The sequence below is a fragment of the Flavobacterium anhuiense genome (assembly GCF_050990855.1).
GTDB classification, from domain to species: Bacteria; Bacteroidota; Bacteroidia; order Flavobacteriales; family Flavobacteriaceae; genus Flavobacterium; species Flavobacterium anhuiense_C.
In genome coordinates, this window is sequence record NZ_CP158861.1 from 713,187 (window position 1) to 828,529 (window position 115,343).

General features: G+C 34.4%; 95 protein-coding genes (2 of these 95 cut by a window edge). 44 read left to right on the forward strand and 51 right to left on the reverse strand.

Annotation, left to right across the window (positions count from 1 at the left end; all coding sequences use genetic code 11):
- From ABTV69_RS03405 to ABTV69_RS03415, 3 genes are all read right to left on the reverse strand, one after another.
- A protein-coding gene (locus ABTV69_RS03405; protein WP_433834261.1) for a UvrD-helicase domain-containing protein crosses the window boundary here: on the reverse strand, window positions 1-1,261 show its 5' portion. It extends 1,898 nt beyond the left edge of the window; the window shows 1,261 of its 3,159 coding nt (coding positions 1-1,261); the start codon lies at window positions 1,259-1,261; its stop codon lies off the left edge, out of view.
- Between the two features lie 83 nt (window positions 1,262-1,344).
- Complete coding sequence (locus ABTV69_RS03410) at window positions 1,345-1,941, reverse strand: lipoprotein signal peptidase (RefSeq protein ID WP_433834263.1); 597 nt, start codon at window positions 1,939-1,941, stop codon at window positions 1,345-1,347.
- A 119-nt stretch (window positions 1,942-2,060) separates the two neighbouring features.
- Entirely contained in the window at window positions 2,061-2,276 is a 216-nt protein-coding gene (locus ABTV69_RS03415) for a hypothetical protein (protein ID WP_433834265.1), read from the reverse strand.
- Between the two features lie 181 nt (window positions 2,277-2,457).
- Between ABTV69_RS03415 and ABTV69_RS03420 the strand changes: the two genes are divergently transcribed.
- A complete protein-coding gene (locus tag ABTV69_RS03420) occupies window positions 2,458-2,814 on the forward strand; it encodes a roadblock/LC7 domain-containing protein (RefSeq protein WP_433834267.1) in 357 nt (118 codons plus the stop codon).
- A gap of 36 nt (window positions 2,815-2,850) precedes the next feature.
- Complete coding sequence (locus tag ABTV69_RS03425) at window positions 2,851-3,231, forward strand: hypothetical protein (RefSeq protein ID WP_111425195.1); 381 nt, start codon at window positions 2,851-2,853, stop codon at window positions 3,229-3,231.
- Window positions 3,232-3,485: 254 nt separating this feature from the next.
- Here ABTV69_RS03425 and ABTV69_RS03430 read toward each other — a convergent pair whose 3' ends face one another.
- The 5 genes from ABTV69_RS03430 to gdhA form a co-directional block, all read right to left on the reverse strand.
- Window positions 3,486-3,866 (reverse strand): TraR/DksA family transcriptional regulator, encoded by a 381-nt coding sequence (locus tag ABTV69_RS03430; protein WP_008465297.1) that lies wholly within the window; start codon window positions 3,864-3,866, stop codon window positions 3,486-3,488.
- 6 nt (window positions 3,867-3,872) lie between these two features.
- Window positions 3,873-7,274, reverse strand: a complete 3,402-nt coding sequence (gene ileS / locus ABTV69_RS03435) for an isoleucine--tRNA ligase (protein ID WP_433834269.1) — start codon at window positions 7,272-7,274, stop codon at window positions 3,873-3,875.
- A 130-nt stretch (window positions 7,275-7,404) separates the two neighbouring features.
- Window positions 7,405-8,118 carry a DNA repair protein RecO gene (gene recO, locus ABTV69_RS03440; RefSeq protein WP_433834271.1) on the reverse strand — a complete coding sequence of 238 codons (714 nt, stop codon included), beginning with the start codon at window positions 8,116-8,118 and terminating at the stop codon, window positions 7,405-7,407.
- Window positions 8,119-8,218: 100 nt separating this feature from the next.
- A complete protein-coding gene (locus ABTV69_RS03445) occupies window positions 8,219-10,501 on the reverse strand; it encodes a T9SS type A sorting domain-containing protein (protein WP_433836667.1) in 2,283 nt (760 codons plus the stop codon).
- A gap of 124 nt (window positions 10,502-10,625) precedes the next feature.
- Window positions 10,626-11,969 (reverse strand): NADP-specific glutamate dehydrogenase, encoded by a 1,344-nt coding sequence (gene gdhA / locus ABTV69_RS03450; protein WP_433834273.1) that lies wholly within the window; start codon window positions 11,967-11,969, stop codon window positions 10,626-10,628.
- 325 nt (window positions 11,970-12,294) lie between these two features.
- Here gdhA and ABTV69_RS03455 point away from each other — a divergent pair, with 325 nt between their 5' ends.
- The gene (locus tag ABTV69_RS03455) at window positions 12,295-13,086 is read left to right on the forward strand and encodes a THC0290_0291 family protein (RefSeq protein WP_433834275.1); all 792 of its coding nucleotides are present in this window, start codon (window positions 12,295-12,297) and stop codon (window positions 13,084-13,086) included.
- An 85-nt stretch (window positions 13,087-13,171) separates the two neighbouring features.
- Here ABTV69_RS03455 and ABTV69_RS03460 read toward each other — a convergent pair whose 3' ends face one another.
- Window positions 13,172-14,314 (reverse strand): cystathionine gamma-synthase, encoded by a 1,143-nt coding sequence (locus tag ABTV69_RS03460; RefSeq protein WP_433834277.1) that lies wholly within the window; start codon window positions 14,312-14,314, stop codon window positions 13,172-13,174.
- 104 nt (window positions 14,315-14,418) lie between these two features.
- Here ABTV69_RS03460 and ABTV69_RS03465 point away from each other — a divergent pair, with 104 nt between their 5' ends.
- Window positions 14,419-15,162 carry a PdaC/SigV domain-containing protein gene (locus tag ABTV69_RS03465; RefSeq protein WP_433834279.1) on the forward strand — a complete coding sequence of 248 codons (744 nt, stop codon included), beginning with the start codon at window positions 14,419-14,421 and terminating at the stop codon, window positions 15,160-15,162.
- 342 nt (window positions 15,163-15,504) lie between these two features.
- Here ABTV69_RS03465 and ABTV69_RS03470 read toward each other — a convergent pair whose 3' ends face one another.
- The 3 genes from ABTV69_RS03470 to ABTV69_RS03480 form a co-directional block, all read right to left on the reverse strand.
- Window positions 15,505-16,650: an ATP-binding protein gene (locus ABTV69_RS03470; RefSeq protein WP_433834281.1), complete on the reverse strand. Its 1,146-nt coding sequence runs from the start codon at window positions 16,648-16,650 to the stop codon at window positions 15,505-15,507.
- A 105-nt stretch (window positions 16,651-16,755) separates the two neighbouring features.
- Window positions 16,756-17,511, reverse strand: a complete 756-nt coding sequence (locus ABTV69_RS03475; RefSeq protein ID WP_433834283.1) for an SDR family NAD(P)-dependent oxidoreductase — start codon at window positions 17,509-17,511, stop codon at window positions 16,756-16,758.
- A 188-nt stretch (window positions 17,512-17,699) separates the two neighbouring features.
- A complete protein-coding gene (locus ABTV69_RS03480; RefSeq protein ID WP_433834285.1) occupies window positions 17,700-18,575 on the reverse strand; it encodes an aldo/keto reductase in 876 nt (291 codons plus the stop codon).
- A 212-nt stretch (window positions 18,576-18,787) separates the two neighbouring features.
- Here ABTV69_RS03480 and ABTV69_RS03485 point away from each other — a divergent pair, with 212 nt between their 5' ends.
- From ABTV69_RS03485 to ABTV69_RS03520, 8 genes are all read left to right on the forward strand, one after another.
- The gene (locus ABTV69_RS03485) at window positions 18,788-19,792 is read left to right on the forward strand and encodes an AAA family ATPase (RefSeq protein ID WP_091494435.1); all 1,005 of its coding nucleotides are present in this window, start codon (window positions 18,788-18,790) and stop codon (window positions 19,790-19,792) included.
- Window positions 19,793-19,872: 80 nt separating this feature from the next.
- Window positions 19,873-20,736: a DUF58 domain-containing protein gene (locus ABTV69_RS03490; protein WP_433834287.1), complete on the forward strand. Its 864-nt coding sequence runs from the start codon at window positions 19,873-19,875 to the stop codon at window positions 20,734-20,736.
- A 116-nt stretch (window positions 20,737-20,852) separates the two neighbouring features.
- Window positions 20,853-22,490: a hypothetical protein gene (locus tag ABTV69_RS03495; protein WP_433834289.1), complete on the forward strand. Its 1,638-nt coding sequence runs from the start codon at window positions 20,853-20,855 to the stop codon at window positions 22,488-22,490.
- A complete protein-coding gene (locus ABTV69_RS03500) occupies window positions 22,490-23,491 on the forward strand; it encodes a vWA domain-containing protein (protein ID WP_433834291.1) in 1,002 nt (333 codons plus the stop codon). The genes ABTV69_RS03495 and ABTV69_RS03500 overlap by 1 nt, the downstream gene beginning before the upstream one ends.
- A 156-nt stretch (window positions 23,492-23,647) precedes the next feature.
- Window positions 23,648-24,682 carry a vWA domain-containing protein gene (locus ABTV69_RS03505; protein ID WP_433834293.1) on the forward strand — a complete coding sequence of 345 codons (1,035 nt, stop codon included), beginning with the start codon at window positions 23,648-23,650 and terminating at the stop codon, window positions 24,680-24,682.
- A gap of 39 nt (window positions 24,683-24,721) precedes the next feature.
- Entirely contained in the window at window positions 24,722-25,486 is a 765-nt protein-coding gene (locus ABTV69_RS03510; protein ID WP_433834295.1) for a tetratricopeptide repeat protein, read from the forward strand.
- A gap of 108 nt (window positions 25,487-25,594) precedes the next feature.
- Window positions 25,595-27,343, forward strand: coding sequence for a BatD family protein (locus ABTV69_RS03515; protein ID WP_433834297.1), 1,749 nt, complete (start codon window positions 25,595-25,597; stop codon window positions 27,341-27,343).
- Between the two features lie 102 nt (window positions 27,344-27,445).
- Window positions 27,446-28,192, forward strand: a complete 747-nt coding sequence (locus tag ABTV69_RS03520) for a tetratricopeptide repeat protein (RefSeq protein ID WP_433834299.1) — start codon at window positions 27,446-27,448, stop codon at window positions 28,190-28,192.
- 82 nt (window positions 28,193-28,274) lie between these two features.
- On the opposite strand, the gene ABTV69_RS03525 is transcribed toward ABTV69_RS03520, so the two are convergent.
- The 3 genes from ABTV69_RS03525 to ABTV69_RS03535 all read right to left on the reverse strand — a co-directional run bounded on the left by ABTV69_RS03525 (window position 28,275) and on the right by ABTV69_RS03535 (window position 31,789).
- A complete protein-coding gene (locus tag ABTV69_RS03525; RefSeq protein ID WP_433834301.1) occupies window positions 28,275-29,822 on the reverse strand; it encodes a vWA domain-containing protein in 1,548 nt (515 codons plus the stop codon).
- Between the two features lie 430 nt (window positions 29,823-30,252).
- On the reverse strand, window positions 30,253-30,825 hold the full coding sequence (locus ABTV69_RS03530; RefSeq protein WP_433834302.1) for a 5-formyltetrahydrofolate cyclo-ligase: 573 nt from the start codon (window positions 30,823-30,825) through the stop codon (window positions 30,253-30,255).
- Window positions 30,812-31,789, reverse strand: a complete 978-nt coding sequence (locus ABTV69_RS03535; protein WP_433834303.1) for a succinylglutamate desuccinylase/aspartoacylase family protein — start codon at window positions 31,787-31,789, stop codon at window positions 30,812-30,814. The genes ABTV69_RS03530 and ABTV69_RS03535 overlap by 14 nt, the downstream gene beginning before the upstream one ends.
- Window positions 31,790-31,924: 135 nt before the next feature.
- Here ABTV69_RS03535 and uvrC point away from each other — a divergent pair, with 135 nt between their 5' ends.
- The 15 genes from uvrC to ABTV69_RS03610 all read left to right on the forward strand — a co-directional run bounded on the left by uvrC (window position 31,925) and on the right by ABTV69_RS03610 (window position 50,053).
- Window positions 31,925-33,718: an excinuclease ABC subunit UvrC gene (gene uvrC / locus ABTV69_RS03540; protein WP_433834304.1), complete on the forward strand. Its 1,794-nt coding sequence runs from the start codon at window positions 31,925-31,927 to the stop codon at window positions 33,716-33,718.
- 7 nt (window positions 33,719-33,725) lie between these two features.
- Window positions 33,726-35,996 carry a patatin-like phospholipase family protein gene (locus tag ABTV69_RS03545; protein ID WP_433834305.1) on the forward strand — a complete coding sequence of 757 codons (2,271 nt, stop codon included), beginning with the start codon at window positions 33,726-33,728 and terminating at the stop codon, window positions 35,994-35,996.
- 318 nt (window positions 35,997-36,314) lie between these two features.
- Entirely contained in the window at window positions 36,315-37,472 is a 1,158-nt protein-coding gene (locus tag ABTV69_RS03550; RefSeq protein ID WP_433834306.1) for a homogentisate 1,2-dioxygenase, read from the forward strand.
- Between the two features lie 140 nt (window positions 37,473-37,612).
- Window positions 37,613-37,981: a four helix bundle protein gene (locus ABTV69_RS03555; RefSeq protein ID WP_433834307.1), complete on the forward strand. Its 369-nt coding sequence runs from the start codon at window positions 37,613-37,615 to the stop codon at window positions 37,979-37,981.
- A gap of 86 nt (window positions 37,982-38,067) precedes the next feature.
- The gene (gene hppD, locus ABTV69_RS03560) at window positions 38,068-39,228 is read left to right on the forward strand and encodes a 4-hydroxyphenylpyruvate dioxygenase (RefSeq protein WP_433834308.1); all 1,161 of its coding nucleotides are present in this window, start codon (window positions 38,068-38,070) and stop codon (window positions 39,226-39,228) included.
- A 297-nt stretch (window positions 39,229-39,525) separates the two neighbouring features.
- Window positions 39,526-40,296: a DUF3108 domain-containing protein gene (locus tag ABTV69_RS03565; RefSeq protein ID WP_433834309.1), complete on the forward strand. Its 771-nt coding sequence runs from the start codon at window positions 39,526-39,528 to the stop codon at window positions 40,294-40,296.
- The gene (locus ABTV69_RS03570; protein WP_433834310.1) at window positions 40,296-41,237 is read left to right on the forward strand and encodes a tryptophan 2,3-dioxygenase family protein; all 942 of its coding nucleotides are present in this window, start codon (window positions 40,296-40,298) and stop codon (window positions 41,235-41,237) included. Before ABTV69_RS03565 ends, ABTV69_RS03570 begins: the two co-directional genes overlap by 1 nt.
- A gap of 25 nt (window positions 41,238-41,262) precedes the next feature.
- Window positions 41,263-42,483: a peptidoglycan DD-metalloendopeptidase family protein gene (locus ABTV69_RS03575; protein ID WP_433834311.1), complete on the forward strand. Its 1,221-nt coding sequence runs from the start codon at window positions 41,263-41,265 to the stop codon at window positions 42,481-42,483.
- Between the two features lie 50 nt (window positions 42,484-42,533).
- Window positions 42,534-43,142, forward strand: a complete 609-nt coding sequence (locus ABTV69_RS03580) for a hypothetical protein (protein WP_433834312.1) — start codon at window positions 42,534-42,536, stop codon at window positions 43,140-43,142.
- Window positions 43,143-43,151: 9 nt separating this feature from the next.
- Entirely contained in the window at window positions 43,152-43,778 is a 627-nt protein-coding gene (locus ABTV69_RS03585) for a hypothetical protein (RefSeq protein ID WP_433834313.1), read from the forward strand.
- 5 nt (window positions 43,779-43,783) lie between these two features.
- On the forward strand, window positions 43,784-44,125 hold the full coding sequence (locus ABTV69_RS03590; RefSeq protein WP_433834314.1) for a hypothetical protein: 342 nt from the start codon (window positions 43,784-43,786) through the stop codon (window positions 44,123-44,125).
- A gap of 103 nt (window positions 44,126-44,228) precedes the next feature.
- On the forward strand, window positions 44,229-45,872 hold the full coding sequence (pgi, locus tag ABTV69_RS03595) for a glucose-6-phosphate isomerase (protein WP_433834315.1): 1,644 nt from the start codon (window positions 44,229-44,231) through the stop codon (window positions 45,870-45,872).
- Window positions 45,873-46,193: 321 nt separating this feature from the next.
- Window positions 46,194-48,944: a TonB-dependent receptor gene (locus ABTV69_RS03600; protein ID WP_433834316.1), complete on the forward strand. Its 2,751-nt coding sequence runs from the start codon at window positions 46,194-46,196 to the stop codon at window positions 48,942-48,944.
- A 106-nt stretch (window positions 48,945-49,050) separates the two neighbouring features.
- Window positions 49,051-49,473 (forward strand): hypothetical protein, encoded by a 423-nt coding sequence (locus ABTV69_RS03605; RefSeq protein ID WP_433834317.1) that lies wholly within the window; start codon window positions 49,051-49,053, stop codon window positions 49,471-49,473.
- 91 nt (window positions 49,474-49,564) lie between these two features.
- A complete protein-coding gene (locus ABTV69_RS03610) occupies window positions 49,565-50,053 on the forward strand; it encodes a septal ring lytic transglycosylase RlpA family protein (RefSeq protein ID WP_433834318.1) in 489 nt (162 codons plus the stop codon).
- 60 nt (window positions 50,054-50,113) lie between these two features.
- Here ABTV69_RS03610 and ABTV69_RS03615 read toward each other — a convergent pair whose 3' ends face one another.
- On the reverse strand, window positions 50,114-50,569 hold the full coding sequence (locus ABTV69_RS03615) for a DinB family protein (RefSeq protein ID WP_433834319.1): 456 nt from the start codon (window positions 50,567-50,569) through the stop codon (window positions 50,114-50,116).
- Between the two features lie 79 nt (window positions 50,570-50,648).
- On the opposite strand from ABTV69_RS03615, the gene ABTV69_RS03620 reads away from it, so the two are divergent.
- The 5 genes from ABTV69_RS03620 (at window position 50,649) to ABTV69_RS03640 (ending at window position 53,583) form a co-directional block, all read left to right on the forward strand.
- Window positions 50,649-50,996, forward strand: coding sequence for an arsenate reductase family protein (locus ABTV69_RS03620; protein WP_433834320.1), 348 nt, complete (start codon window positions 50,649-50,651; stop codon window positions 50,994-50,996).
- A 95-nt stretch (window positions 50,997-51,091) separates the two neighbouring features.
- Window positions 51,092-51,952: a YicC/YloC family endoribonuclease gene (locus ABTV69_RS03625; protein ID WP_433834321.1), complete on the forward strand. Its 861-nt coding sequence runs from the start codon at window positions 51,092-51,094 to the stop codon at window positions 51,950-51,952.
- 94 nt (window positions 51,953-52,046) lie between these two features.
- Window positions 52,047-52,619 (forward strand): guanylate kinase, encoded by a 573-nt coding sequence (gene gmk, locus ABTV69_RS03630; protein ID WP_433834322.1) that lies wholly within the window; start codon window positions 52,047-52,049, stop codon window positions 52,617-52,619.
- 110 nt (window positions 52,620-52,729) lie between these two features.
- Window positions 52,730-53,311, forward strand: a complete 582-nt coding sequence (nadD, locus tag ABTV69_RS03635; RefSeq protein ID WP_433834323.1) for a nicotinate (nicotinamide) nucleotide adenylyltransferase — start codon at window positions 52,730-52,732, stop codon at window positions 53,309-53,311.
- 80 nt (window positions 53,312-53,391) lie between these two features.
- Window positions 53,392-53,583, forward strand: coding sequence for a hypothetical protein (locus ABTV69_RS03640; RefSeq protein WP_433834324.1), 192 nt, complete (start codon window positions 53,392-53,394; stop codon window positions 53,581-53,583).
- 53 nt (window positions 53,584-53,636) lie between these two features.
- On the opposite strand, the gene ABTV69_RS03645 is transcribed toward ABTV69_RS03640, so the two are convergent.
- From ABTV69_RS03645 to ABTV69_RS03685, 9 genes are all read right to left on the reverse strand, one after another.
- A complete protein-coding gene (locus tag ABTV69_RS03645) occupies window positions 53,637-55,106 on the reverse strand; it encodes a nicotinate phosphoribosyltransferase (protein WP_433834325.1) in 1,470 nt (489 codons plus the stop codon).
- 30 nt (window positions 55,107-55,136) lie between these two features.
- Entirely contained in the window at window positions 55,137-55,685 is a 549-nt protein-coding gene (locus ABTV69_RS03650) for an RNA 2'-phosphotransferase (RefSeq protein ID WP_433834326.1), read from the reverse strand.
- A gap of 84 nt (window positions 55,686-55,769) precedes the next feature.
- On the reverse strand, window positions 55,770-56,276 hold the full coding sequence (locus ABTV69_RS03655) for an O-acetyl-ADP-ribose deacetylase (RefSeq protein WP_433834327.1): 507 nt from the start codon (window positions 56,274-56,276) through the stop codon (window positions 55,770-55,772).
- Window positions 56,277-56,281: 5 nt separating this feature from the next.
- The gene (locus ABTV69_RS03660; protein ID WP_433834328.1) at window positions 56,282-56,809 is read right to left on the reverse strand and encodes an NADAR family protein; all 528 of its coding nucleotides are present in this window, start codon (window positions 56,807-56,809) and stop codon (window positions 56,282-56,284) included.
- A 148-nt stretch (window positions 56,810-56,957) separates the two neighbouring features.
- On the reverse strand, window positions 56,958-57,791 hold the full coding sequence (gene prs / locus ABTV69_RS03665; RefSeq protein ID WP_433834329.1) for a ribose-phosphate diphosphokinase: 834 nt from the start codon (window positions 57,789-57,791) through the stop codon (window positions 56,958-56,960).
- 74 nt (window positions 57,792-57,865) lie between these two features.
- Window positions 57,866-58,558: an NUDIX hydrolase gene (locus tag ABTV69_RS03670; RefSeq protein ID WP_433834330.1), complete on the reverse strand. Its 693-nt coding sequence runs from the start codon at window positions 58,556-58,558 to the stop codon at window positions 57,866-57,868.
- 104 nt (window positions 58,559-58,662) lie between these two features.
- Window positions 58,663-59,019, reverse strand: coding sequence for a PKD domain-containing protein (locus ABTV69_RS03675; RefSeq protein ID WP_433834331.1), 357 nt, complete (start codon window positions 59,017-59,019; stop codon window positions 58,663-58,665).
- Window positions 59,020-59,171: 152 nt separating this feature from the next.
- Complete coding sequence (locus ABTV69_RS03680; RefSeq protein WP_433834332.1) at window positions 59,172-59,528, reverse strand: PKD domain-containing protein; 357 nt, start codon at window positions 59,526-59,528, stop codon at window positions 59,172-59,174.
- Between the two features lie 114 nt (window positions 59,529-59,642).
- Window positions 59,643-60,548, reverse strand: coding sequence for a LysR family transcriptional regulator (locus tag ABTV69_RS03685; RefSeq protein WP_433834333.1), 906 nt, complete (start codon window positions 60,546-60,548; stop codon window positions 59,643-59,645).
- An 86-nt stretch (window positions 60,549-60,634) separates the two neighbouring features.
- On the opposite strand from ABTV69_RS03685, the gene ABTV69_RS03690 reads away from it, so the two are divergent.
- The 3 genes from ABTV69_RS03690 (at window position 60,635) to ABTV69_RS03700 (ending at window position 64,088) form a co-directional block, all read left to right on the forward strand.
- The gene (locus tag ABTV69_RS03690; protein ID WP_433834334.1) at window positions 60,635-61,396 is read left to right on the forward strand and encodes a type 1 glutamine amidotransferase domain-containing protein; all 762 of its coding nucleotides are present in this window, start codon (window positions 60,635-60,637) and stop codon (window positions 61,394-61,396) included.
- A 183-nt stretch (window positions 61,397-61,579) separates the two neighbouring features.
- Complete coding sequence (locus tag ABTV69_RS03695) at window positions 61,580-62,737, forward strand: iron-containing alcohol dehydrogenase (RefSeq protein WP_433834335.1); 1,158 nt, start codon at window positions 61,580-61,582, stop codon at window positions 62,735-62,737.
- 355 nt (window positions 62,738-63,092) lie between these two features.
- Window positions 63,093-64,088: an NAD(P)H-dependent glycerol-3-phosphate dehydrogenase gene (locus tag ABTV69_RS03700; RefSeq protein WP_111287351.1), complete on the forward strand. Its 996-nt coding sequence runs from the start codon at window positions 63,093-63,095 to the stop codon at window positions 64,086-64,088.
- Between the two features lie 280 nt (window positions 64,089-64,368).
- On the opposite strand, the gene ABTV69_RS03705 is transcribed toward ABTV69_RS03700, so the two are convergent.
- The 4 genes from ABTV69_RS03705 to ABTV69_RS03720 all read right to left on the reverse strand — a co-directional run bounded on the left by ABTV69_RS03705 (window position 64,369) and on the right by ABTV69_RS03720 (window position 67,002).
- On the reverse strand, window positions 64,369-64,776 hold the full coding sequence (locus tag ABTV69_RS03705) for a hypothetical protein (RefSeq protein WP_008465394.1): 408 nt from the start codon (window positions 64,774-64,776) through the stop codon (window positions 64,369-64,371).
- Between the two features lie 90 nt (window positions 64,777-64,866).
- Window positions 64,867-65,886, reverse strand: a complete 1,020-nt coding sequence (locus tag ABTV69_RS03710; protein WP_198855280.1) for a phenylalanine--tRNA ligase subunit alpha — start codon at window positions 65,884-65,886, stop codon at window positions 64,867-64,869.
- A gap of 156 nt (window positions 65,887-66,042) precedes the next feature.
- Complete coding sequence (locus ABTV69_RS03715) at window positions 66,043-66,426, reverse strand: hypothetical protein (RefSeq protein ID WP_433834336.1); 384 nt, start codon at window positions 66,424-66,426, stop codon at window positions 66,043-66,045.
- Between the two features lie 219 nt (window positions 66,427-66,645).
- Window positions 66,646-67,002, reverse strand: a complete 357-nt coding sequence (locus ABTV69_RS03720) for a hypothetical protein (RefSeq protein ID WP_144216869.1) — start codon at window positions 67,000-67,002, stop codon at window positions 66,646-66,648.
- Between the two features lie 243 nt (window positions 67,003-67,245).
- Here ABTV69_RS03720 and ABTV69_RS03725 point away from each other — a divergent pair, with 243 nt between their 5' ends.
- On the forward strand, window positions 67,246-67,791 hold the full coding sequence (locus ABTV69_RS03725) for a CvpA family protein (RefSeq protein WP_433834337.1): 546 nt from the start codon (window positions 67,246-67,248) through the stop codon (window positions 67,789-67,791).
- A 696-nt stretch (window positions 67,792-68,487) separates the two neighbouring features.
- Here ABTV69_RS03725 and ABTV69_RS03730 read toward each other — a convergent pair.
- From ABTV69_RS03730 to ABTV69_RS03780, 11 genes are all read right to left on the reverse strand, one after another.
- Window positions 68,488-70,896: a glycoside hydrolase family 95 protein gene (locus ABTV69_RS03730; RefSeq protein ID WP_433834338.1), complete on the reverse strand. Its 2,409-nt coding sequence runs from the start codon at window positions 70,894-70,896 to the stop codon at window positions 68,488-68,490.
- 208 nt (window positions 70,897-71,104) lie between these two features.
- On the reverse strand, window positions 71,105-73,051 hold the full coding sequence (locus ABTV69_RS03735) for a sialate O-acetylesterase (RefSeq protein WP_433834339.1): 1,947 nt from the start codon (window positions 73,049-73,051) through the stop codon (window positions 71,105-71,107).
- A 113-nt stretch (window positions 73,052-73,164) separates the two neighbouring features.
- A complete protein-coding gene (locus ABTV69_RS03740; RefSeq protein ID WP_433834340.1) occupies window positions 73,165-74,667 on the reverse strand; it encodes a cellulase family glycosylhydrolase in 1,503 nt (500 codons plus the stop codon).
- Window positions 74,668-74,762: 95 nt separating this feature from the next.
- Window positions 74,763-77,000 (reverse strand): glycoside hydrolase family 3 C-terminal domain-containing protein, encoded by a 2,238-nt coding sequence (locus ABTV69_RS03745; protein ID WP_433834341.1) that lies wholly within the window; start codon window positions 76,998-77,000, stop codon window positions 74,763-74,765.
- A 99-nt stretch (window positions 77,001-77,099) separates the two neighbouring features.
- Window positions 77,100-78,665, reverse strand: a complete 1,566-nt coding sequence (locus ABTV69_RS03750) for a GH39 family glycosyl hydrolase (RefSeq protein ID WP_433834342.1) — start codon at window positions 78,663-78,665, stop codon at window positions 77,100-77,102.
- Between the two features lie 287 nt (window positions 78,666-78,952).
- The gene (locus tag ABTV69_RS03755) at window positions 78,953-80,959 is read right to left on the reverse strand and encodes a glycoside hydrolase family 97 protein (protein WP_433834343.1); all 2,007 of its coding nucleotides are present in this window, start codon (window positions 80,957-80,959) and stop codon (window positions 78,953-78,955) included.
- 332 nt (window positions 80,960-81,291) lie between these two features.
- Window positions 81,292-83,691, reverse strand: a complete 2,400-nt coding sequence (locus tag ABTV69_RS03760) for an alpha-xylosidase (protein WP_433834344.1) — start codon at window positions 83,689-83,691, stop codon at window positions 81,292-81,294.
- 222 nt (window positions 83,692-83,913) lie between these two features.
- Entirely contained in the window at window positions 83,914-86,400 is a 2,487-nt protein-coding gene (locus tag ABTV69_RS03765; protein WP_433834345.1) for a glycoside hydrolase family 2 TIM barrel-domain containing protein, read from the reverse strand.
- A gap of 140 nt (window positions 86,401-86,540) precedes the next feature.
- Window positions 86,541-87,410, reverse strand: coding sequence for a hypothetical protein (locus ABTV69_RS03770; protein WP_433834346.1), 870 nt, complete (start codon window positions 87,408-87,410; stop codon window positions 86,541-86,543).
- A 17-nt stretch (window positions 87,411-87,427) separates the two neighbouring features.
- Window positions 87,428-89,008, reverse strand: a complete 1,581-nt coding sequence (locus ABTV69_RS03775) for a RagB/SusD family nutrient uptake outer membrane protein (protein ID WP_433834347.1) — start codon at window positions 89,006-89,008, stop codon at window positions 87,428-87,430.
- A gap of 12 nt (window positions 89,009-89,020) precedes the next feature.
- A complete protein-coding gene (locus ABTV69_RS03780) occupies window positions 89,021-92,110 on the reverse strand; it encodes a SusC/RagA family TonB-linked outer membrane protein (RefSeq protein WP_433834348.1) in 3,090 nt (1,029 codons plus the stop codon).
- A gap of 612 nt (window positions 92,111-92,722) precedes the next feature.
- On the opposite strand from ABTV69_RS03780, the gene ABTV69_RS03785 reads away from it, so the two are divergent.
- From ABTV69_RS03785 to ABTV69_RS03805, 5 genes are all read left to right on the forward strand, one after another.
- Window positions 92,723-93,439: an NUDIX hydrolase gene (locus tag ABTV69_RS03785; RefSeq protein WP_433834349.1), complete on the forward strand. Its 717-nt coding sequence runs from the start codon at window positions 92,723-92,725 to the stop codon at window positions 93,437-93,439.
- Window positions 93,440-93,474: 35 nt separating this feature from the next.
- Entirely contained in the window at window positions 93,475-94,176 is a 702-nt protein-coding gene (locus ABTV69_RS03790; RefSeq protein WP_433834350.1) for an NUDIX hydrolase, read from the forward strand.
- Between the two features lie 162 nt (window positions 94,177-94,338).
- Window positions 94,339-96,135 (forward strand): translation elongation factor 4, encoded by a 1,797-nt coding sequence (gene lepA, locus ABTV69_RS03795; RefSeq protein ID WP_343538121.1) that lies wholly within the window; start codon window positions 94,339-94,341, stop codon window positions 96,133-96,135.
- A 236-nt stretch (window positions 96,136-96,371) separates the two neighbouring features.
- The gene (locus ABTV69_RS03800; protein ID WP_433834351.1) at window positions 96,372-99,851 is read left to right on the forward strand and encodes a fibronectin type III domain-containing protein; all 3,480 of its coding nucleotides are present in this window, start codon (window positions 96,372-96,374) and stop codon (window positions 99,849-99,851) included.
- A gap of 195 nt (window positions 99,852-100,046) precedes the next feature.
- Window positions 100,047-100,664, forward strand: a complete 618-nt coding sequence (locus ABTV69_RS03805; protein ID WP_433834352.1) for an outer membrane beta-barrel protein — start codon at window positions 100,047-100,049, stop codon at window positions 100,662-100,664.
- 58 nt (window positions 100,665-100,722) lie between these two features.
- Here ABTV69_RS03805 and ABTV69_RS03810 read toward each other — a convergent pair whose 3' ends face one another.
- The 3 genes from ABTV69_RS03810 to ABTV69_RS03820 are packed head-to-tail and all read right to left on the reverse strand — an operon-like array spanning window position 100,723 to window position 103,051.
- Window positions 100,723-100,920, reverse strand: coding sequence for a hypothetical protein (locus tag ABTV69_RS03810; protein ID WP_433834353.1), 198 nt, complete (start codon window positions 100,918-100,920; stop codon window positions 100,723-100,725).
- A gap of 6 nt (window positions 100,921-100,926) precedes the next feature.
- Window positions 100,927-102,318: a radical SAM protein gene (locus ABTV69_RS03815; RefSeq protein ID WP_433834354.1), complete on the reverse strand. Its 1,392-nt coding sequence runs from the start codon at window positions 102,316-102,318 to the stop codon at window positions 100,927-100,929.
- Complete coding sequence (locus ABTV69_RS03820; RefSeq protein WP_433834355.1) at window positions 102,308-103,051, reverse strand: prolipoprotein diacylglyceryl transferase; 744 nt, start codon at window positions 103,049-103,051, stop codon at window positions 102,308-102,310. The genes ABTV69_RS03815 and ABTV69_RS03820 overlap by 11 nt, the downstream gene beginning before the upstream one ends.
- Window positions 103,052-103,152: 101 nt before the next feature.
- Between ABTV69_RS03820 and ABTV69_RS03825 the strand changes: the two genes are divergently transcribed.
- A complete protein-coding gene (locus tag ABTV69_RS03825) occupies window positions 103,153-104,112 on the forward strand; it encodes a helix-turn-helix transcriptional regulator (RefSeq protein WP_433834356.1) in 960 nt (319 codons plus the stop codon).
- A 45-nt stretch (window positions 104,113-104,157) separates the two neighbouring features.
- On the opposite strand, the gene ABTV69_RS03830 is transcribed toward ABTV69_RS03825, so the two are convergent.
- Both ABTV69_RS03830 and ABTV69_RS03835 read right to left on the reverse strand, forming a co-directional pair.
- On the reverse strand, window positions 104,158-104,658 hold the full coding sequence (locus ABTV69_RS03830) for a DinB family protein (RefSeq protein ID WP_433834357.1): 501 nt from the start codon (window positions 104,656-104,658) through the stop codon (window positions 104,158-104,160).
- 42 nt (window positions 104,659-104,700) lie between these two features.
- Window positions 104,701-105,183 (reverse strand): DinB family protein, encoded by a 483-nt coding sequence (locus tag ABTV69_RS03835; protein WP_433834358.1) that lies wholly within the window; start codon window positions 105,181-105,183, stop codon window positions 104,701-104,703.
- Between the two features lie 413 nt (window positions 105,184-105,596).
- Here ABTV69_RS03835 and thiL point away from each other — a divergent pair, with 413 nt between their 5' ends.
- Complete coding sequence (thiL, locus tag ABTV69_RS03840) at window positions 105,597-106,643, forward strand: thiamine-phosphate kinase (protein ID WP_433834359.1); 1,047 nt, start codon at window positions 105,597-105,599, stop codon at window positions 106,641-106,643.
- A gap of 135 nt (window positions 106,644-106,778) precedes the next feature.
- On the opposite strand, the gene ABTV69_RS03845 is transcribed toward thiL, so the two are convergent.
- The 5 genes from ABTV69_RS03845 to ABTV69_RS03865 form a co-directional block, all read right to left on the reverse strand.
- A complete protein-coding gene (locus ABTV69_RS03845; protein WP_433834360.1) occupies window positions 106,779-107,477 on the reverse strand; it encodes a response regulator in 699 nt (232 codons plus the stop codon).
- Window positions 107,467-109,527: a sensor histidine kinase gene (locus ABTV69_RS03850; protein WP_433834361.1), complete on the reverse strand. Its 2,061-nt coding sequence runs from the start codon at window positions 109,525-109,527 to the stop codon at window positions 107,467-107,469. Before ABTV69_RS03850 ends, ABTV69_RS03845 begins: the two co-directional genes overlap by 11 nt.
- Before the next feature lie 91 nt (window positions 109,528-109,618).
- Window positions 109,619-109,870, reverse strand: coding sequence for a hypothetical protein (locus tag ABTV69_RS03855; protein WP_433834362.1), 252 nt, complete (start codon window positions 109,868-109,870; stop codon window positions 109,619-109,621).
- A 191-nt stretch (window positions 109,871-110,061) separates the two neighbouring features.
- Window positions 110,062-110,880 carry a LytR/AlgR family response regulator transcription factor gene (locus ABTV69_RS03860; RefSeq protein WP_433834363.1) on the reverse strand — a complete coding sequence of 273 codons (819 nt, stop codon included), beginning with the start codon at window positions 110,878-110,880 and terminating at the stop codon, window positions 110,062-110,064.
- 278 nt (window positions 110,881-111,158) lie between these two features.
- Window positions 111,159-112,700 (reverse strand): glycine--tRNA ligase, encoded by a 1,542-nt coding sequence (locus tag ABTV69_RS03865; protein ID WP_308067987.1) that lies wholly within the window; start codon window positions 112,698-112,700, stop codon window positions 111,159-111,161.
- A 98-nt stretch (window positions 112,701-112,798) separates the two neighbouring features.
- Here ABTV69_RS03865 and ABTV69_RS03870 point away from each other — a divergent pair, with 98 nt between their 5' ends.
- Entirely contained in the window at window positions 112,799-113,479 is a 681-nt protein-coding gene (locus tag ABTV69_RS03870) for a ComF family protein (protein WP_433834364.1), read from the forward strand.
- Between the two features lie 19 nt (window positions 113,480-113,498).
- On the opposite strand, the gene ABTV69_RS03875 is transcribed toward ABTV69_RS03870, so the two are convergent.
- Window positions 113,499-115,343, reverse strand: partial view of a reprolysin-like metallopeptidase gene (locus tag ABTV69_RS03875; protein ID WP_433834365.1) — the 3' portion only. It continues 828 nt past the right edge of the window; the window shows 1,845 of its 2,673 coding nt (coding positions 829-2,673); the start codon falls outside the window, past its right edge; the stop codon is at window positions 113,499-113,501.

A 115,343-nucleotide genomic window follows, 5' to 3' on the forward strand; every position in this document is an offset into this window, starting at 1 on the left:
CAACAATCATCAAAGTTCCTTTATTTCCAAAATCATCTAAACCAGAAAGAGAATTATCAATAAGCGGAATCAAATTTTGCCACTGCATTTCTGACGTATCTTGAAATTCGTCAATAAAAAAATTACGATAACGCTCACCCAAACGTTCATAGATAAAAGGCGCGGGTTGATTCTGAATTTCGCGATGAATAATCGCATTAAACTCCGAAATCGATAAGACATTTTGTTCAGACTGAATTTTAGCAAGTTCATTACTTACCGTATTCAGTAAAGAAAGTGGCGTTATATTTTTTAAAAAGGCTTTATAAAAATCTCTTTTTTCGAAATTTTGATAAACCTCTTTTAATATTTGAAGTAGTTCTGGAATACTATTTTCAATTAACACTCGGTCTTTTGCCGTTTTGTTAATCGCAATATCATCAAACTCGTGAAAAGTTTTATTTTTTGGATTGAATTTTCCGCTTCGAATACTTTCTAAATGATTTGGAAAAGTTCCTCTCGAAAATGATTTTGGGTCAATTCCGTTTTTATCAATCAATTCGATCGCCTTCGTTGCAAGACCTTCATTTATATCTTCCAGTTCTTTGCAAAGCGCTTGCATTTTCTTTTTAATCTCAACAAACTCACCGATTGTTTTGTCTTGAAAATGCAGAATTTCATTTCGATTATTCTCATTCAAAACTAATCTTCCCGTATCGAGAATTTCGCGCGAAACATCCCAACTTTTGTCATCATCAGTTTTTTCCATTGTAAAATCGATGAGTAGTTTTGTCAATGTCTCGTCTTCTCCAGCTTGAGCAATAATAGCATCAACAGCTTCGACCAATAAATTTTCGGTATCTAGAGTAACCTCAAAAGTCATCGGGAGATTCAAATCGTGTGCAAAAGCACGAATAACTTTATGAGTAAATTTATCAATGGTAGAAATATCAAAAGCCGCATAATTATGAATTAAGTGCTTAATAATTTGCTGTGATTTGGCTTTAATCTTAATAATAGAAAGTCCAGTATCGCGAGACAAATCTTCCATCAAATCAGCTGCTTTTGGAGACGGATCGTCTTTTGCAAATTCAGAGAGACTTCCAACAATACGGCTTTTCATTTCATGAACCGCTTTGTTAGTAAAAGTAATCGCTAAGATATTTCGGTATGCATCGTTTTTTGGAGAAGAAAGAATAATTTTTAAATATTCTTTTACCAAAGTATACGTCTTTCCTGATCCGGCAGAAGCATCATAAATAGAAAAAGACGGACTTTGCATGTTTTGATTTTTTATATCGTAAAAATAGCACTTCTAGCGCACTATTAATTAAAAAATCAAATAAAATTGAGAAATTGATAAAATTAGTGTTTTGGAAAAGCTCTTTTATTGAAAACCAAAAGTATACCAACACCAGTAGAAATTGCCACATCGGCAACATTAAAAATAGCATTAAAGAAAGCAAAGTGTTTCCCGCCAAATATAGGCAGCCAAGTTGGAAGATTTCCTTCCCAAATAGGAAAATAGAACATATCTACAACCAAACCGTGAAACCAAGTTCCGTATGGAGCGGGCGAGAAAATAGTAGCTAAATTATGTGTGCTGTCATCAAATATAACTCCGTAGAAAACAGAATCGATAATATTTCCTGCTGCTCCCGCGAAGATCAATGCGATCGCTGCAATTAAATAATTTGAATGACGTTTTTTTACTGAATCAGAAAGCCACCAGCCAATCCCAACAACAGCAAAAATTCTAAATACTGTCAAAATTAGTTTTCCGTATTCCCCAGGTATTTTTGTACCCCAAGCCATTCCTTCATTTTCTATAAAATGAATTCTAAACCAGTCTGCAATTACAACTTCTTCGCCTAAAACGAAATTTGTTTTGACATAAATTTTAGAAAGCTGATCAACAATTAAAACTAGGAATATAAGGAAATACGCTTTTCGTAATGACATTTTATGATTTTTTGATGGGCAAAAATAACAATTTAATCAAAAAAAACGCTCCTAAAGGAGCGTTAATTCTTTTCTAATAAACTAAACATGTTTATCTGCTAATCTAAACCTAGTAAAGTTTACTTTTTTACCGCGGCTTTGGCTGGTGTCTTTGGACTGTCAGAGAAAAATTCTGAAATCGACTTGAAGATTCCTTTGCTTTCTTTTCCGGCCGCCAATTTCTTAGCCTCACCTTTTTTTACATCAGCTTTAAACTTAACGCGTAGTTTTTCAAATTCTTTCATTCTGCGCTCTACATCAGAGTTTACTTCTTTGAATTTCAATACTTTAGACATAATGTAAGTTTTAAGTAGTAAATAATTTAAATTATTACTGATTTGGTACTACAATGATACATAATTTAATTTATATTTGTTAACAAAAATTAACACTTGTTTAGCATAAACGGTAATTAATTTGAAAACCAAATACTAAAACAAAAGGAATTTAAGATTCCTCCCAAAATCCTACAAAATCATGAATGAAATCACAACTACTCTTAACGACTTTCTTGTCAGCACCAAATCTACTGCAGCTTTAATATTAAACGAAAAAGGCAAACTCATTACCTCGCTAAATCTTGACTACGGAGACAGTATTGCCGCAATGAGTGCAGCTATTTTATCTATGAGCGAAAAATTCTTAATTGATTTAGAAAAAGGCTCTTTAAAACAATTATATTTAAAAAGCGCTGAAGGCGTAATCGTTGGAAATAAGATAAGCGGTTCTAATTTTATTGTCGCTTTTTCTAAAGAAGGAAGCAATTTAGCTTTATTGATGCGCTCTACCGAAGAAGTTTCTGCTGAATTAAGCAAAAATTCTCTATTAAAATAACATAAAAATTCTATTAACAATAACCCAAATGAACTTATGAGTAATGATTTTTTAAACGTGTTTTTAAATGAAATGAAAACAAACGTGAACGGCTTTATCGCTGTAGCAGTAACCGAAATTGAATCTGGTTTAAGTTTTGGAAATTTAACTATTGACCCTAGTTTTGATCCAGAACTTGCCGCAGCTTATAACCTAGAAGTTGTAAAAGCTAAATTAAGCGCTGTAAAGGCATTAAATTTAAACCAGGACATCGAAGATATTTTGATTACACTTTCTAATCAAATCCATATTATCGACATTTCTCCAAACAAAAAATTCATGATTTACTTAGCTGCTGACGCTTCAAAAGCTAATTTAGGTATGACAAGAGCTATTTTAAGAAAACATAAAGCTGACGTTGAAAAAAATCTAGCGTAAGTTTTTGAATTCTATTTTATTACAAACCGTCTTTTAAAGACGGTTTTTTTTATCTTACAACATTCAAAAAACAAAACAGACCACCTTAAATCGTTCTTACAAAAATCACCTCGTTTTAGTTAAATTTATTTTGATTAAATATAAATAATTTCTTTCAAAGCGCGCTTTAGCTAACAAATTCGCTGACTCTTAAACATTAAACAAAAAAAGCGCCCTTTAAAGGAGCGCTTTTCTCTTACGTATTTCTACGCAATTTATCTTTGCAAGTTTTTAGCTTCGATACTCATTGTAGCATGAGGAACGATTTTAAGCCTTTCTTTGCTAATTAATTTACCTGTTACTTTACAGATACCGTAGGTTTTGTTTTCTACGCGGAATAAAGCATTTTTTAAGTCACGAATGAATTTCTCTTGTCTGATAGCCAACTGTGAGTTCGCCTCTTTTGACATGGTCTCACTTCCTTCTTCAAAAGCTTTGAAAGTTGGAGAAGTATCGTCAGTACCGTTATTCAAATCGTTCATATAGGCACTTTTGATCAAATCAAGATCTTCTTGTGCTTTTTTAATTTTTGCTTGGATTATTTCTTTGAACTCTGCTAAATCTGCGTCTGAGTATCTAATAATTTCATCTATCATTTTCTACTATTTTGAAATTAATATAATGGTTCTAATGTCATCAAACTCAATTTCTGTGCCGTTTTCTAAAGCGTCAACAAAAACCAGTTCGTCTGTTAATGTTTCAGACTTAATATAGTCTTCATTTTTTGAAACTGCATCTTCTAAAATACCATCTCGTTTTATTTGAACTTTAATCTTATCCGTAACCTCAAATCCTGAATCTTTACGGATGTTTTGTATTCTATTAACTAATTCTCTAGCGATACCTTCATTTTTTAATTCTTCGGTAAGAGTAATATCAAGCGCAACTGTTATTCCGTTTGAATTAGCAACCAACCATCCTTCGATATCTTGTGATGTAATTTCCACATCTTCTAATGATAAAGTTACACTATTTCCTGCAATAACAATATCTAGCGTTCCTTGCTTGTCCAGTTGGTTGATCTGATCTGCAGAAAAACCTTGTATCTCCTTAGAAATCAATCCCATATCCTTTCCAAAGCGCGGTCCAAGAGCCTTAAAATTAGGCTTAATTTGTTTTACCAAAATACCCGAAGCATCGTCTAAAAGTTCGATTTCTTTAACATTTACCTCGGCTTTTACAAGGTCAGAAATAGCTTCGATTTCAGCACGCTGATTCTCGTCAAGTACCGGAATCATTACCTTTTGCAGAGGTTGACGCACTTTTATCATCTCTTTTTTACGTAGCGATAAAACTAAAGAAGAGATTGTTTGCGCCTTCTGCATTTTGCTTTCCAACGTTTTATTAACAAAGTTTTCGACAAATTTTGGGAATTCTGCCAAGTGAACACTAGCAAAATCCTCGGTTCCCGTAGAAGTTGTTAAATCGCGATACAATTTATCCATAAAAAATGGAGCTACTGGAGCACTCAATTTACTGATTGTAAGCAAACAAGTATAAAGCGTTTGGTAAGCTGCAATTTTATCTTTTGCATATTCCCCTTTCCAGAAACGGCGACGGCATAAACGAACATACCAGTTACTTAAATTCTCCTGAACGAAGTCAGAAATCGCTCTTGTTGCTTTTGTAGGCTCGTAATCTTCGTAGCATTCGTCAACAAATTTGATTAACGAATGTAATTCAGAAATAATCCACTGATCGATTTCAGGTCTTTCGTTTAAAGGAATTTCAGCTTCTTCGTATTTAAATCCGTCGATGTTAGCATATAACGAGAAGAATGAATAGGTATTGTAAAGTGTTCCAAAGAATTTACGTTTAACCTCAGCAATTCCTTCAAGGTCAAACTTCAAGTTATCCCACGGATTTGCATTCATAATCATATACCAGCGTGTAGCATCAGGGCCGTTTTCTGCAATGGTTTTAAATGGGTCTATCGTATTTCCTTTACTCTTAGACATTTTAATTCCATTTTTATCCAAAACAAGACCGTTTGAAACTACGTTTTTGTATGCGATTTTATCAAAAACCAAAGTTCCGATTGCATGCAAAGTATAGAACCATCCACGAGTCTGGTCTACTCCTTCTGCAATGAAATTTGCTGGAAAATCTTTGTTGTCATCAATTTTTTCTTTGTTTTCAAATGGATAGTGCCATTGTGCATAAGGCATTGCTCCAGAATCAAACCAAACGTCGATTAGATCACTTTCGCGCTTCATTGGTTTCCCAGAAGCCGAAACTAAAGTAAGTCCATCAACTACATTTTTGTGTAAATCGATTAAATCGTAATTGTCCTCAGACATGTTTCCGATTTCAAATCCTTTAAACGGATTTTCTTTTTGAAAACCTGCTTCGATCGATTTTTCGATTGCATTGTACAATTCTTCAACAGAACCGATAATAACTTCTTCAGTTTTATCTTCTGTTCTCCAAATTGGCAACGGAATTCCCCAATATCTAGAACGAGATAAGTTCCAATCGTTGGCATTTTTAAGCCAATTTCCAAAACGTCCTTCACCAGTAGATTTAGGTTTCCAATTGATAGTTTCGTTCAGGTCGAACATTCTATCTTTTACATCGGTTACTTTGATGAACCATGAATCTAGAGGATAGTATAATAACGGCTCGTCTGTTCTCCAGCTGTGTGGATAACTGTGCACGTATTTTTCAACTTTAAAAGCTTTGTTTTCTTCTTTTAAACGAATAGCGATTTCAACATCTACAGATTTCTCTGGAGCTTGTCCCGCATCGTAGTATTCATTTTTAACATATTTACCAGCCAAATCACCCAAATGAGAAGTGAATTTTCCTTGTAAATCTACTAATGGAACTGGAGTTCCGTTTTCGTCTAAAACCAACATTGGCGGCACTTCTGGTTTTGCTTCTTTTGCTACTTTAGCATCATCTGCACCAAAAGTCGGAGCTGTATGCACAATTCCTGTTCCGTCTTCAGTGGTAACGAAATCGCCAGAGATTACTCTAAATGCATTTTCAGCATTTTCATAAGGCAATACATAAGGCAATAATTGTTCGTAACGAATTTCTACTAAATCTGCTCCTTTTGCTTCAGTTAGGATTTTGTATGGAAGTTTTTTGTCACCGTTTTTCACATTGTCAAAATCAGCGTCATCTTCACTTAAGAAAAATCCTTTTCCGAATTGTTTTCCAACTAAGTTTTTAGCCAAAACAACATTGATTGGCTCAAAAGTATATTGATTAAAAGTTTTAACTAAAACATAATCGATTTTTGGACCAACTGTCAAAGCGGTGTTTGACGGAAGAGTCCAAGGAGTTGTCGTCCAAGCTAAAATATGGATATCTCCAAAACCTTGTAAGAATGAAGGCAAAGTTTCTGGAAGCGTTTTAAACTGCGCTACAATTGTAGTATCCGTAACATCACGATACGCTCCTGGTTGGTTTACCTCGTGAGAAGATAATCCTGTTCCAGCTTTTGGAGAATACGGCTGAATTGTATACCCTTTGTACAACAAACCTTTATCGTAGATTTGTTTCAAAAGCCACCAAACAGACTCCATATATTTTGGTTTATAAGTCACATACGGATCTTCCATATCAACCCAATATCCCATTTTTTCAGTCAAATCATTCCATACGTCGGTATAACGCATAACGGTTTTTTTACACGCTTCGTTATATTCTTCGATAGAAATTGTTTTACCAATATCTTCTTTTGTAATTCCTAATTCTTTTTCGGTACCCAATTCAACAGGCAAACCGTGAGTATCCCATCCAGCTTTTCTTTTTACTTGAAAACCTTTTTGAGTTTTATATCTGCAAAAAATATCTTTAATCGCACGTGCCATTACGTGGTGAATTCCAGGCAATCCGTTTGCTGAAGGCGGACCTTCAAAAAATACGAAAGGTTCAGCACCTTCGCGAGTTGTAACACTCTTTTCAAATATATTTTCTTTCTTCCAAAAATCAAGAACTTCAGACGCTACAGTTGGTAAGTCAAGTCCTTTGTATTCAGTAAATTTTGTACTCATTTTATCCTTTTCTTAAACGAGGTGCGAAAGTAAGGAATTTTGAGGGAATTAGAGAAAAGTTGAGAGAAAAAAGAGCGATTTCGGGAAATTTTGAGTAGATTCCGCAATAAATATTGTGCTTTTGATCGATTTAAGAGAAAACTTCTTTTAAAATCTCCAAAGATTTAGGCTTTTTGAATCCTTCCAGATGAAGACTATAATAATCAATTATTATTTTCAGAAGAATTTGTCTTTCTACAACATGAAAGACTTTTTGATTGTTATCGAATTTTAATTCCAGTAACTTTTTAAACAAATTGGTTTCATGTTCCGAAAGCACACTTGCTCCTTGAAAAAGTGTAAAAACGCCTTCATTCATTTCAAAAAAAGGCAAATCGATTTCAGAAATATCAGGATAAAAGCCGAGATATTTTGTAATTTCTAAAAGTAAAATTAGATGAAAATTAGAAATTTCATCATGATGATCCAGCCAGGTTAACGCAGTTTCTAAAAACAGAAAAAGCTGTTCGTTTTTTTCTTCTTCTTGAATGGAATAATGAAGCATTTCGGAAAGAAACATTACCATTGTACTTTTCACAATATCAGTATGAATAGTCTGAAACGGAACGGCGGTTTTTATTTCTTTAAAATTTTCTAGAGTTCCTTTATTCTTATGAACAGCTTCAATTTCTAAAATCGAAAAAGGTTGAAAATAAGCAATTTTCTGGCTTGCCTTTCGACTCGAAAAAGCATCACGCACAAAATACGATTTCAGTCCGCTTGAGAGTGTAAAGCATTTTACGATCAAGCTTTTTTCCTGAAATTTTAAAGACGAGATTACTATGGCTTTGGTTTTGACTTGCAAGGCAGTTTGTTGTTTTTTGTTTGTTTCGCCCGTTCAGCTAACGCCTCGGGTCAAGTTTTAAGTTTTAAGTTTCAAGTTTTCAAACTGAACACTAAATTACTTATCGAATAATCATCACTTTCTTAACCTTAGTTTCTCCGCCATCTTCAGCAGAGATAAAAACCATGTAAACGCCAGACGCTACTTTATATTTACCAAAAGCAGTTGTATCCCATTCGATTGTTCCTCCTGAAGATGTTATTTCGTAAACCAAATTACCTTCGATATCAGTAATTTTAACATTCGCTTTATCGATCAATCCCGCCACTTTTACTGTTCCGTTGTAATTTGGGCGAACTGGATTTGGATAAACGTACACATTACTTAAATCATCGTTGGCTTCTGTTGCTATTCCGCCAAATGACACCAATCCTTTACTGGTTGCTATAAAAACTTCACCGGTTTTCGCATTTATCTTAATGTCATTTATATAATTACTCGGCAATGGCGAATTGTTTATCGTAAAATGATATTTTGTTTCCTGACCGTTTGGAGAAACCATAAATATCCCAGAATCTGCTGTTCCAATCCATTTATTGTTTGCGCCGTCAACGGCTATTGAAGTAATAAATTGTTCGTAAAGTAATTCCTGAGCCAAATCGTCTTCGCTTATAATAATTGGATTCGCTTTCAACTGACTTTCTGATTGAAAACTTGAAACATTAGACAAAACTCTCAATCCTTTTGTGGTTCCGATCCAAAGCTGATTTTTTGCATCCAAAGCTATCGTTCTCACATCGGCAATCGGCAGATTACCAGCATCGGTTCCAAAAGTCATTTTTTTAAAAGTATTAGTCGTTTCATTAAACCCGACAACTCCACTACTATATGTTCCAATCCACTTTACATCATTTCGGTCAATCGCAATACTCGAATAGTTTTCTTCTTCTGCATCATCTAGAATCGAAGTCATTGCATAACTTCCCCATTGTCCATTTGTTTTTAAAACTTTCAATCCATTTTTGATTCGGCTATTGGTCACCCAAAGATTACCGGATTTATCAAAAGCTGTTGCATTAATTCTGACATCTATATAATTTGGTCCCTCTGTTGTAATGGATTCCAAACCACTGTTTTTCTCATTATACAAAAGAGTAGGAATATCGTTTTGAATTTTTACCAATCCCGAAAAGAAAGAACTGGCATAAACCTGTTTTTCATTATTTGGATTTATAGTAATTCTAGTTATTGATTTAGCATCGTAAACATCCGAATAAGCAACATTAAGCCATCCCGAAGTATTAAATCGGCTAACGCCGTAGCTATCCAAAGGATACGGATTGTACGAAATATCATAATCGCCATACACTGCCCATAAATTGTTTGCACTCGCATCAATAGAAAAAATATTGTTTCGAACGGGACCGCTAGGCGTACTGTTTTCGAAAGCAGTGACATTATTCAAAGCAGAAACAAACAAACCTTTTTCTTTTGTACCAATGAAAATTTGATTTCCAACTGCGCTTGCACAGCTAAAAGTCAAAGTATTATCTAAAACTTGAGTATTTACAACTTGTCGATTCAACACCATTTGATTATTGTACACGTAAACCGTATTGGCAGTTGTAACAAATAGAACGTGATTTTTCGCCCTTGTGTCGACAGCCACTTGCGGCAATTGCGAAAAACCAACAAATGTATTTGAATTAAATCTATGGATATATCCAGAATTGTTTACTGCAATAAGTTCGGCATCAAGAGCCTCAACACTTGACCAGTCCCCTCCGTTTACCACCGACCACTGACTGTAATCAATAAGATTGGTATTTGTACTATCTGCTTTTCTAATACCGCTAGAAGTTGCCGCAAAAATAAATCCATTAAACATTGTGGTTTGCTTTACGCTAATTTCAGCTCCATTGTCACCAATAAAATAGGTATCGCCAAATTGAGAGGTTTTAAGATTAAATTGAACAATTCCAAAATCACAAGAAACATAAATCAATCCATTATTTTCCATAAAATGATTGATCTTTTTAGTATTTGCCGGCAATTGTTTATTGATAATATCTACCACTTTTAGAATACTCCCATCCCCTTCATTGATCACGATCATCAGGCCGTTTTCGTAACCTATTATTGTCTTTTTAAATGTTTCACTGTAGTAGACAGCTGAAATAGTCTGTCCCGAAAGTCCGTCCACGGTAGTCGTCGACTTGAGTACGTTTGTTGTTGTGTTTCTGGAAAACAATGCATTTTCTGAAGCCGCAATTACACTTGTAGCCGATTCTGAAATGTCTTTTATTTCGTTAAATGAAAAATATCCCTGCCAAGACAATTTACCCTGCGCCTCGCAAAACTGAATGAGCAATAAAAACAAACCGCAGAAAAATACTTTTTTCATCATATAATGTATTCGAATAGACAAATATACTACAAACGGGATTTTATTTAAATTTTAGCTAAAATAAAATACCCTCGGCATCTTTATGAAGACAACGAGGGTACCACTTATTATTGAGTAAATCTTAAACTACACCTTGCGCAAGCATGGCATCGGCAACTTTTACAAATCCTGCAATGTTAGCTCCTTTTACATAGTTAACATATCCGTCTTCTTCTGCACCGTATTTTTTACATTGGTTATGAATTCCGATCATGATTTCTTTCAATCTCAAATCCACCTCTTCACTAGTCCAATTTAAACGAATAGAGTTCTGCGTCATTTCTAATCCAGAAGCTGCAACCCCACCAGCATTAGCTGCTTTTCCTGGCGCAAATAATACTTTGTTGTCTAAGAAAAGTTTAATAGCATCTAAAGTAGAAGGCATATTTGCTGCTTCCGTTACACATAAAACACCATTATCAATTAATTTCTTAGCATCTTCTCCGTTTAATTCGTTTTGAGTAGCACATGGAATTGCGATATCTACTTTTACTTCCCAAGGGCTTTTACCTTTATGGAAAACTGCATTCGGATATTTCTCCAAATATCTTTCAGCTCTATTATCACCAGTAGCTCTCATTTCAAGCATATGGTCAATTTTTTCTCCAGAAATACCTTCTTCATCATAAATATATCCATCAGGACCAGAAATAGTAACCACTTTTCCTCCTAATTCATTTACTTTTAAAGCTACTCCCCAAGCCACGTTTCCGAATCCAGAAATAGCAACTCTTTTCCCTTTAATTTCATGACCGATTGTACGAAGCATTTGGTCTGTAAAGTAAACTACTCCATATCCTGTAGCCTCAGGTCTGATTAATGAACCACCATAAGCCAAACCTTTTCCAGTCAAAACTCCTGTGAATTCATTTCTAATTCTTTTGTATTGTCCGAATAAGTAGCCAATTTCTCTAGCTCCAACGCCAATATCTCCAGCAGGAACATCAAGATCTGGACCGATATGACGACACAATTCTGTCATAAAAGATTGGCAGAATCGCATAATTTCACCATCAGATTTTCCTTCTGGATCAAAATCAGAACCTCCTTTTCCACCTCCCATAGGCAGTGTTGTCAAACTATTCTTGAATACTTGTTCGAAAGCAAGAAACTTCAAAACAGATAGGTTAACAGAATGATGGAATCTAATTCCTCCTTTATAAGGTCCAATTGCAGAGTTCATTTGAATTCTGAAACCTCTATTTACGATGATTTCTCCTTTATCATCTACCCACGGAACTCTAAAGATTATAGAACGCTCTGGCTCCGCAATTCTTAAAAGCAGGTTCTTTCCGTCGTATTTTTTACGCTCTGCGATAAATGGGATAACTGTTTCTGCAAATTCTCTAACAGCTTGAAGAAATTCTGGCTCGTTTGGATTTTTTGACTCAATTAGAGCCATAAATTCATTTATTTTTTGTTCCATCTTTGAAATAAATTTTCAGATAAATTAGGTTTAATTTTTACTCTTAAATAATTAAGAAATTATGTTCAAGAAAACGTTTTCGTTTTAACTGACAAAGATATAGCAAATAATGATTCGATGTTATATTTTTCACTTTTTTAAAGCGATTTGTGTTTTTTTCAAACATTCCAAAAAAAGACATTTTACATGTAGGTGTTTACATATAAATCACTCTTTAAAAGTTAGTAAATTAAGTATTTTGCTAGTTATTTTTCAATACAACGATTTAATATTTTGAATCGATTATGTTTTTTATATATTTGCCGAGATTTGTAAGCCCCAGAAAATGTCTAAACCCCTATTTATCACATTATTTGCCATCTTAGGTATATCAGCTGGTGTATCAGCGCAAGGACTAGCTCAAGAGATCGGAATTTATGCCGGACCAGTTACTTTACAGTCTGATTTTGGCGAAAGACACAACGTCGACACCAATGTGGGAAATACCGGTTTTGGAATCGGAATTATGCATTTTTTAAACTTTTCAGCCAACAACAATAGAGAAAGTTATTTTACAGAACATTTTAAAATACGAACTGACCTATCCTATAGTAAAACCACGCTAAAACATTTTGGAGAATGGGTTGAAAGAAAACCTGATGGAGTCTTTGCACAGCAATTAAAAAACATGCATGCAAGTTCGAGCATTTTAGGCCTGGGAGCTCAAGTAGAATTTTCTCCTTTTATGAAAATTCACGACTTCGAAAATTCAATTGGTAGCCTTAGTCCGTACGGAAGTTTAGGTTTTCAAGTAAGCTATTATTCTGCAAAAATTGGATCTCATTTAGGCGATATTACATTGCCAAATGTTACTCCAGGAAAATACTTAACGCCATCTGATGGACGTCCTCACGGATTCTCTACAGAAACTGGTGTCGTTTTATCTGCAACAGCTGCTGTCGGAGTGCATTACAAACTAACAGAAATGAGCGATTTGATGTTTGAAACTCGTTTCTCAATGTACAATTCAGATTGGATTGACGGACTCAACCCTAATAAAGATATTTACAAAGAAAATAAATCTAACGATTGGCAAGTTTGGTTTAACTTTGGATACATCTATTACTTAGAATTCTAAATCTAGAAAACTACAATATAAAAAATCCCAAATTCCAAGATGATTAAAATTGGAATTTGGGATTTTTTTTATGGAATTTCTTCTGTTAAGAAAGTGCTTGCTCTAAATCTGCAATTAAATCTTCTGCATCTTCGATACCAACACTTAATCGAACCAAATCATCAGTAATACCAACTTCAGCTCTTTTATCTGCAGGAATAGAAGCGTGCGTCATTAAAGCAGGATGATTGGCCAATGATTCTACTCCGCCTAATGATTCTGCTAAAGTAAATACTTTTAGTTTTTCTAAAAACGCAATAGAATCTTCTTTCTTTCCAGATTTAAAATCGAAAGAAACCATTCCTCCAAAAGCTTTCATTTGTTTTTTAGCAATTTCGTGAAACGGATGATTTTTTAAGCCTGGATAATAAACCGTTTTAATTTTAGGATGGTTACTTAAGTAGTCAACTACTTTTTCTCCATTCTCACAATGTCTTTGAACTCGTAATGCCAAAGTTTTGATTCCTCTTAAAACCAAGAAACTGTCCATCGGTCCAAGCGTTGCTCCGGTTGCAAATTGCTGAAAATGCAATTGCTCGCCAAGCGCTGCGTCTTTTACAATTAAGGCACCCGCAATAACATCTGAGTGTCCCCCTAAATATTTTGTAGCCGAGTGCATGACAATATCAGCTCCTAAATCTAAAGGTTTTTGCAAATAAGGCGTTGCAAAAGTATTATCAACAGCAAGAAGGATTTTTTTCTCTTGAGTAATTTTTGCTATTTCTTGAATATCCGCCAATTTCATCAACGGATTTGTTGGTGTTTCTACCCAGATAAGTTTTGTTTTTTCGTTGATTAAACTTTTCAGTTTTTCGATATTTGTCATATCAACAAAATGAAACTTAATACCCGAATCTTTATAAACACGAGAAAACATTCTGTATGTTCCGCCATACAAATCATCCATTGCAATGATTTCGTCTCCAGCTTTAAAGGATCTTAAAACACAATCTGTAGCTGCAAGACCAGACGAAAATGCCAATCCGCGAGTTCCATTTTCAATACTTGCCAGCGCATCTTCCAAAGCCGTACGCGTTGGGTTTGAAGCCCTGCTATATTCGTAATCTGCCAAAGGTTTCCCTGGACTTGTTTGCACAAATGTTGAAGTCTGGTACACTGGCGGCATAACAGCTCCTGTACTTGGATCATGATGCTGTCCTCCGTGAATAACTTTTGTATTGAATTTCATATAGTTATAAATTTTAATTCCTAAATTCTTTTACAAATTTACCGCTTAATTTATTTTATCGCGACACAACTACTTATCTTTGTAGATAATTAACACTTTTTGATATGAAAAATTACTTATTTATAATCTTTTTGTGTTTGATTTTTACAAGTTGCAAAAAAGAGCTTTCATTTGAGAATGAAACATTTGAAGAAAAGTCTACTATACCATGTGCAAAAGACTGCCCAAAAATCACAATAGAAGTTCCAATTGCTAAAAATGTTAAAGTAACTTCAGACAGCATCAATAAAAAAGTCTTTGCTGTCATTAAAGAGATTGTATTTTTTGAAGATGATTCGGTAAAAGTTGATGGTTATAAATCATTAGCCAAATCTTTTATTGCGTCATACCAAGATATGCATGAAAAATTTCCAAACGACACTTTTGGCTGGGAAGCTAAAGTAATCGGAAATGTAGAATTTGAATCTGATCAGATTGTAAACCTTAAAATTGACCATTATACTTTTACTGGCGGCGCGCACGGCTACCAAGGTTATCGCTCTTTATTATTTGATAAAAAAACAGGGAAAACGATTTTCAATAATAAGTTATTTAAAAACGAAAAAGAGTTTAAAGCTTTCGCTGAAAAAACTTTTAGATCAAAATATAAAATCCCAGAAACAGCTAACATTAATGCTACAGGTTTAATGTTCGAAAACGATAAATTCCAGCTTCCGCAAAACATTTTCTATACCTCTGCAGGTTTGCTTTTATACTACAATTCATATGAAGCGGCCTCCTATGCAGATGGTCCAAAAGAATTATTATTTCCATACGAAGAAGTACAAAAATATTTGAATTTTCAATAAAAACATATTAATTGATATTCCGTAGAAATATTTCGTTGGTAGTAAAAAAAATGTGCGTCATTGTATCCTGTAGGGACACCTGATTTGTGGATATAAATTTTTAGCAACATTCATCAAACGTTCCTACGGAACGTATAATTTTGATGCGATTTTTAATTCTACCGACCAGACATTCCTAACAGAATGAATTAAAACACTGGAAAACCTTTGTCTACCAACCAGACATTCCTAATGGAATGAATTGAACCCTAGAAAATCTTTGTCCCTTTGTAACTCTGTATCTTTGCTGCCATATAAAAAACTTAGAACCTTAGCATCTCAGTACCTTAGAACCTCTTTTTCTCACTGAACATCATATTTCATCTTTCGTAAAATCCTCAAAGCTTCCTTAAAAGAAGAATAGACATTTTTATAAGGTTTCAAAAGCATTTTTGCATCGATTAGTTTTTGTCTGGCATCTTCAAAACCATTCAAATAACAAATCATAAATGTAGAAGGGAGATTTTCCAGATCTTTCATTTCTCGTTCAGATAAAGAAATCTCTTTTTCTAGTTTTCTAAGCAATGCAATATTCGAATTATAAATATGATGAAGCATTTTTCTATTGAATTCTGGCGGCTGAAAAAGCATCTGACGGTCAATTTTATAATAACCGTTATCAAAGAAATGAATGGTTTGTTCTTCTAACGGATAATAACTCGTTTTGTCATTTAATCCCAACGGAACATATTCGGTAATAGTAAAAGTATCATCGTTATATTCGATTGTAACCACATCTTGCGCCGAATAAAAAAGTTTGATCTGTTCGTTGATCAACTCGATATCAACTCTTGAAAGATAGGTTTTATCACGAAGCTTTTTTGGAACGCCCGCCCAACAAATCACAAATAATTCTTTGAAAACACGATATTTCGGCGACATATCTTTGTGCCTAAAATTCATAAAATCGATAACACCGTCTAAAGTATACTGAATGCTGTTTCGAGAACTGTTTTCAATTCCGATTACCGTTTCTGTATTCTGATTGCTTTTTTCAATTTCCTCATGTTCTTCTAGAGGAATCGAATTACTGCCACGTCTGATAAAAATACTGTTGGCTAAAATCGTATGAATTCCTTTTTTAAAGTAAGAGATTTTACTTTTAGGCTTTATGGTAACCAGACCGATTACTTTGTCTTTGGGAAGATTAGGAAATGGGACGTTTTCGTATTGAATTTTTGGAGGATTTTCTAAAAAGGCATTTACTAAATTCTGAATTCTACTATCATCAAAGAAATCATCGCCTACAATTTCGTTATCCTGATCTTCAACTCCAACCACAATATAAGAATTGTTATTTGGGTTAGAATTGGATAGTGCGCAAATGTGTTTCAGAAACTTTCCTTTTCCTTCGCGCGAGTGAAGATTCAATTGCCTTTTTTTATCATAGAAACTACTTTCGTCATTATGAGCGAGGAGATTTTTAATTAAAAGGCGTTTATTAATCATCTTCTTTAGTACTTACTTAGAAATTTAGACTTCTTAGATTTGTGATTTTCAGATTCCTAAGATAATCTAAAGATCGAACTTCTAAGAAGTCTAATGCTCTAATTTTTAAATATTTTTTTTCACAATCGTCGAAGACGCTTGTGCCGTACTCATCACAACCAAATCGGCAATATTTACATGATAAGGTCTTGAAACCACAAAGTGAATAATATCGGCAATGTCTTCAGCTTGTAACGGATCAAATCCTTTATACACATTTGCCGCTCTTTCAACATCTCCTTTAAAACGAACTTCGCTAAATTCTGTTGCCACCATTCCTGGGTGAATTCCGCCAACTCTAATTCCAAACGGATTCAAGTCAATTCGCATTCCTGCAGTAATTGCATCAACTGCGTGTTTAGAACCGCAATATACATTTCCGTTCGGATAAACCTCTTTTGCAGCAGTTGATCCAATATTAATAATATGTCCCGATTGTCTTTCAACCATTTGTGGAATTATCGCTTTTGAAACGTACAAAAGTCCTTTCACATTGATATCAATCATCGCATCCCAATCGTCTAAATCACCATTTTGAATCGGATCCAAACCATGAGCGTTTCCTGCATTATTAATTAAAACGTCAATTGTGGCAAAATCATTGGGTAAAGAACCCATTTTTTGCAGCACATCTTCTTTATCACGAACATCAAATGCTAAAGAATGCACTTCTGTAAAAGCAGAAAGTTCTTTTTGAAGTTCTTCTAAACGGTCTGAACGTCTTCCGCAAAGCACCACTTTATAATTGTTTTTTGCTAAAATCTGAGCGGTTGCTTTTCCAATTCCGCTCGTAGCACCAGTAATTAAAACTGTTTTTTTCATTTTAGATTTTGTTTTGGACGCAGATGACACAGATTTACTTCGTAAAGACGCGGAAAAAAATGGATTTTCTTAAAAAAAACATATAAAATCTGCGTTAATCAGCGTCTTTACGAAGTAAATCCGTATCATCAGAGTTCTATTTCTGCGTTTTCACTGAATACTCAAAACTGCGACTGAACACTTAAAAATTAAGGCACATCGTCGCCCATACTTTCTGTCCAGATTGCAAACCAGTCTTCTTTGTCCATTTCCAATTCAATTGCTTTTGATAAAGACTGAATTCTAGCAATGTTAACTGTTCCCGCAATCGGAATTACTTTTGCCGGATGTTTTAAAATCCATGCTAATAAAAGTGTATCTGCACCTAAATGATATTTTTCTAATAAAGTAGAAAACAGCTTTTTCAGGCGGCGCGTCTGTTTGGTGTCTTCTCTAAAAACAGTTCCAAGCGGATTCCATGATAACGGACGAATTCCGTTTGTTTGCATATAATCTAAACTTCCATCTAACATTGGTTCATAATGCGTTGCCGAAAATTGCACCTGATTATAACTTACTTCTGTTTTTTGTCTAATTAATTCTGTTTGAGAACTTGTAAAATTAGAAAGTCCAAAATCTATAATTTTCCCTTCTCCTTTCAATTTCTCAACAGCTTCAGCAATTTCGTCAGCCTGCATTAACGGACTTGGTCTATGAAGTAAAAAAACGTCGACGTACTCTGTCTTTAAATTCTTCAAAGATTTTTCTACAGACTTAATAATATAGTCTTTAGAATAATCATAATGTTTGATTTTGTTTTCGGGGCGTTTATCAGCAATCATCTGAATGCCGCACTTAGTAATTAACTGTAATTTTTCACGATCAATTTTACTTGCGTGAAAGGCTTTTCCAAAATCGGCTTCGGTCGTATACGAACCGTAAATATCCGCGTGATCAAAAGTCGTAATTTTGTTTTCGATACTTACCTGTATCATGTTTTCCATTTCGTTAGTTGTAAGGTTTTTATCCCAAACTCCCCAATTCATAGTGCCCGAAATTATAGGCGATAAGACTGTTTTGCTCATAATAATTATGCGTTATTTTTGGTAATAATTATGCTTTAATAAAACATAATCATCAAAGTTCTTAAAAATATAAAAATAGATTCACAATTAGTCCTTAAAATTAGGTCTTTGGTCGAAGTTTTAACCATTCTTTAACATCTTACTTCTCAAAAAATATTCAATTTGCACTCTCAAAAATTAGGCGTAAAAATCAAGGTTTTAAAAATATTTATATGGAAGAAAATACAACGACTTTAGACATTAGAGCGATAAATGAAAAAATTGAGCGAGAAAGTGCTTTTATAGACCTTCTTACGATGGAAATGAACAAAGTTATTGTGGGTCAGAAACATATGGTCGAGCGTCTATTGATCGGATTACTTGGACAAGGACATATTTTATTGGAAGGAGTTCCTGGTTTGGCAAAAACTTTAGCCATCAACACGCTTTCTCAAGCGGTTCAAGGGTCTTTCAGCCGTATCCAGTTTACGCCAGATTTATTACCTGCCGATGTTATCGGAACCATGATTTACAATATTAAAGCAAACGAATTCTCAATTAAAAAAGGACCAATTTTTGCCAATTTCGTACTTGCCGATGAGATCAACCGTGCGCCTGCAAAGGTTCAGTCAGCGTTATTAGAGGCGATGCAGGAGAAACAAGTTACAATTGGTGATTCTACTTTCAAATTAGACCGTCCGTTTTTAGTATTAGCAACACAAAACCCTGTTGAGCAAGAAGGAACATATGCGCTTCCTGAAGCACAAGTTGACCGTTTTATGTTGAAAACTGTTATTGATTATCCAAAAATTGACGAAGAGCGTTTTGTAATTCGCCAAAACTTAAAAGGAACTTACGAAAAAGTAAACCCTGTTGTTTCTGTAGATCAGATTTTACGTGCTCAAGAAGCTGTTCGTGAAGTTTATATGGACGAAAAAATCGAGAAATATATTCTTGATATTATTTTCGCTACACGTTACCCAGAAAAATACAAATTAGCCGATTTAAAACCGCTTATCAGTTTTGGAGCTTCTCCTCGTGGAAGTATCAATTTGGCTAATGCTGCTAAATGTTATGCTTTCATCAAACGCCGTGGTTATGTAATTCCAGAAGACGTTCGTGCAGTTGTTCACGATGTGCTGCGCCATAGAGTTGGAATCACTTACGAAGCAGAAGCAGAAAACATCACTTCTGTAGACATTATCAACAAAATCGTTAACGAGATTGAAGTACCTTAAAAATTTGTTTCAAGTTTCAAGTTTCAAGTTGTTGCAAAACGAACTTGAAACTTTTAAACTTTAAACTTTAAACAAATAGAATGGATACAAAAGAGCTTTTAAAAAAAGTACGGAAAATAGAAATCAAGACGAAAAGACTGAGCAATCACATCTTTTCGGGAGAATACCACTCTTCATTTAAAGGACGAGGAATGACGTTTAGCGAGGTGCGTCAATACCAATACGGAGATGATATTCGTAACATCGATTGGAATGTAACCGCACGCTACAACGAAGCTCACGTTAAAGTATTTGAAGAAGAACGCGAATTAACCATGGTTTTAATGGTCGATATTTCGGGTTCGGAATCTTTTGGTTCTAAAAATCAATTCAAAAAAGACATCGTAACCGAAATTGCGGCAACGATGGCTTTTTCGGCTACGCAGAATAATGACAAAATTGGTTTGATATTATTTTCTGATACAGTAGAATTATATATTCCACCAAAAAAAGGACGTTCGCACGTACTTCGCATCATTCGTGAATTGATCGAATTTGAACCAAAAAGCCAGAAAACAGACATTGCGCAAGCTTTGAAGTTTTTATCTGGAACCCAGAAAAAGAAAGCCATTATTTTCATGATTTCCGATTTTATGTCTGATTCTTATGAGCATACATTAAAAATTGCTTCTAAAAAACATGACATTACAGGCGTTCGCGTGTACGACATTCGTGAAGAAAAAATTCCAAATTTAGGAATGGTACCCATGCTAGATGCCGAAACCGGAAAAATTCAAATCGTTGATACTGGTTCAAAAACCGTTCGAATGAATTACGAGAAGCACTATCAAGAAAAATTAAATTATTTTAAAGATACTTTCCGTAAATCTGGAGCAGGAATTGTAAATACCAGAGTTGACGAAAATTACGTTACTAAACTATTAGGCTATTTCAAATCACGATAAATATAATTTTAGATTGCAGATTTTAGATTTTAGATTTTTAAAAATTGAGAATTTAAATTCTGATAAATTAATGCCATTAGCAATCATTTTAGACTAAAATCTGAAATCCAAATCAAATGAAATTTAAACTTTATATATTTTTATTGCTTTTTTCTACTATGATTTTTGCGCAGCAGAAACAAGTAGAAACAAGTATTGATACCACCAAAAACAAAATTGGTGCTGAGTTCAAACTAACGCTTAAAACAGTTGTATCTTCAACAGCGAAAGTTGAATTTCCAAAACTTAAAAATATTGGTCCGCTAGAAGTAATTCAATCTTATCCAATCGATACGGTTAAGAAAGATGCCACTAATTACGAACTTATCAAAAAATATGGTTTAACACAATTTGATTCTGGTCGTTATACAATTCCGAGCATTAAAATTTTAATCGATAAAAAGGCTTTCTATTCTGATTCTCTTAAAGTTGAAGTTGCTAATCTAAAAGTGGATACTTTACAGCAAAAAATGTATGACATCAAAGACATTTCTGCTGTTGATGAAGGAATGGGAAATTGGTGGATTTACGCTTTAGTAGCTCTAGCAATTTTAGGGATTGGCGCTTTTGTTTACTGGTATGTTAAAAAACGTCAGCTGAAAAAAATCGAAGAAGAAGTTTATAAAACTCCAATCGAAAAGGCTACAAGTTTACTGAACAATCTGGAGTCAAAAGAACTTGTTCAAAAAGGAGAAATTAAAGAATACTATAGCGAACTTACTGATATTGCTCGAAATTATATTGAAGAAGCCATTCATATTCCAGCAATGGAAAGTACCACTTCTGAGTTAATTACAGCAATTAGAGAAGCTTCTACCAAAAAGAAAATGACGCTTACGCCAGAAACGGTTGAGAATTTAGAACGCGTTTTACGCCAGGCCGATTTGGTAAAATTTGCGAAATCTAAACCGCTTGATTTTGAAATTACGGATGATAGAAATAAAATTCAGAAAGTAATCTTAACCCTTGATAATGCAATTCCAACTGAAGTTGCAGAAGACATTGAAGATCAATTATTGAATGAAGCGCAAAGACAAAAACAAATTGCAGCGCAACTTCGCAAAAAACGTAATGCCAGAATTGGTTACGCAGTCGCAGCTACCATACTTTTATTGTTTGCTACAACGACTTTCTTTGTTGTAACCAAAGGATTCAATTATGTAAAAGATAATATAATTGGCCATCCTTCCAAAGAATTATTAGAAGGTGAATGGGTAAAAAGCGCTTACGGAAGTCCTGCGGTTATCATTGAAACACCAAAGGTTTTAAAAAGAATGGATGCGCAAAAAACACTTCCAAAAGAAGCAATGGCACTTATTAAAGAAATGCAGCTTTTTGCATACGGAAGCATGATTGACAATTTTTATGTAACCGTTTCTACCTCTAAATTTAAACAGCCAACCGATGTTGACTTAAATAAAACCCTTGAAGGCACAATAAAAATTATTGAGGCTCAAGGAGGACAAAATATTATTTTAAAACAAGAAGATTTTCAAACTAACGAAGGTATTCAGGGAGTAAAAGGCTACGGAACAATGACTGTTCTCAATCCTGCAACTAAAACGAGTACAAAAGCATATTATGAATTATTGCTTTTCAAACAAGATCAAGGTTTACAGCAAATTATGATTTTACATGAAGAGGGTGATACATATGCTAATGAAATCACAACCCGAATATTAAATTCTGTTGAACTTCAAAGAGCAGGCAACTAATGAGCAAGATCACTTTTTTAAATCCAGAATTTCTTTGGTTGTTTCTATTAATTCCGATTGCAATAATTTGGTTTTTCTGGAAACGCAACCAGCAGTCGGCTACCTTAAAAATAAGTTCGACAGCAGGATTCCAAAACAGCGAATCGTTACTTATAAAACTAAAACCTTGTCTGTATGTTTTTAGAATCTTAGCATTAAGCGCATTAATCATAGCTTTGGCAAGACCACGAACAGTAGACATCAGCAATCAGACTAAAACAACAAAAGGAATTGATATTGTAATGGCAATTGACGTTTCTGGATCTATGCTGGCAAAAGATCTAAAGCCAAACCGTATGGAAGCTTTAAAACGAGTAGCAGCGGATTTCGTTGAAGAAAGACCAAACGACCGAATCGGATTGGTTTTATATGCTTCTGAAGCTTACACCAAAACACCTGTTACAAGCGATAAAGCCATTATTCTTGAAGCTATTAAAGGAATCAAATACGATCAAGTTTTACAAGACGGAACTGGAATTGGAATGGGATTGGCAACTGCTGTAAATCGTTTAAAAGACAGTAAAGCAAAAAGCCGCGTTATCATTTTGCTTACCGACGGTGTTAACAATGCAGGTTTTATTGAACCTGAAACAGCTTCTGATATTGCAAAACAATACGGAATTAAAGTTTATACTATTGGCCTTGGAACCAACGGAATGGCAGAATCTCCATACGCATACGCTCCAAATGGAGGTTTCTTATTCAAAATGCAGAAAGTAGAAATCGATGAAAAGCTAATGAGAAACATTGCTAAAAAAACCGATGGAACTTATTTTAGAGCAACAAGCAACGATAAATTAGCAGAAATATATAACTCAATCAATAAGCTTGAAACAACAGAAATTCAAGAATTGAAATTCTACGATTACGACGAAAAATACAGATTTTTTGTCTTATTTGCAGGTTTGATGTTATTGCTTGAAGTTGGATTAAGAAATACAGTTTATAGAAGCTTTATTTGATTTTTTTCAAAATCAAAAAATCCAAATTTTAAATTCCAAATAACAAACATCAAATTGGAATTTGGAATTTAAAAATTGGAATTTAAAATTAAATAAAGCAGATTTGGAATTTGGAATTTATCCCTACAAAGATGGGATTGGAATTTTAAAACATTTATGGAATTAGACGAAAAAAAATATTTATATCTCTTATTACTTATCCCGATTGTAGTTTGTATTTTTCTTTTCAATATGTATTGGAAAAGAAGAACACAGCGCGAATTTGGTGATCTAGAAATGGTAAAAAGATTGAGCCCTGAGAAATCGGTTTTTAAACCTGTTTTAAAAATCGCTGTGATTCTTTTGGCGCTTACTTGTTTGATTATTGGTTTGGTAAATCCGAAGATTGGAACTAAAATGGAAACCGTAAAACGAGAAGGTATTGATATTGTTTTTGCTGTCGACGTTTCTAAAAGTATGTTGGCAGAAGACGTTGTTCCTAGTCGTTTGGATAAAAGTAAACAGTTGGTTTCTCAAATCATCAACCAATTAGGAAGCGATAGAATCGGAATCGTAGCGTATGCGGGAAGTGCATTTCCGGTTTTACCTATAACATCAGATTACAGCGTTGCTAAAATGTTTTTGCAAAGCATGAGTCCAGGAATGGTTTCGTCTCAAGGAACTTCTTTGGATGAAGCGATTAAATTATCTTCGACTTATTTTGACGAAAAAAGCAAAACGAGCAAATTATTAATTCTTATTTCTGATGGTGAGGATCATTCTGAAGGTGCGGCGGCAGCGGCAGAAGAAGCCAACAAATTGGGAATGAAAATCATCACAATTGGTGTTGGAACAGAAAGAGGAGGAACAATTCCGTTAAAAGAAAATGGTGTAGTTAGAGGATATCAGAAAGATCAAAACGGAGAAACTGTAATTACCAAATTAAATCAAGAAGGTTTAAAAACTATTGCAAAAGCAACAAAAGGTGGTTATGTTTACGGCGGAAGTACAAAGGAAGTTTTAGAATATGTAAAAAATGCTTTAAACAATATTCAGAAAACAGAATTTGAAGCGACACAAATGGCCGAATTTCAATCGCAGTTTCAATGGTTTATCGGATTTGCATTTTTACTGCTTTTCCTAGACATTTTCTTATTGGAAAGAAAAACAAGCTGGATTAAAGAATTGGATTTATTTAATGAAAAGAAATAAATGTTCAGAGTGAAATTCAGAACAAAAAACAAAATTAGAATGAAAAATTTACTCCTTTATATTTTACTAACCATTTCTTTTGCAGTTTCTGCGCAAGAGAAAGACAAAACATTGCCTGCTGGTAATGAAGAATATAAACAGAATAAATTTGTTGATGCTGAGGCAAACTATAGAATTTCGGAATCTAAATTTCCGAAACGCTCAGCAGCGCCTTATAATTTAGGAAATACTATTTACAGACAAAACCAGGTTTCAGAAGCTAAATTGGCTTACGCGAAAGCGATAAAAAACGCCAAAACAAGACCTGAAAAGCACAAAGCCTATCATAACCTTGGTAACGTTTTCATGAAAGAGAAAGATTATACGCAGGCTGTTGAAGCTTACAAGCAAGCGCTTCGTAACGATCCAACCGACGATGAAACACGTTATAATTATGCTTACGCAAAACAAAAGCTAAAAGAAAATCCTCCTAAAAACGATCAGAATAAAGATAAGAACAAGGACAAAGACAAGGATAAGGATAAAAATAAAGACAAAAACAAAGACAACAATAAAGATAAAGACAAGGATAAGAAAGACGATAAAGGCGATCAGGACAAAGACAAAAAAGATGGTAAAAACGATCCTAAGAAAGATGACAAATCTGACAACCAAGGAGAGCCAAAACCACAACCTGGAGGAATATCAAAAGAGCGTGTCCAGAATTTGCTAGATGCAGTAAACAATGAAGAAAAGAAAATTCAAGACAAAGTAAACGCTCAGAAAGTAAAAACTAATCCTAAGAAAACAGAAAAAGACTGGTAAAATTTGGTTAATCGTTTAACCGTTAATTTGTTTATTTGATCCAAACAATACGATTAAACAAAATAACGTTTAAACGATTAAACATTAAAAACAACGATTCAACAAGTAATGAAAAGATACTTAATTCTATTTCTACTCACTTTTCAAGGACTAATGGCCCAAGTACAATTTGAAGCCAGAGTCAGCAAAAACACACTTGGAGTAAACGAAAGACTTCGCGTCGATTTCATCATGAATGTAGACGGAGATAATTTCGAACAACCTTCTTTTGAGGGATTTAGGATGGTTGCTGGACCAAGCCAACAGATTAGCCAATCTTGGATTAATGGACGAAGTTCTTTTCAAAAAATATATTCGTATATCTTACAGCCTGAGAGAAAAGGGGCTATCACAATTAAACAGGCGGCAATCGAATTTAATGGTCAGATTTACAAAACAAATCCGATAAAAGTTACAGTAACTAATGCTGTTGCTCAAGAAAGAGATCCAAGCGACAGACCTCCGGGATCTGGAAATGAATTATTGACTCTTGTTGCCGAAATTTCAAAAACAAATCCGTATTTAAATGAGCCAATTACAGCTGTTTATAAATTGTATTTCAATAATATTGGAGTTACAGGCTTTAAAGAATTGGCAAAACCCAAATACAATGATTTCTGGAATCAGAATATTGACATCAAACAATTGGCAATTGAAGAAGGAAATTTCCAAGGCCAAAAATGTTATTATGTTATTCTGAAAAAAACCATTTTATATCCTCAAAAATCAGGAAAACTTACAATTGAACCACTTTCACTAGATATTGGCGTACAATTACCAACCAATCGTCGTGATATGTTTGGTCAAATGATTATTACAGAAGACAATAAAGTGGTTTCTGCTGGAGCAAAAACAATCAATGTAAGACCACTTCCCGAAAGTACAAAACCAGAAGGATTTACTGGCGCTGTTGGAAGACTGAATTTTACTGTTACTCCGTCAAAAACAACACTTAAAAATGGTGAAGGTCTTGACTTGATCGTAAGCGCACAAGGAACAGGAAACATGAAGTTATTTACGCTTCCAAAACCAGTTGTTCCAAACGCATTAGAAATGTACGATCCTGTTCACGATGAGCAAGTAACGACTTCGCTAAGCGGTATGTCTGGAAGAATCACAGACAAATATACTATTGTACCCCAATACCGTGGAAAATATGCGATAAAACCAATGCAGTTTTCGTATTTCGATTTGAGTACTGGCACGTATAAAACCATTACTTCAAAAGAAATTATGATTGATGTTCTGGACGGACCAACACCTGCGGAAGCCAATACAGGAGCATCAGCTTCTAAAAATGCGGTGGTAAAAGCAGATCAATTCAAAAACATTAAATCTAGAACAGCATTAATTCCTATTGCTAAAAATGATTTCTACGATTCTAGTTTGTATTTAGGATTGTTGTTCGCACCGTTTATCATTATTCCAATTATCATCTTGGCTAGAAAGAAAAAAGAAGCTATGGATAGTGATGTTACCGGAAATAGAATTAGAATGAATAATAAGCTGGCGAAAAAGTATTTATCGCAAGCTAAAAAACATCTTAATAACAAAGAGCCTTTTTATATCGCACTTGAAAAAGCAATGCACAATTTCTTGAAAGCAAAACTGCATATTGAGACTTCAGAAATGAGTAAAGACAATATTAGAGAATTGCTATTGTCTAGAAATGCAAATCCAGAAACGGTTCAGAATTTTATTGCTCTTACTGAAAACTGCGAATTTGCACGTTATGCACCAGCATCAAGCGCTTCGATTCAGCAGGATTATGATAAAGCTGTCATGATTATTTCTGAATTGGAAAAACAGATTGTTTAATTTTTTTACCGCAATCCCGATAGCTATCGGGAGCAATAGAAAATTGATTTAGATTGAGTCGAAGTCAAGTTCGCAAAGTTGAAAATCTTATTATAAAATAAAATGAAAAACATACTATATCTATTTTTATTAATCTCGCAGGTTTTCTTTGCGCAAGGGCGCTTTGAATCGGCCAATGCATTGTACCAAAAGGGGCAATATAAAGAAGCGGCGCAGGTTTATGAAAACATCATATCGGAAGATAAAGTGCATTCTGCCGAGTTGTATTTTAATTTAGGAAATTGTTATTACAAACTAAATCAGGTTGCGCCTTCGATTTACAATTATGAAAAAGCTCTGGTCTTAAAACCAAACGATCCAGAAACTTTAAACAACTTAAAATTCGCCAAAAAACTAACCATTGACGAAATCAAAGAAGTTCCGAAAGTGGGTTTTGCCAAACTGATTCAGAACTTTACTTCTATTTTTGATTACAATACTTGGGCTAAAATTTCTGTTACACTTGGATTTGTATTCTTATTGAGTTTTATTGGTTATTATTTCTCAAATGCTACATTGGCAAAAAGAATTTATTTTGTTGGAATGTTCATTATCTTGGTTGCTTTTGCTTTAAGCATTTCAGCTGGAATGTCTGAAAAAAGCCATTTTGAGAACGATCGTTTTGGCATAGTTTTTTCTGAATTAAGTCAAGTGAGACATGAACCTAAAAAATCTTCAAATGGCATTATTTTATTGCACGAAGGAGCAAAAGTTTATGTATTGGAAAGCATTGCCGGCTGGAAAAAAATAGAATTGACAGATGGAACTCAAGGTTGGATCGATTCTTCAACCATAAAAGAAGTAAAATAAAGTTTTAAAATATTTAAATATAGAAATCCCAAATTCCAATCTCGTTTTGGAATTTGGGATTTTTCATTTTTTAGAATTTGAATTAGTTTACTGCATCAACCAATCGTACAAACTCAGATCTATAACCATCTTCATCATTTGATAAGCCTGATTTTGCCAATCTTTTGATTTCTGAACTTGAGCTGTTGGCAATGTATTTTGAGTCACGCAATTTTAGTCCGAACCAAGAAACTGCTGTTGTAAATTTGAAATCTTGAGAACTGTTTTCTAAGTCTGTTTTCTTATCTGCAATAACATTTACAATCTCAATGCTTTTATTGCCATCAGGTTTTTTATATCTAAATTTCACTGTCGCCAACTCATCACTATGATTCTCGGGAGTTTTCTGCGTTTTAGTATATTTTAAATCTGAAGGAACATAATCGCTTTCTACTCCAGTTGGAACAATCTCATAAAGAGCCGTAACCGAATGTCCGCTGCCTAATTCGCCAGCATCAATTTTGTCATTTTTAAAATCTTCAGCATTCAGTTTTCGATTTTCATAACCAATCAATCGATATGCTTGAACATGATTTGGATTAAATTCAATTTGGATTTTTACATCTTTCGCGATAGCAAACATAGAACCTTTAAATTCTTTTCCAAGAAAACGATTTGCTTCTTGAATATTATCGATATAAGCATAATTTCCGTTTCCTTTATCAGCTAAGATTTCCATTTTGCTGTCTTTATAATTCCCCATTCCAAATCCGAGAACAGTTAAGAAAACACCAGACTCTCTTTTTTGCTCAATCAATTTCAGCATATCATCATCAGAAGAAGCGCCAACATTAAAATCACCATCAGTAGCTATCACTACTCTATTGTTTCCTTCTTTGATAAAATTCTGTTGCGCTAGTTTATATGCTAATTCGATTCCTTCACCACCCGCTGTGCTTCCGCCTGCATGCAAATCGTCAAAAGCATCTATAATTTCATCTTTATTATCGCCCGAAGTTGACTCCAAAACTACTCCCGCAGATCCTGCATAAACCACAATCGAAACTTTGTCAATGCTTCTAAGTTCTTTTACTAAAACTTTCATCGATTCTTTCAGTAATGGCAGTTTATTCTGCTCGTCCATCGAACCGGAAACGTCCACTAAAAAAACGAGATTAGAAGCTGGCAAATTTGCCATTGGAACGTCTTTTCCCTGCAAACCAATTTTGAGCAATCGGCTGTTTTTGTTCCAAGGACAATCGCTGTATTCTGTATTTATAGAAAACGGATGCTGGCCTTCTGGCTGTGGATATTTGTATTTAAAGAAGTTGACCATTTCCTCCACACGAACTGCGTCTTTTGGAACTTTTTGTCCTTCATTTATAAATCTGCGAATATTGGTGTACGATGCATTATCAACATCTATAGAAAAAGTAGAAAGAGGTTCTTTTAGCGGAGATTCAAACGGATTCTCTTCTAATTCTGCATAACTCTCTGTATTAGCGTCAGGAATATAATTTTCCTCTAAATCGGTCGCTGTTACCGCAACTGCGGTAGAATCTGCATACTCTGCTGTAGCGTAATCAGCTTTCTTACAGCTGAAAATAGTAAGTACAAGGAATGCCATCATAAAGAAATTAAGATTTCTCATAAAGTAAATTTTTAAAAATTAATAAATAGGTTATTGGCTTCAAATAAGGACTAGCATTCCGGATGTACTAGAGACGATTATTTGCAATTTTTCGAGTAAGCAAAATCGTGCCAAAAAAATTAAAAATCTTTTTCTTACGAGAAAATAAAATAAAAATTCCTTGTTTTATAAGGCATTCAACGTAGAAATATTTTTTTTAATTTTTGTAAAATGGGAAAAGTGAGAAGTAAAATGTAATTCTGTATTTTGTCTATACAGAATCGTAGAGACACAGTACAGTGCGTCTACGCCCAGCATATCAACAAAGATTGTGTTAACCGCACAGATTTTTTTGCCACAGATTAAAAAATTAGAAAGATTAATCATTTTAAATCCTTTAATCTGTGGCATTATTTAATCGCACAGAATTGTATGGAAAATATTGTGGATTTTAAAAAAACTGATAGATTTTCTCAGGCGTTACGCAATAATCCAATTTGACATCCGATTCAAAAACATCATCAATCTGAGGTACAGATTCAAAGAAAGAAAGTCCGATCTTGATGGTTTCGGGTTTGCATTCGGCTAGGAATTTATCATAAAAGCCTTTTCCATAACCAATTCGGTTTCCAAAAACATCAAAAGCCAAAAGCGGTACAAAAACCACTTCAATTTTAGACGAAGGCACTTCGATTCCGTCAACTGGTTCGGGAATATTATATTCGTTCTTTCTAATTTTAGTATTATCCGTCAAAAGAAAATGCGTCATCTTTCTCGTTTCGAAGTCACTTTTAGAAACCAAGATTTCCTTGTCTTTTCCAGAAAGCAAATGCAGAATATATTCAGTATTAACTTCTTTTTGTTCTTCAATGGGAAGAAAAACATGAAAATAGGTTTTATCCCAAATTGGCATCTGGATTAATTGGTTTACAATTCCCAGACTTTTCTCCTCTACTTCATCAAAAGAAAGTACTTTTCTGAAATTTTTATATTCTATTCGAAGTTCTTTTTTACTCGTCGGCATTGTCTGGTATTTTAGATAAATGATAAATAGCATCGCCTTCATAAACAATTGGCGAATGATTGGCATTAATTACATAACCATCATGTGGCGCTTTAACTTTTTGTTCAAACTTCCCAAATGGATCCGTAATAATCGCTAAGATAGTGCCTTTGGTTACAAATTTCCCAACCAGATTAAAATCATGTAATAAACCCGAACATTTTGCTCGAAGCCAAACCGATTGTTTAATGTAAATTGAAGGCGTTAATGCAGGCTCCATAATTTGTTTAGAATCTAACATTCCCAAATAATGAAGCAAACGTTTGGTTCCTAAAACACCTTGATTGGCAATTTCATTATTAATATCTAAAGATTTTCCTCCTTCAAAAAGCAACATTTTTACATTAGCGCTTTCAGACGTTTTTCTAAAAGAACCGTTTATATTTTTAGAATAAAGGGTAAAAGGTGCATTAAAAACATCGGCCAAAACTTTTAGTTCAGGATTATTTTCGGTAATTCTAATTTGTGGGGCATTGAAACGGCTTGCTCCTCCTGCGTGAAAATCGACTGCATAATCCAAAATCGGTAGAATTTCTTCGACGATATGAAAAGCAAATCTACTTGCCAAAGAACCTTTTTTACTACCTGGAAAAACACGATTTAAATCACGTCCGTCTGGAAATTCTCGAGATTTATTTACAAAACCATACATATTGATCACGGGAATGCAAATTATCGTGCCACGAGCAGGTCTGTTTATTTTTTTACTGATAATCTGACGAACAATTTCAACTCCATTAATTTCGTCGCCATGAATTCCAGCTGAAAATAAAATGGTTGGACCTTCATGCTTGGAACGGCGCACGATAACAGGAATATTCAACTTGGTTGTAGTATGCAGACGAGCAATTTCGACGTTTATGGTTCTGTGTTCTCCCGGCAAAATCGATTCGCCAAAAATAACCAATGGAGTACTATTTTTCATGTGGAATTATAAAATCTAAATATAGAAATTATTCTTTTGATTTTGTAAATTTGAAACTAATTCAATGTTAAGCTTCTTTCAGAAATCGGAATGGTTTTTGAAAAGCTTCTCGAACATCTTCAGAAATACAATAGAATGCAAAAACCAGCCTTAGATCTTCAAATTTTAACTTTGCCTGATAATCCTGGCGTGTATCAATATTATGATAAAGATGGGAAAATCTTGTATGTCGGCAAAGCTAAAAATTTAAAAAAAAGGGTTTCATCTTATTTCAATAAAATTCACGATACGGCCAAAACGAATGTTCTGGTAAAAAAAATAGTGACGATAAAACACATCGTAGTTCCAACCGAAACCGATGCGCTTTTATTAGAAAATAATTTAATTAAAACACTTCAGCCGCGATACAATGTTTTATTGCGCGATGACAAAACCTATCCGTGGATTTGCATTAAAAAAGAACCTTTCTCTAGAATATTTTTAACTAGAAGAATGGTCAAAGATGGTTCAGAATATTTTGGCCCGTACACTAATTTCAAAATGGTGTACACTATTTTGGATTTAATTAAAGAATTATATCCGCTTAGAACTTGTACTTACGATTTGAGCGAATCGAATATTAACTCAGGAAAATTTAAAGTTTGCCTAGAATATCATATTGGCAATTGTAAAGGCCCTTGTGAAGGCTTAGAACCTTTGGAGGAATACCAAAAGCAAGTCAATGCGATTCGTGAAATCCTGAAAGGAAACTTCAAAGAGAGTTTAAAGGATTTCAAGAAATTGATGAACACGTACGCGCAGAATTTACAATTTGAGGAAGCGCAGAAAATAAAAGAAAAAATTGAAGTTCTAGAGAATTATCAGTCTCGATCTACTATTATCAATCCGAAGATTACCAATATTGACGTTTTCTCGATCGTTTCTGACGAAAGCGCGGCTTATGTAAATTTTCTACAAATTTCACACGGTTCGATTATTCGTTCGCATACTTTAGACATTAAGAAAAAACTAGATGAATCTGACGAAGAGTTACTAGAATTGGCCATTGTAGAATTGCGTGAACGTTTTCAATTACTATCCAAAGAAATTATTGTTCCTTTTGAATTGGATTTAGGCGAAAAAATAAAAGTAACGGTTCCGCAGCTTGGAGACAAAAAGCAGATTTTAGATTTATCGATTCGAAACGCCAAATTTTACAGAATTGAACAATTGAAACAGTTGCAAATTGTAGATCCTGATCGTCATGTGAAGAGAATTATGGCTCAGATGCAGAAAGATCTGCGTCTTCCTTATGAGCCTCGACACATTGAATGTTTTGACAACTCGAATATTCAAGGAACAAATCCTGTTGCAGCTTGCGTAGTTTTTAAAGACGGAAAACCAAGCAAAAAAGAGTACCGCCATTTTAATGTCAAAACTGTTGAAGGCCCGAATGATTTTGCTTCGATGACTGAAATTGTGTATCGCCGCTACAAAAGATTGTTGGACGAAAACGAACCTCTTCCGCAATTAATAATTATTGACGGCGGAAAAGGACAGCTTTCGGCAGCACTAAAAAGTATCGATGATTTAGGATTAAGAGGAAAAGTTGCCATCATTGGAATCGCAAAACGTCTTGAAGAACTTTTTTATCCTGGAGATTCAATTCCCTTGTATTTGGATAAAAAATCAGAGACCTTAAAAGTCATTCAGCATTTAAGAAATGAAGCGCACCGATTTGGAATCACTTTTCATAGAGACAAACGAAGCAAGTCTGCACTTAATTCTTCGGTAGAAAGCATTCCGGGAATTGGAGAAAAAACAATGCTTGCATTAATACAACATTTCAAAAGTGTTAAAAGATTAAAACTAGCCACAGAAAAAGAAATTTCAGCAGTTGTAGGTGTTTCTAAAGCCAAAAAAATTGTCGATTTTTACAAAACCAATTAAAACATTTATGCGCTCATCCCAACTGTACATTTCGAATATTTGGTCAAAAGGAGTTTCTTCGTACATATTCGCATTTGTTTTTTTAGCAGCATTTTTCTTTTCGTCAAAATCATTTTCGCAAGAAATAAAAAAAGACAGCCTTAAAAGACCTAAAATCGGATTAGTGTTAAGTGGCGGCGGTGCCAAAGGTTTTGCACATATTGGAGTTTTGAAAGTTCTGGAAGAAGCCGGAATCAAAATTGACTACATTGGCGGAACCAGTATGGGATCTGTAATTGGCGGACTTTACGCCTCTGGTTACAACGCCTCACAAATCGATTCTATTTTCAAGCAAACCAATTTCGACGAATTAATAAACGATTACATTCCACGTTCTTCTAAGAATTTTTATGGCAAAAAGAACGACGAATTGTATGCCATCACTTTGCCTTTCAGTAATTTCAGAATTGGAATTCCAGAAGCACTTTCAAAAGGAATGTACAATTACAATCTTTTGACCAGTTTGACTCGAAATGTACGTCACGTAAGAGATTTTAATGATTTGCCAATTCCATTTTTATGTATTGCTACCAATATTGAAACCGGCGACGAAGTTTTACTTAATAAAGGAAATCTTGTTCAAGCCATGATGGCGAGCGCTGCTTTTCCTTCTTTATTTACACCAGTTGAAATTGACGGAAAACTTTTAGTTGACGGTGGTGTCGTGAACAATTACCCTATTCAAGAAGTGAAAAATCTCGGTGCAGATATTATTATTGGTGTAGACGTTCAGGATGATTTGCAAAATAGAAAAGGCTTAAAAAACGCAACCCGAATTCTGGTGCAGATTACAAATTTGCAGTCGATTGAAAAAATGAAAAGCAAGAGACAAGAAACCGATATTTATATCAAGCCCGATATTCGTGATTTTGGCGTTATTTCGTTTGACCGAGGAGAAGAAATCATACGAAAAGGAGAAGAAGCTGCTTTTGCTGTTTACGAAAAAATCAAATCATTAACAGATGAAAACAACTTTTATAAAAAGCCCAAACTTAAAATTGCGACTGATACACTGCATATTCAAAACATTAATACAGACAAATTAGAAAATTATACGAAAGAATATATTCGCGGTAAACTTCGTTTTAAACCAGAAAGTACAATCACGTATGACGGTCTAAAAACAGGAATTAATAATTTGAATGCTACTCAAAACTTTAGCACGATTTCGTATTGCCTTCAGCCAAATGGAGATAAAGATGATCTTGATTTGGTCTTAAAAGAAAATCCAACGCAAACCTATTTAAAACTTGGACTTCATTATGACGGACTTTATAAAAGTGGCATTTTATTAAACCTTACACATAAAAAGACATTTTTAAAAAATGATGTTACCTCTTTGGATATAATTTTGGGAGATAATTTCAGATACGATTTCAATTATTATGTAGAAAACGGTTTTAATATTAGCTTTGGATTTCGATCACGACTGAGCCAGTTTAATCGAAATGTTACCACAAGTTTGAGCAGTGTTCTAAACGAAAATCCCAATGTCAATTTGATCAATGTTGACTTTATGGACATCAATAATCAGGCTTATTTCCAGACCATTTTTGTTCAGAAATTTTTAATGGGCGGAGGTTTAGAATATAAATACCTAAAAATAAATTCGCCAACATTGGCCAACGAAGATAATATAATTGACAAAAGCAGTTATTTGAGTGCCTTTGCTTATTTAAAGTACGATTCGCTCGACGAGAAATATTATCCAAGTTCCGGAATGTATTTTTCTACCGATCTGCAAACTTATATGGCTTCTTCTGATTACACCAATACATTCAAACCTTTTTCGATTGCCAAAGCAGAAGCTTCTTATGTGAGCACTTTATTTAAAAAGGCTACTTTTAAGATTGATGCCGATGCTGGTTTTACATTTGGAAATAGCAGTGTGCCATTTTTCGACTTTATTTTAGGAGGTTACGGTTATAGCAAAATCAATAACTTCAATTATTTTTATGGCTACGACTTTTTAAGCATTGCTGGAAATAGTTATATTAAAACTGGAATTACCCTCGATTACGAAATTCTTAGAAAAAACCATATCAACTTATCCGCCAATTTTGCCAATCTTGGAAATGATATTTTCTCTGGCGTCGATTGGATTTCGATGCCAAAATATACGGGTTATGCTATAGGTTACGGTTTAGAAACAATCATTGGCCCTATAGAAATCAAACAATCTTATTCTCCAGAAATGTCAAAAAGCTTTACTTGGTTTAGCATCGGATTTATATTTTAGAGTTATAATCGAGAATACTTCAACAAAATCAAGCTATTTTTTTGCTTTGTAAAAATTAAATCAAAAAAACCAGAATATTTTTTAGTTATAAATAATATAATTTTTATTTTTACTCCGAAAAAATTACGACATTTGTTATAATGAAAACAAATTGGACAGGTTTATTAGAGTATCTTCAATTCCTCATCAAGAGAAATCCAGAGTAATGGCTCTATAGAATTGAAATAATCAGTTAATTGTAAAAATTAAACTGATTATTATCTCTGCAATTCAAATTTTCGAATTATCTAATTTACTAATTATCTAATTGAGAAAGCCATGCCATTATATCATAAACTCGGAGACTTTCCGCAAAAGCGACACACCCAATTTGAAAAACCAAACGGCGGTTTTTACTACGAACAATTGTTTGGAACCGAAGGTTTTCACGGACATTCATCATTGTCGTATCACGTGCACAGACCAACACAGGTTAAAGAAATTTTGAACTCTTATTCGGTTGAACCCAAAATTGCAATCGGAAAAAATATAAAATCACTTCTTTTTAAAGGTTTTGAATTAAAACCAGAAAACGACTTTTTGGACAGCCGAAAAGCAATGCTAGTCAACAAAGACTGCATTATTGGCTTGGCTGCGCCGAAAGAATCGCTTCGAAATTATTTCTACAAAAATGCCGATGCTGATGAAATGCTTTTCATCCATAGAGGAAAAGGAAAATTGAGAACCATGTTAGGAAATATTCCGTTTGAATATGGCGATTATTTAATTATTCCACGTGGTATTATATATCAGATTGATTTCGAAACGGAGGACAATAGACTTTTTTATGTAGAATCTTATTCTCCTTTTTATACACCAAAACGTTATAAAAACCAATCGGGTCAGCATTTAGAGCATTCGCCATTTTGCGAACGCGATTTCATTTTGCCAAACGAATTGGAAACACACGACGAAAAAGGTGATTTTTTAATTAAAATCAAAAAAGAAGGAATGCTTCACGAAGTGGTTTATGCCACAAATCCGTTTGACGTTGTAGGCTGGGACGGCTACAATTTTCCATACGGATTTTCCATTCACAATTTTGAACCTATAACGGGACGTGTACACCAACCGCCACCAGTCCATCAAACCTTTGAAACGGCGACTTTTGTCGTTTGTTCATTTTGCCCAAGACTTTACGATTATCATCCGAAAGCAATTCCGGCGCCTTACAACCACAGCAATATAGATTCTGACGAAGTACTATATTATGTTGATGGCGATTTTATGAGCCGTAATAATATTGAGCAAGGTCATATTACTTTACATCCAAAAGGAATTCCGCACGGACCAGCGCCTGGGGCAATGGAACGAAGCATCGGTCACAAAGAAACTCAGGAATTAGCTGTTATGGTGGATACTTTCAGACCACTAATGGTTACAGAAGAAGCTATGGGATTGGATGACGGGAAATATTATAAATCCTGGACGGAGTAGTAATTAGTTAATGTGGCAATTAGAAAATTAGATAATGCCTAAAAACGTATAAATGAAATAATCAAAATAATTATTGTAATTTTAAACTTACAAAATAAATTATCTCATTGACACATTTTCAAATTATCTAATTACCCAAAATGACCTTTAACGAAAAATACAAAGACAACGCTCTTTTAATTAAAACGTTCAATTTCGCATTAAATATTATTGATTACACTGACGAACTTCAAGAGCAAAAAAAGTTTGTTATTGCAAATCAATTATTAAAAAGCGGTACATCAATTGGAGCAAATTCAAAAGAGTCTCAAAATGCAGAAAGTAAAGCCGACTTTATACACAAATTAAAAATTGCAATTAAAGAAGCAGACGAAACTGAATATTGGTTGTTTTTGTGTGATGCACATAGTGAATATCCAAATTGCAAACGTTTATTAAATGATCTTTCAGAAATTTTAAAAATTTTAAATAAAATAATATCAACATCAAAGATGAGTTCAATTAGATAATGAGATAATTTGTCAATGTGCCAATGTCAAAATTGCGCAAATAATTATCTAATTTTCTAATTGGCACATTTTCTAATTAAAAAATCATGAGCAAAGAAGTAAAATCAGTAGAATACGGATTAGAGAAAATATTTGAAGGAGCACAAGATTTCCTTCCATTATTAGGAACAGATTATGTAGAATTTTATGTGGGAAATGCAAAACAAGCCGCACATTATTATAAATCTGCATTTGGATATCAGTCATTGGCTTATGCCGGATTGGAAACTGGGGTACGAGATAGAGCATCTTATGTTTTGAAACAAGATAAAATTAGAATTGTTCTGACAACGCCTTTAACAGCAGATTCTCCAATCAACGAACATTTGAAAAAACATGGCGACGGAGTAAAAGTGGCAGCGCTTTGGGTTGAAGACGCTACAAAATCATACGAAGAAACGATGAAACGTGGCGCACGTTCTTTTATGGAACCAACTGTAGAAGAAGATGAATTTGGCCAAGTAATTCGTTCTGGAATTTATACATACGGAGAAACTGTTCACATTTTTGTAGAAAGAAAAAATTACAACGGCGTTTTCTTGCCAGGCTATAAAGAATGGAAATCGGACTTTAACCCTGAACCAACTGGATTGAAATATATTGACCACATGGTTGGAAATGTGGGTTGGAATGAGATGAATACTTGGGTAAAATTCTACGAAGAAGTTATGGGATTTGTGAATTTCCTTTCTTTTGATGACAAACAAATTACTACAGAATATTCTGCATTGATGAGTAAAGTAATGTCAAACGGAAACGGAAGAATTAAATTTCCAATTAACGAACCGGCAGAAGGAAAGAAAAAATCTCAGATTGAAGAATATTTAGATTTCTATGGCGGGCCTGGAATTCAGCATATCGCTATTGCGACAGACGATATTATTAAAACGGTATCGCAGCTAAGGGCACGCGGTGTCGAATTTTTATCTGCTCCTCCTCACGCTTATTATGAAGCCATTCCTGAAAGATTGGGTGTTCATATGAACATGATGAAAGAAGATTTAAATGAAATCGAAAAATTAGCGATCATGGTCGATGCTGACGAAGATGGGTACTTATTACAAATTTTTACGAAGCCAGTTCAGGACAGACCGACGCTTTTCTTCGAAATCATTCAAAGAATGGGTGCAAAAGGGTTCGGTGCAGGTAACTTTAAAGCCCTTTTTGAGTCTATCGAAAGAGAGCAAGAATTGAGAGGAACGCTATAAAATGTTAATTTCTATATAGAAAACCGCAGAATTCGCCAAAAAACGATGCTTTTTTTGCAAATGTTATGTTAAACTTGACTTTTGCTATTTTATTTTTGAACTTTCTATCTATCTTTGCACCGCAAATCAGGAAGGGGTGGTTTCCTTCCGAATTGATATAAATTTCATAATTTATAGTTTTTTGGTTAGTTAATAGCATAAAAACTCAGTCATCTTTGACTGAGTTTTTTTGTTTTGGTACATTTGGAATAGAATTTGCATTTGTCTACCTTTATAATAAAACGTAAAGATTATACTATGAAAAAGTTCATTCTCATTATATTAGCACTAACTATACTCTCGTTCACGCCTCAAAAAGAAGATGCTTTCGACACTGGAGAATATTTCAAATTTAGAATACATTACGGCATTGTAAATGCTGGATACGCCACTCTTGAAGTTAAAGACGCGACGATAAATAACAAAAAGGTATTTCACTCTGTTGGAAAAGGTTACACCACAGGAATGTCCAAATTTTTCTTCAAAGTAGAAGATTTATACGAAAGTTATTTTGACAAAGAGACAGGAAAACCCTATCGTTATGTCAGAAAAATAGACGAAGGCGGCTACACCAAAAACCAAGAAGGTTTTTTTAATCAAAACGAAAATAAAGTCTTAGTAAAAGACTACAAACGTAAATCAGAAAAGACGATTGTTGTAACAGAAAATGTACAAGATATTGTATCCGCTTTTTACTTTTTGAGAAACCATCCAAATATTGACAAACTCAAATCTGGTGAAGCCATTACAATCGATATGTTTTTTGATGATGAAATCACAAAATTTAAGTTAAAATATATAGGTCGTCAAGATATTACGACTAAATTTGGTACCGTTTCTACGATGGTTTTTAAGCCACTAGTGCAGACTGGTAGAGTCTTTAAAGAAAAAGAGAGCTTAACACTCTGGATAACAGATGATGCCAACAAAGTACCAATAAGAATTAAAGCAGATTTAGCTGTAGGATCTCTTAAAGCTGATCTCGATGAATATAAAGGATTGCAAAGTCCACTTAAAGCAAAAAAATAATGAACCCTACAGATAATTCTGAAGCAATTTTAAAAGAAATTGATCTTAAATTTCAAGCCATAAATCAAAAGACTGATGTTCAATTAGAGGGATTGCTTTGGGCCAAACCAATCACCTATTGGGATTATATTCAGACTGACGCACTTTTGAATCTGCAAATCCAACGCACCACGCTTCCTGACGAAATGGTTTTTATCATGTACCATCAGGTAAACGAATTGATTTTTAAAATGATTTTGTGGGAAATTGATCAAATTGCCGAAACAGAAAACATTCAGGTTGATTTTTTCAGCGAAAGACTATCAAGAATTACAAGATATTTTGACATGCTTACCAATTCGTTCAGCATTATGGAAAACGGAATGGAAGTAGATCAATACATGAAATTCAGAAACACCCTTACTCCTGCAAGTGGTTTTCAGAGCGCACAATATAGAATGATCGAATTTGCTTCCACAGATGTCATCAACTTAACAGACCGCAGATACAAAGCAAAATTTGATGAAAACACTGATTTAGAAACTAGCTTTGAACATTTGTATTGGCAAGCTGCCGGGAAAGATTACCACACAGGCGAAAAATCATATTTGCTTAATGAGTTTGAAAAGAAGTACAAAGAGCTGTTTTTACGACAAATGGCTTCTTTCAAAACAAAAAATCTTTGGCAAAAATTCATCCAATTACCTCTTGAAGATCAACAAAATGCAACATTGATTGATGCCATGCGCCATTACGACAAAACGGTTAACATTACTTGGGTAATGCAGCACCTTAATACAGCTAGAAAATACATTTTAGAAAGTGGAAAAGGTAATGGAGAAGCTACAGGAGGAAGTGATTGGCAAAAATATATGCACCCAAAATACCAAAGACGCATCTTTTTTCCTAAATTGTGGACCGAAGAAGAATTGTCCAATTGGGGAAATGAAACCGAAGTTTAATTTCACCACAAAAAATTTATAAAGTTTGAAAAAAGCAGTCGTAATTTTAATTGTCTTGTTTTCTATTTTTTCATGTAAAAAAGCAGAACAAAAAGTAGAAACAAAAATTACTAAACCAGCAACCAAAAGAATAGAATTCGGTTTTAATTACGCAGACTTTAATGTTGTTAATGATACTATTTCAAAAGGAGATTCTTTTGGCTCAATCCTGCAAAGTCAAAATATTGGAGACAAAAAAGTACACGATATTGTAGAGCAAGTAAAAGATTCTTTTAATGTTAGAAGCATTCGTTACGGCAAACCTTTTACACTACTTCGCTCTAAAAACAAAACAAACGATCTTCAGGTTTTTGTTTATCAGCCAGATGCTTTAAGTTATTATGTTATTGACTTACGTGATAGTATTGCAAAAGCATACAAAAAAATAAAACCCGTTACTTTAAAAAGAAAAATGATTGGCGGTGTTCTTAAAAGCTCATTATCAGAAACTTTAGGAAATGAAAGTGTCGAAACTGCTTTGGCAAGCCGAATCACAAAAGTTTTCTCTTGGTCAATTGACTTCTTCAAACTTAAAAAAGGAGACCGTTACGGATTAATTTTTACCGAACGTTTTATTAATGGAAAAACGTACGATGGAGTCGAGGATCTTGAAGCCGCCTTTTTTGAATATAAAGGAAAAATCATTTATGCGTTTCCTTTTGAAAGAGATACGACTTCTGGCAAGGTAGAATATTATGATGATGAAGGGAAAACACTTAAAAATTTCTTCTTAAAAACTCCAATTAAATTCAGCCGAATCACTTCTCGATTCACCATGAACAGATACCATCCGGTGCAACATACTTGGAAAGCACACAAAGGAACTGATTATGCCGCTCCGACAGGAACGCCAATTTCAACGACAGCTTCTGGAGTTGTAGAAACTACAGGATATACGGCAGGAAACGGAAACTTTGTAAAAGTGAAACACAACGGAACCTACTCTACTCAATATTTACATATGTCCAAAATCTTAGTTCGTCGTGGACAGCGCGTTACACAAGGTCAGACAATCGGTTTGGTTGGAAGTACAGGTTTAGCTTCTGGCCCGCACGTTTGCTACCGTTTCTGGAAAAATGGAGTTCAAGTAGATGCGCTTCGTTTGAATCTTCCAACAGGCGAATCTTTAACTGGAAGTGATAGAACCCGTTTCATGAGTCAGATCGAACCTTTGAAAAGAGAATTAGACAGCATTGGCAATTTGTAAGAATAAATCTTTATTTTAGCAAAAAAAATAAAGCCAACAACCAATTTTATATGAAATTTAAAAACCTACTTCCACTTCTTATTCTAGCAGTAAATTTTTCTTTTGCTCAAAACAATATTAAGGTAACTACTAATTACGGAAGCAAGAACGCTGAAATTCAAAACTTAATTGATTTTGAAAAAATCTATTTTGAGCAGTTTAACTTTGAAGGAAAATATTTAAAAGGAAAACAATATGTTATCAATCTACAAGAATTTGCAGATGGCAAACTTATCAATACGTCTTTACTTTTTGACGGAAGAGAAGCCGATTTTTTCAAAATAAAATCGAATAAAGAGTCTCTTACTTTTTTATTTAAAGTAGCAGATGGAAAATTAAAAACGTCCATTAGAGGCGTAAAATTTGGAAGTAAAAAATCGTATTTCGATCTAAAAAGCGATTCTGACGACTACACCTTAAAAGACTTTTTCGGAAATAAAACTGAATTGAATATTGACTCCAATCAAGAAACACCAATACTTACAATTATTACTCCAACCAAACATCCAGATGGATCTGCTTCTTATTGCGAAGTAGTTCAGTCAGACGTTAAACCAGAAAATCTTGGAACGCATTTTAAAATTCCACATTATTTCTTAGTCACAATTCAATTCAAATAAGAAACAATCATGAAAAATGCGCGCCTTAAAACCATGTATCATGAAACTTTCTCTGGTTTAAAACTATTTTACAGAGATACCAATCTTCCTGAAAATTTGATTTTAAATTATAAAGTCGGACAGATCATTCAGGAAAAAGGTTTTACCGATATGAGTTCGATTGGCGGCGGCCTTACTGGAAATGTGAGATATTTGATTGCAAGCGCACATGCAAAAGATTTATCAAAATTCAATCCTGATTCGGCAAAAATTGGTCATTTTCTTTTAGATTCAATTGCGTATTTCAAAGTATTGGACATTCAGAAAATTGATGTCAAAACACAAGTTTTTCTTTTAAACATTCCTGACATTTCGATTTCACTTTTCAAAAATTCGTCTTCAAACTTAGAAGAAGAAATTACAGAAAAAGCTCAAAAACGCTTTCGCGAAAAAATCGATGCTCCTTTAATTCCAGAATTACAAACCGAAGAATGGAAAGAAAGAACCAAACTTCCTCTTGGAATGGACGAAAACGGAATACTTTTTTTTGATGATTCTAAAATCAAAACCGAATCGCTAAAAAGAATTGATGTTGATGTAGCGAAAAAAGTTATAGAAATCAACAAGAAGCCTTGGTGGAAATTTTGGCAATCCTAAAATCAATGAAATACTTGTCACTACTATTTCTGTCAGTAATCTTAGTTGGATGCAATAAACCAAAAGTTTTTATCTTAAATGATACTGGCAAAAACAGATATTATGTTTCAGAATTTATAAATACAGCCTTTGAAGACAATCAATTAGAAAATTCTCCCGTAATTGTAATAGACGGAATTCCATTTAGATACAACAAAAATGAGGACACTATTAGATTACCGTTAAAAAAAGCTGACATCACAAGTCTAAATTTTTTAAACCAAAATAGCAGTCGGATAATTTATAATGAAAAAGAGAATGACGGGGCAGTAATTATATCTACAAAAAACCAAACTCAAAATCCATAAAACGTTTTCGTAACTAATTGTTATATAATCGTGAACCTTTCTCCTTTTAAAAGTTATTTCAGTATTTTTGTGTTTCAAAAAACAAACTCAATTATAGATAAAAATGGCTTTAAACACAACAAACCCAACTGGGACTGAAGCGTGGAAAAATCTACAAAACCACTATAACGCAATTCACGAAACCACAATACAAGAATTGTTTCAACAAGATAGTGCGCGTGCCGAAAAATTCAATTTGCAATGGAATGACTTTTTAGTAGATTACTCAAAAAATAATATCAGTCAGGAAACTGTTTCTCTTTTATTAGAATTGGCAAATTCAATCGGATTGAAAGATGCAATTGGACAATATTTTGGAGGAGAATTAATCAATCAGACAGAAAATCGCGCTGTTTTACATACTGCCTTGCGTGCGCCTGAATCGGCTGTAATTAATGTTGACGGAGAAAATGTAATTCCTGAAGTTTACGAAGTAAAAAATAAAATCAAAAACTTTACACAAGAAGTAATCTCTGGACAAAGAAAAGGCTTCACTGGAAAAGCTTTTACTGATATCGTTAATATCGGAATTGGTGGTTCTGACCTTGGTCCTGTTATGGCTGTTGAAGCTTTACAATTTTACAAAAATCACTTAAATACACATTTCGTTTCAAACGTTGACGGTGATCACGTTAATGAAGTTATCAAAAAACTAAATCCTGAAACGACACTTTTTGTAATTGTTTCTAAAACATTTACTACTCAAGAAACGCTTTCTAATTCTGAAACTATTAAAGAATGGTTCTTGAAATCGGCTTCTCAAGAAGATATTGCAAAACACTTCGTGGCAGTTTCTACAAACATTCAGAAAGTAACAGAGTTCGGAATTAACCCAAACAACGTTTTTCCGATGTGGGATTGGGTTGGAGGAAGATTTTCTTTATGGAGTGCAGTAGGTTTAAGCATTGCTTTGGCAGTTGGATTTGATAATTATAATGATTTATTAAACGGCGCTTATGAAATGGATGAGCATTTCAAATCGGCAGAGTTTGATGAAAACATTCCTGTTATCTTAGCTTTATTAAGTGTTTGGTACAATAATTTTTATGGCGCTGAAAGCGAAGCTCTGATTCCGTACACACAATATCTACATAAACTTGCTCCTTATTTGCAACAAGCATTTATGGAAAGTAATGGAAAAAGTGTTGGTCGCGACGGAAAACCGGTTAACTACCAAACGGGAACCATTATTTGGGGAGAGCCAGGAACAAACTCTCAACACGCTTTCTTCCAATTAATTCACCAAGGAACGAAAAGAATCCCAACAGATTTTGTCGGATTTGTAAAACCGCTTTATGGAAACGAAGACCACCACGACAAATTAATGTCAAACTTCTTTGCTCAAACAGAGGCTTTAATGAATGGAAAAACAGAAGCTCAAGTTCAGGCAGAATTTGACAAACAAGGACTTGCGGCTGATAAAGCATCTTACCTGAGACCTTTCAAAGTTTTTACAGGAAACAAACCAACCAACACTATTTTGATTCAGAAACTTACTCCAAAAAGCTTAGGATCTTTAATCGCGTTATACGAACACAAGATTTTTGTTCAAGGTGTTATTTGGAACATTTTCAGTTTTGATCAATGGGGAGTTGAATTAGGTAAACAATTGGCAAATTCTATCCTGGACGAGATTAATTCTAAAACTGTTAAGAACCATGACAGCTCGACTTCATTTTTGCTAAATCATTTCTTAAAAAACAAATAGAAACATTTATTTAAATATTTTATAACTTTTTAAACGTCCTAATTACTAGTATAATTAGGACGTTTTTCACATAAACTACCGACAAAAGACAGGAAAATCCGCTCATTAACAATCCTCCTGTTAGAGCTCTGTCGAAATAATTACACTTTTAACAAAAAACCATTGCATAAATTCAACAAATCAATATTTTTTTTAAAGAAAAAAGAAAAATTCATTTTAATGCGCAGCACAAAAGACAAAACTGTTTTTTCTTAACATTTCGATAACATTATCTGAGTTATTTGTTATAATTTTGCCAAAAACAATAAACTCAATAACAAAATGAAGAAAATGAAAAATTGGTTACTGACCGGACTATTCTTTATGATAGTTTCAACCGTATTTTCTCAAGGAAAAGTTACTGGTAAAATTACCGACGGAACAGGTGGGTTACCAGGAGCAAATGTGGTGATCAAAGGATCTACTACAGCAACTTCAACAGATTTTGATGGTAAATTTACTCTTACATCAACATCAAGCACAGGTGAGATTGTTATCTCTTTCTTAGGTTATGACAACCAAACTGTGAAATTTAATGTGTCAAATGGCGCAACTACAAACTTAGGAACTATCACTTTGGTTTCTAACTCAAACGAATTAACTGAGATTGTAGTAAAAAGTAGCACTGTAGATATTGCAAAAGACAGAAAAACTCCTGTTGCTGTTTCTACAATTAAAGCTTCTGAAATTCAGGCAAAACTTGGAAACCAAGAACTTCCTGAATTGTTAAAAAGCACTCCATCTGTTTACGTAACTAAATCTGGTGGTGGATTTGGAGATTCAAGAATTACAGTTCGTGGATTTAGCCAAAACAACGTTGCGGTAATGGTTAACGGTATGCCAGTTAACGACATGGAAAATGGTTCTGTTTACTGGAGTAACTGGGCTGGTTTATCTGATGTTACTTCTGCAATTCAGATTCAAAGAGGTTTAGGATCTTCAAAATTAGCTATTGCTTCTGTTGGAGGTACAATGAACTATGTAACTAGAGCAGCAGATTTGAAACAAGGTGGTACAGTAGGGACTTCTTTTGGTAACGATAACTTCTTCAAATCTAATGTTTCTTACAATACAGGAAAATTAGACAGCGGATTCTCTGCTTCTGTTTTATATAGCCACACTCAAGGCGATGGATATGTAGATGGAACTCAATTTAACGGAGATAACTACTATGTAGCTCTTGGTTATACTACAAAAAACAACAAACACGATTTCCAATTCACAGTTACTGGTGCTCCACAATGGCACGACCAAAGAAATACATTTATCACGATAGCACAGTATCAAAAATACGGTACAGAATCTGATCCAAACATCAAATATAACTCTGATTGGGGTTACAAAGATGGTCAAGCTTTCAACATGGTAAGAAACTACTACCATAAGCCGGTTGTTTCATTAAACTACGATTTCCAAATCAATGAAACATCTAAATTATCTACTGTAGGTTATGTTTCTTTCGGACGTGGAGGAGGATCTAGAGGAGCTGGAGGTATTAGAGGTTTTAACTACGCTAATAACGCATTCAGAACTGCAGACGGTTTAGTTGATTTTGACAAAATTGTTGCTTATAACTCTGGACAAACTGTAAACATCAACGGAACTAATTACACTCGTACAACTAACGGTACAACTGGAGAATTCCAAAATAGTTCTTCTACAGGAAGTTTAACGAACTCTACAACTGGTATTTCTCAAATTTCATCTGTTAACTCTCACAACTGGTACGGGGCAATTGTTAACTTCAACAAAAAATTCACAGAAAACTTAACTTGGGATCTTGGAGTTGATGTAAGAGGATACAAAGGTCTTCACTACCAAAACGTAAACAACCTTTTAGGAGCAGATGCTTACATTGACAATTTTGATGTAAACAACCCTAATAGAACTTTATACAGTACATATTCTACTTATGCTCCTTGGAATGTATTTAAAGATACTGATAAAGAAGAAAAAATCAACTTCAACAATGATGGTGATGTTAGATGGTATGGTGGATTTACTCAATTAGAGTATTCTAATGATAAATTTACTGCATTCGTTCAAGGTGCTATTTCTCAACAAGGATTCAAAAGAGTTGATTACTTCAAATACTTGTCTACAGATCCATTATCTAGTACAGACTACGAAAACATCGTAGGTGGAAACGTTAAAGGTGGTATTAACTACAACATCAACGAGCACCATAACATTTTTGTTAACTCAGGATACTACTCAAAACAACCATTCTTTAATGCAGTTTACCCAAACAATGCATCTCTTGTAAATGGTAACTTAACAAACGAAAAAATCTTCGGTCTTGAAGCTGGTTACGGTCTACGTACAAGCAAATTCTCTGCAAACGTAAACTTATACCGTACTTCTTGGAAAGACAGATACCAAAGACAAAATGACGGAGCTGCTGACAACCCTGGAGGTTACTATGACTTCGCTGGAATCACTGAAATTCACTCAGGTATCGAGATTGATGGTACTGCAAAAGTACTTGACAAACTTACTATTACTGGTATGTTATCTATTGGAGACTGGCAATACGAAGGAACTAGTACAAGTAACCGTTACGATTCTGGAAACAATCCTATCGGTGGAGGAACTCCTACAACATTATACCTTGATGGTGTAAGAGTTGGAGATGCCGCTCAAACAACTGCTGCTTTAGGAGCTACTTATGAGATTTTACCACGTTTCACAGTTGATGCTAACTATAACTATGTTGATAAATTGTATGCTCAGATTTCTCCAGGTAACTTTACTAAAGAAGACAACAGAGGAGCATTACAATTGCCATCTTACGGTACTGCTGATGCTGGTTTATCTTACAAATTATTAGTAGGTAAAAACAAAAGCAACTCTGTAGGTTTCAGATTAAACGTAAACAACGTTTTTGACTATACTTACATCGCTGAAGCAAAAACAAATATTTTTGCTGCTGATGTTCCAACTGTTTCAACATACAAAGGTATTGCTACTACAAACCAAGTATACTTTGGTTTCGGTAGAACTTGGAACTTCGCATTACGTTACGATTTCTAAGAATTTAGAATCTTAATAAATAATAAAAACGGCATTGACTTTTAAGTTTAATGCCGTTTTTTTTAGCCTTTTTTGTTATATTTGTTTTAAACAAAAAACACAGTTTATGTATAATTTTCTACAAAAATTCCACTCTGGCTGGGCATACTTAGCATTACTGCTTTTACTTATTGCAGTTGTTAATGCCATTCTTGGAGTAACTTCAAAAAAAGAGTTTACAGCTAAAGATCGTAAAATCGCTTTATTTGCTTTAATCGGTACACACACGCAATTATTGATTGGTTTAATCTTATATTTTGTTTCTCCACTAGGAAAAGCAGCTTTTGGACAAATGTCTAATGCAGAATTAAGATTAACATCATTGGAGCACCCCCTAATTAATCTTATTGCGATCATCTTAATTACTATTGGATGGTCTAAACATAAAAAATTAATCAATAGCGAAGCTAAATTTAAAACCTTTGCTATTTTTTACGGATTAGGATTATTGCTTATTTTAAGCAGAATTCCTTGGAACCTTTGGTTCTAAAAATTACCAATTAAAGCCCTTCCTACAGGGCTTTTTTTATCTCGGCATATTATTTGTACAAACTCCCCCCAAGTCTGAAAAGAAATAACCCATGAGAAATAAAAAAAACATTTTATTCGCCACAATCGCATTAACATTAATTAGCGGCTTTACCTATGTTATAAGCCAAACCAAACCTACGACAGAACCTAAAATCATTCAAGACACTGTTAAAAATGTAAAACCAGTCCTTATCCCATTACCGGACTCTGTCTTTACAGACAAAGGTTTAAAACTTAGACCTTACAAGAAAAACGCTCACGCCTCCTACTACGCTGATCGTTTTAACGGAAAAAGAACTGCTAATGGAAGCAGATTTAACAACAACAATTACACTGCAGCCCACAAGAAGCTTCCTTTTGGAACAAGAGTAAAAGTAACGAATGAAGCCAATGGCAAATTTGTTATAGTAAAAATTACAGACCGCGGTCCTTTTGTCAAAACCCGCGACATCGATTTGTCTAAAAGAGCTTTTATGGATATTGCAAAAAATAAAGGTGCCGGAGCAATGAAGGTTACTATCGAGACCATAATAGAGTAAAAAAAATCCCGCTTAATGAACATGCCCCAAAAAGTTAGACACTATTTGGGGCATTTTTATTTAAACCAATTTTCGCAATGCCATTATAACTCCCGTATGAAGTCCTTCGTGATAATTATTAAAATCTAAGGCTCCTTGAACATGACTAAGCGTAAATCCTAGACTTGTAGTATATTCATGATAATCTACAAAAAGTCCGCTTTCAAAATCATTTTTTGTTTTTTCTAATGTTGTCGAAAGCAATGTTTTAATCTCTTCAACCTCAGCTTGAGAGACATCTCCTTCTGGTTTGGTTCCTTTTCTGTATTTGGCAATAAATTCTTCAGAAACTATTGTTGGAAGACCCGATAATTTATAAACTAAAACCTGTTGCGAAGAAATACAATGTCCAATATTCCAAATAATATTGTTATTGAAACCATCAGGAACTTTATTTAATTCCTCTAATGAATGGCTATCTAAGATTTTCAAAAGAATTTCTCTAATTGTCTTCTGGACATCAAAAACTGAACTCATAATTTTATTTTTTTTCTAAAATTAATCATTTTTACGCTTCAAATGGATTTTCTTTGTATTCTAACAAATTCATAAAATAATGGACAAAATATACTACTTAGCTTCATGCGACACTTGTCGTAAAATCATTAAAAGCTTACCCGAAAACAATCTTGTTTTTCAAGACATCAGACAAGAACCTATCACAGAAGAACAGCTAGAAGAAATGCACAAGCTTTCTGGAAGTTATGAAGCTTTATTTAGTAAGAAAGCACAATTGTACAAATCAATGGGACTAAAAGACAAATCATTGACTGAGGCCGATTTTAAAAAATACATTTTAGAGCATTATACTTTCTTAAGCCGTCCGGTTTTTATTATCGACGGAAAAATATACATCGGCAACAGCCAAAAAAATGTAGCTGAAGTTATAAACGCATTATCGTAAGAATAACCGTAAATTTTGATCTATAAAACTGATTCACAATTTACAACGCAAAGCATTAAACTTTTAATTATCTTTGCGCCTTTATACTCAATTATATGATACAATCTATGACAGGGTTTGGCAAAGCTTCTTTGCAATTGCCTACAAAGAAAATTACCGTTGAAGTAAAATCCCTAAACAGTAAAGGTTTAGATTTGAATGTAAGAATGCCATCGCTTTACCGCGAAATGGAACTTGGATTACGAACTCAAATCTCAACCAAACTAGAAAGAGGAAAAATTGATTTTGCAATCTATGTGGAAAGCACTGCAGAACAAACTTCAACCAAAGTAAACGTACCTGTTGTAAAAGGCTATATTGCTCAATTGAGAGAAGTTTACGCTGATGCCGATGAAACGGAACTAATGAAAATGGCTGTTCGCATGCCAGATACATTAAAGACAGAACGTGAAGAAATTGACGAAAATGATTGGGAGCAAATTCAAACTATTATTGAAGAAGCGCTACAAAACATTTTAAGCTTCCGTAAAGATGAAGGGGAATCTCTTGAAAAAGAATTCAACTTACGAATTGGAAATATCCGTCAGTATATGAACGATACACTAGCACTTGATCCAGAACGCATACAAGCAATTAAGGATCGTTTGCAAACTGCAATTTCAGAATTACAGGTAAATGTCGATGAAAACCGTTTTGAGCAAGAATTAATCTATTATTTAGAAAAATTAGATATCACCGAAGAAAAAGTCCGTTTAGGAAACCATTTAGATTACTTTTTAGAAACTCTGAACGGAAATGAAGCTAACGGACGTAAACTTGGTTTTATCACTCAAGAAATGGGACGTGAAATCAATACAATGGGTTCTAAATCGAATCATGCGCAAATGCAGAAATTGGTCGTGATGATGAAGGATGAATTGGAGAAGATTAAAGAACAAGTATTAAACGTTTTGTAATAGCTGTAAGCAATAAGCTTTAGGCTATAGGCAAATTAAAGACTTCAAATAAAAAGCTTAAGGCATATTGCTTAAAGCTTAAAGCATAAAATTAATGAACAAAGGAAAATTAATTGTTTTTTCGGCACCTTCAGGATCGGGAAAAACAACTATCGTAAAACATTTATTAGGCCAAGAAGATTTAAATCTTGAATTTTCGATTTCGGCAGCATCACGTGCACCACGTGGTGAAGAAGTTCACGGAAAGGATTATTATTTCATTTCGTTAGAAGAATTTAAAAAGCACATTAAAGCAGAGGATTTCTTGGAATGGGAAGAAGTGTACCGCGACAACTTTTACGGAACTTTAAAATCGGAGATTGAAAGAATCTGGGCTTTAGGAAAAAATGTCATTTTTGACATTGACGTGGTTGGCGGTCTTCGTATTAAACATAAATTTCCAGAAGAAACTTTAGCGGTTTTTGTGAAACCTCCAAGTGTTGACGAATTAAAACGCCGATTAAAACAACGTTCTACAGAAAGCGAAGACAAAATCAATATGCGTATCGCAAAAGCTTCTGTAGAATTGGCAACAGCTCCTCAGTTTGACGTAATTATCAAAAATTATGATTTAGAAGTTGCGCTTGAAGAAGCACATCAATTGGTAAAGAATTTCATAAACAAGTAACTTTATTCCGCCGAGATACACAAAGCAAAAACACAGAGATTCGCGAAGTTTTTTTTAAAACTTTGCGAATCTTTGTGCTATCTTAGCGACTCTCTGTGAAACTCAAGAAAATGAAAATAGGTCTTTATTTCGGAACTTATAATCCTATACACGTTGGCCATTTAATAATTGCCAATCACATGGCAGAATATGCCGATTTAGATCAGATTTGGATGGTGGTTACGCCTCATAATCCGTTAAAAAAGAAATCGACTTTATTAGACGATCAGCAGCGCTTGCAAATGGTTTTTCTGGCAACAGAAGATTACCCAAAAATAAAACCGTCTGATATCGAGTTTAAATTACCCCAACCGAGTTATACCGTTATCACACTCGCGCATTTACAAGAGAAATATCCAAATCATGAGTTTTCGTTAATTATGGGCGAAGACAATCTGAAAACGCTTCATAAATGGAAAAACTACGAAGTGATCCTAGAAAATCATGATATTTATGTGTATCCAAGAATTTCTGACGAACCTGAAAATGTGGAATTAAAATCGCATCCAAAAATTCATATCATCGATGCTCCAATTGTAGAGATTTCTTCAACTTTTATTAGAAACAATATTAAAGAAGGGAAAAATATTCAGCCGTTACTTCCTCCGAAGGTTTGGGAGTATATTGATCATAATAATTTTTATAAGAAGTAAAAAAAATGAATTGCCTCCTGCTTTAGCTGGAGGTTTTTTATTTTTTAGCAATATATGGCTTTAGCCCAAATTGCGACAGTTTGGCTAAAGCCGATGTAGAAATCAACACTTTTTACCTCCAGTTAAAACTGGAGGCAATTCATTCCAATTGTACGCAATCTTGTCATTTCGACGCAGGAGAAATCTTCGTTGCTAAATCGACAAAGATTGACATACTTTGTGGAGCCACTCACGGAGATTTCTCCTTCGTCGAAATGACAAATAGAGCGTAAAAATCTGAATCATAAAAAAAGCCTGAATCTTAAATTCAGGCTTTTTGTTATAATTAAGCTTCGATGCTTACTTCGCTTTTTACTCTTGTTCTGATTTCACTCAGCGATTGATCAACCAAAAGTTTTCCGTCTCTAAAAACTTCCTTCAATTCACCTTTTTTTTCTTCTTCCCAAGAAACATTATCCGTTAAATGATATTTCCCGTCAATTAAATCAATTTTCATTAATCCTTTAGCCGATTTTTTAGTTCCATCATCTGTAATCGGATCTTTGAAGATTGCTCTTCCCTCTCCGTTTACTTCTCCGTAAGTTGCTTTCATCGCAAATCCGAAAGTATCTCTGGTATTATATTGATAAGTGAAAGATCCGATTCCTAAAACGACATTGGTAGAAGCAAATCCTTTTTCTTTTAATCTTTCGCAGATTTGAATTGCTCTTGCTACTGTAATACTGTCTCCATAAATGGCTCCAATTTGCGGAACCAATTCTTTGAATCCTTTAGCATTTGTAGTTCCGCCAAAAACATCCCAAAGTAGTTCGATAACTCCTTTTTTCTCTTGTTCTGTTTTTCCGTTTGGATTTCCACAGATGATATCTACAGGATCACCACTGTCAGGACGAATTACAACTTTACCTTCTCTTGAAACAATTTCTTCTTTTAGTCTTGGAAGATAATCGGTTAGCACTTTCCATAAATCCCAAGTATCAGAAACGATCGAAACAATTCCTTTTGGATATACCTCAGTAATTAATCTTTTGAAAGTTTCGTACTCGCCTTCAGTTGTTCCCATACACATCACGGAGTGCTCTGTTGCTGCAACTGAACCTGCAACCAATTCCTGATCTGAATTGGCATTGTAATATTCTTCTAAAAAATCAATTGCTGGAATTGTATCAGAACCTGTAAAACTCAATAAATGTCCAGCTGCAGAAGTTAAAGCCGCTTCGATGCCGCCCATTCCTCTCATTGAGAAATCGTGCGCTTGCCAATCTACAAACTCTGGAACAGAAGATGTCTCTGCCGCATATTTGTCTAATACTTTTCTATATTCTTTTGCGATTGTAGCCGAGTTACAAGGCAACCAAACTACTGCAGAAAGTAACGTTTCGAAATAATTCGTCAACCAGAAAAACTCTGGAATTGTATTATACATCGTAAACATTGGAACTCGTAAAGGAACACTCGCTCCTTCTGGTAAAGCTTTAAAAACCATCGGAATATACCCTAAATCGTGTAAATCTTCGATATGTTTTGTTCCAACTTGGTTTTCGCCCAAATAATTATTGATTCTGCGAGCGTATTTTTTAACTACTTCTTCTTTTGGTTTCTTGAAAAAATACTCTTCGAAGTCATGAATAATATATTTTTTGATGAAATACTGCAATCCGAAAAAGATCACTTCATCAACAGTCTCTATTCTTGATTTTCTTGGTGTCCAGTTAGAATATACAATTGTAGTTCCGTCTGGGTATTGTCTTCTATGGTCAACTTTGTAACCGTCGGTTAATAATAGTGGATTCATAATTTATAATTTAAGGCTGTTATTGTTGTTTTAAAATTCAATGTATTTCGCCGGAACCTCATCAGTTAGCCAGACATTATTTTCGGATAAATAAAACTTAAATCCGTCTCTGTACATCGCTCCGCTTCTAACGGTTAAAATCTGTGGCACTCCTCTTCTACTTCCTACTTTTGTTGCTGTTTCTTTGTCTTTGCTTAAATGCACGTGCTGACGACTCATTTTTTTCAAACCCTCTTTTCGAATGTTTTCCATAAATTTTCCAACCGTTCCATGATATAAATATTCTAAAGGTTCTGTTTCTGTCAGATTTAATTCAACCGAAATGGAATGCCCTTGACTTGCGCGGATTTTGGTTTTGTCTTCATTAAAAGCAAAACGCTTTTTATCATTATTCTCTACAACATAATCCAAAAGTTCGACCGTCATCTGATTCTGGCTTTCTTTTTTATTGCATTTTATAATTAACTCCTCTACATCTGCCCATCCATTTTCGTCCAATTTTAATCCGATTGTTTCAGGCGAATGTCGAAGCACCAGACTTAAAAATTTGCTGACGCTTTTTGCTATTTTTTCATCCATTTTTTTGCCAATCAAACGTTCCTACGGAACGTAAATTCAATTAATCTATTTTTTTCTACCGACGAGATGTTCCTAGCGGAACAACTACAAAATGCTTTTATAAATCTGATAATTTTCATCATCAAAACAAACAAAAAGCACTTTTTCTATCTCTGAAATTCTTTCAAAATCTTTTACCGCTTTTACCGCAATTTCAGCTGCTTTCTCTTTCGGAAAATGATAAATTCCTGTACTTATATTTGGAAAAGCAATTGTTTTAATTCCATTTTCTACAGCAAGAGTTAAACTCTTCCTGTAACAATCTGCCAGCAATTTTGATTTTTCTTCTTTATCGCCATTCCAAACTGGACCGACAGTATGGATAACATATTTAGAAGGAAGATTTCCTGCCGTTGTAATTACAGCTTCACCAGTTTTGCAACCACCTTGCTTATTTCTAATTTGCACGCATTCGTCTAAAATTGCTTTTCCTCCTTTTCGATGAATCGCCCCGTCAACACCCCCGCCACCAAGTAAAGAAGTATTTGCTGCATTTACTATTGCATCAACCTGCACTTCTGTTATATCTGCTTTTAATAATTCAATTTTCATGATAATTATCTTAATTCATCCCTCACTTCCATCAAAGCAAAACCTAAAAGATTCAATCCTTTCCAAGATTCTGGCTTTAGAACATCTTTATGATCTTCTGCCATTCCGATTCCCCAAATTGGATCTACTGGACTTGCTTCGACAATAATTCGATCATTGGTGTTTAATAAAAACGTTTTCAAATCAGCATTTTGACTAAATTTGTGATAGTTTCCTTGTTTTACGATTTCATATCGGTTTTCTAACCAAATCGTATCAACATAATTTTTAACTTCTCTACCTAATTTTTTGGCTTCTGCTGGAGATTTACATTCCAAAATCTTAGCTAAAATTTCTTGGTCGTTAAACAATTCCGCTTTCTTAGCCATCATCCAATGTTCGGCAGTTTTATATGTTATGCCTTCAACTTCGAAAGAACTTAACCACCATTGACTGAAACAAGTTTTGACAATTTTTCCGTCTTTATTTGGCTGATGTCCCCAGAAAAATATAAACCTACTTTCTGGTGCAAGGGTATCTATATTGTATTTCACTTTTTTAGTGTTTTTGTTTCAAGTTTTAGGTTTCAAGTTTTTCGCTGAACTTAAAAACTGTTTTTAACTTGAAATATTTAGTAGATTTTCTTTGTTTCCGATTTGCGTTACAGAGAACTTGAAACTTGAAACCTGAAACCTGAAACATTTAAATTAAAGCTTCAAGCTTAATCACTTGAACACTTTCGCCATCAAAATCTTTAAAAGAATTGGTTGTGAAAATGCCATCAAAGCAATTTAAAACTTCAAAACCTTTATTGAAAATTCCGTGACTTACTGCTAAGTATAATTTGCCAGCGTTTTTCTTTTTTAATTCTTCAGCCAATCCGACGAAAGTTCCGCCTCCGTCGCAAATGTCATCAACAATTAAACAATCTATTCCTTGTAAATCATCCTCGTAAACTTTAAAACCAGATAATTTACCCGTTTTTACATCACGGCTTTTACTGCATTCTACCACCTCGACACCTCCTAAAAACTCAGATACTTTGTAAATCTTCTTTAAAGCGCCGCCGTCTGGAGAAATCAGTTTTACCTTTTCACCAATTCTATTTAGAACTTCTTTGATAAAAGTATAATTCGGAATTACAGTACTGTTATTCAACAAAGCTGGAGTCACTTCAGAATGCGCATCAAAAACAAAAACTTTGTTCAATTGCAGTGCATTAATAATATCAGCATACACTTTTACAGATAGCGGTTCGCCAGGAATCATAACCCGATCTTGTCTCGCAGCTGGAAAATATGGAATAAAAAGATCGATAATCTTAACATCCATTCTGCGTAAAGCATCAACCGTAATACATAACAAACCTAAATCGTTAAATGAATTTAATCGGTGCGTAATAGTAACTTTTCTATTTGGATCAAAATCTGGAGTGATTTTAATATGTGGTTCTCCTCCAGAGAAAGTAAAACTTTGAAATTTAATTTCTTCCTGATTTTGAAATGGAGCGAATTTTGGGTCGAGATTTAGTATCATAGCTTTTTAGTTTGCGTTAATTATACGCAAATGTAGGGTTTAATTTTAAATAAACAATATATTTTGTGTAAAAATTACGCAAACTTTATTTCGAAGTGAAAGCCATTAGAAGTTAACTCTTTATATTTCAATTTATTAAATCGAAATAATTTAGCTGGCCTTCCGTTTTTAATAGGCGAAAAATTATCTGTTTGCTCTAAAATACCGAAGCTTAGTATTTTTTTTCTGAAGTTTCTGCGATCAATTTCTTTTTCTAAAATAGTGCAATAAAGGTTTTCCAAATCGGAAAACAAAAACTTGTCTGGAAGTAAATCGAAGCCGATTGGTTCGTAAGTCAATTTGGCTTTTAGACGTTCTATTCCTTTCTTTAAAATCAAATTATGATCGAATGCTAAAGGCGGAATTTCATCTATTTTAAACCATTGTACTCTTTCAGCATCTGTATTGGCTTTGATTTCTAAGTTTGAAGCATCTACCAAAGCATAATAGGCAACCGAAATAACACGATTTCTGGAATCTCTGTAAATATCATCTCCAAAAGTGTATAACTGTTCCATAAAAGTGAGCTGTACATTGGTTTCTTCCTGTAATTCTCGAATAACGGCATCGCTTAAAGATTCATCATCTTTTACTAATCCACCTGGCAGAGCCCAATATTTTTCTGAAGAACCGAATTGCTGTTCGATCAATAATACGTACAAACCACTGCTTTTGTAACCAAAAACAATAGCATCTACAGCAATTCTAATATTTTGCAATTTTTCCATAATCTTAAATCAAACGAAACAAATATAACGAAAGAGAGCCAATTTTATAATTTATTACTAAAGCAATAAATTATAAAATTGGCTCTCTTTTTAAAACTATTTTTTTAGTTTATAGAAAGCGTTCTCTGCGGTGTTAACTCGCAAAAACTACCCTCTTTTTTAATTTTCACCTGAGCCTTAACGGTATAACTTCCTGAAGCTTTATAAGTATGAGACACTTCGTTTCCAGCTACTGAAGGTGAACCGTCGCCAAATGTCCAAATAATAGATTCTACAGTACCATTACCAGCGTAATTAAAAGAATAATTAATTTGCTTAGAATTGGCAGGATCTACATTATGTTCAATTTTAACCAAGACCGATTCTCCTGTGCAATCAACTATAGATTCTAGTTCTTTACTACATGAATTGCTTGTAAAAGCAATGACAATTACTATCAAAATTGTGGCAATCGTTTTCATAATTCAAAATCTTTATAATTTTTATATATCAAAATTACCCCTTTAAAAATCAAAAAGATATGAGGTCAATCATAAACGATTACCTATTTTCTAAATATAAAAAGAGCCAATTTCGCATTGCAAAATTGGCTCTTAATTTGTTTTCTAATCTTCTAGTTTATAGTAACAGGTCTTTTAATGATAGAAGTACATTCTGATCCATCTATCTTAACAGTTATTTCAGCAGAAGCTTCATAAGTTCCAGCTGCACTGTATGTATGCGTTACTGTTTCTCCAGTACCAGTTGTTCCGTCTCCATAGTTCCATTTTACACCACTTAAAGTTCCTGTTCCGCTATATGTGGCAGAGTAATTCATTAATTTAGGATTAGTAGCATCTGTAGAATTATGTACTTTCATATAGATTTGTTCCGCCAAACAATTGATGATCTCTTCATCATCCTTTTTACTGCAAGAAATACTTGCTGCAAATACCAAAGTAAGCATTAAAACTGTAGTAATCTTTTTCATATTTGGAAATTTAGTGGGTATATTTTCAAAGATAATCTTTAATCAAATAGCACTAAAATAAACATTGAGAATATTCCGATTATTTAACAATTGTTTAATCAGAAAAAAAATTATTTATAAACGATTACCAAAAAACAGTTTTAATTCTTTAGAAATAGTATCAAAAAACGAATTGGTATTGTTGTTTTTCGCCGTCAATAAGTATACAAATTCTTCTGGCACGTGAAAACTATTCCAAAGCAATTGCAATTTATCTTCTTTGATAAGGTTTCGTGCATTACAATTCCAAGTTACCGCAACTCCTTCATTTTTAGAAAGTAATCTTAACATCTCAGCTTCTGATGGGATGATATAATTGGGCACCATTGAAGGTCGTTTTTTATTAAAAGCATGTAACCAGAATAATTTGATGTGTGGAATTCGAGCATCATGACTATACCATTTCTGTTCGTTCAACCATTGCTCAATTTCGGTATAATTATCTGCTTTTAACTTCTGGCGAAAGTCGGTTATATCCATACTTGTCGGGGCAACCATTATCAGTTTAATTTTTCCAACAATTTCATATTTGGTATCGAAAGTCTCAAATCCCTTTGTTACAATGGCAAAGTCCAATTTTTTAGAATCTACCAATTCAAAAAGCGTATCGTTTTCTGCAAAAGTAAAATCGATCAAATCAAACTTAGAAATCAAAAGATTGCCAATACAGCTGAAAAGATGCTGCGAAATACCAACTGAAATAAGACGATCAGCATCTTCTGCTTTTGTTCTAAAGCTAGTTTCTACATTTTCAAGCCTTTCCAACGCGTCTATTATCAAATTATTCAGTAACTTAGCGTATTCGGTTGGTTCTACTCCCTTAGATTTCCGATTAAATAATTTATTTCCCACGTGTGCTTCCAGCATTGAAATCTGTTGACTAACCGCAGGCTGACTCATAAATAATTCCTTCGCAGCCACTGAAAAATTACCGTTTTTGTAAACTGCTTTAAAAGTTCTGTACCATTCTAGATTTACCATGATATAAATGTATTTATAACAAACATAGTTTATTTTATTTTTACTGATATCACATTAGACGTAAATTTGTTCAAAATTTAATATTTATGAAAAAAATAGCACTATTCGCAATAACTGCATTTACAGCCGTAAGCCTTTCTGCTGAGGCTCAAAAATCAAACAAGAAGAATATGAAAAAAGTATTATTTGTTGTTACCAGCAATGACAAACTGGGCAATACAGGAGAAAAAACAGGATTCTGGTCAGAAGAATTTGCTGCACCATATTACGAACTATTAGATCAAGGTGTTGAAATTGCAATTGCATCTCCGCTTGGAGGTCAGCCACCGATTGATCCAAAAAGTGCCGACCCAGCTTCAGCAACCGAAGACACAAAACGTTTTGACGCTGATAAAGTTTTACAGGAAAAACTAAAAAACACTTTGAAACTTTCTACCGTTAACCAAAAAGATTACGATGCGGTATTTTATCCAGGAGGTCATGGTCCGCTTTGGGATTTGGTTGAAAACAGAAGTTCCATCGCTTTAATCGAATCTTTCTACACACACAACAAACCAGTTGCTTTTGTTTGCCACGCTCCTGCCGTTTTAAAAAATGTGAAAGTGAACGGAGAATATCTGGTAAAAGGCAAAAAAATAACAGGTTTTACCAATGAGGAAGAAGAAGCCGTTGGGTTAACCAAAGTAGTTCCGTTTTTATTGGAAGATGCTCTTTCTTCAAACGGAGGAATTTTTTCAAAAGGACCAAACTGGCAACCTTACGCAGTAGCAGACGGCCTTTTAATTACAGGTCAGAACCCAGCTTCCTCTAAATTGGTGGCAGCAAAATTACTGCAAGAGTTAAAGTAAAGGTGCTAAGATTCTGAGTTGCTAAGCTACTAAGTTTTTTACTTAGAGAACTTAGTAGCTTAGCATCTTATAAACTCAGCAACTAAAAAAAATTAATAAATCACATGTTACGTTTCTGAGAATCTACGTTCCAACAGAAAAACTTAGAATCTCAGAATCTTAGCATCTTAGAACCTTAAAAAAATGCTAAACTTTGAATTATACAATCCTACAAACTTAGTTTTCGGAAAAGGACAAATTGAGAAATTATCTACTTTAGTTCCAAAAGATGCAAAAGTACTTTTGGCTTATGGCGGTGGAAGTATTTTTAAAAACGGAATTTACGATCAGGTAATCAACAATCTCAAAGGTTTTGAAATTATAGAATTTGGCGGAATTGAACCAAACCCAAGATTTGAGACTTTAATGAATGCTGTTGATGTGATCAAAGCTGAAAAAATCAATTTTATTTTGGCTGTTGGCGGTGGATCTGTAATTGATGGCGTGAAATTTATTTCGGCAGCCGTAAACTTTGATGGAAATCCAATTGACATTCTTCAAAAAAGAATTTTGATTAAAGAAAATGCAATGCCATTCGGAACGGTTCTAACACTTCCTGCAACGGGAAGCGAAATGAATTCTGGATACGTAGTAACAATTGAAGCAACTCAAGAAAAATTATCTTCCGGCGGAAGTGCTTTATTCCCACAATTTTCTATTTGCGATCCGACAGTTATTTCGTCTTTACCAAAACGACAAATAGAAAATGGTGTTGTAGATGCTTACACACACGTTATGGAACAGTATTTAACATATCCAACCGATGCTTTTTTACAAGATAGAATTGCAGAAGGCGTTCTTCAGACTTTAATTGAAGTTGGTCCTGGAATTGTAAAAAATCCAACCGATTACACTTTGGCTTCTAATTTTATGTGGAGCTGTACAATGGCTTTAAACGGATTAATCCAAAAAGGTGTTCCTAGCGATTGGGCAACGCACATGATTGGCCATGAACTGACAGCGCTTTATGAAATTGATCACGCAAGAACTTTGGCGATTATCGGCCCAAGTTTATACAACGTAATGTTCGAAACTAAAAAAGGAAAACTAGCGCAATACGGAAGAAGAATTTTCAACTTGACAGGTTCTGACGAAGAAGTAGCAAAAGAAGCCATCAATAAAACAGTTGAATTTTTCCATACAATGGGAATGGACACTAAACTTTCTCAATACACAGAAGATTATTCTAACACAGCCGATTTTATCGTAAAACGTTTTGAAGAAAGAGGTTGGAATGGTTTAGGAGAAAAACAATTGGTAACTTTAGATAAAGTAAGATCTATTGTTGAACTTTCATATTAAATAAAATTCCAAATTTTAAAAAAAATCCAAATTCCAAAACTAACTAAATTTTGGAATTTGGATTTTTTTTAATTGGAATTTAAATAAAAAGGCGTTCTTAACAAGTTTAGGAACGCCTTTTCAAAATACTAAAACAAAACTAACTAACTCAATTTTTTTTAAATTCATTAAAATTCTAATTTGTAAATTGTTATAACGCATAGCGATTTATTTTATTGCATAGTATTTTAAAAAATATTTTAAAGCTTAAACTTCTTGAAGTCATTGTAATTAAAGGTGTTTTTCAAAATTTATTAAATCAGATTTTGCTTTATTAGCACATTATTAAGTACTTTTGTTTTAAATTATTAAAATAATGAGCGAAAATTTAAAATTTGCAGTGATTGGTGGAGGAAGCTGGGCAACGGCAATTGCAAAAATGTTATGTGTAAATCTTTCTGAAATTTCGTGGTACATGCGCAATGATGCCGCAATCGAGCATATCGAGAAATTCAAACACAACCCGAACTACTTGAGTTCTGTTGAATTTGACACCAAAAAACTGAAATTAACCAATAATATAAACGAAGCAATAGAATATGCAGATTATATCATTTTTGCAATTCCATCTGCTTTCTTAGATGCCGAATTAAAAAACATGACGGTTTCTTTGTCAGACAAAATCATTTTTTCTGCTATAAAAGGAATTGTTCCTGAAACTAGTTTAATTGTCGGCGAACATTTCCACATTCAATACGATATTCCCTACTACAATATTGGAGTTATTACAGGTCCTTGTCACGCGGAAGAAGTGGCTTTAGAAAGACTTTCGTACCTTACAATTGCTTGCGGTGATCCGGATAAAGCTAAAACGGTAGCAAAGACACTTTCTGGAAATTATATCAAAGCAAAAATTTCAGATGACATTATTGGAACTGAATATGCGGCAATGCTAAAAAACATTTACTCTATTGCTGCCGGAATTGCTCATGGTTTAGGTTATGGCGATAACTTCCAATCGGTTTTAATGAGTAATGCTATTCGCGAAATGAAAAAATTCATTAGAAAAGTGCATAAAATGAAGCGTAACATTAATGATTCGGCTTATTTGGGCGATTTATTGGTTACAGGATATTCTGTTTTCTCTCGAAATAGAATGTTCGGAAATATGATTGGAAAAGGTTACACCGTAAAAAGTGCCATGATGGAAATGAGCATGGTTGCCGAAGGTTATTACGCAACAAAAAGCGCTTATAAACTAAATCAAGGTTACGGTGCCAAAACGCCAATTATCGACGCTGTTTATGCCGTTTTATACGAAGGAAAAGACGCTAAAACGGTTTTCAAGAAATTGACGGAGTCTTTGGATTAATCCTTTTTAGATCAAATAGAAGAAAAAAGCAAGAGGAAAGATTTTTGAAAATTGGATTCTAGAAGAAGCATGAAGCAAGAGGAAAGACATTAATGCTTTTGAGAAAATAGAAAGAAGCAAGAAAAAAGACTTCTTAGAAATAGAATAAAGGGAAAGAGCCAAGACTGAATTTCAGTTTGGCTCTTTTTTTATTTCAACACAAAGAGAAAAATCTTTCCTCTTGCTTCTTGCTTCTAATTTTTCAAAAGTCTTTTCTCTTGCTTCTTTCTTCTTAAAAAATCTATTTCACCATCACCCCTTCAACAAACAAAATCGGCACTTCTTCCGTATTGTTTTCGTCAAGCGAATTGGCTTTGAAAATGAATTTCTTGTCGTACAATGTATTTCCGATGAAGAAAGTTACCATAAATTCGTTATTAAGCGCTAAAAGGCTCTTTTCTACCAATTCTATCTTTACTACAGAAACAGAAGGAACCTCAACAAAAGCATGACGCAGAATAGATGTTTTTTTCATTTCTCCATCAATTGTTCCGAAAGCTTTTGAAACTACCATTACGCTGTCTAAGTTAAAATCACTGTCATTAACTAAATAAGCGTACCATACTTTTTCCATAAAATCGTCGCTCCATTCCTGCACTGCAGCTAGAAAGACGTTTTCAACTTCTGGAATTATTATATCTTTTTTCATACTAGTCGAAAGTTTGAAAGTCATAAAGTCGAAAGTCAAAAACCTGCTTTGAGACTTTCAACTTTCGACTTTACGACTTTATGACTTAAATTATATATTTGCTTTAAATTGCTCTAAGAAACGAACATCATTTTCGTAGAACATACGGATATCTCCAATTTGGTATAAAAGCATTGCAATACGCTCTACTCCCATTCCAAAAGCGAATCCGTTATATTCATCTGGGTTGATATCACAGTTTTTCAAAACGTTTGGATCTACCATTCCGCAACCTCCAATTTCTAACCAACCAGTTCCTTTTGTAATTCTATAATCGGTTTCTGTTTTTAATCCCCAATAGATATCAATCTCAGCACTTGGCTCTGTAAATGGGAAATAAGACGGACGAAGACGAATCTTAGATTTTCCGAACATTTCTTTAGTGAAATAAAGCAACGTCTGTTTCAAATCGGCGAAAGAAACATCTTTGTCAATGTACAATCCTTCCACTTGATGGAAAATACAGTGCGAACGAGATGAAATCGCTTCGTTACGGAAAACTCGACCTGGAGAAATCGTACGGATTGGCGGTTTATGATTTTCCATATAACGCACCTGAACAGATGATGTATGCGTACGCAACAACACATCTGGATTGGTCTGAATGAAAAACGTATCTTGCATATCACGAGCTGGGTGATATTCTGGCAAGTTTAATGCTGTAAAGTTATGCCAGTCGTCTTCGATTTCTGGACCTTCAGAAACGTTGAATCCGATATTAGCAAAAATATCAATGATTTGATTTTTAACGATAGAAATTGGGTGACGAGAACCAATAATTACAGGTTCTGCAGCACGCGTTAAATCTCCAAAAATACCTTTTGATTCTTCTTTGCTTTCAAGTTCTTCCTGAATAACTCTTACTTTTTCTTCAGCAACAGCTTTTAAAGTATTTATAACTTGCCCAAAGTCCTTTTTCTGGTCGTTTGGAATATTTTTAAATTCAGTAAAAAGTTCTTTTAATAAACCTTTGCTACCTAAATATTTAATACGAAATTGTTCTAAAGATTCTTTGTTTTTTTCATTAAAGGCTTTGGCTTCCTCTATATGTTGTTTTATCTTATCTATCATTTTCATTCAGTTCTTGAGAATACAAATTTAAGTATTTTGTTTAAAGTTTAATGTTTAAAGTTCAAAGTTTCCTTCACAACTGCAAAACAGAATCTTTAAATTACCATACGGCCTATTAAATCTGTATAAATTATCTGTTTCTAAGTCTCTTCAAAGCTATTTTATTAGACTTAGTTTTTCTTCTATTTTTTTGACTTTTTCATGCCAATAATCTAAACCTTCCTGATTTAGAACTATTTCTTTTTTATAATTAGAGGAAATCTTTCCTAATTCCTGCCAGTTTTTATTCGCATCGCGTTCTTTTTCTTTTTTAGTGGAAGGTTCAATTCTATTGCGCCAAAAATCCATATTTTTCAGATAGGTACTTTTCATTTCTTCAAAATACGCTATCAGTTTTTCTTTTGAATTTGGAATATAGCCTGGGCCGCTACAACCACAGGAATGAAACGTAATTCCAACAGAAAACAAACTCTTAATATGTTCCCATTTCTTTAAATCGTCTTTTTTAGGCGATTCAAAATCCAGTCCCATATTTGCCATTAACTCCCCACATTGCGGACATTTGGCTTCAAAACCGGATTCGCCAATTTTTATATCCCTAAAAAGCCTTCTTTTAAAAGTCTTCCGACAATTAAAGCAGGCATAATGAGGTTTATAAATGGTCATTGCATATCTGCACATATTTTTTCAGTTTTCAGTCGCGGTTTTCAGTCGCAGTCTTGTTACTAAAAACTGAGACTGCGACTGAACACTAAAAAACTACTCAATAAGTTTTCTTTCTAAAAAATAATTTACAATCGCTTCTTTCATTAAAACCGATTGTTCACCAGCTTTTAACGGAGGTAATTGTTCTTTTATTTTATAATGTGGCCAACCTTCTTCGTCAAAATATTCGAATTCGTAAAATCCGTATGGCTCCAATAATCGACAGATTGCGATGTGCATTAAGTTCAGTTTTTCGTCTTTCTTGTATTCACGGTGCACTTTTCCGTATTCCTGAACTCCTATTAGGTAAATTATAGAATCCAAATCTAAATCTTCACCTTGCGAAAATTGGTTTGAAAGTATATCAACGAGCTTTTCCCATCGCTCTTTTAATTGTGTATCTCTAGACATTTAATTTATGATTTTTGATTGTAGATTTTAGATTGCTGATTTAAAAAATATAATCCTGAGGGGGCAGAATCGCAATCTAACTCTAAAATTAGAGTTGCAAAGATACAATACTCTTTACATAAAATGCATATAGAAGCTTTGTAGTTCTTTTAAAGTCCAAAACCTTTGTCACTTTGTCCCTCTGAGCCTTTGTCCCTCAAAAAAAGATATATCTTTGCGCCTCATTAAACACCAAACCCAAACATGAGTTTTTTTGATATTATCGTTGGTGCGCTTTTATGCTATAGTTTATACAAAGGCATTAAAAACGGACTTTTTGTAGAAGTTGCTTCTTTTATTTCATTGCTATTAGGAATTTACCTTGCAATTAAATTTTCGTCTTTAATGACCGAAATGATTTCAAAACATGTTTCTTGGAATCCGACTAATATTCAGATTACCGCTTTTATCTTAACTTTTATTCTCGTTGTAATTGGCGTTTATTTCTTAGCCAAAATTTTAACCGGAATTGCCGATTTTGCTATGCTCGGTTGGATGAACAAATTAGGAGGCGGATTTTTCAGAGTTTTAAAAACCATTCTGATCCTAAGTATTTTTATTGCTTTGTTCGAAAAGATCAATTTCAACAACACTTTTGCCAAACAAGAAACGCTGGATAAATCTATTTTCTATAATCCGGTGAAAAAAGTCGCTGCTTTTGTGTATCCATCAATCGAAAAATGGTACGAAAGTTTTAAAAAAGAACATTCTCAAAAGCCTGAAGAAAAAGAAAATTCAGAAAAAGAATAGTTAAACATACACGAAACCCGGCTGGTTTTAAAACCTTTCGGGTTTATTACTAAAAAGCCTTATAGGAAAAAGCCTCAGAGAGGCTAAATATTTATAGATATCATTTCTACACACAGAAGAGCTTCAGAGAAGCGAAATATTTATAGATACCATTTTACGTAAATACAAAAAGCTCCAGCGGAGCGACATATAAATTTATCCACAATGAATATGTCGCTCCGCTGGAGCTCTTCTATCTTGAATATTTGTTATTTTCTATAAATATTTCGCTCCTCTGGAGCTTAGTTTGAAAACGAAACCCGACAGGTTTTAAAAACCTGTCGGGTTTATTACTAAAAAGCCTTATAGGAAAAAGCCTCAGAGAGGCTAAATATTTATAGATATCATTTCTACACACAGAAGAGCTTCAGAGAAGCGAAATATTTATAGATACCATTTTACGTAAATACAAAAAGCTCCAGCGGAGCGACATATAAATTTATCCACAATGAATATGTCGCTCCGCTGGAGCTCTTCTATCTTGAATATTTGTTATTTTCTATAAATATTTCGCTCCTCTGGAGCTTAGTTTGAAAACGAAACCCGACAGGTTTTAAAAACCTGTCGGGTTTATTTTATCGTTTGTCAGGCTGAGTGGAGTCGAAGCCCAGTCCTAATTGGAGCGTCCTTCGACTTCGCTCAGGGTGACAATAATTATTAAAAAATAATCTCTTTCTTCTCTCCTTTTTTCAAAACAATTTCCTGTTTTTTATCACCAAAAATCAGAGTTGTTTTTCCTCCAATTTTAGAAGAAACGATTACTTTTTTCGGTTTTTTATTGCTCCAATTCATTTCGATTTCAAAACCGCCACGAGCGCAGATTCCTTTTACGGAACCTTCTTCCCAAGCATCTGGTAAAGCAGGAAGCAATCTAATTTCGTTTTCATCTGACTGAACCAACATTTCGGCAACAGCTGCTGCACCTCCAAAATTCCCATCAATTTGAAATGGCGGATGCGCATCAAATAAATTTGGATAGGTTCCTCCACCTCTTCTTGGCGTTACCGTTTTCTTACCGTCTGGATCAACGTAGCGCAATAATTCACGATACATTTTGTACGCACGATTTCCGTCCCAAAGTCTTGCCCAAAGATTGATTCTCCAACCTTTTGACCAACCTGTGGTTTCATCGCCTTTTATTTCTAAAGTTTTCTTTGAAGCTTCTGCCAAATCTGGAGTTTTCAAAGGCGTAATATGATCGCCAGGGAAAAGTCCGAATAAATGCGATTGATGACGGTGTTTCGGATCATTATCTTCCCAATCAAAATACCATTCTTGCAGATTCCCTTTTTTACCAATTTGATATGGATGAAGTTTTGTTAATGCTTTTTCTAATTTATCTCTAAAAGCGGCATCGGTATTTAGCACTTTTGAAGCGTTTATCGTTTTTTCAAAACATTCACGAATCATGGCTAAATCAGCAGTTCCTCCATACATAGTTGCGCCAACAAATCCATCTGCTAGTTTATACTGATTTTCTGGCGAAGTCGATGGTGATGTAATTAAGTTCCCGTTTTTATCCGTCACTAACCAGCCCAAGCAAAATTCCGCCGCGCCTTTCATTAACGGATAACCTTCTTTTTTTAAATAATTCTGATCTTGCGTAAAAGTATAATGCTCCCAAATATGTGTACTCAACCATGCTTGTGCCATTGGCCAGCATGCCCACATTGGATCCTCTTTTCCAAATTGTCCGACAGGATTGGTCATGGCCCAAATGTCTGAATTGTGCGCCGCTGCCCAACCTTCGTTTACCCCATAAAAAGTCTTTGCCGTAACTTTTCCCGTTACCGAAAGGTTTTTTATAAAACTCAAAAGAGACTGATGCATTTCTGAAAGATTGGTGTTTTCTGCCAACCAATAATTTTCTTCCAGATTAATATTCATCGTATAATTACTGCTCCAAGGCGGACTCAAATGCGGATTCCAAAGTCCTTGCAAATTAGCAGGAACTCCAACCGTTCTAGAAGAACTGATTAATAAATATCGTCCGAAATTGAAATACAGAATCTCTAAGTTTTTATCTTCGCTTCCGTTTGAATAACGCAATAAACGTTCATCTGTTGGCAAATCTGGAGCGGTTGTTTTTCCCAGATTTAAATCTACACGATTGAAGAATTTTTGATAATCGACAATATGATTTTCTTTTAGTTTATCGAATGGTTTTGCATACGCTTTATTTAGATTTTGTGCTGCAATTGCCAAATCGTCGACCCCTTCTGTTGCTGGATTTTTATCAAAACCATTAAAACTGGTTGCCACCGATACATAAATATAAACTTCAGAGGCATTTTTTATTGTTAAAGCGTCTCTCGAACTTGTAAGCTGTCCGTCTACTTTTTTGACTTGCAATAAAGTGGTGAATCTTGTTCCTCTTTCTGGAATCTGTAAATATTTTTCTTGAACTTTATATCCTGCATTTTCATGAATTGGCGCTGTGCCGTTCATCATCAAAACATTGTTTCGAACAGAAACTTCCGATTTTAATAAACTGCTTAAGCTGACATCAAAATTTAAAGCGCCTTTTTCGCTACTCGTTAGTTTAACCACCATGACTTGATCTGGAGCCGAAACAAAATATTCGCGTGTATATTTTACGCCGTCCAATTCATAAGTCACTTTTGAAGTTGCGTTGGCAAGATCAAGTTCTCTATAATAATTGGTCGCTTTTCCCTTTTCTGAATTATTGATTACCAATGTTCCCAAAGGTGCATACGATTCAGAGTTTTTTCCTTGAACTTTTTTGTTCAGCTCTTCGGCTAGTTTATAGTTTTCGTTTTTTAATGCTTCACGAATTGCCGGAATGTTTTTATACGCTTCTGGATTCATGTTTGCATTTACGGGTTCACCAGACCAAAGTGTAATATCATTCAAATAAATTTTATCTGAATTTACGCCACCAAAAACCGTTGCTCCCATTTTCCCATTTCCTAAAGCCAAGCTTTCTTCAAAGAATTCTGCGGGCTGTTTGTACCATAAAACATTTTTGGATTGTGCCAAAATGTTTTTTGCGTAAAATGTGAGAAGTAAGATGAAAAATGTTTTTTTGATGATTTTTGAATTCATAGGCTTATTGTTTTTGGGAATGTTTTATTTCAATCTGGTATTGACCGACCAGATGTTCCTAACGGAACATTTTCGCGATTTTATTTTTTTACCAACGGATTTCATCCGTTGCTACCGACCAATTGTTCCTAACGGAACATTTTTGTATTAGTTAAAAAGCTTTGTGCTTTGTGCTTTGTGCTTTGTACTAATTACTTTTCACTAATTACTATTTACTCACACTATATTTCTCGTTTGTCGTAATCATTTCCCAATTGTCGGTTCTGAATTGCGATGCAGGAAATTTTTCTTTATTGAAAAGATTGATTGCCGTATCGTCGTCTGCCCAACCGTAATGCACTGCAACTGGATTTTGAACCTGATCGCTAGAAACGATTACTTTATTGTCTTTTATTATCGCTTTCGCGGAATGAAAAACTTTGTCTGCGCCTGCGATTTCGAATCCTTTTAATTCATCGTTGTTTGGCGTTGATAGTCCGCTGCCAATGTTATCGAAAGTCAGAATGATTTGGTTACCTTTTATTTCTTGAGATTTGTAAGTCGGTCCGCTGTGAACTTGTTTTTTACCGTAAATATCGTTCATCGCGATAGCTGCCAAACGCAAACCAATATCTTGTTTGTTGGTTGGGTGAATGTCTTTTGCGTTTCCGATATCGGTTGTAATCGCCATTCCTGTGTTTGGCAATTTTAAAGTTTCAGATTGTGCTTCACGAAGTTCTGCCCAACGGCTTCCTTTTTGGCTGTTGCCTCCAAATTCGTCGAAAGTTGATAATTGAACGAAATAAAATGGAAAATTGCCTTGTTTGAATTTCGTTCTCCAATCGTTGATCATTAAGGGAAATGCTTTTTTGTATTGTTTTGCTCTCCAAACATTCGCTTCGCCTTGATACCACAAAACGCCTTGCATCGCGTAAGGAACCAACGGATTTACCATTGCATTGTACAGTAACGACGGATAACTATTTGGCGAAACTTCGATTCTTACTTTTATTACATTGAATTTCCAAAGTCCTTCAAGCGGAAGATTTGAATCTTTAAAATCGATTTTTAGATCTTCTGGATCGCCGTAGATTCCTCCGCCGCCGCTGTAATCTGTAATTCTAACGGCGATTACGTTTGTTCCTTCTTTTAGGACATTTGCTGGAATTTGGTAGATTCTTTTTGCATCCCAAAGATTATTGGTTCCAACTTCTACTCCGTTTACATAGGTTTTATCTTCATCGTCTACTTTTGCTAAATGTAGAATTGCTTGCTTTTTAGCTTGTTCTGCTGTTAAAACAATTGTTTTACGCATCCAGACAATTCCGTCAATATTTCCAATCTGCTGATTTTCCCAAAGTGAAGGCACTTTTATTTCCGGCCAGTTTTTGTCTTGAAAATTTGCGTTTTTGAATTGATCTTCGTTTTCCATTGAAACATCCAATCCTTGTACTTTTTTCAGATTGTCTAAAACCGATTTTTTATAGGTTTCGAAAATGGCATTGATATCAACTGTTGGCACATTGGCAATCATCGACTTGAATTCGTCGCTTTTTTCGAAAGCTTCACGGCTTGTCCAAGTTTCTACATTTGTTCCTCCCCAAGAAGTATTGATGATTCCTATTGGGATTTTTAATTCTGAATATAATTTTCTAGCAAAATAATAGCCAACTGCGGTAAAGTTGCCTACATTTTCTTTGTTGGCAACTTCCCATTTTCCTTGTTTTAAATCGTCTTTTGGTGTTCCGCTTAAATCTTGCGCAACGCCAAAATGACGAATCATTGGATAATCTGCACTACTAATTTCTTTTTCAGAATTCATGGTTTTGAAAACCTGAAATTCCATATTCGATTGTCCGCTGCAAATCCAAACTTCTCCTACCAAAACATTTTTGATGGTAATTTTATTTTTTCCGATTACGATTAATTCGAATGGTCCGCCCGCTTTTTCAGCAGCTAAATTTACCGTCCATTTTCCATTTTTATCGGCTGTTGTTTTCTTAATTTGTTGGTTGAAATGAATTTCTACGCTTTCATTTGCATCAGCAAAACCCCAAATCGGAATTTGCTTGTTTCTCTGCAGCACCATTCCATCAGAAAATATTAAAGGCATTCTTATATTAGCACTAGATATTGCACTAATTATCAACAAAATAAAAACTATTAACTTTTTCATTTATTCCAATTTTTTATTTTTTCACCACATAAGTGATATAAGATATTTTGAGTTTTTAATTAGAAATGCACTTAAATTTACTTATATCACTTATATGGTTTTATAACATTTTTTTACTTTAATCCGTCGATTAATGCGTTTAAAGCTTGTGTGTCGAAGACGGTATTATTGCTTCTATTCATGATTCCGAAACCGTTGTTTCCTAAGCTTCCTTCGTCCCAATAAAAAGGTAATAATCCGTTTGCTTTTGCCGTTTTTACCACCGTTTTTAAATAATAAGCTCTCGAATTTAAATGTAACGTTAAAGCATCTCCCGTTAAAGTTGTTCTACGAATTGCGCCAAATTCTCCTAAGAGAACCGGAATTCCTTTGTCAACAAATTGCGTTTTCATCAATTTGAAATTCTTTTCTAAATCGTCTTCTTCTCCCCAAGTTGCATTTCGTTCTGTATCAGTTGTAGAGTGAAATCCTGTTCCCCAATAGTAGAACATTTTACCCCAAGTTTCGTCTTTAGTTAAACCTGCGAAATTCCACGGAGAATAATAATGCACTTCGACCATCATTCTGCCAGTAACTTTATCAGTAGGCAATGTAGTCATTAATTTGTTTGTTTTTTCAATGTCTGTCGTTGGACCTTGAACTACCAAAACACGAGTCGCATTTTTTCCTCCTGTCGAACGCACAGCATCAATAAAAGTTTGGTGATACGAAGTCAAAACTGCCATTTGAGTTGCATCTTCAACGGCTGGTTCGTTGGCACTTGCAAAAAGCAAATGTTCATCAAAACCTCTTAAATGTGTTGCGATTTGTTCCCAAAAAGCTTTTTGTTTGGCATTGTTTTCTATTTTTTTAGCTTCAGTGATATTGTTTTCCAACCATCCACCGTCCCAGTGAATATTTACTACAACATACATATCGTTGTCTACACAATATTGCACTACTTCTTTAACTCGGTTTAGCCAATCTAGTTTGATTTTGGCTGTTGCAGCATTTTCTAAATTCTGATTCCAAGAACACGGAATTCTAATCCCATTAAATCCATTTGCTTTTACAGCATCGATTAAAGCTTTAGTCACTTTTGGATTTCCCCAAGCGGTTTCACCTCCAGTTGCTTCTAAAGTATTTCCGATATTCCAGCCTAGTTTAATTTTAGCCGCCAATTCAACTGCCGAACTTCCCATTCCCGCAGCATCTGCTGCAATCGGATTGGTATTATAGCTTGGATATAAACTCATTACAGCAGCCGCAGCCTGCGAAACCGAAATTGGTACAGAAGGCACTTCATTGCCCGTTAAAGTAACTACTGCATTTCGTATTGAGCTTGTAGTATTTTCTAAAGCAGTAATTTTAACTACTGTACTTCCTGAAGGTCCAGTCGTCTGACTTACTTTTACCCAACTAACAGGGCTACTCAAAGTCCAAGCAACTCCATTAGAGTTAACCGTTACTTCTATTGTATTTTCTTTACTTTCGAAATCAATTTTATTTGTGCTTGCACTCAGCATTTTTATGCTTACTGGAGTATTATCTTCTTTATCAGAACTACAAGCTAAAACTCCTAAAAAAGCAAAGCATAAAATAAAACTCAAGAGATAATCTGTGATTGTTTTTTTCATTTGGTTTGGTTTAAGTTAAGTGTAAGTTTTTAAAATCAACGCCAGCTTTTATGGGGCTGGCGTTGATCAAGTGGTTATTTGTGGTATAGAAAAATTTATTTAACAGTTACCTGAATTTCTTTTTTGATGTCTCTAGAAGAAGTTCCTACTTTAATCGTATATTTTCCTGGCTCCACTGTCCATTTTTTAGCAGCAACATCATAATAAGCTAGTTCTTTTACAGGAACTTTAATCGTAACTGTTTGTGAACTTCCTGCTTTTATACCGACTTTTTTGAAGCCTTTTAACTCTTGTGCTGCACGAGTAATTTTAGAATCCGGTTTTGCAGTGTATAACTGAACCACTTCTTTTCCGTCTACTTTTCCTGTGTTTTTAACTTCAACAGAAACTTCAATTACATCAGTTTGAGCATACGAATCTTTGTTTGCTTTTGCATTATCTAAAGCAAAAGTTGTATATGATAATCCGTAACCAAAAGGATATAATGGCGCAACATTTTTAGTATCAAACCAACGGTATCCGATTAAAAGTCCTTCTGCATAATTTACTGCTTTGTCCCCAGGGAAACTGTTTGTTGCGTGTGCAGGAGAATCTTTAAGTTGTTTTGGCATTGTCCAAGGTAATTTTCCTGACGGATTTACTTTTCCTAAAATAACATCTGCTAAAGCATTTCCGCCTTCAGAACCATTAAACCAGCTCCAAACTAAAGCAGAAGTTTTTTGGCTCACTTCATTAATATCAAACGGAGCACCAGCCACCATAACGACAATCGTTTTTGGATTTGCAGCAACTACTTGTTTGATTAATTCTTCTTGTCCGAATGGCAAGTGTAAATCTCTTCTGTCTGAAGCTTCTGTTTCGTAATCTCGGTTTGAACCCGCAAAAATGATTGCCACATCAGAATTTTTAGCTGCTTCAACTGCCTCTTTTACTTTTGCTGAATCTAATTGGTCAATTGTAACAGGCCCGTTAGCAGTGATATTTCCTAAGTTTCCTTTGTTTTTCTCATCGTAACGCTCTAAATATCCTTCCGCATAATTGATTTTAATTGAAGAAGACAATCTGTTTTTAAGACCTTCAAGAGGCGTAACTTCTCTTTTCGTTTTAACACCTGCTCCAAATCCACCAAGCGCGTTTTTCTTTGTTGCGTTGTTTCCGATAACTGCGATAGATTTTACTCCGTCTAATTTTAATGGTAATGCATTGTTTTCATTTTTCAACAATACAATCGCTTCCGCAGCAATTTTGTATGCGTCTTGGTAATGTGCTTCTGTTGCGATGCTTCCTTTAGCACGAGTTCCGCCGCCCATTGCCTTAATATGGAATAAACCACGCAAAATGCGTTTTACGTGAAGATCGATTTCTTTTTCAGAAACTTCCCCAGATTTTACTGCTGCGATTAATTTATCTGCTAAGAAAAATTCGTTGAATGGTTTTGGTGTTCCCATTTCAATATCTAAACCACTCTTCAAAGATTTTGCTGTAGAATGCACCGCAGCCCAATCTGAAACTACTACACCTTTAAAGCCCCACTCATCACGAAGGATTTTGTTCAGCATATAGTCGTTTTCACATAAATATTCTCCTCTGAATTTATTGTAAGCTCCCATAATACTATACGCTTTCGCTTCTTTTACTGTAGCTTCAAAAGCTGGAAGATAAATTTCGCGAAGTGTACGCTCGTCAATTTGCACATCTACAAAATCACGATTCGTTTCCTGATTGTTTGCTGCGTAATGTTTTACACACGCCATTACATCTTTTTCCTGTAAACCAACAACCAAAGGCACGGCAATTTTTTTATTCAAAAATGGATCTTCCGACATGTATTCGTACGTCCTTCCTCCAAGCGGCGTTCTTACCATATTAATCGCTGGCGAAAGCAACATGTCTTTATCTCTTGCACGCAATTCTTCTCCTAAACTAGTTCCGAAAGTATGTGCCATTTCAGCATTCCACGTTGCAGCCAAAGCGCCACCTGCTGGATAATACGTTGCAAAATCGTTTGTCCATCCTGCCGGAGCCCAATTGTCTCTTGAAATTTCCTCACGAACTCCCAACGGACCATCAGCCATTTTTAATTCTGGAATTCCTAAACGTTTTACACCCGCATTAGCAAACATGCTGTTACCGTGAAGCATTCCAACTTTTTCTTCCAATGTCATTTGCGAAATCAATTTGTCGATTTCCGCATCATGCTCAGTACCTATTTCTTTTCCAACGTATTCTTCAGTCTCCTCCGAAGTTGAAGCTGTTGTTTGTGCATCATTTTTACAAGAAGTAAACAATGCAAAAACCAAAGCAGCCGAAAGGTATATCATTTTGTTTTTCATAGATAGTTAGGTGTTTTTTGAGTTTAAAGATCTTTGATTCCTCACACGTCATCTTTAAATCAAGTTAATACTATTTTTATGTTTGTGGTTTTATCTAAATTATTGTTTAATCAAATTCAGCATTACAACATCATTTTCATTGATTTTGAATTCTTTGCTGAAAATTCCTTTTCCGTCAATTGTAATTTTTTCTGTCGCAATCGGCGCTCCGCCATTTTTATCTTTTATTGAATTAACCTGCTCACGTGTTAACTGACTTGGTTTGTTCATGGCTAAATAATCCGCGTAAGCGTCATTTACTTTATAGCCAACTTTGTAAATCTCCAATACATATTTCCCCTTCTGCATTCCGTCTACTTCAATTTTGACTTTTCCTTTTTCTTTTGATGGAAGGTCTTTAATGTAATACGTCTGATTCAGTTCTTTATCGCCAGGATGTGTATTTGTAAAATCCCACAATAAAACTTGCACGTCGCCTTTTGCATTTTTAGAAGTCCAAGATGATTTATCTGAATTTTGAAGTTCTGTTTCTCCCAATTTATTCATTAAATAATAAGAGAAATAAGCTGGCTTCTTAATTCCTTGCGTGTTCAACAATCCGAAACCGCCATGAAAAGGTGTGAATCTTGGCCCCGCTTCTTCAAAAATATCAGTGAAGACCCAATATGACATGGAGTTTGCAGCATTACCCACTTGTTTTAATTTCTGTAAAATATAAGCTGCCGAATGATAACTGTCGTGAATTGGATCTGCCGGCGTATAAGACGCGCTCCATTCTGTATAATGCAATTCTAAATTCGGTTTAGCCGATTCTGTAATTTGCTTGCGAGAATTTATAACTTCTCCGCTTACGCTAAATTCATCTTTACTTAAAATTGTTCCAGAAGTTCCGAATTCGTCCAGATATCCGTGCTTTACACCATAAGTATGCGTTGAAATAAAATCGATTGGCACATTATTTTTGTCACAAAAAGCGATTGTTTCTGGAACCCAAGCTGCACCAGCAGTTGCAGGCCCGCCAACTTTGTACGCAGGATTTACAGCTTTTACACCACGAACTGCGTAATCGTATAATTTATAATATTCGTCTTGTGTGCTGCTCCAAAATCCAGGTGACAGATTCGGTTCGTTCCACACTTCAAAATACCATGTTTTTACTTCTTCGTCTCCATAACGTTCTTTAAAATGAGCCGTTAGATTTCTAATCAAATCTTCCCATTTTTTATAATCTTTTGGAGGCGTTACGTTTCCTTTCCACCAAAAAATAGTTTCTTTTCCGCTTGCCAAAGCATTTGGCATAAAACCTAATTCAACAAAAGGTTTCATTTTAAGACTTACAATAAAATCGAACAAAACATCAACATATTGATAATTGTATTCTGGATTTCCTTTTTCATCTTCACGATAAATCGCCATATCGTCTGTCAATAAACCATGAAAACGGATGTATTTAAAATCACATTCTTTTTTTACCAATGCCAATTGCTGCTGCCAATCTGCTCGAAGACCTTCATTTGCTCTTCCGGCACCGATGCATTCTTTAAACATGGTGTTTAATTTTCCAGCAGTTTTATTGAAATCTACTTTTATGGTTCGGTTTTCATTTTGTCCAAACGAAGGAATTGAACTCAGTAAAACTATTGTTATTATTAAAAGTCTTTTCATCTGAAAATGGTTTTGTTTATTTTCTGCCACCGATTAATAGGATTCTAAAGGATTTTTTTCTTTTCTCTCGCAGATGTAGCAGATCATGCAGATTTAAATCTTTTAATCATTTTAATCTGTGGCTATATCTATTTATCCAGATTTGGAAAAACAAATCTGCTCGATCTGCTAAATATGCGAGAGCATAAAATTATTCTATCCCGATAGCTATCGGGAGTGGCTAAATATTTTATTGTCCAACTATTGTTAGACGCACTGCAGTGCGTCTCTACAAAAATCTTTGCGGATTACAATTTCTTAAATCTCACAGCTCCACCGCCAGCGCCGCCTAGATTCAGTTTTAAAGAATCTGTAGATTTAACTGTTTTCTTAGAAATTGCCACTGCTTCTGGATTATTTTTTTGATTTGTTCCTTCTGCGTCAACATAAATCTGAGCTTCGTAAGTCGCGTTTGGATCTAAGAATGATAATGAAATATTTACGTTTCTTGGATTTTCATTTGTCAAAGTTCCTAAATACCAATCTGCGCTGTTTCTATCTTTTCTTGCTGTTGTGATGTATTCGCCAATTTTTCCTTCTAAGATTTTAGTGTCTTCCCAATCTGTTGGAACGTCTTTTAAGAATTGTAAAGCTGGTTTTCCTTCGTAGTTTTCAGGAAGATCGGCTAACATTTGAATTGGAGAATAAATTGTAACGTACAATGCCAATTGCTGACCAACCGTTCCTTGAATTCTTTTTCCTGGATAACCTTGTTTTACCTCAACATCAAAAATTCCAGGTGTGAAATCCATTGGTCCAGAAAGTAATCTTGTAAACGGAATAATACTTAAGTGATTTGGCGGATTTCCTTCGCTCCAAGCGTTATACTCTTGTCCACGTGCCGCTTCTCTAGAAACCATATTTGGATACGTTCTTCTTTCTCCCGTATCTTTAATTGATTCGTGGTATAAAACCGCTAAATCGTATTGTGCCGCTTTTTCTAAAATGTATCTGAAATAATTCACTCCAAATTGCCCGAAGTGCATTTGTTTCATGTTCAATTTAGAACCTACGTGACCAATTTTTACTGTATGGATTCCTAGTTTTTTGTATAAAGCAAATCCTTCGTCAACTTCTTTTAAATAGTTAATTAAGTTAGAACCTGTTTCATGGTATCCAATTAATTCGATATTCTTTTTCTTTCCATATTCAACCACTTTTTCTAAGTCGAAATTGTCAGCGCTTTTCGTGAAGCTGAACATGTGCATACGGTTTTCATACCAACCTGGCGTCCAACCTTTATTCCATCCTTCGATTAACAAATGGTGGAAACCTTCTTTCGCTGTAAAGTCGATATATTCTTCAGCGTGTTTTGTAGTTGCGCCTTGTTTGTCGCTTTCCCAAAAAGTATATTTACCGATGTGCATTCCCCACCAAATTCCTAAATATTTGTATGGTTTGAAATAGCTGTTTGTATTCTTTAATTTGTTTGGTTCGTTCAAATTTAAAACCAAATATGAAGTAATCAATTCTCCTGGATTTTCTCCAATTTGAAGTGTTCTCCAAGAAGAAGTAAACGAATCTTTTACACGAACTTTTACTCCATCAGCCCATGGCACTAGATCCGATTTTAATTCTGTTCCTTTTGTGTTGACCAAAGTCATACTTGCAAAATCGATCAAATTTGCTTCGTGAAAACTTAAAGCCAATCCGCTTTTACTTTCGATTGTTAATGGAGTTAAAACCGTATCCAACGTACTTACTGGAGCATCTTTAAACAAATATTCGTCGCGGTTTTCTCTGTTTGCAGGAATCCACCATGCTTTTCCATCTTCTTTTAAGTTGAAAGTCGTTTTTTCATCCATGATGAAAATACTGTCTTTTACATTTTGTTTCGGGTAAACATATCTAAAAGCTACTCCGTCATCAAAAGCACGAAACTGAATTTGTAATTTTCTTTTGTTTCCCGTTTTTTGCTGTAAATCAACAACCAATTGATTATAATGATTTCTGATGTTTTTCTTTTCTCCCCAAACTTGTTCCCAAGTTTCGTCAAACGTAGAAGTTTTTGCTCCTTTGATTTCGAAGTTTGTGCTCAAGTCTTCATTTCCTTTTAATACAAATCCCATTTCAGATGGAGAAACTACTTCGGTTTTTCCGTGAGAAACGGCATATTTCGGAGCATTTTTAACCAACTCAAATTTGATTTTATTTTGTCCGTTTGGTGATGCCAATTCGTAAGCGTTCTTGTTTTTCTGACTGTAGCCCACTGCTATTGAAAACAGTACGGCTGGGAGAATTAGATAGTTTTTCATGTTTTTTGGTATTATGTTTTTTTGTCACTGATTAAAAGGATTGGAAAGGATTTTTTTCTTTTCTCTGCGTTTATTTTTTCACGCAGATTCTACAGATTTTAGCAGATTTTATTTTAATCTTTTCTAATCCTTTAATCTGTGGCTATATTTTTTATTCCTATCCCGTAGGGATTTAATATGGGTAGAAAAAACAGAATTCATTTTCATTTGTCCCGTTAGGGACTATATATTTTTTTCAAATCAATTCAGTCCCTAACGGGACAAAATTGTCGATATCTAATATTTATTCTACCGATATTAAATCCCTACGGGATATATTTTATCAAAACATTTTATTTTGCCCACTCTGTTTTGAAAGTGGTTTTTCCGTTTAACGGATTTGTTGTTACGTCAAAATTGTTTCCTGCTTTGGTCACTTTTATTTCTTGCAGCGCCTCTCCGTTTGGCAAATAAACTTTAGCAGAAGCCGAAGTTGTTTTATCGCTTGCAAATACTTTTAAAGTCAATTTGCTCCAATCCATATCTTTTGTAGACTGTGCTAAACCGATGTGTGGCAATGCAGTTCCGTCTTTTACTAAAACTACAATCGGCACTTCGCCCGCTTTGATTTTATGCCAGCCTGATTGATATACTTTTTTAGTTTGGTAATCGATCCAAGTTCCCTCTGGAAGGTAAACGTCTCTTTCTTCCACTTCTTCAAAAAGTGGTGCAACCAACATGCTTGATCCAAATAAATATTCATTATCCACTAACCAAGCTCCTGGATCGTTTGGATATTCAACAAATAAAGCTCTCATCATTGGCAATCCTTTTTCTGAACTTTCTTTTGCTTGAGCGTAGATGTATGGCATTAATTCATAACGCATATTATCTGCTTTTCTAAATCCTTCTAAGAATTCTTTGCTGTATAGCCAAGGTTCGCGAGGTGGTTCTCCGTGACTTCTTACGTGCGAAGTAAACATTCCGAATGGTGTCCATCTTCTGTAAATGTTCTCAGGAGATTTAGTTGCAAATCCTCCAACATCATGACTCCAGAAACTGAATCCGCTAAGACCTAATGAAAGTCCGCCACGTAATTCTGCTGACATTGCTCCGTTTGTAGTTTCAGAATCTCCTCCCCAATGTAAAGGGTAACGCTGAGATCCTGCCCAAGTACTTCTAGCCCAGATTAAAGTATATCCTTTTTCTTTCTGAGTGATTTCTGCAACTGCTTTGTTGTATCTTAAAGGATATAAATTGTGCTCGTAGAAACCTGTTCTTCCTGAATGATAAATTCCGTCTGGCGGTGCCGCTTCTCCAAAATCAACTTTGAAAACGGCAACTCCTTCGTCAAATAACTTTTTCAATTTCCCTTGGTACCAAGAAATCGTTTCAGGATTTGAGAAATCTAAAACTGCATCTTCATAAGGAAGATTTCCTTTTCTGTCTCTTACTGCCAAGTTTTTATCCATAATTTCTGGGAACAAAGTGTTCTTTGGAGTGAAATATGGCAATTGCCAAAGACAAACTTGAAAACCGTCTTTTTTCAAATCAGACATCATTTTTGTTGCGTCTGGGAAACGAGATTTTGCAAACTCGTAGTTGTTTCTCCAATCTACATCAAACCAACCTGTATCGAAGTGAATTACGTCTGTTGGGATTTTGTATTTACGCAAATCTCTGGCAACGTCGCGTCCTTCTTTTTCTGAAAAATAGGTAATACGGCTCATCCAGAAACCAAATGACCAAAGTGGTGGCATGGCAGCTTTTCCAGTCAAATTAGTGTATTGATCTAAAATGTCTTTTGGTTCTCCGATGAAGAAAAACAAATCGGCTTCATCATCTCCAATATACATTTCGTTGGCACTTGAGAAATACTTTCCGAAGTCAACTGTGATTGGTGTTGAATGGTGCATGAAAACTCCGTAACCACGGCTACTCATGTAAAACGGAATTGGTTTGTACATCGTTTCATTTTGGATTCCGTTCGCATCATCCGTCCATAAAACTACTTTTGAACCGCGTTTATTGAATTGTGTAAATGATTCTCCACAACCAAATATTTTTTCGTCTGGTTCTAAACTGAAAGCTGCGCCCATACTTCTTGAATAATCACTGTTTCTGCGAACATAAGAAAACGGAAGTGTTGGCGTGTAGGTATTTTTAAAATCAGTATCGTGAAGTGTGCTTGTCAACAGTTTTCCTTTTTCATCGTAGATTTTTACGTGCCAAGGTTTGGTTAAAATTTCGACTCTTCCGTGTTTGCTTGTATAACTGTGACCGCCTTCGATTTTAGCATATTTCCATAATTCTGGGTGATTCGGAGCCACTCCGTCCACCAACATTAAAGATTCCTTTTGTGGATGAAATTGTGGTCCAGAAGTCGTTTTGATACGAAGGGTTCTGTCTGAAACAAACTGAATTTCGAATGGCAAAATAGGAGATTCTGCATATTCTGTTGTTGGAAATTCGTTTGCTTTTTCTACATCTGGCTTCATCATCATGTTGTTGAAAGCCTGACGTGTTTTGTAATTGTATCTCAAATATTTAATAGTTCCTTTTCCTGTTGCAGGATCAAAAGAAGCTAATTCGTCTGCGAAATAAAAAGTGTTCAGATAGTTCTGAAAATCTTTACTGATATCTATTGGTGCATTCAGCACATCTGCATTTTGAATTTGTGCTGAAGCATTTGGAACTGTAAGAAGTCCAAAAGCGCAAATCGAAAGCAGGATTTTTAAATGTAATTTTTTCATTAGTTAGTTGTTTTTTTGCCACAGATTAAAAGGATTCGAAAGGATTTTTTTCTTTTTCTTTTCTCTCGCAGATTTAAATCTTTTTAATCCTTTAATCTGTGGCTATCTTTTTGCCACAGATTTGGAAAAATAATCTGCATGATCTGCTAAATCTGCGGGAGCATAAAATCTTTTAATACTTTTAAACTGTGTCTATATTTAAAATTTCAAAAATTAGAAAACTTATTTTGCTGTAATTAGGATTGTGGATGATTTCAATCCGTTTGCACTTGCGGTTAATTCCAATCTTCCTGATTTATCTCCCGATTGTACAATTACCAAACATTTTCCAGCCAGTGCGGTATGTTTTGTTACTTTATACGGTTCATGGCTTACTGGATCTCCACTGCAAACGCCTACGATTTTTCCATTTCCTTTTAATGAGAAATTGATTTCGTTATTGGCATTTGGTGCTATCGTTCCGTTGGCATCCAAAATATCTACCGTTACAAATGACAAATCATTTTTGTCTGCTTTAATTGTACTTCTGTCAGCTGTTAATTTCAATTGCGAAGGATTTCCAGCTGTTTTGATTTCTTTTTCTAAAACCACTTTTCCGCCTTTGCGGGAAATAGCTTTAAGCGTTCCTGCTTCAAAAGGAATTCTCCACATTACGTGTAAATCGTCTCCTTTTTTAGCTCTTTTCCCAACTGATTTTCCGTTTACGAAAAGTTCCACTTCATCAGCATTATTATAATATGCCCAAACGTCAACGGTTTGTCCCGCTTTCCAGTTCCAATGTGGGAAAATGTGAAGAACATCTTTAGTGGTCCATTCACTTTGGTACATATAATACACGTCTTTCGGGAAACCGGCTAAATCGACAATGCCGAAATACGAACTTACCGATGGCCATTCGTATGGAGTTGGTTCTCCGATATAATCGAAACCTGTCCAAACGTACATTCCTGCTAAGAAATCGTGTTTTTTAATGATTTTCCAAGTAGCTTCGTGCGTAGATCCCCAAGGCGTTTGCACTTGATCGTAGGCCGAAACTGTATTTCCAGGATTTCCTTCAGTAAATTTAAGATCCCATCTTACCGGCCATTTTTTGATGGTATCTGAAACGGCATCGTAATATCCTCTTGTCTGCAAACCTGAAGTCGTTTCGGTTGCGATGAAAGGTGTTTTTGGAAAATTTTCCAAATGATGTTCAAATGTTTGATGTGCATAATTGTATCCAATTAAATCTAAAACTCCCGATCCAGCAAGCGGATTAATCGAAACATTCTTTTTCTCAAATTGCAAAGTTACCGCATCAATATTCATATTTACTGGCGGATTCATTCCTGCAGTAATTGGTCTTGTTTTATCGTACTCGCGAGTGATTGCAGCTAATTCTTTAGCAATTTCTACACCCGTTTCGCTCCATTGTTCTGGAATTTCATTTCCGATACTCCACATAAAAATACTTGCGTGATTTCTATCGCGTAACAATTGATCGATTAAATCTTGTTTGTGCCATTTGTCCCAATCATTTGCATAATCGTATTTGGTTTTGTTTTGTTTCCACATATCAAAAGCTTCATCCATAACAATAAAACCCATTTTATCGCATAAATCAAGAAGTTCTGGAGCAGGTGGATTATGGGAAGTTCTAATTCCGTTAACACCCATCTCTTTCAGAATTTCCAATTGACGTTCAATAGCGCGTGTATTGATTGCAGCACCCAACGGACCTAAATCGTGGTGCATGCAAACTCCTTTTATTTTGACTTGTTTTCCATTCAGAATAAAACCTTTCTTTAAATCAAATTTGAATTCTCTGATTCCGAAATTGGTTTTGTATTGATCAACCACTTTATCGTCAACTAAAATTTCCGTAACCGCTGTGTACAATTCCGGATTTTCATCTGACCATAAAATTGGATTTTCAATTTCTACCTTATCATTGAATAATAAGCCGCTTTTTGCAGTAAGTGTTATTTGCGAAGTAACTGAAGTTACTTTTGAGTCTTCTTTATAAATAGCAGTTACAATTGTTGCTTTTTTCGAATCTGAATGATCATTTTGAATTCGAGTTTCAATATTTACCGAAGCTTTTTCGGCAGTAACCTTTGGAGTTGTAACATAAGTTCCCCAATGTTCAACATGTAATTTATCTGTAGTTTCAAGCCAGACATTTCTAAAAATTCCTGAACCCGAATACCAACGTGAATTAGGTTGTTTTGAATTGTCAACCTTTACAATTATTTCGTTGTTTTTGTCTCCGTAATTTAAGTAGGGAGAAATTTTATATTGGAAGCCAATATATCCGTTAGGACGTTTTCCTAAATAATGTCCATTTATCCAAACTTCACTGTTTCTGTAAACGCCATCAAAAGTGATTGACGTTATTTTCGTGCTGTCCTCAGCAGCAACTTTGAATGTTTTTTTGTACCAGCCTAAGCCTCCGTTAAGCGATCCTCCGCCATAACCTGCAGGACTTTTTTCATCAAATTGTCCTTCGATACTCCAATCATGAGGAACATCTAAAGTTCTCCATTTTGTTGCAGTTCCGATAGTATCTTTATCAACCAAACTATCATTAAGATGAAAGCTCCAATCTGCATTAAAAGAAACTTTTCGGTTTACAAACGCATCCTCTTTTTTAGTACAAGAATTCAAGAAAAGAATTCCCGCTGCGACTGCCCATAAACGTATGTTTTTTATGTTTTTTCGAATATGCATAGGTCCTTTTGTTTTTTTTTGGAATTTGAAGATAGAAATAAAAATCGATTTCATTTCTTCTGTAATAAAATAATTTAAGTCTCAGTCTTAAAGAACATTACGGAATGCTTTTAGGACTGAGACTTCAAAAACTAACTAACTTATGATTTTGGTACTAAATGATAAATCAAATAGTCATTATCTGCTCTAATTGCAATAAAACATAAACTTGTATCGGTAAGTTCAACAATTTTCACATTAGTAAAACTAAATGAAGGACTAAAATAACTTGGCTCATTAGGGTGCAACATTTCTGTTCCTCCATTGAAAGCAATTCTGTCATTTGTTTCGCCATCTGTTAAACTAAAATTGAATGTTCCTTTTTTAGTTGTCTTAGCTGTACTTCCTAATGTTGGATTTGTTTGTGTAACCGAAACGTTGTATCCTCCGTTAAGATCAAATGTAATTTCTCCCCAATCTTTATTTTCAAGACCAGCCCATGAAATATCTGACAATGGAGGCCACCAACCTGGTCCACTCACAGCTCTGTTTATATAACCAGGAGTATTACCGATAAATTCTAATGGAGCAGTCATGTATAATACCCAAGTTTTTCCAGCTTGTCCGTTTGTCAATTTCTCCCATCTTGGATCTCTAAAGAATGTTTCATCATTTTCAGGAACATCAATAGTTACTGGAGCAGCTTCAACAGAACCACCTCTAACAAAAGCTGTGTAAAAAACAGTGTATTTTCCAGCAAAAGGAAAAGTAACTTTATCATCACTTTTATTAGAATGTCCTAATTCGTTTCCTTTTGCATCTACATATTTCCAAAATGGAATCACTGTTGGATCATCATTTTTTAGAATAACTTCATTTTTATTTGCTGCATTTTGAGTTACAGAAAATTTAATTGTTTCAGGTGTAAGCGTCACTGCTGGTAGGCTTTCGCGATCTTCAACAGGCTCACAAGAGAATAAAAACGAACTGATTGTTACAGCCGCTAATACTATATATAATATACGTTTCATAATCAATTGTTTAAAAGTTAATTCCAACCTGGATTTTGCTGAATAGTATTATTTGAAAGTACTATTTGCGATTGCGGTAAAGCGAACCACCCTAGAGTTTCTGTTCTGAATGTTACAGCAAACTGAGAATCTCCGGTGTTATTATCAATAGCAGCTTTCATTGCAGGCATTCCTTGTCTGATTAAATCGAAATAACGCAATCCTTCTAATGCCAGCTCCAAACGGCGCTCTTCCATAATAGTTGCTTTCGTTGCCGTTACTCTATGAGTCGTGTTTTTAAAAGCACGGTCACGAACTCTGTCTAAATCCGCTTGCGCTAAACCTGCATTTCCATCTAGATTCAATTCCGCAGCCATTAACAAAACATCTGCAAAACGAATAATTGCATAATCTTGGTAGTTATCAATTTGGAAATTTCCACCATTAGCTTCCACAACAGCAGTTCCTGCCGCATTTGTAATCGGGCAATATTTTTTCCAAGAATATCCTGTGTATTGGCGTTGCTCTCTTGCTTGAGGATCAAAATTTAAATTTTCACCAGCATAATCAATAAAAGAAGCCGCTTTTCTAGTATCAGTAGCTTCATAAGCTTGAACAAGTTTAGGATTCACCGTTGCTCCTCCCCATCCTGTTGCATATCTTCCAATTGCTCCTCCACGCGGTGCAATGTTTACTTGGAAACGATTTCCTTCGTGAAGATCCCAATTTCCTTTTCCTGAACCATTAAAACGAACAGCCCAAACCATTTCTGTATTATCTTCTCCAACAAAGTTTTCTAAAGAAGCTGCCAACCAAAGATTTGCAAAATCAGGAACTAAATCGTGTCCACTGTTACTTACAACATCATTGATATAAGTTGTCGCCTGCGCTTTTGTGATTACTCCAGCTAAATCTGGTTTGCTGTAAGCTCCCGTGTAGAACAAGAATGTTCTAGCTAAATATGCTTCTGCAGCCCATTTTGTAATACGTCCGAAGTTTGCATTTCCTGCTTTTGAATAATTATCATTATTTAAGTTATCTGCAGCAAATTTCAAATCGTTAGCAATTAAAGCATACGTAACTTCTGGCGCTTGTCTCGGTAATTGAAATTCGCTTGTTGTTACCGTGTGATCCAACGGAATAATATCTCCAAACATTTTTGCAGCCTGAAAGTGAAAGTGCGCTCTTAAGAAACGAGCTTCAGCTTCGTAACGAGTTTTCAAAGCAGTATCAGTTCCCCAATTTACTTTGTCTAAGTTTTCTAATAAAATATTAGCTCTGTAAATTCCAAGATATGAGTTTGTCCAAGTTAAGGCATTCATATCTTTATCTGTATTATATTGAAAGCGGTCCCATTGCAAATCTACTGTTGGATCAGCAAGACCAAATCCGCCAAAACAGTTGTCAGATGCCTGCTCACTTACGATCAATTGCGTACCATAAGCTTCTCTTTGCAATACGTCATAAACGGCAACCAGACCTTCAAAAGCATCAGATGGTGTTTTGTAAAAATTCTCTGTTACTTTATCTGTATATGGTTCGTTTTCTAAAAAATCTTCCGAACAAGAACCTAAAACAAGTAAGCTTGAAAGGGCAAATAATTTTATATATGTTTTCATGATTTTCAAAATTTAAAAGTTAACATTTAGACCCATTAAATAGGTTCTTGGCTGAGGATAATATCCAACATCAATACCCTTAGCCCAAGACTGGTTTACGTTTCCGAAACCAATTTCTGGATCCATTCCTTTGTACTTCGTGAAAGTGTAAATGTTATTTCCTGCCACGTACAATCTGAATTTACTAAAGAATTTCAGTCTGTCTGTTAATTTTGTCAAATCGCATCCGATAGTAGCATTTTTGATTCTGAAGAAATCTGAATCTTGAATATACAAATCAGAGAATTTAGTGTAATTTCCATTATCATCTGTTCCGTAAGTTACTCTCGGAATTCTGTTAGAAGTTCCTTCGCTTGTCCATCTTCCTAATACATCTGTTGTATTGTTTGTATAGGCACGTGTGTAATCGTGAAATCCAAAAACGTTTTGTCCCCCAGCGATACCATACGTATTTATTGACAAGTCAAAAGCTTTATATGATAATTCTAAATTGACACCATAGTTAATATCTGGATTCGGATCTCCAACTTGAGTTTTATCGTTTGCATCGATTTTTCCGTCTCCGTTTAAGTCTACGAAACGTACATCTCCTGGCATTGCGTTTGGCTGAACACCTGCAGCAACTTCAGCAGCATTTTGGAAGATTCCAGCTGTTTTTAATCCGTAGAAATAACCCATTGGTTTTCCAACCTCAACACGGTTCATCTCATCTAAACCTTGAAATAATACGTTTGATTCTCCGTGAATAATTCCTTCGCTATTTGCAATTCTCAACACTTCATTTTGGTTACGAGAAAGGTTTGCATTGATTGCAAAATTCCAATCTTTTCCAAAACGTGTACGGTAAGATAAGCCAATTTCAAAACCTTTGTTGCTAACGTCTCCACCATTAATGTAAGGTGCAGTTGCTCCAGCATAAGTTGGGATAGATGCCAATACTAACCAATCTTTAGTTTTCTTGTCATAGTAATCAAAAGTCAATGTAAAGTTGTTAAACAATGTGGCATCAAAACCTAAATCTAATTGCTCTGAAGTTTCCCATTTTAAGTTACGGTTTGCCAATTGGTCTGGGCTTGAACCCACTAATAACGTTTCGTCACCAGTACCAAAGTGATATGTTTTGTCTGTTGAGTTTACTGTTGACAGATATGCAAATCTCCTACCAAATTGGTCATTACCATTTTGTCCCCAGCTTGCTCTTAATTTGAAAGTATTTAAAACTTTGTTTTCTTTAAAGAAAGCTTCTTTATCTAAATTCCATCCTGCAGAGAACGATGGGAAAATAGCATATTTATTATCTGGACCAAATTCTGATGAACCGTCACGACGAACTGTTGCAGAGAATAAGTACTTATTGTTGTAATCGTACAATAAACGTCCGAAGTAAGATTGAATAGAATAATCTTTACGATTTCCTTTTACCACATTTGATGTTGGATCTTTAGCATTATCTAAATAAGCATGCTCAAAATCATCAAAAATTAAGTTTCTTCCTTGCCCCTCCATATAATCTGAAGTATTTTGCTTAGCAGAAGTACCTACTAATACATCAAAATTATGAGCAGATGCAATATTGAATTTGTATTGAAGCGTGTTCTCAAAAATCCATCCTATAGATTTTGTTGAGCTTTGAGTTACGCTAGAAACCGTATTATTATCATTTGAAGAAAGAGAATAAACTGGTCTGAAAGAACGGTAGTTGCTATCTGTCATATCAACACCATAACTAGTTCTGAAAGTAAAGTTTTTAGCAAATTTCAATTCAGCAAAAATATTACCTACATAACGGTTTGTTTTAGTCTGATTGAAGTTGTTGTAATATAAAGATCCAACAGGATTGCTAATATCTTGCGAAATAATAGAACGTGCAAAATCTCCATTTTCGTCATACGGCTGATCAATTGGAGCAGCGTTTAAGAAACTTCTAATTGCATTGCTGTAGATACCATCATCTGCAACACCACTTGATTTGATGTTTGATAAAGTGAAGTTTTCACCAATTTTCAAATATCCTTTAATCACTTCAGAAGTAGAGTTTGCTGTAAAAGTAATACGGTCATATTGAGACTGATTTGTAGATCCGCCAATCATACCTTCTTGTCCATAGTAAGATAAACCAGTTGCAATAGTAGATTTTTCGTCGCCACCTGTAATCAAAAGAGAGTGGTTTTGTTTCATTGCACCTTCGTTAAACAAATCATTTTGCCAATCGTGGTTAGGAAATCCTGCGATTTGCTCTTTTGTATATAATGGAGCATATCCAGAATTTACACGAGCTTCGTTCATAATTGTAGTATACTCTTGTGTATTCATCAAATCCAGTTTTTTAGCAATTTGCTGAAAACCTGTATAGGTACTGAAAGACACATTCATTTTACCATCTTTACCTTTTTTAGTCGTAACCAAGATAACTCCATTTGCTGCTCTTGCTCCGTAGATAGAAGCCGCAGAAGCATCTTTCAAAATATCTACCCTTTCAATAACAGACGGATCAAGATATCCGATTCCGTTGTCTACCACTACACCATCAACCACATAAAGAGGATCGCTATTTCCTGCTGTACCCGCTCCACGAATATTTACCACCATATTCGCTCCCGGCTGACCAGAAGATGACGTTACAGAAACCCCAGAAGCCTGACCTTGTAAAGCATTTACAACATCAAGAGATGCCACTTGCTGAATGTCTTTTCCAGACACCAAAGAAGTCGCAGCTGTATTAACTTTCTTCTTTTGGGTACCGTAACCGATTACTACAATTTCTTTAAGTTCTGCAGTTTCTGGACTCAAAACCACATTTACCGTTTTTTGAGTTCCAACCGTAACATTCTGCGATTTGAAACCCACAAAAGTGATTACTAAAACATCTCCCGTTTTAGCCTCCACTTTATATTTTCCATCAAAATCGGTAACAGTACTCGATTTTGTCCCCTGTACTTGTACAGTTGCTCCTGGAACTCCAAATCCGTCTTCGGAAGAGGTAATTGTCCCACTTACAGTTTTAGATTCTTGAGCAAATCCAAACTGCATCATAAATACGCTAAGCAGCACCGCCATAAAATATGGAAGCTTTGTTGTTTTAATACAATTTTTGCTTTTCATAATAAGAATTGATTAAGTTTAAGTTATAGTTAGTGTTTTTTACCCTAGGAGAAATCCGGAAAAACTTCCCAAGCAGGTCATGCCAAAAAAGAGGGCCTGAATCTCTTTTCCAACATTTAGTACTTGCAGACTATAAGCAACTTCAAAATTGATTCTTTGGTCAGAATTTGATGATGGTAATCTCATCCAAAAGCGATTTAAATCAATTTCTAAAAAAAACATTTGTGGTAAGTTTAAGTTAAGTGTAATTTTGTTCTTTTTTTACTTATAGTCAATTTGAATTTATCTTATGGTAAATTTGACTACAAGTGTAAAACAAATTTTCTATATTAACAAAATATTAGGGTTATTTTTTTTCGATTCTGATTAATCCTAATTCATTTTTATTAATGCTGTAAAACCTTAGCAATAATTGAAATAAAAAATGTAAAAAAATCAGTGTTTTATAAAATTGACAATCAGTCATTTAAGAATTCATTTAAAAACAAGGCTTTTTTAGCACATTTTTAAATAGCTGATTATCAAAATTTTGTTTGGTTAAAAAAAATATAAGGCTTTCAAAAAGGTTAATAATGATTTTATTTATTTAATTTGTCAAAATTTATCTCACATATGGTTGAAAATGTAGAAGACAAAACTGCTCAAAAAAATGAAAACAGCGCGATGAATGCCATCACGATTGATTGTGTGATTTTTGGTTTTGACAAAGGCAGTCTTGAAGTACTTTTGGTGCAACATGCCGAAGGTATTAGCAAAGGAAAATGGGGACTTCCAGGTGGATGGATTTACAAAAAGGAAAGTACCGACAATGCCGCTCATCGTTTATTAAATGAGCTTACCGGTCTTGATAATATTTATCTAGAACAGCTGAAAGCATTTGGAGATCCAGATCGTTTTCCACTTCGACGCGTAATCACTATTGGCTATTATGCATTAGTAAAAAGAGAAGACTATAACATTAAAGCAGGTTTTACAGCTTCAGATGCGCAATGGTACAAAATCAATACTATTCCAAATCTGATTTACGATCACAATGAGATTTTAGATTACAGCTTAAAACATCTTAGAAATAGAGTTCGCCAAACGCCAATTGGTTTTAATTTGCTTCCAGAAAAATTTACACTACTGCAATTGATGCAGTTATATGAAGAAATTTTAGGAATCGAAATGGACAAACCTAACTTTAGAAGAAAAATTCTACATATGAAACTTTTGGCAGCATTAGACGAAAAACAACAGGATGTATCACACAGAGCAGCACAATTGTACAAGTTTGATCCAGAAATCTATAAAAAACTAACTGAAAAAGGATTCAATTTTGAATTTTAATTTTCAATACAACTTAATAACACGACAACAATAAATTGACTGAAATTACTACTAACCATCACAAACCAGCCGTTGACGGAATCACAATTGACTGTGTTTTCTTCGGATTTAACAAAGAGAGTCTTGAAGTGCTCTTGGTTCAGCATGCTCAAGGCGAAAGTAAGGGCAAATGGGGTTTACTTGGCGGATGGCTTCAGGCAGACGAAAGTGCCGATGATGCTGCACAACGTATCTTGCAAGAACTTACTGGACTGGAAGACATTTATTTGGAACAGCTGAAGGCATTTACAAATCCGCAGCGTGTTTTAGAAAGGCGTGTCGTGACCATTGGTTATTATACTCTAGTCAATCGTGAAGATTATAATATTAAAGCCAGTTTGCGAGTTATCGAAGCAAAATGGTATAAAATCAATGAAATTCCCGAACTTATTTTTGACCATAACGAAATTCTCGACTTCAGCTTACTGCAGTTAAGAAATCGCGTACGCCAAGCACCAATTGGTTTTAATCTTCTTCCAGAAAAATTTACTTTATTGCAATTAATGCATTTGTATGAAGAAATTTTAGGAATCGAATTGGACAAATCGAACTTCAGAAGAAAAGTATTGCACATGAAACTGCTTACCGCATTGGATGAAAAGCAAAAAGATGTTTCGCACAGAGCGGCCAAACTTTACAAATTTGACCCTGAAATGTACAAGAAATTAACAGAAAAAGGATTCAATTTTGAATTTTAATGCCATTTTTAATTCTTTACGCTCAACTATCCTACAACTAGATTCCAGAATCCAAAACTTTGCGCTATCTTTGCGCCTTAATAACATGCTTTAAAGCAATTGCTTTAGTCTGTTTTAAACCCAAAAAATACTTAAACTCGTTTAGAGAACTGATATATACAAATGAAGAAGATACGTAATTTTTGCATTATTGCACACATTGACCACGGTAAAAGTACATTAGCAGACCGATTACTAAGTGCTACACAAACCGTTACAGCCCGTGAAGAAAAAGCACAATTGCTTGACAACATGGACCTAGAGCGCGAGCGTGGAATTACCATTAAGAGTCATGCCATCCAAATGGAATACAAGTACAAAGGCGAAGAATATATCTTAAACTTAATTGATACTCCTGGACACGTTGACTTTTCATACGAAGTTTCAAGATCTATCGCTGCCTGCGAAGGCGCACTTTTGATCGTTGATGCGGCACAAAGTATTCAAGCACAAACGATTTCAAACTTATATTTAGCTCTTGAAAACGACTTGGAAATTATTCCGGTTTTAAACAAAGTCGATTTGCCAAGTGCTAATCCAGAAGAAGTTAGTGATGATATTATCGATTTGCTTGGTTGTAAATTAGAAGATATTATTCACGCATCTGGAAAAACTGGTTTTGGTGTTGAGAACATTCTTGCTGCCATTATTGAAAAAATTCCAGCTCCAAAAGGAAATCCAGAAGAGCCATTACAAGCTTTAATTTTTGATTCGGTTTACAATCCATTCCGTGGAATTGAGGTAATCTTCAGAGTTGTAAATGGTGAAATCAAAAAAGGCCAGAAAATTAAATTCATGGCTACAGACAACGAATATTTTGCAGACGAAATTGGAACTTTAAAATTAAATCAAGTTCCTAAAAATGTAGTTTCTGCTGGAGACGTTGGTTATTTGATTTCTGGAATTAAAGAAGCTCGTGAAGTAAAAGTTGGTGATACAATTACAGATGCAAAAGTGCCTACAACAAATATGGTTGCTGGTTTTGAGGATGTAAAGCCAATGGTATTTGCGGGTATATATCCTGTTGACACAGAAGATTACGAAGACTTACGTTCGTCAATGGAAAAATTACAATTGAATGACGCTTCATTAGTATTTACTCCTGAAAGTTCTGCGGCATTAGGATTTGGTTTCCGTTGCGGATTCTTAGGAATGCTTCACATGGAGATCATCCAAGAACGTTTAGAGCGTGAGTTCGATATGACTGTAATTACAACAGTTCCTAACGTTTCGTACTTAGCTTACACTAAGAAACATCCAGAAACAGCGATCGTTGTAAACAATCCATCTGATTTACCAGAGCCTTCAAAACTTGATAGAGTTGAAGAGCCATTTATTAAAGCTACCATCATTACAAAAGCCGATTTCGTTGGAAACGTAATGAGTTTATGCATCGAAAAACGCGGTTTAATTACAAATCAAACCTACTTAACAACTGAAAGAGTTGAGTTGAATTTTGATATGCCATTGGCAGAGATTGTATTCGATTTCTACGATCGTTTAAAAACAGTTTCTAAAGGTTATGCTTCTTTCGATTATTCTCCTATCGGAATGAGAACTTCGAAATTGGTGAAATTGGACGTTCTATTGAATGCTCAAACTGTTGATGCGCTTTCTGCATTGATTCACGAAGACAACGCATACAACATTGGTAAAAAAATGACCGAAAAATTGCGTGAACTTATCCCAAGACAGCAATTTGATATTCCGATTCAGGCTGCAATTGGAGCTAAAATTATCGCTCGTGAAACGATTAAAGCACTTCGTAAAGACGTTACCGCAAAATGTTATGGTGGAGATATTTCGCGTAAGCGTAAATTGCTTGAAAAACAGAAAAAAGGTAAAAAACGTATGCGTCAAGTAGGAAACGTTGAGATTCCGCAAGAAGCATTTATGGCTGTTTTGAAATTGAACGACTAGTCTTTTTTAGAAAAAAGAAGAAAGAAGCAAGAATATATACTAAACCCGATAACTTATGTTGTCGGGTTTTTTGTTCTGTTTAAACTTCATAAATAAATTTACAGAATGCTACACAATAGGTCAAATTTTATTGAGCTAAAACAACTTTTTTTATTCAATAAAAACTAATAGATTTACTACAAAATTAAACACCAAAAACACATTACTCGATTCATAAATTGCTCAAGACTCCGCCTATGAAACAAACTTTACTCAAAAACAAATTAAAATTAGTTTTAGGAATTCTGTTCTTAATGCCTTTATTTTCACACGCAAATTATAAGAGCTCCTTCTATTTTCAAACCATAGATAATGAAGCACCAACAGCACCAACTAATGCAAAAGCGTATCAAACATTTGCGACAACTTGTTCTATAAATTGGACATCATCAACGGATAACGTTCGCGTTGCTTCATACGAAATATATAATGGAACTGTTCTTATAGGCACAACAGACCAATCTGAACCATACTTTAAAATAACAGGACTAACAGAATTGACCACCTACACCTTTAGTGTAAAAGCAAAAGATGATGCTGGAAATACTTCTGTATCGAGCAATTTAATTATTGTTACGACTCCAGATGGAACTAAACCTACAGCACCAACAAATCTAGCAGCATCAGATATAACCGCAACTTCTGTTAATTTATCATGGATGGGATCAACAGATAATGTAGGCGTTACTGGCTATTCCATCTATAATAATACTTTTACATTATGGGCAAAAGTAGATGCATCCACGAGAACTTACATCGCTACAGGATTAAAACAATCTACTACCTACAATTTTTCAATTCAGGCTACTGATGCTGCGTTTAACAGTTCTTTGCAAAGTAATGTTGTAGTAGTCAAGGCCCTTGATATTATTGCCCCAACTACTCCAACTAACCTTTCTTCTTCTGATATTACAACGACATCAATAAATTTATCTTGGACGGCTTCATCAGATAGTGAAGGGGTTACGGATTATGAAATTTATCAAGGAGGAAACTTACTAATCGGGACTACATCAAAAACAAACTATACAATAACAGGGTTAAAAGCGAATAATTTTTATTCATTCTCTGTGATAGCTAGAGATGCTGCCGGAAATGTTTCGCCCGCAACAGTTCCATTAGTTTGCGAAACTCTTGATGCAATTCCGCCAACCCCGCCTACAAATTTGGCTGCATCTGAAATAAGCGATACGTCAGTAAATCTATCTTGGACTGCTTCAACAGATAATAAGAAAGTTACTGAATATGTAATTTACAATGGAACTGATTTAATCGCAACCTCGACAACAAATAGTTTTAAAATTAGCAGATTAACACCCGAAACTACATATAATTTAACGGTAAGGGCTATGGATGCGCTCGAAAACACTTCTGAAGAAAGCAATACAGTTGTGATAAAGACACTCCCTAAAATTCCAACTTATTGCGTTGCGATTGGGCTTAGCCAAATGTTTGATGAATTTATAACTAGGGTAAAAATAGGATCAATTGATAATGTTTCTGGCGTGTCAAGTAGCAGTTATAGCGACTACACCAACCTTTCAACCGATTTAAAAAAAGGAGAACCCAATCTAATAACCATTAAGCCTCGCGAATGGATTAAAGGCAGAACGCAATTTGGAGAACAATATGCGGTTTGGATTGATTATAACGGTGATAAAGACTTTTATGATGCAGGTGAAATGGTTTGGTATCAAAGTACCACTACAGAATCACCTGTATTAGGGACTTTTGTGATACCTGAAACTGCTATTACGGGAGCTACAAGAATGAGAGTTGGAATTCGATATGCCGCAAATCCATCTCCATGTGGTGATTACACAGGAACTTATAATTATGGAGAGATTGAAGACTACACAATAAATATTGTAAATAATACGATAAGTCAAAATCGTCCAGATGCTCCGACCAATCTTGTCTCTTCAGGGACAACTCCATCAACAACCAATTTAACATGGACGGCACCATCCAATACTACAAACATTACGAGTTACGAAATTTACCAAGGATCAGTACTGATAGGATCTTCACAAACAAATAATTTCACCGTTACAGGATTAGCACAAGCAACTTCTTATTTATTTACTGTAAAATCTAAAAATGCAAATGATGAACTTTCAGTTTCAAGCACTCCGGTCATTGTAAAAACTTTAACTGATACACCTCCTACAGCACCAACTGCTCTTACAGCATCTGATGTTACTCCTACAAAAGCTACTTTAACATGGAACCCTTCAATAAACAGTTCAGGTTCTATTACTTATAAAATAACTTCAAATAATGCATTTGTTGCTTACACAAATCTTTCGACTTATACAGTAACGAATCTGCAAAACAATACAAATTATTCGTTTCAAGTAGAAGCCGCAGACAGTGAAGGACAAAGCTCGATAAAAAGTGATCCCGTATTGGTAACTACGTTAATTGATAAAATACCACCAACTGCACCAACAAATCTAAGAACCAGTAATACTACAACCACCACTACCACATTTTCTTGGGATAAAGCAACAGACGATCAATACATTAAGTCGTATTCCATATATAATGACACTTTTCTTGTCGCTCAACTTGGTCCGAATACAACAAGTTATGATTTTAAAGATTTAAAAGAGGGAACGACATATACTTTTACTGTAAAAGCATACGATTCTGGCTCAAATGAAACAAGCGGTAGCCTTTCTGTTACTACAGTTGCTACACCAAAATACTGTATACCGGGTAGTACCGCACAAAGCAATGATGATATCACTAATGTGACAATGGGTAAAATTAATAATTCAGCTTCATCAGGAGTATATAGTGATTTTAAAAGCACTGGAGGATTCGTAGTGCCTGGACAAGAAAATACAATAAGTATATCTGTTTCTAAGTACTATTCCGCTAAAAAACCAAGCGGATTAGCATTTTGGATTGATCTAAATGGGGATGCAGATTTTGATGACGAAGGAGAATTAATTTTCAGTACTATTATTACAGCTGATAGATTTACAGCAATCCAAAAATTTACGATTCCAGTTACTGTAAGTCCTAAAAGAACAAAGATGAGAATTATTTTAAAGGAAAATGGAATTCCAACTCCTTGTGAAAAATTTTATAATGGAGCAATTCAAGATTATATATTGGATATTAAGCAACCTATAATAGAATTTGAAGCCCCAAGCATTCCAGTAGATTTAAACGTATCAAATATCACGAAAAATTCAGCTGTCTTATCATGGAAAGAATCAACGGATAATATCGCTGTTACAGGTTATGATATTTATCAAGGAAACGCCTTAATCGGTTCTACAAACTTAACTACTTACACCGTAAATGGGCTAAATGCAGAAACTGTATACTCCTTTACTTTAAAAGCTAAAGATTATGCTAATAACACTTCGGCGTTAAGCGATCCAATTTCATTCACGACATCTAGTCTCTCAATAGATGAGCATGATTCAAAAATGGAGCAATATATTTTATTTCCAAATCCAGCAATTCAAAAACTATTTATACAGCGACCAAATAATAATGGTATGACCCTTTACAAAATAAGTAATCTAAATGGACAAAATGTGCTTTACGGACATTTGAATGAAAATGGAATTGAAGTAAATCACCTCAGCTCAGGAGTATATATTATAGAATTAAAAGATGATGAAAAGACAATAGTAAAAAAGTTTATAAAGAAATAAAAATAAATTAAACCCGATGACTTATGTTATCGGGTTTTTTGTTTGCTTTTTCTTAACTAAATTACAAAGGCATTCCCTACAAAAACATCCAATTATTAACTCTAAAAATCGTTTGTTAACTCATTCAAGCAAACATAAAGTCTTTTTATAGTAGAAAATGTATTTTTAATCTTACAACTTTAACAATATAAGATTATGAAAACCAAATTATCAGTTATTTTAGCACTTTTTGCTTTTTGCTTTGCGAATGCACAACAAGACCAAGTTGATTCTGAAATGAATTCTGCAAAAGGCGTGACTTTCGAAAAAGGCGATATGTTTCTTGAAGGTTCTATCAAAATTAGTACAGGCGGCGAAAATGATTATTATGGTTTTAGCCCAAAATTTGGCTATTTGCTAAACGATAAATTTGCAGTTGGGGCAAAACTAGATTATTCTAGCAACAAAGAAGAAGCAACTGGTATTAAAACCAATGTATTTGGAATTGGCGCATTTGCTCGTTACTATTTTTTGGAATTGGATAAAAAACGTTTTAAAGCTTACGCTGAAGCAGGCTTAGGTTTCGGAAGAAACAAAACCGAAACACCCCTACTAGGAAGCGATACCGACAATAGTTTAACTGCCGATATCAATGTGGGCTTAAATTATTTTATTACTAAAAATGTTGCTGTTACGTTTGTATTAGCAAATGTTTTGGCCTACAACAGCGTTTCACCAGAAAATGGTCCATCATCAGATACTTTTCAGTTAAACATTAACTTGTTTGAAAATATCTTTGACCAACCTCAATTCGGATTATTATATAGATTTTAATTTTTTTTTTTGCGATTTAATAATCAAAAGCTGTTTCAATTTGGAACAGCTTTTTTATTTAAGACATGAGCGTTCCGCATATTCCTAGTCCGATAATCAGATATAAAGCTCCGATAATAAAACAAACTTTTGCCCCATTTGGACTGCTTTTCTTAATTGCGAAACCAATGATTGTCATCAAAATTGGCGGTCCCACCATAATTGCTATAAAAATCGCAATCAAACCACCCAAATTACCTACTTCTAGCGCTGTCATATGCTTTTATACATTAGTTCTTAATTCTTCTAGTTTTTTTACTTTATCGTCTCTATAAAATAAATTCATGGTTTCAAACGGAATTATTTTATTGTCCTTATTAACAATATGGACGCATGATTTTTTGATTGCTCTCACATCAAAATTATAAGCATCTATAAATTGCATGATAATAATTCTAAACAAGTTATCATAACCTAATTCTGGCGCATCAATATTAGGAAGACAACATAAGATCGATTTCAAGTTTTCCTGCGCTACTTCTACAGAGTTTCCTGTACTAAACAAATCGATCATTTTACCGCGAAGTACTTCATCCTGCTCATAAATAATCGTGTTTTTACTATTATCCAGCAAATCGTTTGGATTAATGTATCGCGTTAGCGGAAAAACTTCGTCTCCTAGTTTCAACGCATACCCCATTACCAAAGCATCTGGATTGCAAGGAACAGGAAGTAAATCATCTGAATTAAAAACATTGGTTTGCTCCAGAATTTTTCTTCTCACTTCTGTTAGTGTCATTCGATCGGTTTCTAAGTTGAAATTTTCCAATCGCCCCGCGATTTGAGTTGGCTGAAATGTGACTCCACGAACGCATTTTTGCTTTAGTGCAAACTCAATAATTTTACCTATTTCATGATCGTTTAATCCTTTTTGAAGTGTTACTACCAAAGTGGTGGACAAATTAACTTCGTTGAGATTTTCTAAAGCTTGTTTTCGTATTTCGCTTAAATCGGCGCCACGCAATTCTTGTAATACACTATCTTCAAAAGAATCAAACTGAAGATAGATTTCAAAATCTGGAGAATAGCTTTTTAGCCTCTGAACAAATTCTTTGTCTTTTGCTATTTTAATTCCATTTGTATTTAGCATTAAATGCTTTATCGGAGTTGATTTTGCATAATCTAAAATTTCAAAAAACTCAGGATGTATGGTTGGCTCTCCTCCACTAATTTGTACTACGTCTGGCTCTTTTTCATTTTTTACAACCGTATCTAGCATTGCTTTTACTTCTTCGAGAGTTCTGTGTCTACCATAACTAGGCGATGAGCCTGCATAACAAGTTGGACATGTTAGATTACAACGATCTGTAACCTCTACAACAGTAAGACAAGAATGCTGTTCGTGATCTGGGCATAAACCACAATCGTAAGGACAGCCATAATGCGTTTTTGTATTAAAAGTATATGGCATTTCAGATGGTTTATTATAGTTTCGGATATTCTTATAATACTGAATATCGTCGGCAATTAAAACCTTAGAACTTCCGTGCTCCGGACATCTTTTAAGCATGTAGACATTATCATCTTCAAAAACAATTTTAGCATCAATTCTCTTTAAGCATTCTGGACAAAGGCTTAATGTAAAGTCATAATAAGTATATTTTCTAACTGGCATTTTTTACAAATAAATTTAAAATTGTTTTGTTATAATAGAGCAGACAAATTAAACATAAGATCTGAATGGAGCTTATTCCAAAAATCAGGAAATAATTAGGTTTCAGAAATTCTATGAAAAAGCGAAACGTAAAATAGGCAATCATAAAATACTGAAAGACCAATCCATTTTTGATATTTCTTGTTTTTAATTTCTTCAAAATAAAAAATAGAACAATCAGAAAGATTAATTCATATAAAGCAATCGGGTGCCTTTTAATACTATCGCCAAGATTCATTCCTAGAAAAAAAGTTGTCTCTTTTCCGTACGTAAACTCTTTTGTTCCAGATAAAAAACAGCCGATCCTTCCGATAAAAATTCCTAATATAATCGGAAAAGTAAATAAGTCGCCCGACGATTCTTTTTCTCCAATAATCTTTTTAGCCATCTCAACACCTAGCAATCCGCCAAACAATCCTCCCATAATGGTTTTGGCATTGAAAAGTTCTAAAATGGATTTGGCATCAGAATGGAAAACAGGATTTTCTAAAAAGCCTATAATTCTAGAACCTAAAAATGCTCCAATTGCGGCACCTAATATAATTGACAATCTGTTTGTGGAAACAATAGTATCATTCGTTCTTTCTCTCAAAAAAACATAATATCGATATCCTAAAAAAAATGCCAGATATTCTAAAACCAAATGGATATTAATTTCATACCCAAAAATAACTGGCTCAAAAGGGAACTTCATTCTTTATATCAAGATTTAATACTACAATTCTGTAAAGATGCAAAAAAAAATGTTTTCAAACTCATGCTGATAAAATACTATCTTTGAAAAAATCTTTAAAAATGCTCGACGAAACCCCAAAACGATTTGACCGAATTGTCGCAATTCTTATTCAATTACAATCTAAAAAGATTGTCAAAGCGCAAGAGTTAGCCGATCGTTTTGAGTGCAGTTTGAGAACTATTTACAGAGACATTCGAACTTTGGAGGCTTCGGGAGTTCCTATTTATAGTGAAGCTGGGGTAGGTTATGCTTTAATGGATGGGTATCGACTTCCGCCCGTTATGTTTACGCGCGAAGAAGTAAGCAGTTTTATTGCAGCCGAAAAACTGATGCAGAAATTTACCGATCCTTCTTTGGGAACGCACTATGCATCGGCGATGTATAAACTGAAATCAGTTTTAAGAAGCAACGACAAAGATTATCTTTCGAACATCGAATCGAGAATCGTAATGCAAGATGCCGAACCGATGTTTAATGATAGTTCACCCAATACTTTGGCTGTTCTTTTTGAAGGAATTGCAGAAAAAAAGCAAATTCTTTTAACCTATAAAACTTTTGAAAAAGAAGAAACTACACAACGAAATTTAGAACCTGTTGGCGTTTTTCACGATAATAACAATTGGTATTTTCTAGGCTATTGCCATTTACGGAAAGATTACCGCCAGTTTAGAACCGATAGGATCCAAGAGATAAAAAAAACAGATCTTGATTTTACAATCGAACATGATTCCTTAGAAACGTATTTAACCAAAACCGAAACCATTCCAACCACAAAAGTTCGAATTTTGGTTCAGAAAAAAATCGCACGATATTTAGCCACCGAAAGGAAATACCACGGTTTTATTTCGCAAAAAGAAATTGGAGACGAAATCGAAATGACCTTTATGTCTCATAGTTTACAAGATGGTTTCCCGAGATGGTTTTTAATGTTCGGAGATTATGCCAAAATTCTGGAACCAGAATCTTTAAAAACTAGAGTTTTAGAGTTATTAGAAATCAATAGACAGCGACTTTTATAAAAAAACTCCCAAAGAGACTTTATTTCATCTTTGAGAGTTTTTTTGTTATTGATTTGCCTTCACTACATTATAAAAATTATAATCGGTGTTGGACGCATCTGTAATTCCGACGTTTCGTCCCATGGTTACAATTTGTCCTCGATGATACGTGCCATGATTGATAACCTGAATTAAATATTCAGCAATAGGCAGCTCGCACTCAAACCACGGATTTACGATTTGAACTTCTTTCATTAAGTCTTCTTCAGATAATGAATTAATAAGATGTTTCAATTTTGTAGACGAATTTAATAATCCGGCAAATACCTCCTCTTTTGACAAATCGCTCTCTTCTTTCTTTACTGATAATGAAGTTTCGGAAATGACAGAAAACCAATATTCTTCAGTAGACCAAATATGATCGAGAGTTTTCATAATGGTAGAAAAACTTGAAGGCATTTCTGCATAAAGCAATTCTTCCGTTTTCGGCGAAAGCCAATTCACAAATTGTTGATTTACCCATAAATTATAATCAGCATAATTGGACATTATTCTTTTTAAACTCATACTCTAACATTTTAATTTTTACTGAATGAAGGTCAAAAATGCTTATTCTCTCTCCCAGAAAAATGGTGGCTCGATATTTAAAGCTCTTAAATAAACATAACCTTGTCCACGATGATGAACTTCATTATCAACAAAGTACAAAATATTATGGATAATCGGAAATTCATATTGACCAAATAAATTGAAAGTCTCGCTAAAATCTTCTATAGACAGTTGCTCCCAATATTTGTTGATTTCTTCTGTAGCCTCATCCCATTTTTCAAGATATTGTGCTTTAAAAATCAATTTTTCTTCAGCTTCTTTATAAGGCTGAGCATCTCTATTTACAATTCCTTTCAAAGCAGGAACAGCTATTGCTAAAAGTTCGTCAACTAGTTTTGCAAAAGGTCGCATACCTGCAATAGAAAATTCGAAGAAATCTTTTTCAGGAAAAGCTTCAATTACACGACGTGTTAAAGCTCTATGACCTTGCCAATGTTTCAATAAATCTTCTGGTGTAATAACTTGTGCAGCTAATGTTTTCATGGTTTTTAAGTTTAAATATTTTTAATACTTCAAAAGTAGAATGGGCCGGTGACAACAGTTTGTCAGCAGCAAAAAATAAATTTTAAAATTTTTCTAATTGCCAACAAACCTAGAGGTGCACAGCTGTGTGTGTACAAACAGAATGAGATAAACAATGAGGAATTACAGGACGCAGACGCACTGCAGTGCGTCTCTACAGAATAAACATGGAAAAAAACTTTGCAACTTGTTTCTTTGTTACTTAAAAGAAAAAACTTAGAACCTTAGCATCTTTAAAAAAAACTTTGCAACTCTGTTTCTCTGTTTCTTTGTTACTTAAAAAAAAACTTAGAACCTTAGCATCTCAGAATCTTAGCATCTTTAAAAAAACCTTTTGTACCTTTGCACCTTAATAACTTTGGAACTTAAGAGAAATGATTGAAGATAAAAATCAGCAGAGAACTAGTATCGCTCAATTAGGCGAATTCGGTTTAATTGACCATTTAACTAAAAACTTTGATGTTACGCAAGAGTCTACTTTAAAAAGTATTGGCGATGATGCTGCCGTTCTTGATTTTAAAGAAAAGAAAGTCGTCGTTTCAACCGATTTATTAATTGAAGGAGTTCATTTTGATTTGGCTTACATGCCTTTGAAGCATTTAGGCTATAAAGCAGTTGTGGTAAATGTTTCTGACATTTGTGCCATGAATGCAAAACCGACTCAAATTACGGTTTCTGTTGCGGTTTCCAACCGTTTTCCTCTTGAAGCTTTAGAAGAATTATTCGCAGGAATTACGCATGCAGCAAAAGAATATAAAGTTGATGTTATTGGTGGAGACACAACCTCATCTCAAAAAGGATTAATTATCAGTATTACCGCAATTGGAGAAGCTGACGAAAATGAATTGGTTTACAGAAACGGAGCCAAACAAACCGACTTGCTTGTTGTAACTGGAGATCTTGGTGCTGCTTATATGGGATTGCAGGTTTTGGAACGCGAAAAACAAGTTTTCCAGGTTAACCCAAACAATCAACCTGATTTAGATCCTTATACTTATTTGGTCGAACGCCAATTGAAACCGGAAGCACGAAAAGATGTTCGTACTTTGCTTCATGCTCTAGAAATAAAACCAAACGCCATGATTGATATTTCAGACGGATTATCTTCTGAGATTATCCATATCTGCAAACAATCTAAAGTGGGTTGTAATTTATATGAAGATAAATTGCCGTTAGATCCGCAGTTTATTTCTACTTGCGAAGAATTTAATATCGACAGTACAACGGTTGCCATAAATGGCGGAGAAGATTATGAACTTCTATTTACAATTGATATTAATGATTTCGACAAAATAAAAGGAAATCCAAATTTCTCTGTTATCGGACATATGACGCAAGAAAGTGAAGGAATTCATCTTGTGACCCGCGCCAACACAAAAATTGCCTTAAAAGCGCGCGGATGGGATGCTTTGAGTGAGTAATTTTAGTATTTAGTCACGGTCTCAGTATTCAGTAACAATAAAAAACACCTAATAGGTTTAAAATCCATTAGGTGTTTTTTATATTATTATATTTTGTTTTAAAAATCTAAAATCTGAACTCTAAAATCTAAAATTTTAAAAGAGCCCTTTGCTTTTTGCTTCTTTTACCAAATCCTCATCTGAGTCATTTTTTACTTTAAGCAATTCCATTAAATGTTTCTTTCGTTTTTGGATGGCATTTGAAGAAATGGGAATATTTTGCAGCATTTCAGGAATTGAAGCTCGCTTTTCCAAATGAACCAGTATCTGTTTGTCATATTGATCAATTTCGATTGCATTGTGTGTAGACTGATTCAGCATTTTTACTACAGATTGACTGTAATATTTTTCATTTTTTATTACTTTATCAAAAGCCAAAAGCAATTCGTCAAATGTAAGGTCATTTTTAATAATCAATCCGTTGGGTTGAATGGTTCTGATTATAGTTTTGATTTTTAATAATTCGGTATACATCGTCAAAAGAATAATCTTGCAGGAAGGCATTTTTTTAAGAAGTAACTTTGCCAAATCTTCACCAGAAAAAATCTCTTTTTCTTCATAAGGAGGCATGCTGATATCTAAAAAAGCTATATCAAACTCTGGCGTGTTGGCATTTTCTATTATATCATAGCCCGATTTACAATCGTGTGCTTGGGAAATTAAAAAATCATATTGTTTTGGATTATAACGAGTTATAGCATTTTTATATCCTTCAATAATAAACGGATGGTCGTCTACTATTAAAATATTCTTTTTAACTAATTGTGGAACTGAAGTGGTTAAATCAAATGTCATTATGCAGGTTATTATTGGGGTCTATTGGGATTTTTATGGTGAGAATTGTACCTTCTCCTTTAGCAGATTTTATCGTAACTGTACCCTTACATTCTTTTGCACGATATTCTATATTATGCAGGCCAATTCCGTTTTTAGTTCTATTGGTATTAAATCCAATTCCATCATCTTCAATCTTTAAAACCAAATTATTATTTTCGCTTTTAAACTCCACTTTTATAATATCAGCCTTAGCATATTTATTACAATTTTGAAGTCCTTCCTGAACAATTCTGTACAAATTGATTTTTTCAATGTTACTTACCAAATCCCATTTTATATCAGGATCAAAAATAGTAATCAATTTCGAACTGTATGTATTTCTTTGATCTTCAAATAGTTTACCTAAAATAGAGACAAAATTATTAATTAATTCTGATTTTTCTCTATTTAAGTCATGCGAAATTTCTCGAATGTCCTGTTCCACATTTTTCAGTTCGGCAAGATATTTTTTTCTTTTGGAAATCGCTTCGCTTTCATCCAACTTGTCCAAACTGTCCAAACTTATTCGAATGCCAAACATTCTTCCTAAAACACCATCGTGCAATTCTTGCGCAACCCTTTTCTTTTCTTTTATTCGCGTAAGCTCAATTTCATTTTGGTTCGAAATCATCAAATTGTAAATATCTTCATTTGCAATCTGCTGCTGCTGTTTAAAAAGAAGTTCGCGGTTTCTAGCCTGCTGTGTTTTATAAACGTAAAAAAACAGTCCGAGCAATGTACAAATACTAAATACATAAACCAAAGTTTTATTTTTTTCCTGCAAATTTGAATTTTGATCTTTAATTTCGTTGGTTTCATACTCAATACGAGAGAATTTTTCTCCCATATTTCGTTCTGCTTTAAGCATTTTATCATTCAATTGAATGTACTCTTTTGAATATTTTGATGCATTTTTAGGATCTACCACAGCGATTTGCTTCAATGCTTGTAAAGTATTATTCAGTTTATCAGAAGAACGCGAAATAAGTAAAGCTTCTTTAGAAAACTTAACAGCTTTTAAAGTATCTTTTTTTAAAGCATAATATTCCGATAAATGAATTTGATTGGATATCATTTCCATTTTTAAGCCTAAACTATCTCTAATTTTTAAAGATCTATAAAACTGATCTGGAAGACCATCCATTCTATTAGATTTTAATTTAGCATAAGCTAAATTGTCTAACAACATTGCGTATAAAGTAGTGTTTTCTTCAAATAAATTTTTTTCTTCTAATCCCTTCTGAAAATAAGATATCGCCTCCTTATAATTCTTCATGCGAATATAAACGAAGCCGATATTATTTAATGAAGTTGCTTTCCACTGAAAATCTGATGGTATAGACTTATCTTCTAAAGTCTTCAATGCTTTATTTTGATACTCTAATGCCTTATCGTATTCCTCTCTTTCATTGTACAAAATGCCTAGAAGATTATAACATTCATAAAGCTGTTCATGGACATCTTTTTTAGTTTTTAAGATCTCCAAAGCTTTAAAGACTGAAATTTCACTCTCAAAAAAATCAGCTTCATTGTACTGAAGACTTGCTTTACTTATTAATGTTTTTGCTAAATTATACTGATCATTTATCCTCAAATAAATCTTTTGAGCTTTAAAATAACTTCTGAAAGCGCTATCAGAAACCATTCTATTGCTGTAATAATCTCCAAGGTATCTATATCCCTTTGCTATATATACAGAATCCTTCGCAATTATGGCTCTATTCAAAACAAGCTCCGATATTTTTTTAAATGATTCTAAATCATTCATATTAAAATATCGATTAGCAACCTTAATCAAGTTTGCTCTTGTAAGAGAATCATTTTTCTTTTTTTCTATTACAGATAGTGCTTTTTGAGCGTACTCCTGTTTAGCTTCATAACTTAAACTTATGTCATTAGCCAATGATAAATAAACAGAAAGACTATCCTCTGTAGAATTTGTATTCTTGGCTAAATCATTTTTCTTTGTGCAGCCAATAAAAAACAACACCAAAAAGGAAGACAATAATATCTGGAGGTCTTTTTTCAATATAATTGCGAATTTTCCCAAAAATACTAAAAAAAAAGCTGTCAAAAATTTGACAGCTTAAATATTTTTAATGTTCGTTTAATTACTAAACTTAATCTAATTTTTTATTTGCTCCTAAAGATTGGTTAATTGCATCAAAACTTACTTGATTCTTTCTGATTAATGATTCTTGGTTACTCATTAACTCATCATGTTTTCTAGTACCTCCTGTAGCACCTCTACCGTCTACTGGTGGAACAATGCTTAGTTTTTCAGTTGAAATAATAGAAGTTGTTGGATTTGCAAAAGAAGTTGCTACTACTACTAAAGAAAATAATCCGAATGTTAAAGCTGTTTTTTTCATGACCTGAGGGGGTTTAAATTATGTTTTAAAAAGTTATGTTTTAATTCTTGGAGATGCTCCACTATTTGTGGCGAATCAGAGTGTAAAACTAACACCGAGGTCTAGAAAAATTTATACGAAAAATTGGGTTTATGGTAGATCGTACCCAATTGATAGTCAATGGATAGCAAATCAATGTAATTGTCTAATTTTTAGACTTCTAGATAATTTCCTGCTGCAAAATCGGCAATAATCTGCTCAACATTTGCTCTGTAGGTTTTAGAAAAAGGAATCTTTTTTGTAGAATTTTTTATGTAACAGATTGAGTTTCCGCTATGAATCCTTGAAATATAATTTCGATTAATAACATAACTGTTATGAATACGGATAAAAGGATATGTCAAAACACTCTCAAAATGCTTTAACGTTTTAAATGCCGTAATCATTTCACCCGTATTTAAATAAATATCTGTGGAGTTATTATCGGCTTGGAAATAGCAAATATCTTCAGCATTCAAATATCTATAATCTCCATACGATTTTATACATATTGTCAATGGCTTTTCGATATTTTGAGGAATCGTAACGTTGTTTGCATTATCGATTACAATAGAAGTTGGTTCTTCTATAAATGGAGCCATTTGAGTCTCTAAATTGGCTTTATTTAGTTTTAAAATGGTTTTTAAAAGATCACTTGATGCAATGGGTTTTAGAAGATAATCGAAAACACCGTATTGAATAGCATCAAAAGCTTTGTCTTTTTGTTTGGTTGTAACGATAATTTTCGGAATCTGCTGAAAAAAACGATGAAGCTCGCTAATAAAAACCAAAGACAAATGGCTCGACAGATTTTTAGGTTCGATTTCTAGAAAAACCAAAGCGGGTTTGTGCTCCAAAACCAAGTCTAAACCGTCTTGAAAATTTGATGCCGATGCTATAAAAGATAATTCTGAAAAACCTGAAGCAGTTGTTTGGGTTTTCAAAATACTCTCAGCGTCATCATCAATTATAATATACGAATACTTTTTCAATTTCGGGTCTTGTTGGTTTCTCACTGCGCAATCATAATCAAAAAAATACTTTTAATTGGCTGTAAAGAAGAAAAAAATTGCTTTTAGCAGTAACATAAATTTAAAATTACGCATTTAATCACTTTAAACATCTTATTGTTAACACATTAACCTTAAATGTTAATACATAAGGATGAAATGCAAAAAAAACCGATAAAATACCTGTTTTAAAAAATAAAAATCCCAAATTCTTCCGAATCTTCGGGAGAATTTGGGATCTATATAATAACTTGTAATGATTACATTTTCATTAACCAGTTTTTCATCGAAACTTCGTTTTCGATAATACCTCTTAATTCAGTAATTTTTACACGATCTTGTTTCATTGTATCTCTATGACGAATGGTTACCGTTTCGTCTTCAAGCGTTTGATGATCTACTGTAATACAGAATGGCGTTCCTAAAGCATCTTGCCTTCTATAACGACGTCCTACAGCATCTTTTTCATCATAAGCCACATTGAAATCCCATTTCAAATCTTCAATGATTTTTCTTGAAACTTCTGGTAAACCATCTTTTTTAACCAATGGCAATACCGCTGCTTTAGTTGGCGCTAAAACTGCTGGTAACTTTAAAACTGTTCTTGTAGAGCCGTCTTCTAATGTTTCTTCTTTTAATGAAGTTGCGAAAACAGCCAAGAACATACGATCTAAACCAACAGAAGTTTCTACTACGTAAGGAACGTAGTTTTCGTTTAATTCAGGATCGAAATATTGTAATTTTCTTCCAGAATATTCTTCGTGAGCTTTTAAATCGAAATCGGTACGAGAGTGAATTCCTTCCAATTCTTTAAATCCGAATGGGAAATTAAATTCGATATCAGCCGCTGCGTTTGCGTAGTGAGCCAATTTCTCATGATCGTGAAAACGGTAATTTTCTTTTCCTAATCCTAAAGACAAGTGCCATTTCAAACGAGTTTCTTTCCAGTATTCGTATGATTTCATTTCTTCTCCCGGACGCACAAAAAATTGCATTTCCATTTGTTCGAACTCACGCATACGGAAAATAAATTGTCTTGCCACAATCTCATTTCTGAACGCTTTACCCGTTTGAGCAATTCCGAAAGGAACTTTCATACGACCTGACTTCTGAACATTTAAGAAGTTAACAAAAATACCTTGAGCCGTTTCTGGGCGTAAATATAAATCCATCGCATTTTCTGCAGATGCACCTAATTTAGTACCAAACATCAAGTTGAATTGTTTTACTTCTGTCCAGTTTTTAGAACCTGTTTCTGGATCAGCAATTTCAAGCTCTTCAATCAAAGCTTTAACATCTGCTAAATCTCCAGCTCCTAAAGAACGTCCTAAACGCTCTCTAATTTCTTTTTCTTTAGCTAAATATTCAATTACACGAGCGTTTGTAGTAATAAACTCTTGTTCGTTGAATGCATCGCCAAAACGAGCTTTTGCTTTATCAATTTCTTTTTGTGCTTTTTGGTGAATTTTTTCAGCAAAATCTTCAACCAAAACGTCAGCTCTATATCTCTTTTTAGAATCTTTATTATCAATTAATGGATCATTGAATGCATCAACGTGACCAGAAGCTTTCCAAGTTGTTGGATGCATCAAAATTGCCGCATCAAGGCCGACAATATTCTCATTCATCTGAACCATTGATTTCCACCAATATTCACGGATATTCTTTTTTAATTCGACACCATTTTGTGCATAATCATATACAGCACTTAATCCGTCGTAAACTTCGCTTGACGGAAAAATAAATCCGTACTCTTTTGCGTGCGAAACCACATTCTTAAATATATCTTCTTGTTTTGCCATAGTGATGCAAAAATATAAAAACTACCTATATAAAAAAGAAAAATTATGCAGATTGAAGTATTGATTTTGTTATTTTTGTAAATAAAATCTTTCTTTTTGTGATTAATTATCTAATAAATCTCTTTTTCCCAAAAGTCTGTAGTGGCTGTCATGGTCTTTTATTACAGAATGAAACGGTTTTCTGCACCATCTGCAGACATGACATGCCTCTTACTCAATACCATTTAGATCCAAAAAATGAAGCTGTAAAAAAATTCTACGGCAGGATTGCTATTGAATTTGCTTCAGCTTTTTTGTATTTCAACAAAAGAGGAAGGGTTCAGGAACTCATTCACAATTTAAAATACAAAGGCCATCAAGAAATTGGAACTGAACTAGGAAATTGGTATGTAGAAGATTTAAAAGAAATCACGCTCCAAATTCCTTTTGATGTGGTAATTCCGGTTCCGCTTCATAAAAGGAAATTCAAGGAACGCGGCTACAATCAGGTTACTACTTTTGGAAAAGCGATAGCTACTGGCCTCGAAATTCCTTTTGAGGAAAATATTTTAATTCGAAAGGTGTATTCTAAAACACAATCCAAAAAAAATCTTTTGGGAAGATCTGAAAATATTGAAAACATTTTTGATGTCGAATTTACGGAAGCCGATCACGATAAGCATTTCTTACTTCTTGATGATGTCCTTACAACAGGCGCAACGATTGAAGCTTGCTCAAGAGCTTTATTAAAAATTCCTGGGGCAAAAATTAGTATCATTTGTATGGCTATAGCTCATTAGCCGTTTATAATTTTGAGCATTAATTGATCAATATCTTTTTTACATTTTTTCTTTCTCCATCAGTAACTGTTACGAAATAAAGTCCTGGTGGCACACCCGGTAATTGTATGTCCTGAATAAAATATCCTGAACCTTGAAAAGTTCTGTCGTAGACATATTTTCCTGTAATATCGTTTACCGTAACTTTAATGTCGCTCACTGAATCTCTATCAAATTGTACTGTAAACCTCCCTTTATTTGGATTTGGATAGGCAACAAAATCGGCATTATTAAAATCTTCATTTCCTAAAGTGTACGTTTTATTACAAATATTTACCGATGCAGAATTTATTGTTCCTAGCGCTCCTGTAGTATCATCATAAACTCTAAAAGTCCAAGTTCCCTCAGAATTTTCACCATTAAAAGCATTTAGGGCAGTTGAAGGGATTATTATCTGACTTACAGTACTGCCACAGTTTAAGGCAGTTCCGTTATCATCAAATTGTAAAGCAAGAGTTGAACTTGTGCCGCCACAATTTTTATTAAATAAAGTTACAACTGTTCCTTTTGGGCTTATAATTTGCATTGTCAGATCTGAAAATCTAGCATGCGTTACATTCACTGTCACATTGACATCTGCGACAAGTCCAGAAGAAGCAGGTACAACAACTGTTCGATTTACATTTACATTAAGATCAGTAGAATAGCCACCACCAAAATTATAAGTGGAACATGATGTCGAAACGGTATATCCTACTGCAAATGGCCTGCTGTTTACGGCGTAATAAATATTACCGACTGGCTCTATTAAAAGTCTGCAATTTGTAGAAGGAGTTATTTCTGCCGGCACTAATACTGTTTCTGAGCCGTCATTTGGAGTATTGCTAGCTAAAACGACAGGAAATGTTAATCCGCCGTCGAGCGATAATTTGATATTGACATTGGATGAACCTGGAAGCGTATTGGTATTATTTACATTCCACGTAATTGTTTGCGCCGACCCTTCTGCCCAACCAAGATTATCATCTGCTTGCGAAGTCAATGCAAACGGTCCCGCAGCAGCACTTACTGTAACCACCATAGCCGCTGTATTGGTTTGAGAAATTCCGTCTCCTGCATTGTCTCGTCCTGTAAGCGTAAAATTCATTGTTTTAGCGATAGAGGAAACAGATTCCCAACTTGTTGTAAGCTGATTATTTAATACAGAACTTAAAGCTGGCATATAGCGAACTGGTGAGGTTGTTGGCATAAAAGACCTAAACATTGGTCCATCAGGTTTCGTAGGGTAGCACATACTTTTATTTCCAAAAGTGGTTATTGCATTATCGTATTGCTCCCAAGTGTAGGTTATAGCATTTCCTTCAGGATCTGAACCTGTACCTGTTAAAATAAATGGTGTACTAATCGGGATTGTGTAATTTGAACCCGCATTTATTACAGGTGGGCTATTAGTTGTAATAGACGTTGAAACCGGACACGTTTTTCCTGCCAAATTATTTTGTATTTGATTAATGCTTGCATAAGAAAAATAAGCATCAGAATGATCTTGAACATCATAATCTGTTATTCCTGCATAACTCATAATAGTAGAGCCGCTTCCTGGTTCATAACAAGTGCCTAATCCTTCATTAGAATGCGAAAAAGTATGCGTTGCACCAAGCTGATGTCCCATTTCATGAGCCACAAAATCAATATCAAAATTATCCCCTAACGGTCTTCCATCTGCTGGAGACGTATAGGCACTTCCTTTTCCAATAGGCTGGCTAGTGGTTGGACTTATACATACACAACCAATACAACCCGAATTTCCGCCGCCTCCAGTAGCGCCAAACAGATGACCAATATCATAATTGCCTTCAGTAATAACATTCGTTAATGTTGTTTG

Bases quoted from the DNA above. Each gene is read 5' to 3' on its own strand.
- ABTV69_RS03410 (WP_433834263.1), bottom strand. From the start codon at position 1,941: ATGTCATTACGAAAAGCGTATTTCCTTATATTCCTAGTTTTAATTGTT.
- ABTV69_RS03415 (WP_433834265.1), bottom strand. From the start codon at position 2,276: ATGTCTAAAGTATTGAAATTCAAAGAAGTAAACTCTGATGTAGAGCGC.
- ABTV69_RS03420 (WP_433834267.1), top strand. From the start codon at position 2,458: ATGAATGAAATCACAACTACTCTTAACGACTTTCTTGTCAGCACCAAA.
- ABTV69_RS03425 (WP_111425195.1), top strand. From the start codon at position 2,851: ATGAGTAATGATTTTTTAAACGTGTTTTTAAATGAAATGAAAACAAAC.
- ABTV69_RS03430 (WP_008465297.1), bottom strand. From the start codon at position 3,866: ATGATAGATGAAATTATTAGATACTCAGACGCAGATTTAGCAGAGTTC.
- ileS (WP_433834269.1), bottom strand. From the start codon at position 7,274: ATGAGTACAAAATTTACTGAATACAAAGGACTTGACTTACCAACTGTA.
- ABTV69_RS03445 (WP_433836667.1), bottom strand. From the start codon at position 10,501: ATGAAAAAAGTATTTTTCTGCGGTTTGTTTTTATTGCTCATTCAGTTT.
- gdhA (WP_433834273.1), bottom strand. From the start codon at position 11,969: ATGGAACAAAAAATAAATGAATTTATGGCTCTAATTGAGTCAAAAAAT.
- ABTV69_RS03455 (WP_433834275.1), top strand. From the start codon at position 12,295: ATGTCTAAACCCCTATTTATCACATTATTTGCCATCTTAGGTATATCA.
- ABTV69_RS03460 (WP_433834277.1), bottom strand. From the start codon at position 14,314: ATGAAATTCAATACAAAAGTTATTCACGGAGGACAGCATCATGATCCA.
- ABTV69_RS03465 (WP_433834279.1), top strand. From the start codon at position 14,419: ATGAAAAATTACTTATTTATAATCTTTTTGTGTTTGATTTTTACAAGT.
- ABTV69_RS03470 (WP_433834281.1), bottom strand. From the start codon at position 16,650: ATGATTAATAAACGCCTTTTAATTAAAAATCTCCTCGCTCATAATGAC.
- ABTV69_RS03475 (WP_433834283.1), bottom strand. From the start codon at position 17,511: ATGAAAAAAACAGTTTTAATTACTGGTGCTACGAGCGGAATTGGAAAA.
- ABTV69_RS03480 (WP_433834285.1), bottom strand. From the start codon at position 18,575: ATGAGCAAAACAGTCTTATCGCCTATAATTTCGGGCACTATGAATTGG.
- ABTV69_RS03485 (WP_091494435.1), top strand. From the start codon at position 18,788: ATGGAAGAAAATACAACGACTTTAGACATTAGAGCGATAAATGAAAAA.
- ABTV69_RS03490 (WP_433834287.1), top strand. From the start codon at position 19,873: ATGGATACAAAAGAGCTTTTAAAAAAAGTACGGAAAATAGAAATCAAG.
- ABTV69_RS03495 (WP_433834289.1), top strand. From the start codon at position 20,853: ATGAAATTTAAACTTTATATATTTTTATTGCTTTTTTCTACTATGATT.
- ABTV69_RS03500 (WP_433834291.1), top strand. From the start codon at position 22,490: ATGAGCAAGATCACTTTTTTAAATCCAGAATTTCTTTGGTTGTTTCTA.
- ABTV69_RS03505 (WP_433834293.1), top strand. From the start codon at position 23,648: ATGGAATTAGACGAAAAAAAATATTTATATCTCTTATTACTTATCCCG.
- ABTV69_RS03510 (WP_433834295.1), top strand. From the start codon at position 24,722: ATGAAAAATTTACTCCTTTATATTTTACTAACCATTTCTTTTGCAGTT.
- ABTV69_RS03515 (WP_433834297.1), top strand. From the start codon at position 25,595: ATGAAAAGATACTTAATTCTATTTCTACTCACTTTTCAAGGACTAATG.
- ABTV69_RS03520 (WP_433834299.1), top strand. From the start codon at position 27,446: ATGAAAAACATACTATATCTATTTTTATTAATCTCGCAGGTTTTCTTT.
- ABTV69_RS03525 (WP_433834301.1), bottom strand. From the start codon at position 29,822: ATGAGAAATCTTAATTTCTTTATGATGGCATTCCTTGTACTTACTATT.
- ABTV69_RS03530 (WP_433834302.1), bottom strand. From the start codon at position 30,825: ATGCCGACGAGTAAAAAAGAACTTCGAATAGAATATAAAAATTTCAGA.
- ABTV69_RS03535 (WP_433834303.1), bottom strand. From the start codon at position 31,789: ATGAAAAATAGTACTCCATTGGTTATTTTTGGCGAATCGATTTTGCCG.
- uvrC (WP_433834304.1), top strand. From the start codon at position 31,925: ATGCAAAAACCAGCCTTAGATCTTCAAATTTTAACTTTGCCTGATAAT.
- ABTV69_RS03545 (WP_433834305.1), top strand. From the start codon at position 33,726: ATGCGCTCATCCCAACTGTACATTTCGAATATTTGGTCAAAAGGAGTT.
- ABTV69_RS03550 (WP_433834306.1), top strand. From the start codon at position 36,315: ATGCCATTATATCATAAACTCGGAGACTTTCCGCAAAAGCGACACACC.
- ABTV69_RS03555 (WP_433834307.1), top strand. From the start codon at position 37,613: ATGACCTTTAACGAAAAATACAAAGACAACGCTCTTTTAATTAAAACG.
- hppD (WP_433834308.1), top strand. From the start codon at position 38,068: ATGAGCAAAGAAGTAAAATCAGTAGAATACGGATTAGAGAAAATATTT.
- ABTV69_RS03565 (WP_433834309.1), top strand. From the start codon at position 39,526: ATGAAAAAGTTCATTCTCATTATATTAGCACTAACTATACTCTCGTTC.
- ABTV69_RS03570 (WP_433834310.1), top strand. From the start codon at position 40,296: ATGAACCCTACAGATAATTCTGAAGCAATTTTAAAAGAAATTGATCTT.
- ABTV69_RS03580 (WP_433834312.1), top strand. From the start codon at position 42,534: ATGAAATTTAAAAACCTACTTCCACTTCTTATTCTAGCAGTAAATTTT.
- ABTV69_RS03585 (WP_433834313.1), top strand. From the start codon at position 43,152: ATGAAAAATGCGCGCCTTAAAACCATGTATCATGAAACTTTCTCTGGT.
- ABTV69_RS03590 (WP_433834314.1), top strand. From the start codon at position 43,784: ATGAAATACTTGTCACTACTATTTCTGTCAGTAATCTTAGTTGGATGC.
- pgi (WP_433834315.1), top strand. From the start codon at position 44,229: ATGGCTTTAAACACAACAAACCCAACTGGGACTGAAGCGTGGAAAAAT.
- ABTV69_RS03600 (WP_433834316.1), top strand. From the start codon at position 46,194: ATGAAGAAAATGAAAAATTGGTTACTGACCGGACTATTCTTTATGATA.
- ABTV69_RS03605 (WP_433834317.1), top strand. From the start codon at position 49,051: ATGTATAATTTTCTACAAAAATTCCACTCTGGCTGGGCATACTTAGCA.
- ABTV69_RS03610 (WP_433834318.1), top strand. From the start codon at position 49,565: ATGAGAAATAAAAAAAACATTTTATTCGCCACAATCGCATTAACATTA.
- ABTV69_RS03615 (WP_433834319.1), bottom strand. From the start codon at position 50,569: ATGAGTTCAGTTTTTGATGTCCAGAAGACAATTAGAGAAATTCTTTTG.
- ABTV69_RS03620 (WP_433834320.1), top strand. From the start codon at position 50,649: ATGGACAAAATATACTACTTAGCTTCATGCGACACTTGTCGTAAAATC.
- ABTV69_RS03625 (WP_433834321.1), top strand. From the start codon at position 51,092: ATGATACAATCTATGACAGGGTTTGGCAAAGCTTCTTTGCAATTGCCT.
- gmk (WP_433834322.1), top strand. From the start codon at position 52,047: ATGAACAAAGGAAAATTAATTGTTTTTTCGGCACCTTCAGGATCGGGA.
- nadD (WP_433834323.1), top strand. From the start codon at position 52,730: ATGAAAATAGGTCTTTATTTCGGAACTTATAATCCTATACACGTTGGC.
- ABTV69_RS03645 (WP_433834325.1), bottom strand. From the start codon at position 55,106: ATGAATCCACTATTATTAACCGACGGTTACAAAGTTGACCATAGAAGA.
- ABTV69_RS03650 (WP_433834326.1), bottom strand. From the start codon at position 55,685: ATGGATGAAAAAATAGCAAAAAGCGTCAGCAAATTTTTAAGTCTGGTG.
- ABTV69_RS03655 (WP_433834327.1), bottom strand. From the start codon at position 56,276: ATGAAAATTGAATTATTAAAAGCAGATATAACAGAAGTGCAGGTTGAT.
- prs (WP_433834329.1), bottom strand. From the start codon at position 57,791: ATGATACTAAATCTCGACCCAAAATTCGCTCCATTTCAAAATCAGGAA.
- ABTV69_RS03670 (WP_433834330.1), bottom strand. From the start codon at position 58,558: ATGGAAAAATTGCAAAATATTAGAATTGCTGTAGATGCTATTGTTTTT.
- ABTV69_RS03675 (WP_433834331.1), bottom strand. From the start codon at position 59,019: ATGAAAACGATTGCCACAATTTTGATAGTAATTGTCATTGCTTTTACA.
- ABTV69_RS03680 (WP_433834332.1), bottom strand. From the start codon at position 59,528: ATGAAAAAGATTACTACAGTTTTAATGCTTACTTTGGTATTTGCAGCA.
- ABTV69_RS03685 (WP_433834333.1), bottom strand. From the start codon at position 60,548: ATGGTAAATCTAGAATGGTACAGAACTTTTAAAGCAGTTTACAAAAAC.
- ABTV69_RS03690 (WP_433834334.1), top strand. From the start codon at position 60,635: ATGAAAAAAATAGCACTATTCGCAATAACTGCATTTACAGCCGTAAGC.
- ABTV69_RS03695 (WP_433834335.1), top strand. From the start codon at position 61,580: ATGCTAAACTTTGAATTATACAATCCTACAAACTTAGTTTTCGGAAAA.
- ABTV69_RS03700 (WP_111287351.1), top strand. From the start codon at position 63,093: ATGAGCGAAAATTTAAAATTTGCAGTGATTGGTGGAGGAAGCTGGGCA.
- ABTV69_RS03705 (WP_008465394.1), bottom strand. From the start codon at position 64,776: ATGAAAAAAGATATAATAATTCCAGAAGTTGAAAACGTCTTTCTAGCT.
- ABTV69_RS03710 (WP_198855280.1), bottom strand. From the start codon at position 65,886: ATGATAGATAAGATAAAACAACATATAGAGGAAGCCAAAGCCTTTAAT.
- ABTV69_RS03715 (WP_433834336.1), bottom strand. From the start codon at position 66,426: ATGGCAAATATGGGACTGGATTTTGAATCGCCTAAAAAAGACGATTTA.
- ABTV69_RS03720 (WP_144216869.1), bottom strand. From the start codon at position 67,002: ATGTCTAGAGATACACAATTAAAAGAGCGATGGGAAAAGCTCGTTGAT.
- ABTV69_RS03725 (WP_433834337.1), top strand. From the start codon at position 67,246: ATGAGTTTTTTTGATATTATCGTTGGTGCGCTTTTATGCTATAGTTTA.
- ABTV69_RS03730 (WP_433834338.1), bottom strand. From the start codon at position 70,896: ATGAATTCAAAAATCATCAAAAAAACATTTTTCATCTTACTTCTCACA.
- ABTV69_RS03735 (WP_433834339.1), bottom strand. From the start codon at position 73,051: ATGAAAAAGTTAATAGTTTTTATTTTGTTGATAATTAGTGCAATATCT.
- ABTV69_RS03740 (WP_433834340.1), bottom strand. From the start codon at position 74,667: ATGAAAAAAACAATCACAGATTATCTCTTGAGTTTTATTTTATGCTTT.
- ABTV69_RS03745 (WP_433834341.1), bottom strand. From the start codon at position 77,000: ATGAAAAACAAAATGATATACCTTTCGGCTGCTTTGGTTTTTGCATTG.
- ABTV69_RS03750 (WP_433834342.1), bottom strand. From the start codon at position 78,665: ATGAAAAGACTTTTAATAATAACAATAGTTTTACTGAGTTCAATTCCT.
- ABTV69_RS03755 (WP_433834343.1), bottom strand. From the start codon at position 80,959: ATGAAAAACTATCTAATTCTCCCAGCCGTACTGTTTTCAATAGCAGTG.
- ABTV69_RS03760 (WP_433834344.1), bottom strand. From the start codon at position 83,691: ATGAAAAAATTACATTTAAAAATCCTGCTTTCGATTTGCGCTTTTGGA.
- ABTV69_RS03765 (WP_433834345.1), bottom strand. From the start codon at position 86,400: ATGCATATTCGAAAAAACATAAAAAACATACGTTTATGGGCAGTCGCA.
- ABTV69_RS03770 (WP_433834346.1), bottom strand. From the start codon at position 87,410: ATGAAACGTATATTATATATAGTATTAGCGGCTGTAACAATCAGTTCG.
- ABTV69_RS03775 (WP_433834347.1), bottom strand. From the start codon at position 89,008: ATGAAAACATATATAAAATTATTTGCCCTTTCAAGCTTACTTGTTTTA.
- ABTV69_RS03780 (WP_433834348.1), bottom strand. From the start codon at position 92,110: ATGAAAAGCAAAAATTGTATTAAAACAACAAAGCTTCCATATTTTATG.
- ABTV69_RS03785 (WP_433834349.1), top strand. From the start codon at position 92,723: ATGGTTGAAAATGTAGAAGACAAAACTGCTCAAAAAAATGAAAACAGC.
- lepA (WP_343538121.1), top strand. From the start codon at position 94,339: ATGAAGAAGATACGTAATTTTTGCATTATTGCACACATTGACCACGGT.
- ABTV69_RS03800 (WP_433834351.1), top strand. From the start codon at position 96,372: ATGAAACAAACTTTACTCAAAAACAAATTAAAATTAGTTTTAGGAATT.
- ABTV69_RS03805 (WP_433834352.1), top strand. From the start codon at position 100,047: ATGAAAACCAAATTATCAGTTATTTTAGCACTTTTTGCTTTTTGCTTT.
- ABTV69_RS03810 (WP_433834353.1), bottom strand. From the start codon at position 100,920: ATGACAGCGCTAGAAGTAGGTAATTTGGGTGGTTTGATTGCGATTTTT.
- ABTV69_RS03815 (WP_433834354.1), bottom strand. From the start codon at position 102,318: ATGCCAGTTAGAAAATATACTTATTATGACTTTACATTAAGCCTTTGT.
- ABTV69_RS03820 (WP_433834355.1), bottom strand. From the start codon at position 103,051: ATGAAGTTCCCTTTTGAGCCAGTTATTTTTGGGTATGAAATTAATATC.
- ABTV69_RS03825 (WP_433834356.1), top strand. From the start codon at position 103,153: ATGCTCGACGAAACCCCAAAACGATTTGACCGAATTGTCGCAATTCTT.
- ABTV69_RS03830 (WP_433834357.1), bottom strand. From the start codon at position 104,658: ATGAGTTTAAAAAGAATAATGTCCAATTATGCTGATTATAATTTATGG.
- ABTV69_RS03835 (WP_433834358.1), bottom strand. From the start codon at position 105,183: ATGAAAACATTAGCTGCACAAGTTATTACACCAGAAGATTTATTGAAA.
- thiL (WP_433834359.1), top strand. From the start codon at position 105,597: ATGATTGAAGATAAAAATCAGCAGAGAACTAGTATCGCTCAATTAGGC.
- ABTV69_RS03845 (WP_433834360.1), bottom strand. From the start codon at position 107,477: ATGACATTTGATTTAACCACTTCAGTTCCACAATTAGTTAAAAAGAAT.
- ABTV69_RS03855 (WP_433834362.1), bottom strand. From the start codon at position 109,870: ATGAAAAAAACAGCTTTAACATTCGGATTATTTTCTTTAGTAGTAGTA.
- ABTV69_RS03865 (WP_308067987.1), bottom strand. From the start codon at position 112,700: ATGGCAAAACAAGAAGATATATTTAAGAATGTGGTTTCGCACGCAAAA.